General features: G+C 62.2%; 109 protein-coding genes, 5 tRNA genes and 1 other RNA gene (1 of these 115 only partly in view). 75 read left to right on the top strand and 40 right to left on the bottom strand.

Annotation, left to right across the window (positions count from 1 at the left end):
* Together ABDZ98_RS12245 and ABDZ98_RS12240 are read right to left on the bottom strand one after the other, a co-directional pair.
* Positions 1-318, bottom strand: partial view of a F0F1 ATP synthase subunit delta gene (locus ABDZ98_RS12245; protein ID WP_343808351.1) — the 5' portion only. 252 nt of this gene lie to the left of the window's left edge; the window shows 318 of its 570 coding nt (coding positions 1-318); the start codon lies at positions 316-318; its stop codon lies beyond the left edge, outside the window.
* 136 nt (positions 319-454) lie between these two features.
* A complete protein-coding gene (locus tag ABDZ98_RS12240; RefSeq protein ID WP_343808348.1) occupies positions 455-2,053 on the bottom strand; it encodes a S1 family peptidase in 1,599 nt (532 codons plus the stop codon).
* Positions 2,054-2,130: 77 nt separating this feature from the next.
* On the opposite strand from ABDZ98_RS12240, the gene ABDZ98_RS12235 reads away from it, so the two are divergent.
* On the top strand, positions 2,131-2,961 hold the full coding sequence (locus ABDZ98_RS12235) for a bifunctional transcriptional activator/DNA repair enzyme AdaA (protein WP_343808345.1): 831 nt from the start codon (positions 2,131-2,133) through the stop codon (positions 2,959-2,961).
* Positions 2,962-3,011: 50 nt separating this feature from the next.
* Here the strand turns inward: ABDZ98_RS12235 and ABDZ98_RS12230 are convergent, their stop codons facing one another.
* Positions 3,012-4,598, bottom strand: a complete 1,587-nt coding sequence (locus ABDZ98_RS12230) for a tetratricopeptide repeat protein (protein WP_343808342.1) — start codon at positions 4,596-4,598, stop codon at positions 3,012-3,014.
* 115 nt (positions 4,599-4,713) lie between these two features.
* Positions 4,714-6,879, bottom strand: coding sequence for a primosomal protein N' (locus ABDZ98_RS12225; RefSeq protein WP_343808339.1), 2,166 nt, complete (start codon positions 6,877-6,879; stop codon positions 4,714-4,716).
* 61 nt (positions 6,880-6,940) lie between these two features.
* Here ABDZ98_RS12225 and ABDZ98_RS12220 point away from each other — a divergent pair, with 61 nt between their 5' ends.
* The 7 genes from ABDZ98_RS12220 to ABDZ98_RS12190 all read left to right on the top strand — a co-directional run bounded on the left by ABDZ98_RS12220 (position 6,941) and on the right by ABDZ98_RS12190 (position 16,285).
* Positions 6,941-7,645, top strand: coding sequence for a DUF4197 domain-containing protein (locus ABDZ98_RS12220; RefSeq protein ID WP_343808336.1), 705 nt, complete (start codon positions 6,941-6,943; stop codon positions 7,643-7,645).
* A 94-nt stretch (positions 7,646-7,739) separates the two neighbouring features.
* The gene (gene cobT, locus ABDZ98_RS12215; protein ID WP_343808333.1) at positions 7,740-9,563 is read left to right on the top strand and encodes a cobaltochelatase subunit CobT; all 1,824 of its coding nucleotides are present in this window, start codon (positions 7,740-7,742) and stop codon (positions 9,561-9,563) included.
* A gap of 31 nt (positions 9,564-9,594) precedes the next feature.
* Positions 9,595-10,101: a DUF2939 domain-containing protein gene (locus tag ABDZ98_RS12210; RefSeq protein WP_343808330.1), complete on the top strand. Its 507-nt coding sequence runs from the start codon at positions 9,595-9,597 to the stop codon at positions 10,099-10,101.
* A 452-nt stretch (positions 10,102-10,553) separates the two neighbouring features.
* Complete coding sequence (gene cysS / locus ABDZ98_RS12205; RefSeq protein WP_343808327.1) at positions 10,554-12,044, top strand: cysteine--tRNA ligase; 1,491 nt, start codon at positions 10,554-10,556, stop codon at positions 12,042-12,044.
* Positions 12,041-12,979: a D-2-hydroxyacid dehydrogenase gene (locus ABDZ98_RS12200; protein WP_343808324.1), complete on the top strand. Its 939-nt coding sequence runs from the start codon at positions 12,041-12,043 to the stop codon at positions 12,977-12,979. The genes cysS and ABDZ98_RS12200 overlap by 4 nt, the downstream gene beginning before the upstream one ends.
* Positions 12,980-13,068: 89 nt before the next feature.
* Complete coding sequence (locus ABDZ98_RS12195) at positions 13,069-14,730, top strand: acetolactate synthase large subunit (protein WP_343808321.1); 1,662 nt, start codon at positions 13,069-13,071, stop codon at positions 14,728-14,730.
* Positions 14,731-14,848: 118 nt separating this feature from the next.
* Positions 14,849-16,285 (top strand): aldehyde dehydrogenase family protein, encoded by a 1,437-nt coding sequence (locus ABDZ98_RS12190; RefSeq protein WP_343808318.1) that lies wholly within the window; start codon positions 14,849-14,851, stop codon positions 16,283-16,285.
* Here the strand turns inward: ABDZ98_RS12190 and ABDZ98_RS12185 are convergent.
* Positions 16,282-16,638 (bottom strand): hypothetical protein, encoded by a 357-nt coding sequence (locus ABDZ98_RS12185; RefSeq protein ID WP_343808315.1) that lies wholly within the window; start codon positions 16,636-16,638, stop codon positions 16,282-16,284. The genes ABDZ98_RS12190 and ABDZ98_RS12185 overlap by 4 nt on opposite strands.
* Positions 16,628-16,816: a hypothetical protein gene (locus tag ABDZ98_RS12180; protein ID WP_343808312.1), complete on the bottom strand. Its 189-nt coding sequence runs from the start codon at positions 16,814-16,816 to the stop codon at positions 16,628-16,630. The genes ABDZ98_RS12185 and ABDZ98_RS12180 overlap by 11 nt, the downstream gene beginning before the upstream one ends.
* A 138-nt stretch (positions 16,817-16,954) precedes the next feature.
* On the opposite strand from ABDZ98_RS12180, the gene ABDZ98_RS12175 reads away from it, so the two are divergent.
* Entirely contained in the window at positions 16,955-17,581 is a 627-nt protein-coding gene (locus ABDZ98_RS12175) for a LexA family transcriptional regulator (protein WP_343808309.1), read from the top strand.
* Positions 17,582-17,593: 12 nt separating this feature from the next.
* On the opposite strand, the gene ABDZ98_RS12170 is transcribed toward ABDZ98_RS12175, so the two are convergent.
* Positions 17,594-18,064, bottom strand: a complete 471-nt coding sequence (locus tag ABDZ98_RS12170) for a GNAT family N-acetyltransferase (protein WP_343808306.1) — start codon at positions 18,062-18,064, stop codon at positions 17,594-17,596.
* A gap of 112 nt (positions 18,065-18,176) precedes the next feature.
* On the opposite strand from ABDZ98_RS12170, the gene ABDZ98_RS12165 reads away from it, so the two are divergent.
* A complete protein-coding gene (locus ABDZ98_RS12165) occupies positions 18,177-18,863 on the top strand; it encodes an MBL fold metallo-hydrolase (protein ID WP_343808304.1) in 687 nt (228 codons plus the stop codon).
* 21 nt (positions 18,864-18,884) lie between these two features.
* Here the strand turns inward: ABDZ98_RS12165 and ABDZ98_RS12160 are convergent, their stop codons facing one another.
* Positions 18,885-19,280, bottom strand: a complete 396-nt coding sequence (locus ABDZ98_RS12160; RefSeq protein WP_343808301.1) for an MAPEG family protein — start codon at positions 19,278-19,280, stop codon at positions 18,885-18,887.
* Between the two features lie 211 nt (positions 19,281-19,491).
* Between ABDZ98_RS12160 and rpmF the strand changes: the two genes are divergently transcribed.
* The 5 genes from rpmF (at position 19,492) to ABDZ98_RS12135 (ending at position 22,557) form a co-directional block, all read left to right on the top strand.
* The gene (rpmF, locus tag ABDZ98_RS12155; protein WP_343808298.1) at positions 19,492-19,674 is read left to right on the top strand and encodes a 50S ribosomal protein L32; all 183 of its coding nucleotides are present in this window, start codon (positions 19,492-19,494) and stop codon (positions 19,672-19,674) included.
* A 28-nt stretch (positions 19,675-19,702) separates the two neighbouring features.
* Positions 19,703-20,755 carry a phosphate acyltransferase PlsX gene (plsX, locus tag ABDZ98_RS12150; protein ID WP_343808295.1) on the top strand — a complete coding sequence of 351 codons (1,053 nt, stop codon included), beginning with the start codon at positions 19,703-19,705 and terminating at the stop codon, positions 20,753-20,755.
* A complete protein-coding gene (locus ABDZ98_RS12145) occupies positions 20,752-21,720 on the top strand; it encodes a beta-ketoacyl-ACP synthase III (RefSeq protein WP_343808292.1) in 969 nt (322 codons plus the stop codon). The genes plsX and ABDZ98_RS12145 overlap by 4 nt, the downstream gene beginning before the upstream one ends.
* A gap of 106 nt (positions 21,721-21,826) precedes the next feature.
* Positions 21,827-22,126 (top strand): integration host factor subunit alpha, encoded by a 300-nt coding sequence (locus ABDZ98_RS12140; protein WP_343808959.1) that lies wholly within the window; start codon positions 21,827-21,829, stop codon positions 22,124-22,126.
* A complete protein-coding gene (locus tag ABDZ98_RS12135; protein WP_343808289.1) occupies positions 22,123-22,557 on the top strand; it encodes a MerR family transcriptional regulator in 435 nt (144 codons plus the stop codon). The genes ABDZ98_RS12140 and ABDZ98_RS12135 overlap by 4 nt, the downstream gene beginning before the upstream one ends.
* Positions 22,558-22,596: 39 nt before the next feature.
* Here the strand turns inward: ABDZ98_RS12135 and ABDZ98_RS12130 are convergent, their stop codons facing one another.
* Both ABDZ98_RS12130 and ABDZ98_RS12125 read right to left on the bottom strand, forming a co-directional pair.
* Positions 22,597-23,130, bottom strand: a complete 534-nt coding sequence (locus ABDZ98_RS12130; protein ID WP_343808286.1) for a SixA phosphatase family protein — start codon at positions 23,128-23,130, stop codon at positions 22,597-22,599.
* Positions 23,127-25,892 (bottom strand): ATP-dependent DNA helicase, encoded by a 2,766-nt coding sequence (locus ABDZ98_RS12125; RefSeq protein WP_343808283.1) that lies wholly within the window; start codon positions 25,890-25,892, stop codon positions 23,127-23,129. The genes ABDZ98_RS12130 and ABDZ98_RS12125 overlap by 4 nt, the downstream gene beginning before the upstream one ends.
* 239 nt (positions 25,893-26,131) lie before the next feature.
* Between ABDZ98_RS12125 and ABDZ98_RS12120 the strand changes: the two genes are divergently transcribed.
* The gene (locus tag ABDZ98_RS12120) at positions 26,132-27,292 is read left to right on the top strand and encodes a hypothetical protein (RefSeq protein ID WP_343808280.1); all 1,161 of its coding nucleotides are present in this window, start codon (positions 26,132-26,134) and stop codon (positions 27,290-27,292) included.
* An 88-nt stretch (positions 27,293-27,380) separates the two neighbouring features.
* On the opposite strand, the gene ABDZ98_RS12115 is transcribed toward ABDZ98_RS12120, so the two are convergent.
* Positions 27,381-28,889, bottom strand: coding sequence for a tannase/feruloyl esterase family alpha/beta hydrolase (locus ABDZ98_RS12115; protein WP_343808277.1), 1,509 nt, complete (start codon positions 28,887-28,889; stop codon positions 27,381-27,383).
* Between the two features lie 226 nt (positions 28,890-29,115).
* Here ABDZ98_RS12115 and ABDZ98_RS12110 point away from each other — a divergent pair, with 226 nt between their 5' ends.
* From ABDZ98_RS12110 to ABDZ98_RS12100, 3 genes are all read left to right on the top strand, one after another.
* A complete protein-coding gene (locus ABDZ98_RS12110; protein WP_343808274.1) occupies positions 29,116-30,909 on the top strand; it encodes a MoaF N-terminal domain-containing protein in 1,794 nt (597 codons plus the stop codon).
* A 4-nt stretch (positions 30,910-30,913) separates the two neighbouring features.
* Positions 30,914-31,420, top strand: coding sequence for a hypothetical protein (locus ABDZ98_RS12105; RefSeq protein ID WP_343808270.1), 507 nt, complete (start codon positions 30,914-30,916; stop codon positions 31,418-31,420).
* A 98-nt stretch (positions 31,421-31,518) separates the two neighbouring features.
* Positions 31,519-33,129, top strand: a complete 1,611-nt coding sequence (locus tag ABDZ98_RS12100; protein ID WP_343808957.1) for a lysine--tRNA ligase — start codon at positions 31,519-31,521, stop codon at positions 33,127-33,129.
* Positions 33,130-33,178: 49 nt separating this feature from the next.
* Here ABDZ98_RS12100 and ABDZ98_RS12095 read toward each other — a convergent pair whose 3' ends face one another.
* Together ABDZ98_RS12095 and ABDZ98_RS12090 are read right to left on the bottom strand one after the other, a co-directional pair.
* On the bottom strand, positions 33,179-33,856 hold the full coding sequence (locus ABDZ98_RS12095; protein WP_343808267.1) for a prolyl hydroxylase family protein: 678 nt from the start codon (positions 33,854-33,856) through the stop codon (positions 33,179-33,181).
* 106 nt (positions 33,857-33,962) lie between these two features.
* Positions 33,963-35,060 carry an RcnB family protein gene (locus tag ABDZ98_RS12090; RefSeq protein WP_343808264.1) on the bottom strand — a complete coding sequence of 366 codons (1,098 nt, stop codon included), beginning with the start codon at positions 35,058-35,060 and terminating at the stop codon, positions 33,963-33,965.
* Between the two features lie 215 nt (positions 35,061-35,275).
* Between ABDZ98_RS12090 and ABDZ98_RS12085 the strand changes: the two genes are divergently transcribed.
* Positions 35,276-35,860, top strand: coding sequence for a pyridoxamine 5'-phosphate oxidase family protein (locus ABDZ98_RS12085; protein ID WP_343808261.1), 585 nt, complete (start codon positions 35,276-35,278; stop codon positions 35,858-35,860).
* Between the two features lie 4 nt (positions 35,861-35,864).
* On the opposite strand, the gene ettA is transcribed toward ABDZ98_RS12085, so the two are convergent.
* The 5 genes from ettA to ABDZ98_RS12060 all read right to left on the bottom strand — a co-directional run bounded on the left by ettA (position 35,865) and on the right by ABDZ98_RS12060 (position 40,655).
* Complete coding sequence (gene ettA, locus ABDZ98_RS12080) at positions 35,865-37,544, bottom strand: energy-dependent translational throttle protein EttA (protein ID WP_343808258.1); 1,680 nt, start codon at positions 37,542-37,544, stop codon at positions 35,865-35,867.
* A 138-nt stretch (positions 37,545-37,682) separates the two neighbouring features.
* Positions 37,683-37,759 (bottom strand) — tRNA-Pro (locus ABDZ98_RS12075).
* Positions 37,760-37,781: 22 nt separating this feature from the next.
* Positions 37,782-37,858 (bottom strand) — tRNA-Ile (locus tag ABDZ98_RS12070).
* A 79-nt stretch (positions 37,859-37,937) separates the two neighbouring features.
* Positions 37,938-38,942, bottom strand: coding sequence for a polysaccharide deacetylase family protein (locus ABDZ98_RS12065; protein ID WP_425543042.1), 1,005 nt, complete (start codon positions 38,940-38,942; stop codon positions 37,938-37,940).
* Positions 38,943-38,975: 33 nt separating this feature from the next.
* Positions 38,976-40,655, bottom strand: a complete 1,680-nt coding sequence (locus ABDZ98_RS12060; protein WP_343808252.1) for a sensor histidine kinase — start codon at positions 40,653-40,655, stop codon at positions 38,976-38,978.
* A gap of 212 nt (positions 40,656-40,867) precedes the next feature.
* Between ABDZ98_RS12060 and ABDZ98_RS12055 the strand changes: the two genes are divergently transcribed.
* The 3 genes from ABDZ98_RS12055 to ABDZ98_RS12045 are packed head-to-tail and all read left to right on the top strand — an operon-like array spanning position 40,868 to position 42,496.
* The gene (locus ABDZ98_RS12055) at positions 40,868-41,332 is read left to right on the top strand and encodes an Lrp/AsnC family transcriptional regulator (protein ID WP_343808249.1); all 465 of its coding nucleotides are present in this window, start codon (positions 40,868-40,870) and stop codon (positions 41,330-41,332) included.
* A gap of 4 nt (positions 41,333-41,336) precedes the next feature.
* Complete coding sequence (locus ABDZ98_RS12050; RefSeq protein WP_343808246.1) at positions 41,337-41,741, top strand: DUF6152 family protein; 405 nt, start codon at positions 41,337-41,339, stop codon at positions 41,739-41,741.
* Positions 41,741-42,496 (top strand): hypothetical protein, encoded by a 756-nt coding sequence (locus ABDZ98_RS12045; RefSeq protein WP_343808243.1) that lies wholly within the window; start codon positions 41,741-41,743, stop codon positions 42,494-42,496. Before ABDZ98_RS12050 ends, ABDZ98_RS12045 begins: the two co-directional genes overlap by 1 nt.
* Positions 42,497-42,534: 38 nt before the next feature.
* Here the strand turns inward: ABDZ98_RS12045 and ABDZ98_RS12040 are convergent, their stop codons facing one another.
* The 4 genes from ABDZ98_RS12040 to aroQ form a co-directional block, all read right to left on the bottom strand.
* Positions 42,535-43,224 (bottom strand): pentapeptide repeat-containing protein, encoded by a 690-nt coding sequence (locus tag ABDZ98_RS12040; protein WP_343808240.1) that lies wholly within the window; start codon positions 43,222-43,224, stop codon positions 42,535-42,537.
* Positions 43,214-44,563, bottom strand: a complete 1,350-nt coding sequence (accC, locus tag ABDZ98_RS12035; protein ID WP_343808237.1) for an acetyl-CoA carboxylase biotin carboxylase subunit — start codon at positions 44,561-44,563, stop codon at positions 43,214-43,216. Before accC ends, ABDZ98_RS12040 begins: the two co-directional genes overlap by 11 nt.
* 8 nt (positions 44,564-44,571) lie before the next feature.
* Positions 44,572-45,027 (bottom strand): acetyl-CoA carboxylase biotin carboxyl carrier protein, encoded by a 456-nt coding sequence (gene accB / locus ABDZ98_RS12030; protein WP_343808234.1) that lies wholly within the window; start codon positions 45,025-45,027, stop codon positions 44,572-44,574.
* A gap of 129 nt (positions 45,028-45,156) precedes the next feature.
* Positions 45,157-45,591: a type II 3-dehydroquinate dehydratase gene (gene aroQ, locus ABDZ98_RS12025; RefSeq protein ID WP_343808232.1), complete on the bottom strand. Its 435-nt coding sequence runs from the start codon at positions 45,589-45,591 to the stop codon at positions 45,157-45,159.
* Positions 45,592-45,819: 228 nt separating this feature from the next.
* Between aroQ and ABDZ98_RS12020 the strand changes: the two genes are divergently transcribed.
* Positions 45,820-46,965: an O-fucosyltransferase family protein gene (locus ABDZ98_RS12020; RefSeq protein WP_343808229.1), complete on the top strand. Its 1,146-nt coding sequence runs from the start codon at positions 45,820-45,822 to the stop codon at positions 46,963-46,965.
* Here the strand turns inward: ABDZ98_RS12020 and ABDZ98_RS12015 are convergent.
* Entirely contained in the window at positions 46,946-47,359 is a 414-nt protein-coding gene (locus tag ABDZ98_RS12015; protein ID WP_343808227.1) for a holin family protein, read from the bottom strand. The two genes, ABDZ98_RS12020 and ABDZ98_RS12015, sit on opposite strands and share 20 nt — an antisense overlap.
* Positions 47,360-47,653: 294 nt before the next feature.
* Between ABDZ98_RS12015 and ABDZ98_RS12010 the strand changes: the two genes are divergently transcribed.
* From ABDZ98_RS12010 to ABDZ98_RS11980, 7 genes are all read left to right on the top strand, one after another.
* On the top strand, positions 47,654-50,113 hold the full coding sequence (locus ABDZ98_RS12010; RefSeq protein WP_343808224.1) for a TonB-dependent receptor: 2,460 nt from the start codon (positions 47,654-47,656) through the stop codon (positions 50,111-50,113).
* A 159-nt stretch (positions 50,114-50,272) separates the two neighbouring features.
* Positions 50,273-51,151, top strand: coding sequence for a hypothetical protein (locus ABDZ98_RS12005; protein WP_343808222.1), 879 nt, complete (start codon positions 50,273-50,275; stop codon positions 51,149-51,151).
* Positions 51,066-51,587, top strand: a complete 522-nt coding sequence (locus ABDZ98_RS12000) for a DUF6152 family protein (RefSeq protein WP_343808219.1) — start codon at positions 51,066-51,068, stop codon at positions 51,585-51,587. Before ABDZ98_RS12005 ends, ABDZ98_RS12000 begins: the two co-directional genes overlap by 86 nt.
* Before the next feature lie 23 nt (positions 51,588-51,610).
* On the top strand, positions 51,611-51,991 hold the full coding sequence (locus ABDZ98_RS11995; protein ID WP_343808216.1) for a DUF6152 family protein: 381 nt from the start codon (positions 51,611-51,613) through the stop codon (positions 51,989-51,991).
* Positions 51,992-52,022: 31 nt separating this feature from the next.
* Positions 52,023-52,826, top strand: coding sequence for a hypothetical protein (locus tag ABDZ98_RS11990; protein WP_343808213.1), 804 nt, complete (start codon positions 52,023-52,025; stop codon positions 52,824-52,826).
* Positions 52,827-52,889: 63 nt separating this feature from the next.
* Entirely contained in the window at positions 52,890-53,387 is a 498-nt protein-coding gene (locus tag ABDZ98_RS11985; RefSeq protein WP_343808209.1) for a MarR family winged helix-turn-helix transcriptional regulator, read from the top strand.
* Between the two features lie 99 nt (positions 53,388-53,486).
* Entirely contained in the window at positions 53,487-54,767 is a 1,281-nt protein-coding gene (locus ABDZ98_RS11980) for a cytochrome b/b6 domain-containing protein (RefSeq protein ID WP_343808206.1), read from the top strand.
* Positions 54,768-54,868: 101 nt separating this feature from the next.
* On the opposite strand, the gene ABDZ98_RS11975 is transcribed toward ABDZ98_RS11980, so the two are convergent.
* A tRNA-Pro gene (locus ABDZ98_RS11975) sits at positions 54,869-54,945 on the bottom strand.
* A gap of 175 nt (positions 54,946-55,120) precedes the next feature.
* Between ABDZ98_RS11975 and yajC the strand changes: the two genes are divergently transcribed.
* From yajC to secF, 3 genes are read left to right on the top strand one after another with little or no spacing between them, the layout of a single operon-like run.
* Positions 55,121-55,438, top strand: a complete 318-nt coding sequence (gene yajC / locus ABDZ98_RS11970; protein ID WP_343808203.1) for a preprotein translocase subunit YajC — start codon at positions 55,121-55,123, stop codon at positions 55,436-55,438.
* A 20-nt stretch (positions 55,439-55,458) separates the two neighbouring features.
* Positions 55,459-57,063 (top strand): protein translocase subunit SecD, encoded by a 1,605-nt coding sequence (gene secD, locus ABDZ98_RS11965; RefSeq protein WP_343808200.1) that lies wholly within the window; start codon positions 55,459-55,461, stop codon positions 57,061-57,063.
* 14 nt (positions 57,064-57,077) lie between these two features.
* Entirely contained in the window at positions 57,078-58,055 is a 978-nt protein-coding gene (secF, locus tag ABDZ98_RS11960; protein WP_343808197.1) for a protein translocase subunit SecF, read from the top strand.
* A gap of 10 nt (positions 58,056-58,065) precedes the next feature.
* Here the strand turns inward: secF and ABDZ98_RS11955 are convergent, their stop codons facing one another.
* Positions 58,066-59,244: a glycosyltransferase gene (locus tag ABDZ98_RS11955; protein WP_343808195.1), complete on the bottom strand. Its 1,179-nt coding sequence runs from the start codon at positions 59,242-59,244 to the stop codon at positions 58,066-58,068.
* 11 nt (positions 59,245-59,255) lie between these two features.
* On the bottom strand, positions 59,256-59,828 hold the full coding sequence (locus tag ABDZ98_RS11950) for a helix-turn-helix domain-containing protein (RefSeq protein ID WP_343808192.1): 573 nt from the start codon (positions 59,826-59,828) through the stop codon (positions 59,256-59,258).
* 95 nt (positions 59,829-59,923) lie between these two features.
* Here ABDZ98_RS11950 and ABDZ98_RS11945 point away from each other — a divergent pair, with 95 nt between their 5' ends.
* Positions 59,924-60,397 (top strand): DUF6456 domain-containing protein, encoded by a 474-nt coding sequence (locus ABDZ98_RS11945; protein ID WP_343808189.1) that lies wholly within the window; start codon positions 59,924-59,926, stop codon positions 60,395-60,397.
* Positions 60,398-60,404: 7 nt separating this feature from the next.
* On the opposite strand, the gene ABDZ98_RS11940 is transcribed toward ABDZ98_RS11945, so the two are convergent.
* Both ABDZ98_RS11940 and ABDZ98_RS11935 read right to left on the bottom strand, forming a co-directional pair.
* Complete coding sequence (locus ABDZ98_RS11940; RefSeq protein WP_343808186.1) at positions 60,405-61,337, bottom strand: hypothetical protein; 933 nt, start codon at positions 61,335-61,337, stop codon at positions 60,405-60,407.
* 149 nt (positions 61,338-61,486) lie between these two features.
* On the bottom strand, positions 61,487-63,295 hold the full coding sequence (locus ABDZ98_RS11935) for an ABC-F family ATP-binding cassette domain-containing protein (protein ID WP_343808183.1): 1,809 nt from the start codon (positions 63,293-63,295) through the stop codon (positions 61,487-61,489).
* Positions 63,296-63,405: 110 nt separating this feature from the next.
* On the opposite strand from ABDZ98_RS11935, the gene ABDZ98_RS11930 reads away from it, so the two are divergent.
* The 4 genes from ABDZ98_RS11930 (at position 63,406) to ABDZ98_RS11915 (ending at position 66,757) form a co-directional block, all read left to right on the top strand.
* Positions 63,406-64,137 (top strand): SIMPL domain-containing protein, encoded by a 732-nt coding sequence (locus ABDZ98_RS11930; protein ID WP_343808181.1) that lies wholly within the window; start codon positions 63,406-63,408, stop codon positions 64,135-64,137.
* 153 nt (positions 64,138-64,290) lie between these two features.
* Positions 64,291-64,566 (top strand): hypothetical protein, encoded by a 276-nt coding sequence (locus ABDZ98_RS11925; RefSeq protein ID WP_343808178.1) that lies wholly within the window; start codon positions 64,291-64,293, stop codon positions 64,564-64,566.
* 81 nt (positions 64,567-64,647) lie between these two features.
* On the top strand, positions 64,648-65,325 hold the full coding sequence (locus ABDZ98_RS11920; protein ID WP_343808175.1) for a response regulator transcription factor: 678 nt from the start codon (positions 64,648-64,650) through the stop codon (positions 65,323-65,325).
* The gene (locus ABDZ98_RS11915) at positions 65,276-66,757 is read left to right on the top strand and encodes a sensor histidine kinase (protein WP_425543041.1); all 1,482 of its coding nucleotides are present in this window, start codon (positions 65,276-65,278) and stop codon (positions 66,755-66,757) included. The genes ABDZ98_RS11920 and ABDZ98_RS11915 overlap by 50 nt, the downstream gene beginning before the upstream one ends.
* 56 nt (positions 66,758-66,813) lie before the next feature.
* On the opposite strand, the gene ABDZ98_RS11910 is transcribed toward ABDZ98_RS11915, so the two are convergent.
* A complete protein-coding gene (locus ABDZ98_RS11910; protein ID WP_343808172.1) occupies positions 66,814-67,107 on the bottom strand; it encodes a chorismate mutase in 294 nt (97 codons plus the stop codon).
* A 117-nt stretch (positions 67,108-67,224) separates the two neighbouring features.
* Between ABDZ98_RS11910 and ABDZ98_RS11905 the strand changes: the two genes are divergently transcribed.
* The 8 genes from ABDZ98_RS11905 (at position 67,225) to ABDZ98_RS11870 (ending at position 77,012) form a co-directional block, all read left to right on the top strand.
* Positions 67,225-68,247 (top strand): polyprenyl synthetase family protein, encoded by a 1,023-nt coding sequence (locus tag ABDZ98_RS11905; protein WP_343808169.1) that lies wholly within the window; start codon positions 67,225-67,227, stop codon positions 68,245-68,247.
* Between the two features lie 22 nt (positions 68,248-68,269).
* Positions 68,270-70,702: an ATP-dependent helicase HrpB gene (gene hrpB / locus ABDZ98_RS11900; protein ID WP_343808166.1), complete on the top strand. Its 2,433-nt coding sequence runs from the start codon at positions 68,270-68,272 to the stop codon at positions 70,700-70,702.
* A 32-nt stretch (positions 70,703-70,734) separates the two neighbouring features.
* The gene (locus tag ABDZ98_RS11895; RefSeq protein WP_343808163.1) at positions 70,735-71,013 is read left to right on the top strand and encodes an ETC complex I subunit; all 279 of its coding nucleotides are present in this window, start codon (positions 70,735-70,737) and stop codon (positions 71,011-71,013) included.
* Positions 71,014-71,081: 68 nt separating this feature from the next.
* Positions 71,082-71,176, top strand: an RNA gene (gene ffs / locus ABDZ98_RS11890) — signal recognition particle sRNA small type.
* A gap of 68 nt (positions 71,177-71,244) precedes the next feature.
* Positions 71,245-73,134 (top strand): DNA polymerase III subunit gamma/tau, encoded by a 1,890-nt coding sequence (locus ABDZ98_RS11885; RefSeq protein WP_343808160.1) that lies wholly within the window; start codon positions 71,245-71,247, stop codon positions 73,132-73,134.
* Positions 73,135-73,157: 23 nt separating this feature from the next.
* Positions 73,158-73,499, top strand: coding sequence for a YbaB/EbfC family nucleoid-associated protein (locus ABDZ98_RS11880; protein ID WP_343808157.1), 342 nt, complete (start codon positions 73,158-73,160; stop codon positions 73,497-73,499).
* A gap of 597 nt (positions 73,500-74,096) precedes the next feature.
* The gene (gene lon / locus ABDZ98_RS11875; RefSeq protein WP_343808154.1) at positions 74,097-76,478 is read left to right on the top strand and encodes an endopeptidase La; all 2,382 of its coding nucleotides are present in this window, start codon (positions 74,097-74,099) and stop codon (positions 76,476-76,478) included.
* Positions 76,479-76,739: 261 nt separating this feature from the next.
* Positions 76,740-77,012, top strand: a complete 273-nt coding sequence (locus ABDZ98_RS11870; protein WP_343808152.1) for an HU family DNA-binding protein — start codon at positions 76,740-76,742, stop codon at positions 77,010-77,012.
* Between the two features lie 129 nt (positions 77,013-77,141).
* On the opposite strand, the gene ABDZ98_RS11865 is transcribed toward ABDZ98_RS11870, so the two are convergent.
* Positions 77,142-77,990 carry a hypothetical protein gene (locus tag ABDZ98_RS11865; protein ID WP_343808149.1) on the bottom strand — a complete coding sequence of 283 codons (849 nt, stop codon included), beginning with the start codon at positions 77,988-77,990 and terminating at the stop codon, positions 77,142-77,144.
* 30 nt (positions 77,991-78,020) lie between these two features.
* Entirely contained in the window at positions 78,021-78,815 is a 795-nt protein-coding gene (locus ABDZ98_RS11860) for a TrmH family RNA methyltransferase (RefSeq protein WP_343808146.1), read from the bottom strand.
* Between the two features lie 142 nt (positions 78,816-78,957).
* Here ABDZ98_RS11860 and ABDZ98_RS11855 point away from each other — a divergent pair.
* From ABDZ98_RS11855 to rpmE, 15 genes are all read left to right on the top strand, one after another.
* Positions 78,958-79,043, top strand: a tRNA-Tyr gene (locus ABDZ98_RS11855).
* An 82-nt stretch (positions 79,044-79,125) separates the two neighbouring features.
* Positions 79,126-79,875, top strand: a complete 750-nt coding sequence (locus ABDZ98_RS11850) for a phosphatidylserine decarboxylase (RefSeq protein ID WP_343808143.1) — start codon at positions 79,126-79,128, stop codon at positions 79,873-79,875.
* A complete protein-coding gene (locus ABDZ98_RS11845) occupies positions 79,872-80,771 on the top strand; it encodes a CDP-alcohol phosphatidyltransferase family protein (RefSeq protein ID WP_343808140.1) in 900 nt (299 codons plus the stop codon). Before ABDZ98_RS11850 ends, ABDZ98_RS11845 begins: the two co-directional genes overlap by 4 nt.
* Positions 80,772-81,258: 487 nt before the next feature.
* A complete protein-coding gene (rpsB, locus tag ABDZ98_RS11840; protein ID WP_343808137.1) occupies positions 81,259-82,059 on the top strand; it encodes a 30S ribosomal protein S2 in 801 nt (266 codons plus the stop codon).
* A gap of 84 nt (positions 82,060-82,143) precedes the next feature.
* A complete protein-coding gene (gene tsf / locus ABDZ98_RS11835; protein WP_343808134.1) occupies positions 82,144-83,070 on the top strand; it encodes a translation elongation factor Ts in 927 nt (308 codons plus the stop codon).
* Between the two features lie 393 nt (positions 83,071-83,463).
* A complete protein-coding gene (gene pyrH / locus ABDZ98_RS11830; RefSeq protein ID WP_343808131.1) occupies positions 83,464-84,186 on the top strand; it encodes a UMP kinase in 723 nt (240 codons plus the stop codon).
* Position 84,187: 1 nt separating this feature from the next.
* Complete coding sequence (gene frr / locus ABDZ98_RS11825; RefSeq protein ID WP_343808128.1) at positions 84,188-84,745, top strand: ribosome recycling factor; 558 nt, start codon at positions 84,188-84,190, stop codon at positions 84,743-84,745.
* Between the two features lie 39 nt (positions 84,746-84,784).
* Positions 84,785-85,471 carry a polyprenyl diphosphate synthase gene (uppS, locus tag ABDZ98_RS11820; protein ID WP_343808125.1) on the top strand — a complete coding sequence of 229 codons (687 nt, stop codon included), beginning with the start codon at positions 84,785-84,787 and terminating at the stop codon, positions 85,469-85,471.
* Positions 85,458-86,198: a phosphatidate cytidylyltransferase gene (locus ABDZ98_RS11815; protein ID WP_343808122.1), complete on the top strand. Its 741-nt coding sequence runs from the start codon at positions 85,458-85,460 to the stop codon at positions 86,196-86,198. Before uppS ends, ABDZ98_RS11815 begins: the two co-directional genes overlap by 14 nt.
* Positions 86,195-87,349 (top strand): 1-deoxy-D-xylulose-5-phosphate reductoisomerase, encoded by a 1,155-nt coding sequence (dxr, locus tag ABDZ98_RS11810; RefSeq protein ID WP_343808119.1) that lies wholly within the window; start codon positions 86,195-86,197, stop codon positions 87,347-87,349. The genes ABDZ98_RS11815 and dxr overlap by 4 nt, the downstream gene beginning before the upstream one ends.
* A gap of 4 nt (positions 87,350-87,353) precedes the next feature.
* Positions 87,354-88,478: an RIP metalloprotease RseP gene (gene rseP, locus ABDZ98_RS11805; RefSeq protein WP_343808116.1), complete on the top strand. Its 1,125-nt coding sequence runs from the start codon at positions 87,354-87,356 to the stop codon at positions 88,476-88,478.
* 171 nt (positions 88,479-88,649) lie between these two features.
* Positions 88,650-91,349, top strand: coding sequence for an outer membrane protein assembly factor BamA (gene bamA, locus ABDZ98_RS11800; RefSeq protein WP_343808953.1), 2,700 nt, complete (start codon positions 88,650-88,652; stop codon positions 91,347-91,349).
* The gene (locus ABDZ98_RS11795; RefSeq protein ID WP_343808113.1) at positions 91,349-92,035 is read left to right on the top strand and encodes an OmpH family outer membrane protein; all 687 of its coding nucleotides are present in this window, start codon (positions 91,349-91,351) and stop codon (positions 92,033-92,035) included. Before bamA ends, ABDZ98_RS11795 begins: the two co-directional genes overlap by 1 nt.
* A 23-nt stretch (positions 92,036-92,058) precedes the next feature.
* Complete coding sequence (fabZ, locus tag ABDZ98_RS11790; protein WP_343808110.1) at positions 92,059-92,517, top strand: 3-hydroxyacyl-ACP dehydratase FabZ; 459 nt, start codon at positions 92,059-92,061, stop codon at positions 92,515-92,517.
* A 154-nt stretch (positions 92,518-92,671) separates the two neighbouring features.
* Positions 92,672-92,899 carry a 50S ribosomal protein L31 gene (gene rpmE / locus ABDZ98_RS11785; protein WP_343808107.1) on the top strand — a complete coding sequence of 76 codons (228 nt, stop codon included), beginning with the start codon at positions 92,672-92,674 and terminating at the stop codon, positions 92,897-92,899.
* Positions 92,900-92,955: 56 nt separating this feature from the next.
* On the opposite strand, the gene ABDZ98_RS11780 is transcribed toward rpmE, so the two are convergent.
* Positions 92,956-93,381, bottom strand: a complete 426-nt coding sequence (locus ABDZ98_RS11780; protein ID WP_343808104.1) for a GFA family protein — start codon at positions 93,379-93,381, stop codon at positions 92,956-92,958.
* Between the two features lie 7 nt (positions 93,382-93,388).
* On the bottom strand, positions 93,389-94,021 hold the full coding sequence (locus ABDZ98_RS11775; protein ID WP_343808101.1) for a prolyl hydroxylase family protein: 633 nt from the start codon (positions 94,019-94,021) through the stop codon (positions 93,389-93,391).
* Between the two features lie 216 nt (positions 94,022-94,237).
* Between ABDZ98_RS11775 and ABDZ98_RS11770 the strand changes: the two genes are divergently transcribed.
* From ABDZ98_RS11770 to ABDZ98_RS11720, 11 genes are all read left to right on the top strand, one after another.
* Positions 94,238-94,314 (top strand) — tRNA-His (locus ABDZ98_RS11770).
* A 64-nt stretch (positions 94,315-94,378) separates the two neighbouring features.
* Entirely contained in the window at positions 94,379-95,443 is a 1,065-nt protein-coding gene (locus ABDZ98_RS11765) for a Glu/Leu/Phe/Val family dehydrogenase (protein WP_343808098.1), read from the top strand.
* A 139-nt stretch (positions 95,444-95,582) separates the two neighbouring features.
* Positions 95,583-96,314: a heme ABC transporter permease CcmC gene (ccmC, locus tag ABDZ98_RS11760; protein WP_343808095.1), complete on the top strand. Its 732-nt coding sequence runs from the start codon at positions 95,583-95,585 to the stop codon at positions 96,312-96,314.
* A complete protein-coding gene (locus tag ABDZ98_RS11755) occupies positions 96,314-96,454 on the top strand; it encodes a hypothetical protein (RefSeq protein ID WP_343808092.1) in 141 nt (46 codons plus the stop codon). The genes ccmC and ABDZ98_RS11755 overlap by 1 nt, the downstream gene beginning before the upstream one ends.
* A complete protein-coding gene (gene ccmE, locus ABDZ98_RS11750) occupies positions 96,451-96,912 on the top strand; it encodes a cytochrome c maturation protein CcmE (RefSeq protein ID WP_343808089.1) in 462 nt (153 codons plus the stop codon). The genes ABDZ98_RS11755 and ccmE overlap by 4 nt, the downstream gene beginning before the upstream one ends.
* Positions 96,909-98,855, top strand: a complete 1,947-nt coding sequence (locus ABDZ98_RS11745) for a heme lyase CcmF/NrfE family subunit (protein ID WP_343808086.1) — start codon at positions 96,909-96,911, stop codon at positions 98,853-98,855. Before ccmE ends, ABDZ98_RS11745 begins: the two co-directional genes overlap by 4 nt.
* Positions 98,852-99,388 (top strand): redoxin family protein, encoded by a 537-nt coding sequence (locus tag ABDZ98_RS11740; protein WP_343808083.1) that lies wholly within the window; start codon positions 98,852-98,854, stop codon positions 99,386-99,388. Before ABDZ98_RS11745 ends, ABDZ98_RS11740 begins: the two co-directional genes overlap by 4 nt.
* Positions 99,385-99,801, top strand: a complete 417-nt coding sequence (locus tag ABDZ98_RS11735; RefSeq protein WP_343808080.1) for a cytochrome c-type biogenesis protein — start codon at positions 99,385-99,387, stop codon at positions 99,799-99,801. Before ABDZ98_RS11740 ends, ABDZ98_RS11735 begins: the two co-directional genes overlap by 4 nt.
* The gene (locus tag ABDZ98_RS11730; RefSeq protein ID WP_343808077.1) at positions 99,798-100,457 is read left to right on the top strand and encodes a tetratricopeptide repeat protein; all 660 of its coding nucleotides are present in this window, start codon (positions 99,798-99,800) and stop codon (positions 100,455-100,457) included. Before ABDZ98_RS11735 ends, ABDZ98_RS11730 begins: the two co-directional genes overlap by 4 nt.
* 92 nt (positions 100,458-100,549) lie before the next feature.
* Positions 100,550-102,448: a potassium transporter Kup gene (locus ABDZ98_RS11725; RefSeq protein WP_343808074.1), complete on the top strand. Its 1,899-nt coding sequence runs from the start codon at positions 100,550-100,552 to the stop codon at positions 102,446-102,448.
* A gap of 80 nt (positions 102,449-102,528) precedes the next feature.
* Positions 102,529-103,914, top strand: coding sequence for a serine hydrolase domain-containing protein (locus tag ABDZ98_RS11720; RefSeq protein WP_343808071.1), 1,386 nt, complete (start codon positions 102,529-102,531; stop codon positions 103,912-103,914).
* Positions 103,915-104,046: 132 nt separating this feature from the next.
* Here ABDZ98_RS11720 and ABDZ98_RS11715 read toward each other — a convergent pair whose 3' ends face one another.
* From ABDZ98_RS11715 to ABDZ98_RS11695, 5 genes are read right to left on the bottom strand one after another with little or no spacing between them, the layout of a single operon-like run.
* Complete coding sequence (locus ABDZ98_RS11715; RefSeq protein WP_343808068.1) at positions 104,047-104,694, bottom strand: inner membrane-spanning protein YciB; 648 nt, start codon at positions 104,692-104,694, stop codon at positions 104,047-104,049.
* The gene (gene ftsY, locus ABDZ98_RS11710) at positions 104,694-105,617 is read right to left on the bottom strand and encodes a signal recognition particle-docking protein FtsY (protein ID WP_343808066.1); all 924 of its coding nucleotides are present in this window, start codon (positions 105,615-105,617) and stop codon (positions 104,694-104,696) included. Before ftsY ends, ABDZ98_RS11715 begins: the two co-directional genes overlap by 1 nt.
* Positions 105,614-106,798 carry a MiaB/RimO family radical SAM methylthiotransferase gene (locus ABDZ98_RS11705; RefSeq protein WP_343808063.1) on the bottom strand — a complete coding sequence of 395 codons (1,185 nt, stop codon included), beginning with the start codon at positions 106,796-106,798 and terminating at the stop codon, positions 105,614-105,616. Before ABDZ98_RS11705 ends, ftsY begins: the two co-directional genes overlap by 4 nt.
* Positions 106,795-107,613: a diaminopimelate epimerase gene (gene dapF / locus ABDZ98_RS11700; protein WP_343808061.1), complete on the bottom strand. Its 819-nt coding sequence runs from the start codon at positions 107,611-107,613 to the stop codon at positions 106,795-106,797. Before dapF ends, ABDZ98_RS11705 begins: the two co-directional genes overlap by 4 nt.
* Before the next feature lie 54 nt (positions 107,614-107,667).
* Positions 107,668-109,359, bottom strand: a complete 1,692-nt coding sequence (locus ABDZ98_RS11695; RefSeq protein ID WP_343808058.1) for a putative bifunctional diguanylate cyclase/phosphodiesterase — start codon at positions 109,357-109,359, stop codon at positions 107,668-107,670.
* Between the two features lie 113 nt (positions 109,360-109,472).
* On the opposite strand from ABDZ98_RS11695, the gene ABDZ98_RS11690 reads away from it, so the two are divergent.
* Entirely contained in the window at positions 109,473-109,889 is a 417-nt protein-coding gene (locus ABDZ98_RS11690; protein ID WP_343808055.1) for an EVE domain-containing protein, read from the top strand.
* Here ABDZ98_RS11690 and ABDZ98_RS11685 read toward each other — a convergent pair.
* The gene (locus ABDZ98_RS11685) at positions 109,886-111,538 is read right to left on the bottom strand and encodes a thiamine pyrophosphate-binding protein (RefSeq protein WP_343808052.1); all 1,653 of its coding nucleotides are present in this window, start codon (positions 111,536-111,538) and stop codon (positions 109,886-109,888) included. The two genes, ABDZ98_RS11690 and ABDZ98_RS11685, sit on opposite strands and share 4 nt — an antisense overlap.
* Positions 111,539-111,663: 125 nt before the next feature.
* On the opposite strand from ABDZ98_RS11685, the gene ABDZ98_RS11680 reads away from it, so the two are divergent.
* Entirely contained in the window at positions 111,664-111,864 is a 201-nt protein-coding gene (locus ABDZ98_RS11680; protein ID WP_343808050.1) for a hypothetical protein, read from the top strand.
* A gap of 1 nt (position 111,865) precedes the next feature.
* On the opposite strand, the gene ABDZ98_RS11675 is transcribed toward ABDZ98_RS11680, so the two are convergent.
* Positions 111,866-113,185 carry an MFS transporter gene (locus ABDZ98_RS11675; protein ID WP_343808047.1) on the bottom strand — a complete coding sequence of 440 codons (1,320 nt, stop codon included), beginning with the start codon at positions 113,183-113,185 and terminating at the stop codon, positions 111,866-111,868.
* Between the last annotated feature and the right edge of the window lie 16 nt (positions 113,186-113,201).

Genomic DNA, 113,201 nt, shown 5'->3' with positions numbered 1-113,201 from the left:
GGCGCGGATCATCGCGGGCAGATCCTTCACCCGGCGGTTTTCAGCCAGCACGCCCAGGAAGTTCGCAGTCAGCGACGAAAGGCCAAGATATCTGGCCATTCCGGACATGACTTCGGACAGCTGGCCACGGCTCACTTCCGGATTGCGGATGAGCGCGCGCAGTTCTGCCGATTCGCCGAGCGCTGCATCGAGCTTCTCGAGATCGGATTCGACAGCTGTGACACCGCCGTCTTTGGGCCCGGCCTCGCTTGCGAGGTCGAACAGGGCCGAGGCATAACGCCCGGCTAGGCTGGCCTTGATACCGGCGGAAAGTTCCACGTGTGTGGTCCCTTTTGAGGTCCGAAAACGATAGATTTCTCTTGCCGCAAAATGGACTCAGATAACAGCGTCCGGGCAAGGTTGGCGCGCGACTAGCATCGAGGTGGCGGGGATGCAAGCCGGGGGTTGGGAAAGCTTACTCCCCGGCGGGCGCTTCGCTGCCTGAAATACTCTCACAGGAATAGACCAGCCGCTCATTCGGGCTTTGCGGCAACATGGAAAGGATCGCGGCCTGCTGGCTGCCGAATTGCACGGCGACATCGCGCGTTACCCCGCAGGCTGGGGCCTGGAATTCTGCCCGCGCGGTGCGGGCACTGGTCATGCGTTCGCGGTCGAGCAGGTAGCGTTCGACCACATATTCGCCGCTGGCGGGATCGAACCGGTTGACCGAGACTGCCTCTTCCGTGCCAGGCACCAGTACGCGGGTCCACTCGCCGTCGATCAGGCCATATTGCGTGCGCGCATTGATGCAGCCGTCATCCGTCCATTCAATGGCCAGGTTCTCTACCGGTGCGCCCAGCACGCGGCTGCGCGCGGGGTTGAGCGAACAGGACAGGTGGCCGTTGCTGCTGGGCGCTTCGATCACGCCAACGTCCTGCGCGGCCATTTCCTCGCGCAGTCGGTCTTCCAGCCGCTCCTCCACCTGCTCGAAGGCGGGGCGGCTGAGCCAGCAGACTGCGGCACCGACACAGGCCGCCAGCGCGACCGAGCCGCCGATGGACCGCGCCCGCAGATCGCCTCGGCGATGGGCATCGTAGGCGAACACGCCGCCGCCCATGGCGATGACCAGCAGCAACAGGCTGAGCGCCATGCCGTTGGATCGCTCGTCCAGAATCGCAAATTCGATCTCGCGGCGCATATCCTCGCGCTGCTGGGCCTGGGCTTTCTCATCCGCCTCGGCCTGCTGCTGGGCTGACATCTGCACGCGCTGTTCGCGCTCACGCTCTTCCTTTTCCAGATCGGCCAGGCTGCGGCAGGGCATGGAATTGATCCGCGGGCTGACGTTGTTGGCGCGCAGGAACGGCAGCATCTCGCGCACGCTGACGGCAAAGAAGAACTCCGCCTCGGTCCCGGCGCTTTCGGCACCGAAGGAATTGACGCCGACCACGCGGCCACACGTATCCACCAGCGGGCCACCGCTATTGCCGCGCGCGATGGGGGCGGTGTGGAGCAATGTGTCGAATTCCACGCTGGGCCGGCGGCCGGACAGGAAGCCCTGGCTGGTTACCGGCGGCTGGGCGCGGAAGATGTCTTCCTGGTTGAGGCCCTGCGCCTGATCAACATTCATGGGGTAGCCGATGGCGGTGACAATGCCGCCATTCTCCGGCGGGTTACCGGCAATCGTCAGCGGTGGCAGGCGCAGCGGGCTGGTGGTGGTCAGCAGGGCCAGGTCGTTGCGCGGGGAAATAGACACCAGCCGGGCATAGACCGCCTCTCCTCCGTCGGATGGCACAATGCCGATCGACAGGCGGCTGTCATTCACAGCCTCGCCCACGACATGGGCATTGGTGACGATGGTTTCGCCATCCACCGCCCAGCCGGACCCATGGCTGATCGGGAAGATCTGCTCACCGTCGCGGCCCACCACGATCACCCGCACAACTCCGCGCGCGGCGGCATCGATATCGGCCGGATCGGCAGCGGCAGGCACGGCCATGAACGGGGCCAGCGCCAGCAGCACGAGCGCGACCATGCGAGCGAAACGGGCAATGCGCGAGGTGACGGCGTGGATCATGGACCCCTCATCACAGCCATCAGGGTCAAGCGCAAGATTCGAGAAGCATTCCATCCGCATCCGCCTATCATTCCCGTATGACGAATCCTGATACCGGCAGCGAGATGGAGCAGAAAGTGGCCAGGGCTGCCCGTATGCTCGATTGCGAGGGCAAGGCGCCCGGACTGGAGGAGCTGGCCGCCAGCGTTGGCTATTCCCCGGCGCACCTGCAGCGCGTGTTCAAGCGTGTGACCGGGCTTTCACCCGCCGCCTTCGCCCGCGCGATTCGCGAGGAACGGGCCGTGGCCGCGCTGGAGCAGGGCGGGCGGGTTACCGATGCCATATATATAGCAGGCTATGAGAGCCCGGCGCGTTTCTATGAAGCGATGCAGAAGCGGCTGGGCATGACGCCGTCCGCATGGCGCAAAGGCGGGGCAGGCGTGCGGATTGGCTGGCAGATTATCGATACCGCGCTGGGGCCGGTGCTGCTGGCAGCCACCAGCAAGGGCCTGTGCAGGCTCGCCTTCGGGGAGGGCGAACGCGATTTGCAGGCGCGATTCCCCAATGCGGAACTGGTACTGAACGGCATTCCGGCGCAGCTGGCCGAGAATGTCCAGCGGCAGATTGAGCAGCCTTCGACTGCGGCAGAGTTTCCGCTCGATACCGGCGGCACGCCGTTCCAGCAGCGCGTATGGCAACAGCTGCGCGCCATTCCCGCAGGCGAAACGCGGTCCTACGCGGAAATAGCAGCGGCTGTCGGCAATCCCAGGGCCAGCCGCGCGGTTGGCGGTGCCAATGGTGCCAATCCGGTGGCGGTGATCGTGCCGTGCCACAGGGTGATTGCGGCAGACGGGTCTCTGGGTGGCTATGCCTGGGGCGAGGCAATCAAGCGCGAACTGCTGCGCCGGGAAGCCAGGGCGGCGCAATGAACGCGCAGCCGCCCCGCCGTTTCATCGAAGATCTGGCATTTCAGCGAAGATCAGTCTTCGTCTTCATCATCTTCGTCGTCGATCAGCTCGTCCATCATGGTCAGCGCCGCATCGCGATTGCCCTCGGCGATGAAGTCCATGATCTTGTTGAGCGACGGCTCGTCCTCATCCTCTTCATCCTGGCCGGAATCGGGATTGAAACCGCGGAAGGATATCGGGAGCAGCACCGAGCGGGCCGAATCCAGCCGGTTTTCCACCAACAGCTGGCGGGACAGCAGGATACGGTAACCGGCATCCGAACCGGCGGTATCGAAAGCCTGCTCCAGCGCGATGATGGCGCTTTCCGGCGGGTCCTGATCTGCTTCCACGAAGCTGTAGTAATAGGCGATGCGCGGGCGCGGATCGTCCATGTCTGCTGCCAGCGCCTTGCCGGCAAAATCCTGCGCCGCCGCCATCCAGCTGGGATCATCCTCGATCCGCTCAATCGCAACATAGGACAGGATCAGATTGGCCTCGACGGAATTGGGGTCCACTTCAAGCAGGCGCCTGGCGGTGGCTTCTGCCGCTTCGAAATTTTCCGCGCCATATTCCGCGCTGGCCAGCAGGGTCAGGGCGTGGGGATCATCCGGGAAAGACGCCATGTCGCGGCGGATGCGACTGGCCAGATCCTTGGATTCGTCCTTGCCCACGCCGCGGCGCAGACGCATCTCGTCAGAGATCAGCGCCTGTTCGATCGCTGTCATCGGCCGCATCTCTGCTACCGGCTCCACATAATCTGCCGGATTGACGTCCAGACCGGGGAAGGGGCCATCGCGATAGCTCAGCAACTCGCGGTCAATTGCCCGCAGATCACCGAAAATGCGGCGGGCAGCTTCCAGCGAGTGTTCGCCCTGGCCGATCGCGATCAGATATTCGTTGAGCTGGGCCAGCCGTTCGGGATTGAAGTTGAGATAATGGGCCAGCAGCCAGCCAGTGCCATAGAACTGATAGGCTTCACGTCCGGCCAGATCATGTTCCTGATCCAGCATGTCTTCCAACTGGAACTGGCTCATACGGAAGATCTGCGCGGCCCGGTATTGCGGCGGATCGCCGACATGGAACGAACCGTCATCGTTGAAGCGCACGGTAGCGAGCAGCTCCGCATAGCCTTCCACATACCAGGCCGGATAGGCGGCGGGAAAATTCTGCATCATGAAATAATGGACATATTCGTGCTGCAGCACGCTGACCTCATCGAGCCGTGCGGCGCGGGCGCGGTTGCGGCTGGTGTCGGTCACGCTCATCGATCGGCGGCGCTCGGCGCGGGCGGGAGTGTAGGCAACCGAATCGCCGGCGCGCGGGATATAAAAGCCGGCCACGCCGCTTTGTCCGGCCATGCGCCCGATGTCGCCCGTGTCGCCGAAGCGATAGACGGTCAGCTTGGTGGCAGGCGTCGGCTGTTCCTCGCCAATCGTCATGTTCTGCAAGGTGCGCAGCGCCATGTCGAAGCGTTCAAGCTCGACAGCGAACTGGCGGGTGTTCTCTTCGCTATCCTGCGACTTGATGATGAAATTATTGGTTTCCGCCACCCACCAATCCTGCGCGGCGGCAGGTGCGGAAACGATCATTGCGGTCAGCGCCGCGAAGAAAAGTCGCATGAATTCAATCCCCAGTTCTATGCGATTCGACAAAATTTGTACGATCCTAGCCTTATCTTGCCCCAGGTGAACAGCTGATTTCAGCTGAAATTATATGCGGCGTGGCAAGGGGGCATCACACGAAGCTGTATGGATCGATATCCACGCCCACGCGCACACCGGGGGGGAAGGACAGGGCGGAGAGCCATTGCCGGATCACATCCTGCAAATTGGCACTGCGCCTTGCGTTCAGCAGCAGACGGTATCGGTAGCGCCCGCGCAGCAGCGCCATTGGGGCAGGGGCAGGGCCCAGCACCTGCACATCGTCCAGCATCGGGCGGGTGGCGCCAATGCGATTGGCTGCCTCACGCGCTTCGGCGTCATCCTCGGAAGACACGATGATCGCCGCCCAGCGCCCGAAAGGCGGGGCGCCGGCGTGGCGGCGGGCCTCGGTCTCAGCCTCATAAAAGGCGTCGCGGTCGCCAGCGGCCAGCGCGGCAATCACAGGTGCTTCGGGATGGCGTGTCTGGATCAGCACTTCGCCCGGCTTGGCCCCGCGTCCGGCACGGCCGGCCACCTGCGCGACCTGCTGATAGGTCCGCTCCGCTGCCCGCAGATCGCCTCCCTCAAGGCCAAGATCGGCATCGATCACACCCACCAGAGTCAGTTCGGGAAAGTGAAAGCCCTTGGTGACCAGCTGCGTGCCCACGATCACATCGATCAGGCCTTGTTCCGCATGTTGCACGAAGGCGGCGGCTTTCTCCGGCGAATTGAGCGTGTCCGATGTGACCACGGCGATGCGCGCGTCGGGCAGGATCTCTGCCACTTCATCGGCAATGCGCTCAACCCCGGGGCCACAGGCGACAAGGCAATCGCTTTCCCCGCATTCGGGACATTTGTCTGGCGGGGCGGTTTCCAGTCCGCAGTGATGGCAGGCGAGGCGGCTGGAGAGCCGGTGCTCCACCAGCCAGGCGCTGCAATTGGGGCACTGGAAGCGAAAGCCGCAATGGCGGCAAAGCGTCAGCGGAGCATAGCCGCGCCGGTTGAGGAACAGCAGCGATTGCTCGCCGCGCTCCAGCCGCAGTTTCAGCGCCTCCACCAGGGGCGGGGCGATCCAGTGCTGGCTGGCGGGTTTCTCCTCGGTCAGGTTTACCGTCTTGATATCAGGCATTTGCGCCCCGCCGAAACGGCTGGGAAGCACGAGTTTTTCGTAAATGCCGCTGTCGGCCATGTGCAGGCTTTCCAGCGCGGGCGTGGCGCTGGCCAGGATCACCGGGATCTTCTCAAACCGGGCGCGCATCACCGCCACGTCGCGGGCATTGTAGCGCACGCCGTCATCCTGCTTGAAGCTGATTTCATGCGCTTCATCCACCACGATCAGACCCAGCCGGGCATAGGGCAGGAACAGGGCCGAGCGGGCACCCACCACCACCTGCGCCTCGCCCGAGGAGATGGCCCGCCATGCGCGGCGCCTCTCGGTAGATTTGAGCGAAGAATGCCACAGCACCGGAGCGGCGCCGAAGCGGTCCTCAAAGCGTCTGAGGAAGGCCTCAGTCAGGGCAATCTCGGGCAGCAGCACCAGCACCTGCCGATCACTTTCCAGTGCTGCCGCGATCCCTTCGAAATAGGTCTCCGTCTTGCCCGATCCGGTCACGCCATCCAGCAGGAAGGGGGCGAAATCCTGTGCCTGCACCGCTTCGACAAAGCGCGTGGCGGCACCCTGCTGGTCGGCGCTCAACTTGGGCTGGGCGTGATCGGCGCGGGCGCGGGGGTAGGGGCGGTCGCAATCCACCTCCACCGGTTCCAGCACGCCCTGGTTGACGAGGCCGCGCAGCACCCCTTCGCTCACGCCCGAAAGGCCCGCCAGTTCGCGGATCGTCGCTTGTTCGCCCTCCAGCGCGCCGACCGCCCTTTCACGCTGCGGGGTCATGCGTTCTGGCATGCCGCCGGACAGGCGATATTCGGTCATGGTGGCAGGCCCCTTCAGCGCGCCGCCGCTGGCAATCACCATGCGCGCCACAGAGGCCATGGAGGCGCAGTAATAGTCCGCCGTCCATTCGATCAGGCGCATCAGCTGGGGCTGGATCGGCGGGATCGGCAGAACGGACAGGATCGGGCGCAATTTGCTGTCTGCAACGCTGGTGCCCGGCAGGCGGTCCGCATCCCACACCACGCCCATGATCTGGCGCGGGCCGAGCGGCGCGATCACCACGCTTCCCGGGCGCACTTCCATCCCCGCCGGAACACTATAGTCTAGCGGTCCGAGCGCGGCGTTGAATATGAGCAGGCGAGCGCGTTTCATGGGTGACGCCCGATATGGGCGGGCTTGGGGCCTTGCCGCAAGCCGCGAGAGGAGAAACACGGTGAAGATTATCGAAAAGGCGCAGTTTGGCCCGGTTGTAGGGCGCCGCACTGTGCTGGCGGGAATGCTGGCTGGCGGCACGCTGGCCTTGCCCGGTTGCAGCAGCATGGGCGGGTTCAGCCTGGTCGATGCGATCCGCCAGCTGCTGTTCCTCTCCAGCAGCCGCGCCTTTGCCCGGCTGACTGCCGATGGCGGATATTGGGACGATGGTGTGAAGCGGATCGGCCTTGAGGGCTTTCTGGGCAATCGCGGCAATGTGCTGTCATCGATCCTCACCTCCGCCCTGTTCAAGAACCGGCTCGACAATGCCTTTGCCGATGTGGCCGAGAAAGCCTCCGACCGGGCCGCGCCCGTGGTGGCCGATGCGGTGCGGGTGATCGGCGTGCAAAATGCCGTGGCTCTGGTGCGCGGCGGCCCCACGGCGGCAACCGCATTCCTGCGCGGAGAAATGGGTGATGCGCTGGTTCAGGCGATGGTGCCCGAAGTGGGGCAGGCGCTGCGCATCGCGCAGGAACCGCTGGTAGGTCAATTGCTTGCATCGCTTACCGGAGTCGACGTGGCAGGTGTCGCCAACTCCTTTTCCGGCACGGTCAACAATGTCATCTGGGACGAGATCGGGCGCGAGGAATCGGCCATTCGCGCCGATCCGCAATCCACCGGCGATCCGCTGCTGATCGCGGTTTTCGGCGCCGGAGCCTTGCTCTGACGAACAGATTGCCATGTGCTGCGCGCAGATGGCCTATATGCGGGGGTAGCACTGGCGCGGCTGGCCACTTATAGCACCCGCCAAAGCGAGTATTATGGCAGACGAATCCCCCCTCGACCGTTTCAAGCAGGCCCTGACCGGAGCCGCGCGCGCGATTGCGCATGACGCGGAGGCAGAAGTTGGCTGGACCGCCGATGCCCCGGCGCTGAACGGCAACAACATGCGCGTGCCCATGCCCGCGCGCGCCCTGCCGCCCGAACAGGCGCGCGAGGCACGCGGCTTTGCGGACAGTTTCGCCCTGCGCCTGCGCCATCATAACGATGCGCTGCACCGCACCTCCATGCCAGCCGAGCCGGAAGCGCGCGCCTGTTATGAAGCGGTTGAGCGCGTCCGCTATGAGGCGATTGGCGAGATCAATTATGCCGGTATGCGCGCCAATCTGGGCGCCAAGACCGATTTGCAGACCCGCTCCGACCCCATCGCCCGGGCCGAAAGCGCCGAGGACGTGCCGATCCACAGCGCGCTGGCGCTGATGCTGCGCGAACAATTGACCGGCCAGCCGATCCCGCCAGCCGCACGCGCCGGCGTGGAAATGGTGCGCGAATTCATCGAAAGCCGCATCGGCGACGATTTTGAGCAGCTTTCCGCCCAGCTGGAGAACCAGAAGGCGTTCCAGAAACTTTCGATCGACATGCTGCGCCACCTCGAACTGGTGAAGTCGGACGAGCTTGAGGACGAGCTGGACGAAGAGGAAGGCCTCGACGACGAAGACGGCAAGGACGACACCGATCAGGACAAGGATGACGACCAGTCCGACCAGGAGGGCCAGCAGAAGGAAATCGCCGCCGAAGGCAGCGAAGGCGACGGCGAGGGTGAAGACGAGCAGGAAGTCGAACAAGAAACCGAAATGACCGAGGGTGAACCCGGCGATGAGGGTGAGGAGGGCATGATGCCCGTGCGCCCCAACCGCCCGTGGAAGGACCTGCCGGAAAACTTCGACTACAAGATCTTCACCACCCAGTTCGATGAGGTCGTGGAAGCGCAGGACCTGTGCGATTACGAGGAGCTGGACCGGCTGCGCGCCTATCTCGACAGCCAGCTTGCGGGCCTCGCAGGCGTGGTGACGCGGCTTGCCAACAGGCTCCAGCGGCGGTTGATGGCGCAGCAGAACCGCAGCTGGGATTTTGACCAGGAAGAAGGCCTGCTGGATGCCGCGCGGCTGGCCCGCGTGATCGTCAGCCCCGGCCACTCGCTCAGCTACAAGGTGGAGCAGGAGCAGGAATTCAAGGATACCGTGGTCACCCTGCTGATCGACAATTCCGGCTCCATGCGCGGGCGGCCGATCTCCATCGCCGCGATCAGCGCGGACATCATGGCGCGCACGCTGGAACGGTGCGGGGTGAAGGTGGAAATCCTCGGCTTCACCACCCGCGCGTGGAAGGGCGGGCAAAGCCGTGAGAAATGGCTGGCCGAAGGCAAGCCCGCGCAGCCCGGCCGCCTCAATGACCTGCGCCACATCATCTACAAGAAGGCCGACCAGCCGATGCGCCGCGCGCGCAAGAACCTGGGCCTGATGATGCGCGAAGGGCTGCTGAAGGAAAATATCGACGGCGAGGCGCTGCTGTGGGCGCATGAACGCCTGCTCGCCCGTTCGGAGGATCGCCGCATCTTGATGGTGATTTCAGACGGCGCGCCGGTGGATGATTCCACGCTCAGCGTGAACAGCGCGGGCTATCTGGAAACGCACCTGCGCAAGGTGATCGAATGGATCGAGAAGCAAAGCCCGGTCCAGCTCGTCGCCATCGGCATCGGCCATGACGTTACCCGCTATTACAAGAAGGCGGTCACGATCATGGACGTGGAACAGCTGGGCGGCACGATCATCGAACAGCTGGCCGACTTGTTCGAGGTGGAATGATCCCTAACTCGGCGGTTGGGAGAGGCATCACATGAAGAAATTTCTGGCAATACTGGTGCTTGCGGCGTCGCTGGCGGGCACGTGGTATTTCGTCTCGCCGTGGATGGCGATGCGCGGCATCGTCAATGCGGCGCGCGATGGCGATGTGGCGGCGCTGGAACAGCGGATCGACTTTGCCCGCCTGCGCGAAGACACCGGCAACCAGCTGCAAGGCGCGATTGCCGAGCGCACGCAGGACGGCGGCCTGCTGGAGCGCGTGGGCGGCGCGGTTGCCGGGGAGATTGCCGGGCGGCTCACCGATGTTGCATTGACCCCGCGCGGGATTGCCAATCTGGTGACCGTCGGCGCCTTCACCGTGCCGCTGGTGCCCGAACGGTTCCGCGGTCAGGAGCTGGAATGGGATGTGGAGCGCACCGGCTTCAGCACTTTCGATGCAGTCTCCACCTGGGAAGATGGCAGCGCCGGGCCGGTGCTGGTGTTCGAGCGCGACGGCATCGACTGGGATCTGGTCGGGGTGCGAATGAGGGGATCGCGATGAACTTTAGTTCAATTTTAATAGGGCACGATTCATCCTTCCGAGAATCGCTATTCAAATTCGCGATTGCTCGGAGTGCCCTATTTGGTGTTTGCAAACTTCTCGGACTTGGACCAACTCAGCTTAAACGACCCCCATTCCACCCGGAATGAATTCCGGCGAAAAACGCATCGTCTTGCGACAACCGCCGCGACAACTGTGTTGATGATCCATGCCAAGAAGCGAGCAAACACCCAGGGAATAAATTCCACTGGAAGCTCGTTTCCTTGAAATGTCTGAATTGGGCTTGGTCATGAAGAAATCCCAAACCTAAGAATTTTGGTGCCTGAAAATGGGGGTCAAAGCAAATATGAAATTTTTTCATCAACAGTTTTCCTGATTGACAGTGGTGTGTCGAGGTCAGCCTACGCGTGAAGCTTGACCACCAGCCGCATCTGCCGCCAAAGCCTGCGCCCATGACTGCAACATCGCTCAAGCTGTTCAATTCGCTCACCCGCAAGGTGGAGAGCTTCCATCCCGTCCACCACGGTGAGGCGCGCGTCTACACCTGCGGGCCGACGGTCTATAATTACCCGCATATCGGCAATATGCGCGCCTATGTGTTTGCCGATCTGCTGGGGCGCACGCTCAGCTGGAAGGGCTACAGGCTCACCCATGTGATCAACATCACCGATGTGGGCCATCTGACGGATGATGGCGACGGCGGTGAGGACAAGATGGAGAAGATGGCGGCCCAGCGTGCGCAGTCCATCTGGGACATCGCCAAGCATTATACGCAGGCCTATTGGGAAGATGTGAAGGCGCTGAATATCCGCCAGCCGGCCCATTGGTCGATTGCTACCGACTATATCGACGACATGCTGGAATTTGCGAAAAGCATTGCCGACAATCATTGCTATGAACTGGACAGCGGCCTCTATTTCGATGTGTCGACCGTCGCCGATTACGGACGGCTGGCGAGGGCGGTTACCGAAGAGGGTGAAGGCCGGATCGATAGCGTCGAAGGGAAGCGCAACGCGGCTGACTTCGCCATCTGGCGCAAGACTCCGGCTGGCGAAAAGCGACAGATGGAATGGGATTCGCCGTGGGGCAAGGGCGCGCCCGGCTGGCATCTGGAATGCAGCGTGATGAGCGGCAAGCTGCTGGGCTTTCCGTTCGATATTCACACCGGCGGGATCGATCACCGCGAAATCCACCATCCCAACGAGATTGCGCAGAATCAGGCCTTCTGCGGTTGCGGCAGCCTGTCCGACGTATCCAATTCGGGCGCGAACATCTGGATGCACAACAACTTCCTGGTCGAGCGATCGGGCAAGATGAGCAAGAGCGCGGGCGAGTTCCTGCGGCTGCAATTGCTGATCGACAAGGGCTATCACCCGCTCGCCTACCGGCTGATGTGCCTGCAGGCGCATTACCGCAGCGAGCTGGAATTCAGCTGGGACGGGCTGGAAGCGGCGCTGACACGGCTCAAGCGCATTGTGATGGCGGTGGGCACTGCGCGCGCGCGGCTGGACGAACCGCTGGAGGAGCCGAAAGGCGGCTGGACGCTGGACGATGCGCATGGCGAAGTGGGCGGGGCGCTGCTGCCGATGCTGGCCCGTTTTGACGAGGCCATGTCCGATGATCTCAATTCGCCGCAGGCGCTGACCGTGTTCGAGGATGTGCTGGCGCTCAAGAAGGCCGATCCGGTGCACAAGATGCAGCTGATTGCCTGCATGGATGCAGTGCTGGGGCTGGGCGTGCTGACGCTGGAGCGCGCCGACCTGCGCATCCGTCCGAAGGCTGCTGACATATCCGAACAGGAAATCGAAGCCGCGCTGGAGCGGCGCAAGGCTGCGCGGGCAGAAAAGGATTTCGCCACTTCCGATGCCCTGCGCGATGAGTTGACCGCACGCGGCGTGGAGGTGATGGACGGCGATCCGCTGGGGTGGGAGTGGAAGCTTTGACCTGCGCCGTTCTGCCCGCGCTCGTCCGCCCGTTGATGGCGGGGCGCATCCCCGACTGGCTGGATGTGTTGTGGTGGGAAACGGGCGAGCAGCTAGTGGAGTACGCTCCGCAGGCGGAATTCGGCTGGTTCGACATGTTCGACAAGACCGCCCCGATGGAGGCTATTCGCAGGGCGACCGACCTCAAATGGCTTAGCTCCGCCTTTGCCGGGGTGGACTGGCTGCCGCTGGCGGACCTGCAAAAGCGCGGCGTGGTGCTGACCAATGGCTCTGGTCTCAACGCCAATGCCGTGGCTGAATTTGCGGTGATGTCCATGCTCGCCGTGGCGCGCGGCTATGCCGATATCGTCCGCGGGCAAGACCGGCACCAGTGGATCGACCTGCCCACAAAATCACGCGAACTGGCAGGAAGCCGGGCGCTGGTGATGGGCTATGGCGCCATCGGCCAGGCGGTTGGGCGGATGCTGGCCGGCTTCAATGTCGAAGTCGTCCCCATGCGCAGCCAGAGCGGCGAGGGCGTGCTCGGCCCCGATGACTGGCGCGCGCAGATCGGCGATTTCGACTGGATAGTGCTGGCCATGCCCGGCACGGCTGAAACGGCAGGCATGATCGATGCCGATGTGCTGGCGGCAATGAAGGACGATGCCGTGCTGGTGAATGTCGCGCGGGCGGACATTATCGATCAGGACGCGCTTTGCGCCGCCCTGCGCGCAAGACAGATTGGCGCGGCGATCCTCGACCTGACCGATCCTGAACCGCTGCCGCCTGACCATGATCTGTGGGATGTGCCCGGCGCCCATATCACCATGCATATGGCGGGCATGCCAACCCCGGCCAGCCGCCAGCGCGCGGCCGATCGCTTTCTGGCCAATTGCGCCCATTGGCACGCTGGCGAACCGCTGATCGCACAGGTGGACTTGCTGCGCGGATATTAGCGTCATGACTTGTGCCCCCGGCTCTGATAGGCAATGCCCTTGATTAAGGGCCTTTAGGGGAAGGGCCTGCTCAGGGGGGGCAATCGAACATGGCCGAAGCAGGCAAACAGAAGGCGTCCGATCTTTTTATCCAGTGTCTGGAAGAAGAGGGCTGCGAATATATCTTTGGCGTTCCGGGGGAGGAAAATCTCGATTTCCTGGATTCGCTGTCCCGGTCAGACAAGATCAAGCTCATCCTTACCCGCCACGAGCAGGGCGCAGGCTTCATGGCCGCGACCTATGGCCGTCACACCGGCAAGACCGGCGTGTGCCTGGCCACGCTGGGGCCGGGTGCCACCAATTTCGTGACCGCTGCTGCCTATGCACAGCTGGGCGGCATGCCGATGATGATGATCACCGGGCAGAAGCCGATCAAGAAATCAAAGCAGGGCCGCTTCCAGATCCTGGACGTGGTGGCGATGATGGGGCCGATCACCAAATATGCGCATCAGCTGGCGGCAGCGGACAATATCCCCAGCCGTGTGCGAGAAGCCTATCGTCTGGCAGAGGAAGAAAAGCCGGGCGCCGTGCATCTGGAACTGCCCGAAGACATTGCTGACGAGCATTCGGATGCTCATCCGATTCCCGCATCCGTGGCGCGTCGTCCTTCGGCAGAGCCCAAGGCGGTGCGTGTTGCGGTCAAGGCGATTGAGGAGGCCAAGGCCCCGATCCTGGTGATCGGCGCCGGCGCTAACCGCAAGATGACCGGGCGCATGCTCAGCCAGTTTATTGAAAAGACCGGCATTCCCTTCCTCACCACCCAGATGGGCAAGGGCGTTATCGATGAACGCCATCCCAGGTTCCTGGGCTGTGCGGCGCTGTCCGCCGGCGATTTCGTTCACCGCGCGGTGGAAGATGCCGATGTCATCATCAATGTGGGCCATGACGTGATCGAAAAGCCGCCCTTCTTCATGCGTGAAGGCGGCCCCAAGGTGATCCACGTGTCCACCCGCACGGCTGAGGTGGACCCGGTCTACTTCCCGCAGATCGAAGTGATCGGCGATATCGCCAACGCCATCTGGCAGATCAAGGAAGACATCATTCCGCCGGGCCGGTGGAATTTCGATCACATGCTGGCCTATCGCGCAGGAGAGGTCGCCCACACCGCGCCGCTCGCCGCCGATACAAGGTTCCCGATCTTCCCGCCGCATCTGGTGCAGCAGGTCCGCGATTGTCTGCCGGACGATGGCATCATCTGCCTCGACAATGGCGTGTACAAGATCTGGTTCGCGCGCGGTTTCACCGCTTACCTGCCCAACACCGTGCTGCTGGACAATGCGCTGGCCACGATGGGCGCTGGCCTGCCGTCTGCGATGATGAGCGCGATGCTCTATCCCGATCGCAAGGTCATGGCGATCTGCGGCGATGGCGGCTTCATGATGAACAGCCAGGAGATGGAAACCGCGGTTCGCCTCGGCCTCAACATGACCGTGCTGATCCTGAATGACAGCAGCTATGGCATGATCCGCTGGAAGCAGGCCAACATGGGCTTTGAGGATTGGGGCCTGACCTATGGCAACCCCGATTTCGTCAAATATGCCGAGGCCTATGGCGCCAAGGGCCACCGGGTCGAAAGCAGCAAGCATCTGACCGAAGTTCTGGCCCATTGCCGCGATACGCCGGGCGTCCATCTGATCGATTGCCCGGTCGATTATTCGGAGAACGACCAGATCCTGAATATCGACATCAAGAAGCTCTCCAGGGAGCTGTGAATTTTCGAGTTCCCTTCCTGCTTGCAGGAGGGGTGGCGGTGGGCGCATTCTTGAAGGTGCGTCCACCGTCTAATTTCCACCCCCGGACCCTCCCGCAGGCGGGAGGGGGGAGAGAAAAATGGTCCAGTTGAAAGACGTCTACCCGCTCTATCTCAACAACAAGGCTGTGCAGCCCAACACCGATCTTGCGGTGACGGACAAGTTTACCGGCGAGGTGGCATTTCGCACCGCGCTGGCAACGCCCGATATCATCGAGGAAGCCATTGCCGGCACCGTGCGCGCGGCGGAGCCGATGGCCCGGCTGGCGAGCTATGAGAAGCAGGACGTGCTCAATCACTGCGTCACCCGTTTCAAGCAGCGGTTTGACGAACTGGCCTATTCGCTGTGCATCGAGGCAGGCAAGCCGATCAAGGATGCCGAGGGCGAAGTCAGCCGTCTGATCGACACCTTCCGCATTGCCGCTGAGGAATCAACGCGCAATTACGGCGAGGTCCAGCCGCTGGACATTTCGCCGCGCGCCAAGGGCTATATGGGCATGTGGAAGCGCGTGCCGATCGGGCCGTGCAGTTTCATCTCGCCGTTCAACTTCCCGCTCAACCTGGCCGCGCACAAGATCGCGCCGGCCATCGCCATGGGCTGTCCGTTCGTGATGAAGCCCGCCAGCATGACCCCGCTGGGTGCGATCATCATGGGCGAAGTGCTGGCCGAATGTGACGTGCTGCCCGAAGGCGCCTTCTCGATCCTTCCCGCCAGCCGTGACGGGGCGGACATGTTCACCACCGATGAGCGGCTGAAATTGCTCAGCTTCACTGGCTCACCCGGCGTGGGCTGGGCGCTCAAGGCCAAGGCGGGCAAGAAGAAGGTTATTCTTGAACTGGGCGGCAATGCTGCGGTGATCGTCGACAAGGATGCCGACCTCGATCACGCGCTCGAACGGATCATTTTCGGTGCCTTCTACCAGTCCGGGCAAAGCTGCATCGGCGTGCAGCGGATCATCATCCACGAAGATATCTACGATCGCTTCAAGGCGATGCTGGTTGCAAAGACAGCCACTCTGATCGCCGGTAATCCCAAGGACCGTGACACGTTCATCGGCCCGATGATCTCCGTGAAGGAAGCAACGCGCCTGAAGGGCTGGATCGACGATGCGGTTTCAGCCGGGGCCGCATTGCTGTGCGGCGGCAAGCTGGATGGGGCGATGCTGGAGGCGACGCTGCTAGAAGGCGTTCCGCGCACCTGCGATGCGGTGGTGGAAGAAGCTTTCGGCCCGCTGGCAGTACTGACCAAATTCAACGATTGGGATGAGGCGCTGGCGCAGGTGAATGACAGCAAGTTCGGCCTCCAGGCCGGGATCTTCACCAGCAACATCCACCAGGTTCTGGAAGCCTGGGACGTGCTCGATGTTGGCGGCGTGGTGGTGAACGATGTCTCGTCCTACCGGGTCGACAACATGCCATATGGCGGGGTGAAGGATTCCGGCCTGGGCCGCGAAGGGATACGCTTTGCCATGGAAGACATGAGCGAAATCCGGAACCTTGTGATCAGGCGGACCTAACTCTCCTCCAGCATCAATAATTCGCACCTCACCCGCAATTGCGGCGGGTGAAGTACGCTATCGACTTCGGTAATTGCGGCATCGGCCACCAGCTGGCCGGGGATGGCGAATTCGTGCTCGGGCAGGAAGGCGATGAAACATTCGCCTGCCTCCACCGCCTCGTCGCCTTCAAACAGCATATCGACCCGGTGCCGCGTGCCGGCAAAGGTGATGCTGGCCCAGTTCTTTTCACTGTGACGTGAAACGCTGGCCTTGCCTTGCGCCAGTTCGCGCAGGGCCTCCAGCAGCCGTTCACCGGGCGTGCGGCGTGCTTTGCGTGAAGCGCGCGTGGGGCGGGCGGTTTCAATATGCATGCGTTTGCTCCCTGTAGATGTTCATGAAATGTTCCACCCGTTCTTCTGTGTGAGAACGTGGTGTCCGTCCATTTCGCAGGTCCAGGACGAAGCGCGGATCACTGGTGGCCAGCCTTCCGAACTTGGTGGCGGGCATGCCGGTGTGACGCAGGAACACTTCAATCTTTCGGATCAGCATGGCGACTCCTCTCTGATCACAATTCTTTTTGGCAGGGCGGCGAATCGCCCTGTCACATAGCTGTCCTGCGAAATCCTACTTGTCTAGGAAAAATCCTTCATGTAGATAAGTTTCACTTCGAACCGCAGGGAATCCATCATGGACGCGCGCGAAAGACTTGCTGAACTGGTACAGGAGAAGGGCGGAAGCCTGGCAGGCCTTTCGCGTATGCTTGGCCGTAACCCCTCGTATTTGCAGCAATATATTACAAAGCACAGTCCGCGAAAGCTGGAGGAAGATGATCGGCGCAAGCTGGCAAGTTACTTCGGTGTGGCAGAGGCTGAACTCGGCGCACCTAAGGAAAAATCCTACGATGCGAATCAGGAATGGGTCGATGTCCCGCGGCTGGCGGTCGATGCTTCAGCCGGGCCTGGCGCCGCGAATTCTGCCGAATCGCCGTTCGATTCGTTCCGCTTTTCGCGCAAATGGCTGCGCGAACAGGGTCTTGAGCCGGGCCAGCTTTCCGCCATTCGCGTGGTGGGTGATTCGATGGAGCCGTTGCTGCGCGAAGGAGACGACCTGCTGGTGGACAAGAGCGACCGTCCGTTTCGCGACGGTATCTTTGTCGTGCGGCTGGATGAGAACCTGCTGGTCAAGCGGCTCACCTCGCAGGGCGGCGGGCGGTTCTCGCTGCTCAGCCAGAATCTGTCCTACCCGCCCATCGCGGTATCGGCAGAGGATATAGAGCTGGTTGGCCGGGTGGTGTGGAAAAGCGGGCGGCTGTAAGCGTCCGCACCCTCATGATGTCGGATCGAGTTTCAGCTTGAAGCCGGTGTGTGTGGGCGCAAAGCCCAGCTGGGCATAGAAGCGGTGCGCATCCTGCCGGTTGGTGTCGCTTGTCAGCTGCACCAGTCCGCAGCCTTTTTCGCGGCATTGCGTGATGGCCCAGCGCATCATCGCCCCGCCAATGCCCTGGCCGCGCATGCCTGGTGAGACGCGCACTGATTCGATCTGTCCGCGCCATGTCCCTCGTCTCGATACGCCGGGAATGAAGCTCAGCTGGAAACTGCCGACCGGCCGTCCTTGCGCTTCTGCGATCAGCAGGCGGTGGTTGGGGTCCTGCGTTATCGCCTGCAATCCGGCCAGCTGGTGGGCCGCATCAGCTGTGGTGGCGGCATCGCGTGCAGCGCTGACGGGATCGCCATCGATCAGTCCGACGATGAAGGGCAGATCGTCCACAGTGGCGTCGCGATAGTGCAGGGTGACCATATACTTGGCGCAATAGGACCGCCGCAACGGCGGGGCAATGCGCGCCGATGGCAGTATGCGAAGAATGTATGTGGCGATTGTAATTGCCCCCGCCAGTTGCCAGACTCGGTCCATGAACGCCCCGCAACACGCTCCCCGATCCGAATCGCCGCTGCGCGCGGCAATGATCCCCGTCACCGCCTTTCAGCAGAATTGCTCGTTGGTCTGGTGCACGAAGACCATGAAAGGCGCGCTGATCGATCCCGGCGGGGACCTGCCCAAGATCAAGGATGCCATCGCGCGCGCCGGCGTGACGGTGGAAAAGATCCTGCTGACCCACGGTCATGCCGATCATTGCGGCCAATCGGGAATGCTGGCGAAGGAACTGGGCCTGCCGATTGAAGGCCCGCACGAAGATGACCGGTTCTGGATCGCCCGGCTGGAAGATGACGGCCCGCGCTTCCAGATGCATGCCGAGATATTCGAACCCGATCGCTGGTTGAACGATGGCGACACTGTTTCCTTCGGGGAGATCACCATGGAAGTGATCCACTGCCCCGGCCACACGCCCGGCCATGTTGTATTTTTCCACAGGCCGACGAAATTCGCTTTCGTCGGAGATGTCATTTTTCAGGGTTCTATCGGGCGGACCGATTTCCCCATGGGCAATCATCAGGACCTGATCGATGCCATTACCGGCAAATTGTGGCCGCTGGGCGATGATGTCACTTTCGTGCCCGGACATGGCAATCCCAGCACCTTTGGCCAGGAACGCCAGACCAACGCCTATGTCAGCGATGCCGCATTGGCGAGGGCCTGAGCCAAGGGGATTCGGTGCCCGCTAGATCACCCGGAACGCCGCCAGCAGCGCGGCAATCGCCCAGCCGAGCAGCGGGACCAGTGTCGTGAACATGCCGATCTTGCGCAGGGGTCCGGCCTGGTCCGCATCCATGCCCAGGCCGTGGCAGATACGCCCTAGCAGAAAGGCGAGGGCGGATAGCGCCAGCAGCCAGCCGCCATGGCCTGTCAGCTCCAGCAGGAAGATCAGGATCAGGGCGAAGGGCGTGTATTCAACAAAGTTCGCCTGCGCGCGCATGCGCCTGATCAGGGCGGCATTGCCCCCATCGCCATGAACCATGCCAGCATCAGACCGGGCCTTGCCGCACCGCATGGCCAGCCAGATATTGATCAGCGCGGCGAGTGCCGCCGAAAGCAGCGTGATATGCAGGTCTGCCATAAGAACCTCCCAGCTTGGGAGCCTGACGCCCGTGCCCAACTCCCGAGATGCAGATATAGGGGGGCAAGCCGGGTTGCAACGCGGATAGAAATCTATATAGCGCGCGCCTTCGCCGTCTCCGAGGCCTGTTTCCGCCGCGCTTGCGCGGGCGGGGAGCTTGCACTAGGGCGGCTGCCAACAGTTTTGAACATTTCAAGGAACAGGTGCCGCAATGGCTGTCCCTAAAAGAAAAGTATCCCCGCATCGTCGGGGCAATCGCCGCGCGCATGATTCGCTGAGGGTTGAGGCATTCCATGAATGCTCCAACTGTGGCGAGCTCAAGCGTCCGCACAATCTGTGCACGGCGTGTGGCCATTATAATGGTCGCCAGATTGTCGAGCCCAAAGGGCTCTGAGCCCTAGGCTAGAAAGGATATTTCGCGCATGACCCTGCCGCGTATCGCGATTGATGCGATGGGCGGAGACGAGGGCGTGCGCGTTATGGTCTCCGGCGCGGCGCTTGCGCGTCGCCGCCATGATCGATTCCATTTTCTGCTGGTGGGTGACGAAACGCGGATCAAGGCCGCGCTGGATCAGCATCCCAACATGCGCCACGCGTCCGAAATCCTCCATTGCGAGGATGTGGTGGCGGGCGATGAGAAACCCACGCAGGCCCTGCGCCGGGCCAAGACCACCAGCATGGGCCTGGCCATCAATGCCGTGAAGACCGGTGATTGCGGTGCTGCTGTCAGCGCCGGCAACACTGGCGCGCTGATGGCGATGGCCAAGCTTTCCCTTCGTACCATGCCGGGCATTGACCGGCCGGCGCTGGCGGCATTGATGCCCACGCTGGGCGATAACGATGTGGTGATGCTCGACCTTGGCGCCAACACCGAATGCGATGCCCGCAACCTGGTGCAGTTTGCCATCATGGGAGCGGCCTATTCGCGCATCGTGACCGGCAAGGAAGCGCCACGTGTGCGGCTGCTCAACATCGGGACCGAAGCGATCAAGGGTACTGATCAGCTGCAGGAAGCATCCACCCGCCTGAGGGAGGCCACCGGCCTTGCCTTGCAGTTCGAAGGCTATGTCGAGGCTGACAAGATCAACCGCGGGGATGTGGACGTTGTGGTGACGGACGGATTCTCCGGCAATATTGCCTTGAAGGCGATTGAAGGATCGGCGCGGTTTGTGACCGATCTGCTCAAGAATGCCTTTCGCTCCTCGTTGCGGTCGAAGGTCGGTTTCCTGATCTCGCGCCCGGCCACGGAATTGCTTCGCCATCAGCTCGATCCCAACAACCACAATGGCGGCGTTTTCCTGGGCCTGAACGGCGTGGTGGTGAAATCGCACGGCAGCGCCAACGCCCAGGGCGTGGCCAATGCCGTGGCAGTGACCGCGCGCCTGCTGGAGGAAAGCCTGACCGAACGCATCACCGCCGATCTGGCCGAGCTTGGCGAAACGCGCCTGCGTGAAAACGGAAGCACTGCCAAGTGATCCGCACCGTATTCAAGGGATCGGGCTCTGCCCTTCCACGCCGCGTGGTGACCAATGCGGAACTGGCCAAGACCGTGGACACCAGCGATGACTGGATTCGCGAGCGGACGGGCATCACGCAAAGATATCTGGCAGCGGATGATGAAACCACCGCCACTCTGGCTACGCAAGCGGCGCGCGCTGCATTGGAAAATGCCGGGCTGACCATTGCCGATATTGACCTGATCGTGCTGGCAACCGCCACGCCCGACAGCACTTTTCCCGCCACCGCCACCAAGGTCCAGCATGCGCTGGGCGGATCGGGTTTTCCGGCCTTTGATGTGGCGGCGGTGTGTTCCGGCTTCCTGTATGCGCTGGGCACGGCGGATTCGATGATCCGCACCGGCATGGCCACCAATGCGCTGGTGATCGGCGCGGAAACCTTCAGCCGCATCCTCGATTGGGAAGACCGGGCAACCTGCGTCCTGTTTGGCGATGGGGCGGGGGCATTCGTCGTTGGCGCGCAGGACGTTGCCGAAGATGGCGGCCCGGGCATTCTGGCCACACAGCTGCACGCCGATGGTGAATTTGCCGACCTGCTCTATGTCGATGGCGGCCCGTCCACCACCGGCACCGTGGGACATGTGCGGATGAAGGGGCGCGAGGTTTTTCGCCATGCCGTCACCAATCTGGCGCAGGTCCTGCGCGATGTGCTGGCCAAGGCAGGCTATGCGCCCGGCGATATTGACTGGGTGGTGCCGCATCAGGCCAATCTGCGCATTCTGGATGCCACGGCCCGCAAGCTGGGCCTGTCGATGGACAAGGTGGTGGTCACCGTCGATCAGCATGCCAACACCTCCGCAGCCTCCGTCCCGCTCGCTTTCGATACGGCGTGGCGCGACGGGCGGATAGCCAAAGGCGACCTGGTAATGCTGGAAGCGATGGGTGGTGGATTTACCTGGGGCGCCAGCCTGCTGCGCGTCTGACGACAGATTCGGTGGAATGCGCAGGCGTTAACCTTGCCAAGCAGCCGAAATTACTGCATTATTGTCTCCGGGTCGCGCATTTACAGGAGTGGAACGTATGGATTCTATGCGATCCGTAGGAACACTGACGCGCGCCGATCTTGCAGAGACCATAAATCGCAAGATGGGGTTCTCCCGTTCGGAGAGCCTGGACATGGTCGAGGCAATTTTGGCCAAGATGTGTGATGCGATGTCTGATGGCGAGAATGTGAAGATTTCCGGTTTCGGCAGCTTCATTCTCCGTGACAAGAAGGAACGCATCGGCCGCAATCCCAAGACCGGGGTTGAAGTGCCCATCACGCCGCGCCGGGTGATGACGTTCCGCGCCAGCCAGAAACTTAAAGACCGGATCGCGTCTGGATCATGAGTGACCGGGCCGCCATTCCGTTTGATGACGGCAAGGCACGCGATGCCATGCGCACGATCGGCGAAGTGGCGGCGGGTTTCGGCATAAAACAGCACATCCTGCGCTATTGGGAACAGCAGTTTCCCATGCTCCGCCCGCTCAAACGCAGCGGCGGCAGGCGGCTTTACCGGCCCGAAGACGTGGCGCTGGTGAGCCGGATCAACCAGCTGATCAACCAGCAGGGTTACACGCTCAAGGGTGCCAGACAGGTAATTGAGAGTGGTACAAACGGTGCAGGGCAGGCTGCATCGCCCTCCACATCTGCTCAGGCCGCTCCGACCCAGACCTTGTCAGCTCAGCCTGCTGTCCAGCAATCGGTCGATAACGCCAATGTTCTGGCAAGACTGAAGGATATTCGCGCCCGCCTTTCAGGGGCGCTGGCCGCCGCCTGATCTCAGGTCAGAATTTCGACCTGATTGTCAGCGTAATTTTCAGCGGACCCTTTCTGGCCCCAATTCCGGATCGAGATCGCGCGGGCGTGAGAAATGCACCAGCTTTCCGCAGCCGGGGGCGATTTCCGCCCAGTCGTCAATATCCAGTTCGAACACGGCGAAAGCGGCGGTGGGATATTTGGTCATCACCTCGCCGAATATCGTGTTTTCATTATCAGGGGCCACCAGGTCCAGCGCGAGTTCCTGCAGGCCGGGATTATGCGCCGCCAGCAGCAGGCCTTTGCAATCCCCGCCATGCTCGCGAATCAGGCGCAGCAGCGTGGAGCTATCGGCCAGATAGGCCTGGTCACAAAAAATGATCGGCTGGGGCAGGCCCGAGGCATCCAGCGTGCGCCGGACACGCTCTGCCGGACTGGCAATGATGGCGTCCCACGCTGCCCCGTGATCGCGAATATGCTTGCCCATCAAGGCGGCACCCTTGCGGCCGCGCTTGTTCAGGCCGCGATCGAAATCTCGCAGCGACAGGTCATCCCAATCAGATTTGGCGTGCCGCAAAAGGCCGAGCAGTTTCACCGCGCCTCATCCTCTTCATGCGTCCCCGCGTTGACATGATCCACCAAAGCACTTGCGCTGACACGTTGTAAAGCCTCCTCCAGCGTCAGGCGCGTGACGGGCGTCCCTTCAGGGAAGGCGGACAGCAGGCGAGAGGGAAAAGCAGCCGACAGGACGATGAATTGTCCGCGATCGTCCTTGCTGCGAATCAGCCGCCCGAAGGCCTGTGCCAGGCGTGCGCGGATGATCCGGTCATCATAGGCAGAACCGCCCCCTGCTGCCCGCCGGGCGCGGTGCAGGATGCTGGGTTTGGGCCAGGGCACCTGTTCCATCACCACGCAGCGAAGCGAATGGCCGGCCACATCCACACCGTCACGCAAGGCATCTGTGCCCAGCAGGCTGGATCGCGGATCGTCGCGGAAGATATCCACCAGAGTGCCGGTATCGATGGGATCGACATGCTGGGCGTACAGCGCAAGGCCCGCACGGGCGAGCCGGTCAGCAATGCGGCCATGCACGGCGCGCAGGCGGCGGATGGCGGTAAACAGGCCCAGCACGCCGCCGCCGCTCGCCTCTATGATCCTTGCATAGGCTCCGGCCAGCGCGGCCAGATCGCCCTTCTTCACATCGGTGACGATCAGCACTTCGGAGTTGGCGGCGTAATCGAACGGACTCTCACTGGAAGAGAGGATCGGCGCATGTTCAAGATGAAGCGCGCCGGAGCGGGCGAGGGCGCTGTCCCAGTCGGGCCCGTCGCGCAAGGTGGCGCTGGTGAGCATGACCCCGTGTGTCCCCTCCAGCACTGCCCGGGCGAACGGCTTGGTGGGATCGAGGAAGCGGCGGTGCAGCCCGATATCGAACTCGCGCGCGTCCGAGCGGTCGACGGCCAGCCAGTCGACGAATTCCGGACTGCCCAGATTGTCACCATCGACGCCGCCCATCCGCTCCAGCAGCGCTTCCCATGCGGCCAGCGTCTCGATCCGCCAGGCGAGCGAATGGCGCGCGCCTTCTATCCGTGCGCGGCCTTGCGCATCCAGCCAGTCGGGCGCGTCTTCCTGCATCGCCTCCAGCCGCACACCCAGCCGGATCAGCGGCTGGCGGATGGCACCCAGCGCGATGGCGGCCTGCTGTGCCAGTTCCACGAAATTGCCTTCCAGCTGCGCGGCCTCTGTCTCAATGCCATAGCCCGCTTCCTGCCCGCCGCTCTCATCGCGGGCATAGGTGAGCGCGCGGACGGCGGCGAACAGCGTTTCCAGCGGGCCTGAAGGCTCGCCATCGGCCAGACGTTGCAGCCAGCCACCGCCGGGCAGCGCCTCTGCCGCAGCGCAGGCCGCGGCGATCGCCTTGCCGCCCTGCTCATCATAGCTGGCGACATCGGCCAGCCGCGCGGCCAGTCCCCTGCGGCGCCCCTTGGACCCGCGCTCCGGGCCCAGGATCCAGCGTTTGAGCTCAATCGCTTCCTGCCCCGTCAATGCGGCGGAGAAGGTGGAATCGGCAGCCTCGAACACATGGTGGCCTTCGTCGAAGATTATGCGGGTGGGGCGCTGCGCATGATCGCGGCCTCCCAGATTTCCCGCCCGCGCGGCATTGACCATCACCAGCGCATGGTTGGCGATGACCAGATCGGCCTGTGCACTGGCGCGCGCCGCGCGTTCGATGAAGCATTTGCGATAATGCGGGCAGCCGGCATAGACGCATTCCCCCCGCTGATCGGTCAGTGACCGGATGGCGCGGCTGCGGAACAAGGTGCCAAGCCAGCCGGGCAGATCGCCGCCGATCATGTCTCCGTCGCGCGAATAGGCGGCCCAGCGGGCCACCAGCTGCGCCAGGATTGCCGCGCGCCCGCCAAAGCCGCCTTGCAGGGCATCTTCCAGATTGAGCAGGCACAGGTAATTCTCCCGCCCCTTGCGGATCACCACCGGGCGGGTTCCGTCGGGGCGTTCCTCCGGCCAGGCGCGGGCGCTTTCGCTGCGCAGCTGGCGCTGCAAATTCTTGGTGAAGGTGGACACCCACACCGTGCCGCCCGATGCGCCTGCCCACAGCGAGGCGGGAGCCAGATAGCCCAATGTCTTGCCGATACCCGTGCCGGCCTGCGCCAGCAGCATGTGCGGTGCATCGCGCTTGCTGCGCGGGGCGAATATGCGCGCGACATTGCTGGCATAATTGCGCTGGCCTTCGCGGTCTTCCGCCCCTGTGCCGGTCAGGCGGGCGAGCTGGGCCAGCACGGCATCATCATCCAGCGTGATCTGCACCGGCTGGGGGCGCTCGCCTGCCTCCTCCCATTCAGGCAGCCGCGAAAACAGCCATTTCTCCGCCTTTTCGGGCTGTCGTATATGCGGCGCGAGCACCTGTGCCCACGGCCAGCGCAGCCGCGCCAGCGATTGCAGCGCGCTCCACGCGCCTTCACGCTCTTTCCACTCGTCCGCCTGGCAGGTGGCAAGCAGCATGGCGGCGGCCTGTTGCAGGAAGGCGGGTACATCGTCGCCGCCCTCCGGCTCCTCCAGCCCCAGTGCATGCGCCAGCCCCTTGGGCGTGGGTACGCAGAAGCGCGCAGGGTGAATGAAGGCGAACAGTTCGAGCAGATCGAGACCGGACAGGTCGGGATATCCCAGCCGCGTGGCCACCAGCGGGGCATTGATGATCAGCAGCGGCGTATCGGCTGCGGCCATCACCGCCTCGCCCTTGCCCAGCGTGCGCGTTTCACCATCGGCACCGTCCCGCGGCGTGCGCAGCCAGCAACCGGCGTGGCTGGCGTGCAGGGCGGGAAGGGAGAGTGAAACCATGCCCCTGAATGGGGAGATGCAGAGGCAAAGTAAATCCGCAGCCTGACCGCAATCCACCTATCCGGTGCAGAGAGTTCGGGTGGCCAGTCTGATCGTTCAGGCCCATCAATCCGCCGCAAGGAGAAGGCGGCCTGCCGTTGGAGAATTCAAAATATATACATGAAATCAATATTCTAACAGCAAGATGAACGCGAGATGACGGGAACGCCCGAGTAATCTCGGCGGTTTCTCATCCCGCTATGAACAGGAAAATCACTCTCGCTCGCTGTGCCGGTTCCGCGATTGCCGCGGCGCTGGCGCTTGGTTCAACCCAGGGCCTGGCGCAGGATATCCCGACTGCTTCACCATCGTCGGCCCCGTCCGCATCCACACCTACGGTCACGCCCATGCCGTCGCCTTCACCTGCACCTTCACCAGCGGCCAGCCAGCCGGTGCTGCAATGGCCGGTGACGCCGACCCCGTCTGCCGCAACTAATCCCGGTCAGCTCGCGTCGCCTGCATCCACTCCTGCGGCAACGCGGGTGACGGTGTCGCGGCCCGTGGTTCAGCAAGTGCCGGTCGAGACCCCCACTGAAGCGCAAACCACACCTGAAGCTACTCCCGACACCCAATCCCGCGCGGCGGTGACACCGAATGCCGCCAGCGTCCCGGCGGCGACTCGTACAATCACCACCGCCAATCCGCAGCCAGCGTCTCCCGTCACCCCGCAGGCACCTGCGGATGAAGCTGCTGTCCAGGCTGACGCTCCGCCACCCGCGGTCAACAGCGCGCCTGTTTCACAGCCACGGCAGGTGGTTGATAGTCCTGAGCGCAGCTGGCCTGTTGGCGGATTTCTGCTCGGCCTTGCATTGATCGGTCTGGCGATCCTCGCCTTCTTCGGTCTGCGCCGTCGCCGCAAGGGTGCAGTACCGGTGATTGAGCGCCCGAAGGTTGGTGCGGCAAATGTTGCCCATCGCCCCTCGACCGCTGATCCCTCGATCAAGCAGCCTGCGCCAGCGGACCCATCCGGATTGCTTGATGCAAGGCGGCAGGCTCCGCCCGCTTTCCTTGCCAGCGGATTTGGCGGCATGACCCATTTCGAACAGCAGCCAGCGGGTGATCCCAAGGCGCAGTTGCAGGAAACCGATGGTGGTCTGCCCCATGCAGGCGCGGCGATTGCACTGCCGGTGCGGGCTCCGTCCGATCCGCAGGAGCGCAAGGAATTGCTGGAGCGCATGGTGGCCGCCCGTCCTGATCGCGCCAATCCGTTCCGTTCCCCCAAATCGCGCCGCCACCGTGCCCGGCTGATCCTGCAATGCCTGGGCCGGAAGTTCGAGAATGGCCGGTCGTCCATCGATTTCAGCCAGTATCCGATGAACTGGCCGGAGCTGGCCCGGTCCGATTACTCCGCCGTTGCCTGACGGGCAGCCATGAAAGAACAGCAATAACAGAAGGGGCGGCACCTCCATCAGGTGCCGCCCCTTTGTTTTCAGCTGTGCGATCCGCCGATCAGGTGCGCGGTACGCAAGTCCACTTGTCCGGATCGTTGGCATCGCCAGCGCCTTCGCCTTCGAAGCGCGCGACATTGGGCCAGGCGCAATGGGCGCGGGTGATCGATCCATCGGCCTTGGTGCCGATCAGGCGGGCAGGGGCCTCACCGCTCGATACCCAGTCATCCATGGCGGAGACGTAATCCACCATGTCGGCGCCCGGTCCGCCGCGGCAATGGCCGACGCCGGGCAGGGTGAAGTAGCGGAACTGTTCAGCCGCCGCCGCATTCCCGGCCATTACCGCCTGCGCATAGTCCAGCGTGCCAACCGGGCTGGGGCCGGGGTCACTTTCGCCGTGCCATAGCATCAGGCGGCCGCCATTGGCGAAGAATGCCGACAGGTCGGGGTCCTTCGCCTCATACATGGCCGCAAACGGGCTGGCGCGCACGGCCAGATAATTGGCATCGGTGAAGGCGCTGAAACTGACCTTTTCGCTGCCGAAGAACAGCGGGGCGAGGTTGGCCAGGCCGCCGCCGCCGGTGGCATCATTGCCTGCGCCATCGGTGCCGACAAACAGGCTCCAGCCCGCTTCACCGCCCCGGCGCATGGGCAACATGGACCAGCTGCCATCGGATGCCCTTACGCCGTCATAGATGGTTTGCAGCGCGGTAACCTGCGGCGCGGTGAGGCAGGTGGCGGTCTTGCCCGCTTCGCATTGCAGGCTGGCAGGCTGCCAGCCGCACGATGCGGGATCGTTGACGATGCCATCTTCCAGCCCGTCCGCCGCATCGCACATCGCCAGAACGGAGGATTGCACCAGTTGCAGGTCTTCCATGGAGAAGCCGCCCGCGCCGCCGCCAGCAGCAAAGGTCTGGTTGCGGAACACGGCGCTGGTCTGCACCTGCAGGGTGTAGACGGGAGCACCGGCGATGATCGCGTCATAATCGGTGGGGTAACGCTGCGCTTCCATCAACGCCATGCGTCCGCCGGTGGAGCAACCCTGGAAATAGGCCCGGTCATGCTCGCGGCCATAGAAGCTGGAGGCCACGCTCTTGCCCGCCACGGTCATTTCATGAACCGCGCGGTGGGAGAAATCCTCCGCCGAAGCGGGGCGTTCAGCCACCCAGCTATTGGCCCACACATCGGTGCCCGCATTGCCGCCATCGGTCTGCAAGGTGGCATAGCCCTTTGCCAGGCCTTCGCCCGCCGCCTGAATGGTGACATTGCCGGCCCAGCCGCCGCCGCCAAGGCCCAGCAGCTTGCCGTTCCACGCCTCTGGCAGGCGATAGACCACGCCGATGGTGGAGCCTTCAACCGGGGTCAGCGTGGCGCTGATTTCGCAAAAAGCGGGCATTTCCTCGGCCGCTTCCACCCAAGTGGCGGAGCCGTCCTGACCGCCCAGCACTGAAACATCGAAGTTGGCGCAGTCCTCGGCCGTGGCCATGGTGAGGGCGGCGGGCTCCGGCGTGGCATCGGAGCACGAGGCAAGCGCGAGCGCTGCCAGGCTGACTGTGGCAATCTTTTTCAAGGCAAATCCCCAATTATGATTTATCGAATGAAGCTACCTTGAGGCTCGCAAACTGCCAACCGTCTTCTTGCGTGCGCCATCACGTTTTACCAGCAACTTCGCCGGTGGCCCTCAATGACCAAATTCCGAAAAAAGCGGCGCGATTACTATCGGAACGCTGGTTGGCGCTGGACTGGGAAGAACTGCCTGTTAGGCTCCGCGCAATACAAAGGGGAGAGGGGACTCAATGCCAAGTAAAGCTTATCCCGATTTGCCACTATTTCGCGTCGACTGGACCGCGATGACAGAGGCTGCCATCAACTCGAAACTGGACGCCGTCGCCAATACCGGGCCCAAGTGCGCCTCGCAGACCGATCTGTCGCTGGCGGGAAAGACCCTGCAGATCGTCTGCGACAAGGGAACCACCGGCGTTGATGGTCCGTCATTGTCGTACCGCTTCGGCACCGGCAACCGCCTGTCGTTGAGCGAAAATGCCGGTGCAGCGGTCAATGCGGGCTATGCGGCGCTGGATATGGGCGATCTCACCTTCTTTGCCCACCTGCTGCCTGGCAGCATGCGCGGCTATGCCGTGGTTGTCGATAATCACACCCACTCCGCCACTGTGCTGGAACTGTGGTTCGGCGGATATGACAAGCGCAAGCGCGAAGTCATGCGCGAGATCTACCAGGGCTATGTCCATGTTGACGGGCAGGCGCCGAGCGAGGTCCGCCACGCCTTCAACAACCGGCTGGAAGGTGCGGGGTATTTCTGGCGGCAGGACAATGGCGCCGAGACGCTCGAATTCTATCCGTCGATTGCCTACACCCACTGGGTAGAGCTCAGCCGGATGAGCCGCTCGCTGGGGCATTGTGCACCGGCTGATTATATCGAGATCGGTCACGGCAAATATATCTACACCCGCACCGAATGCGAATTTTCCGGCATCTTCACCGTCTATGCGATGGATGTGAACGCGCTGAAGCAGGTTGGCCTCAGGCTTGGCTTCAACGCAGCCGATGAGCTGGAATTCCAGGTCTTCCGCGGCGAAGGCGAGTGGCTGGGCCAGATCGCCAAGTTCGAACAGTTTGGTGTGACCGATGGCGGGCCGATGCTGCCGCGTCCGGGGCCGGGCCAATCCGGCGATGTCAATGCCACGGCCAAGGGCGCGCGGGCGGTTTATCGCCCGATGGAAACCTATGCCACCATGACCAGGGAAGAGGTCAACGCGGTCGTGCCAGAGAATACGCGGGTCTTCGCCCAGCGGGTTGTCGCGGGAAGCGGGGCCACCGGCATGGCGGCCAACGTCGATACCCCCAGCGACAAGCTGATCGGCAAGTCGGCAACCGTGCGGTATGACAATGGCCCGGTGATGGATTACGAATTCACCAGCGTGGACGAGTTGCGCTGGCGCATGGATGGCGGGGCCTGGAAGAGCACGCGATATCACGCCTGGGAAGCGATCGACGATGTGTTCCTGATGGGCCATGTCCTCGAAGGAACGGAGAACCACGATGGCCACATCGTCGTGCTCGACTTCGAGGAAGGCAAGGCGACTTGCTACAACGGCTATCTCAACACGCCCTATATCGCCAATGAGGCGGGGTGCCGCCCGATGTTCGGCAAGCTGATATCGGAAGGCGTTCCCAATCCCGGCATAGCGCGGCATGAATTCACCGAGGACATGCTGGGCCGCTGTATCACTTACAGCTATTCCCCCGGCCTCACCTCGATGCATTTCTATTCGACGCCGGGAACGACCAGCTGGATCATCTTCACGCCCACGGGTGCGGCGGGTCTGGAATGGTCCGGTTCGGGTGGACAGATCAAGGTGAGGGACGGGCTGTATTTCCTCTACTGGATCGAGGAGGCCTGCAACGGCACGCTCGGCACGATCCTGCTGAACATGCGCACCATGCATGACATCGGCATCGGCTATCACTGCGGCACGGAAGGCCTGAGCATGAGCCCGGTCGGCGCCTTGCTGCGGCACGCGGGCCAGTTCGATCTCGATCGTTTCTTTGAACACCGGACAAGGGGATAAGGTCATGAGCAAGACCACAGACACCACTCGCCGTTCCTTCCTCAAATCCGGCGCGCTGGTTGCGGCGCCGGTGGCAGCGGTTGCCTTTCCGGCTGCCGCTCTGGCAGGGGATGGCAGCAAGGCCGCGCTTGCCCGCCTGCAGGACGAACGGGCGATCGAAGCGCTCAATCGGGATTTTCTGCGCGCTTTCAACCAGGGCGGGGCGCAGGGCACCGCAGATCTGTTCGCCAATCGCGGGGCACCCAGAATTGCCAAGGGAATCAGCAGGCTGAGCATGGACCTGGCCGAAGCACCAGGGAGCTTCGCCATTGCCGAGGACGGGATCAGCGCCGCCGCCAGCTATGACTGCCATGTCGAAGTGACGGAGGAACTGGAAGGGCACGAAACCATCGTCCAGATGGCGCGCATGCAGGGCAATTCGGCAGTCCTGCAGTCTGAACGCAGGACCCTGTCGGCGCATTATTCCAAGCGCGATGATGGATGGATGATCACCGATATCGAACTGGCCTGACTTCAAGGCCGCGATGAAGAACCGGAAGGGGCGGCCTGCGGGTCGCCCCTTTATTCGCGCTTGCACAATATGGGGCGATGCGCAAAAGCCCCGCCACCATGTTTGATGATGATCTGATCTCCGCCGCCCGCGTATCCAAGGCCTGGCCGTTCCAGGAAGCCATGAAGCTCGCCAAGCGTTTCAACGGCCCCAAGCCCGGCGGCGAAGCGGTGATTTTCGAAACCGGCTATGGCCCGTCGGGCCTGCCGCATATCGGCACGTTTCAGGAAGTGCTGCGGACCACGCTTGTGCGCCGCGCCTATGAAATCGTGGCGTCCGAAAACGGCGCGCCTGCTCCCACCCGGCTGATTGCCTTCAGCGATGATATGGACGGGCTGCGCAAGGTGCCCGACAATGTTCCGAACAAGGACATGCTGGAGCGCCATCTGGGCATTCCGCTCAGCCGCATTCCCGATCCGTTCGGTTCGAACCGCAGCTTTGCCCATCACAACAACGCCAAATTGTGCGAATTCCTCGACCAGTTCGGTTTCGATTATGAATTCGTCTCCGCTTCAGATCGCTACAATTCGGGCGCGTTTGACGAGGCGTTGAAGCAGGTCCTGCGCAAGTATGATGCGATCCAGGACATCATGCTGCCGACCCTGCGTGAGGAACGCCGCAAGACCTATTCTTCCGTGCTTCCGGTCAGCCCGAAAAGCGGCGCGGTGTTGCAGGTTCCGGTCGAGGTCGTCGATGCAGAGGCGGGCATGGTCCGCTTCGAAGATGACGGCGAGATGGTCGAACAATGCATCTTTGGCGGGCGTGCGAAATTGCAGTGGAAGGTCGATTGGGCCATGCGCTGGTATGCGCTGGGCGTCGATTATGAGATGTGCGGCAAGGACCTGACCGACAGTGTCACCCAGTCCGGAAGGATCGTTCAGGTACTGGGCGGGCGCAAGCCCGAAGGCATGATCTACGAGCTGTTCCTGGATGCCAATGGCGAGAAGATTTCCAAGTCCAGGGGCAATGGCCTGTCGATCGAGGACTGGCTGACCTATGGCAGCGAGGAGAGCCTTGGCCATTACCTGTTCGCCAATCCCAAGAGCGCCAAGCAGCTGCATGTGGGCGTAATCCCGCGCGCGGTGGATGAATACTGGCAGTTCCGCGCCGCCATTCCGGGGCAGGAAATCGCCAAGCAGCTGGGCAATCCCGCATGGCACCTGCTGCGCGCCTGCAATGACGGCAAGGGCGCGGGCGACACGCTGCCCGTTACGTATGGCCTGCTGCTCAACCTGGTGGGCGTGCTGGGGGCTGATGCCACGCGGGAGCAGGTGTGGTCCTATCTGGGCAATTACGTGCACGACGCATCGCCCGAGGCCTATCCCGATCTGGATGTGCTGGTGGGCACGGCGCTGGCCTATAACCGCGATTTCGTGGCGCCGACGCTGAACAAGCGCGCGCCGACGCCCAATGAAGCCGCTGCCTTGCGCGAACTGGACGCCTATCTGGCGCAAACCGCGCCCGATACTTCGGCCGAGGATCTGCAGACGCAGGTCTATGAAATCGGCAAGAAGGAGGAATACGGTTTCGAAAGCCTGCGCGACTGGTTCCGGGCGCTGTACGAAACCCTGCTGGGTTCTGCACAGGGGCCGCGCATGGGCAGTTTCATCGCGCTTTACGGTATCGCCAACAGCCGCAAGCTGATTGCAGAGGCGCTAGAAAAGGCCTGAACGGGCCTGAACTGCACCAGAGTGCAGTCGGGCGGAATTCAGCCCCGGCCTAATTCCACTTACGGGTGCGATACCATTTGGTGATGATATATTTCGCGCCGCGCACCACTGGCCGGCCGGCGTGGAATGTCTTGAGATTGGGAATGCCGTCCACATCGGCATTGTTCCACAAAAGCAGCACGCCGGGCTTGGGCTCTATCGACAGGCCGATGTCGACGAAATCGGTGGTGCCGCCTGCTTCCACATCGTTGAGGAAGGCCATGGCGGTGAAGCTGCGCTGTCCGCCGCGGTTCATCTCGATATCCCAATAGCTGGTGCCGGGGTGGAACCAGTCATGGTGCGGCTGGAATTCCTGCCCGGGCATATAGCGCTGGCCCTGGATCGTTTCGCCAAATTCGGGGGCGATGCCGAGCAGGTCATCGATCCGGCGACCGATCTTGCGGATGAACGGATGGTGCGGATCGACATCGCCAGAGTAGGACGTGCGGTAGCCGTCCGCATAATCGAGATCGTAGACGATCGACGGCTTGGCCACTTCATCGATCATCGCCACCATGCGGGCGCATTCCTCGGGGCTGAGGAATTCGCCCACGGCATAGATCTCGGCCTGGTCATTGGGCACCCTCCAGGCTGCCGGGTTGGCCTCCAGCCGTTCACGCACCTTGCGTCCGGCTGTTCGCAGGGCCGCCTGATCGCGGGTGATTTCCTTGGGTCTTGTCGTGTCCATGTGCAGGTGATTCCAAAGCGCGGGCCTTTGCGCAAGCAAAAGCCCCCGCCGCAGTGCGACGGGGGCTTCGTTTGCCGGCCACTCTTCCGGCAACCTGCGGGAGGTTTTACCAGAAGAAATCGTAGATCACGTCCACCACTTCGCCGGTGTATGTGTCTACCAGCAGCACGTCGTCATAGTAACGCACCCACCGGTAATCACCGTAGACTGCAGGGAGGCGATAGCGCCATGGATCGTCGATCCAGTAGCGGCTGCCGAAGAACAGGCTGTCGATGAAGATACCGATGTTCAACCTGCGATAGGAATAATTCCTGTAGGGCGAATAGTAGCTGCCCAGCCGGTAAACGTTGCGGTTGGAATAGCGATAGCGGTTCCAGTCATACCGGTTGTTGTCACGCCAGCGGCGATCCCAGCGGCGCTGGTCCCGGCGGGCATCGCGATATCCTTCACGATAGGAGCCGTTGCGGTCGCGTGAATTGCGATCCCGGTCCCGGTCGCGATAGGTCTGGTTGCGGTCATTGTTACGATAGTCGCGGTTGCGGTCATCATTGCGGTAATCGCGGTTGCGATCATTGTCCGCATAAGTCCGGTTGCGATCGCGATCACGCTCGGCCCGGGTGATGGCGCGGCTGTCGGTTGCACCCAGTCGCTCACCCAGATTGCGGGGAGGCTGGTCACGCTGCTGATTGCGGTCGCGATCCCAGTTCCGGTCGCGGTTCTGGTCCCGGTTCTGGTCATTACGCGCGGTGGAGCGCAGCACCTGCGCACGCTGTTCGCCCTGCCGGTCTATCTGCCGGGCCTGCTGATCGGTGCGGCGGTCAATCTGCCTTGCCGCGCGATCATTGCCATTATCGGCTGCGCGCTGGGCCAGACGGTCACCGCGGTTCTCCACACGCTGTGCACGGACCTCTGCCCGGCGCTCAACCTGGCGGGCCTGCTGGCGCACTTCCTGCGGTACTGCCGGGCGCTGGGCTGCCTGACGGGGGGGCTCCTGACGAGGAGCCTCCTGACGAGGAGCCTCCTGACGGGGAGCTTCCTGGCCGCGATTGCCCCGATTCTGCTGGCGGGTTTCACTGCGCTCAGCGCGATTCTGGTTGCGATCACCGCGATCGCCGCGATCCTGGCGCTGCTCGGATGTATCGGCCCCACTCGCTGCCTGTGCCGGAATGGCGGGAGCCACCATGGCAATGGCCAAAGCGGTCAAACCGCTGGTCTTCAAAAGAGATATAAGACGCATAACCGCATCCTCCTTACTGCTTTGCCGCAGAGTGGGATGCGGCCTTTCTGAAAGCCGGAGTATGCGATTCGCCCTGTCCGTTAACTGAACCGCTTGGTTAGCTTAACGTTCAGATTGAAAGCTCCTGACCTGAACAAAGGTCCATATTGTGATCGGGTCCGCGCGCCGCCAGTTGCGCAGCCATGTTCGTACAGCTTGATCAGATCGAAGTGGATATGCGCAGGAGCCTCGCCGAAGGGGTAAGCAACCGCGCGTCACCCATGCACACGGCCGTGATGGCCACAGCGGATGCAGATTTGCGGGTGATGGTGCTGCGCGCCTTCGATGCGAAGAGCTGGACGGTGCGGCTGCATACCGATGCCAGATCGTCCAAGGTGGCGGTCATAGGCGAGGGTGCGCCGGTGGGGCTGCTGTTCTACGATGCCGAGGCCAGAATCCAGATCCGTGCCAAAGGGGCGGGGCGCATCGAAACGCGCGGCCCCGCAGCCGATGCCGCATGGGCGGCGGCGAGCAATCACGCCAGGCGTTGCTACCTCGCCAATGCTGCACCCGGCAGCGCAATGGCGGCAGCCGGATCAGGCCTGCCCGAAGACGTGGAGGGCCAGCGTCCCAGCGATGACCAGCTAATCCCCGCGCGCGGGAATTTTGCCGTGTTGCAGGTGCAATTGCAGGAGCTGGACTGGCTGTGCCTTGACCATGAAGGACATCGGCGGGCACGATTCGTGATCGCCGACGGGAAATGTCAGGGGACCTTCACGGTCCCCTGATCATTCAGCGCGTCAGTTTCTTGTACTGCAGCTTGGTTGGCCGGTCGGCGGCATCGCCCAGGCGGCGGCGCTTGTCTTCTTCATAGGCCTGGAAGTTGCCTTCGAACCATTCGACATGGCTGTTGCCTTCGAATGCCAGGATATGGGTGGCGAGGCGATCGAGGAAGAAACGATCGTGCGAGATCACCACGGCGCAGCCGGCGAAGTTCTCGATCGCATCTTCCAGCGCGCCCAGCGTTTCCACGTCCAGATCGTTGGTCGGTTCGTCCAGCAGGAGCACGTTGCCGCCCTCCTTCAGCATCTTGGCCATGTGCACGCGGTTGCGTTCACCGCCAGACAGCTTGCCGACGTTCTTCTGCTGGTCCGCGCCCTTGAAGTTGAACGCGCCGACATAGGCCCGGGTCGAAGTCTCGTGCTTGTTGACGGTCATGTAATCGAGACCGTCGGAAATTTCTTCCCACACGTTCTTGGATGGATCGAGGTGATCGCGGCTCTGATCGACGAAGCCGAGGCGGACGGTCTGGCCAATCTCGATTTCACCGCTGTCGGGCGTTTCCTTGCCGGTGATGATCTTGAACAGCGTGGACTTGCCCGCGCCGTTGGGTCCGATCACGCCGACAATGCCGCCGGGCGGCAGCATGAAGTTCAGGTTCTCGAACAACAGCTTGTCACCATAGGCCTTGGTCAGGTTCTTGGCTTCGATCACCTTGCCGCCCAGACGTTCGGGCACCTGGATGACGATCTGCGCCTTGCCCGGCTTGCGGTCGTTCTGCGCGTCCTGCAGCTGCTCGAACTTGCGGATACGCGCCTTGGACTTGGTCTGGCGTGCGGCGGGGGTCTGCCGGATCCACTCCAGCTCTTCCTTCAGCGCCTTGGAGCGGCCACTTTCCTCGCGGTCCTCCTGATCGAGCCGCTTGGCCTTCTTTTCCAGATAGGTGGAATAATTGCCCTCGTACGGGAAATAGCGCCCGCGATCGAGTTCGAGAATCCAGCCCACCACATTGTCGAGGAAGTAGCGGTCATGGGTAATCATCAGCACTGCACCGGCATATTCCGCCAGATGCTTTTCCAGCCATTCGACGCTTTCCGCATCGAGGTGGTTGGTCGGTTCGTCCAACAGCAGGATGGACGGCTTCTGGATCAGCAGGCGGGTCAGCGCGACGCGGCGCTTTTCACCGCCGGACAGGCTTTCCACGCCTGAATCGGACGGCGGGCAGCGCAAGGCTTCCATCGCGATTTCCAGCTGGTTGTCCAGGCTCCAGCCATCGACGGCGTCGATCTTCGCCTGCAGCTCGCCCATTTCTTCCATCAGGGCATCGAAATCGGTGTCGTCCTGCGGATCGCCCATTTCCGCGCTGATCGCGTTGAAACGGTCCACCAGATCGGCGGTGGCGCGGGCGCCATCCTTGACGTTTTCGAGCACGGTCTTGGCCGGATCAAGCTCCGGCTCCTGCGCCAGATAGCCGACGGTGATGTTTTCGCCCGGCCATGCCTCGCCCGTGAAATCCGTATCGATCCCGGCCATGATTTTCATCAGCGTGGATTTACCCACGCCGTTGGGACCCACGATGCCGATCTTGGCACCCTGGTAAAACTGCAGGTCGATGTTTGACAGCACCGGCTTTGGGGCACCGGGGAAAGTCTTGGTCATGCCTTTCATGACATAGGCGTATTGAGCGGCCATTCGTGGTCCTTCGCGGGGGTATCTTGATGTGATTGGATTTGCCCGGGCAGATAGGGATTAACAGGCCCCGGGGCAAGGTGGAGCGTGGTGCGGCGTCACCTGCGATCCATCGGCCATGGCGGTCAATCTGGCGAAGCTTGGTCGGGGAGACAGGATTCGAACCTGCGACATCCTGCTCCCAAAGCAGGCGCGCTACCGGGCTGCGCTACTCCCCGACTCCAAGCTTCTTCGCGAAAATGGTGGGCCCGGCAGGACTCGAACCCGCGACCTAGCCGTTATGAGCGGCCAGCTCTAACCAACTGAGCTACAGGCCCATCACCGAACATGGGCATGCCATTTCCGCGGCGCGGGCACTAGCTTGCATGCGCCCTGCTGGCAAGCGATCAGAATGCATCAATCGCGCACAACGCTGCTCATGATTTCCTTTACCGTGGTCGGCCTTGCTCCGCGCGTCTCCAGATAGGCGAGCACCCGGCGCCACCAGTCGTACAACTGGTCCAGGTCATCCTCATTGCGGACATAGGGCGTGTGGCCCGGCCGCAGCGATGGCGAATGGAAGGAAAACACCAGCAATGGCAGGCCGTCGTCCAGCGCCATGTCCATGCCGCGAATGGCCTCGTCCACGCCCACGCCTTCGGGGGTGAGGGGAATGCGTTCGAGCATGGCCAGCTTGGCCAGCACGCCGCGCAGGGCCGGCACCCGCCACAGCCGCGGGTAGATGTATTTGCCCTGCCGCCGCAACATGCCCCAGAAAGTGGTGGTCAGCGGCAATTCCAGCAGCGTCCGCTCATCATCCAGCCAGTAAGGCTCCAGCGGGAAGGACCAGTAATTGGGACCGCCGGTGCTGGAGTAATCGAACAGCGGGCGCACGGACGTGTCGATCGCAATGCCGTTCTCGGCCAGGAGTTCCGCACTGTTGGGCCCAAGGCCATAGCGACCGGCGCGGTAGATCAGCGGCGCGCTTTCAAAGTTCTTCTCGATCGCGGCGCGCAGGTTCGCCAGCTTGGTCGCTTCCAGATCGCGCGGCAGATTGCCGGCATAGGAATTGTGCTGGTTGACCACTTCATCGAATGGCGGGTTGACCCACGGATGCAGCTGGACGCCGATTTCGGCCCGCCCTGCGGCCAGCGCGGGCTTCAGTATCTCTGCCGCCTGTTTTGATTGGGCGATAGGCCAGTCGACCAGGTAGATCGGCACAATTTGCTGGTTCTCGCAGAATTCCTGGAATTTCTCCAGCCGGTGCACGTGGCCGGTGCTGTGATCGTCGCGGTTGAGCGGACGGTCCCAGTCAAATTCCTCTTCAGTATCGACGGTGAGGATAAAGCGCGTGCCAAATTCTGGCGCAAATCTGGCTTTTGCGCTGGGTGGAGGCGGCTCCACTAAGCTCCGCACCGGCAATGCTCCCCATTTGCAGGCAATAGGCCACAGGCCCTATGCCGCATTTCCGTCCCTCAGCTCCGTGCTAGGTTTTGCATCCTCAACGGTCAATAGCGGCAGCGTCACGCAAAGAATATCATCCGTGAAAGCGAATGTTCCGCCTGCGGCAATCACTTCTGCCTGCGCCAGCCGCAAGGAAAAGCCGGTGCCGAACATGCCTGCCGAGATTACCGGACGGCTCTCCGGAATGCGCGTGGCCAGCGGGTCTTCCAGCGCGGCAATGGCACAGGGCAGTTGCAGCTTCACAGTTATGTCTTCGCCATCGCTGGCAAGGCGAACCTGCGTCCTTTCCGATGGCGCAAGCGCCCCGGCAAAACTTGCCAGAATGCGCCAGCTGATCGCCATCAGTTCATCCCGGGCCAGCGCGGTGGTGAAGGGGGAGCCGGTCACCTCCAGATCAAAACCGGCGCCGCGTGCGCGCAGGGCGCCATCCAGCCGTCGTATGGTTTCGGTCAGCGTATCGCGCAGGTCTGCGTCCCCGCTCTCCAACTCCAGCGTGGCGGTTTCCAGCTTGGACAGGCGGTCCACCTCGTCAAAGGCGGCCAGCAATTTGGCGGCATCGACCGTGACGGCGGCGGCCAGCGCGCGATATTCATTGGGGGCGGGGCCGAACAGCTGCTGCTGGATAATCTCGGCAAAGCCCTGGATCGCGTTTACCGGCGTGCGCAGTTCATGCAGCACCTGGCGCATGCGTTCGCCGGGGCTGTCTGGCGTGGAAATTTCAGACGGCTCATCGGCGTAAACCGGGCGGTAGATGCGGCCCATGAAGCCAGCGAACTGACCGCTGCCGGGCCTGAACATGGGCTGGGCATCGATCCGCCATTCGCCCGAAATGGCCGGTGTGCCGTCGATCTGCAGATGGCCGGAACGAACGGGCTGCATCTCACGCAAGGCCTTTGCCGTCCGATCATCCACTTCGGCGATGACGCCGGGGCCCCTGCGTGCCAGACGCATGCCGATCACCAAGGGGGCGATTTCGGAACTGGCCCAGTCGATCCGCCCTTCGGCATCGCTGGTGAATTCGAACAGCGCAAAACTGGCAATTTCCTCCGCGTCCTCGCTGTCACCCAGAGGCAGGCGAGGGGCGGAAGGGGCGACCTTCTTGCCTTCGCGAAAGGCCTCTATCCGGCGCAGCAGAGCGCGAATGCCATCGGCATCACGCTCGCCAGAAACGGCGGTGGTGAGCGTTGCGGCTGGTTGTACGGCGGCCTCATCTGCGTTCGCCGGTCCGTCTGGCTGTGGCAACACCAGATCGCCCACGCCCAGCTGCCGCAGCACCTTGCGCGCTCCTGCGGGAAGGTTTCGCCTGTGCCGCAGGAAACCGCGCGCCATCACCGGCAATTGCGGGATCAGCTGCTGCCAGTCCTCGTCACGCAATTGCGCGGTGGCCAGCGCGGATGCAGCCAGCCTGGCCTCTCCATTGGCGAGGAATTCGACCAGCTGCCGGTTGCGCAGCCGCAGGCCCGGTTCGCGCAGGATCTGCGATTGCTCCTCTGCCGGGATGAGGCGCGACAAGGTTGCCAGCCGGGCATAGGCGGCGGCGGACATTTCGCCCTGTTCCTGTTCGGACGAACTGCCAAGAAGATCGAGCAACTGCCTGTATTGCGTACGCGCGGCCCGCTCGCTGCCGACATCGGCGCGCAAGACAGTGGCAAGGCGATCGTCAAATAGCATGGGGTGGGCGCGAATCCTGCTGGTGCAAACGGGCAATTATGGGCATCATGTCATTAGACGCTGGAACGCCAGAGGGCATTCACGCTGCTTCGTGCGTTGCAAAGCGGGACAATTGCCGTCATACACAATAATGTTTCCTCCAAGGGGTGTTTTGCGTGCGTTTCATTTCGCGCTCAACGGCCCGGAGGGTGTATTTGCTGCGGGGCAGGGCAATGGCGACACTCGACACTATCGACAGAAAATTGCTGGCTGAGCTTCAGGCGGAAGGCAGGGTCACCAATGTGGACCTGGCGCGCCGCGTTGGATTGACTGCGCCGCCGTGCCTGCGCCGCGTCCGCTCGCTGGAGGAAGACGGCGTAATCCGCGGCTATCACGCCGATCTGGACCCATCCAAGCTGGGCTTTGCGATCACCGTATTCGCCATGGTTTCCCTGCGCAGCCAGGCCGAGGAAGACCTGCGCGCCTTTGAAGAGCACATCAAGACTCTACCCGAAGTGCGCGAGTGTCACATGCTGAATGGGGAGATCGACTTCATCCTCAAGATCGTCAGCAAGGACCTGCAAAGTTTCCAGGAATTCCTGACCAGCAAGCTGACGCCTGCGCCCAATGTGGCCAGCGTGAAGACATCGCTCACCATCCGCACGGCCAAGCATGTTCCGGGTGTTCCACTGGACTGATCCGATGAGCAGATTTGCCAGCACCGCCTCCATACTCGCCGCCGTCATCCTTGGCCTGGCTATTCCGGGCAAGATTGCCGCGCATCATTCCTTCGCGGTGTTTTTTGACGAGACGCGGACGGTGGCGATCGAAGGGCGGGTCACCGCCTTCCGTTTCACCAACCCGCATGGAACCATCGCGCTGGACGTAACCGCCGCGGATGGAACGGTGCAGCACTGGCGCGTGGAAACCAACGCGCCAGTGGTTCTGCAGCGGCGCGGCTGGACGCGCAGCAGCCTGCATGCCGGAGACATTGTGCGCATAGACGGCTGGCCATCGCGCGACGGCAAGCCCTATCTGCGGCTGCGCAGCGCCACCATGCCCGATGGCCGCGCTGTGGGTCAGGCGTTTGGCGTGGGCGAAGATTGATGCGCCGGATTGCTATGGTGCTGGCACTGGCGCTGGCTCCGGTCCAGCTGGCCACCCCGGCAGCGGCGCAGGATCATCCCGATTTCTCCGGCTTCTGGGCACCTGAATTTGGTGAGGTAGAGCGCCCGCAGGACCTGCTGGACAAGCTGCCCGCTGGCGTGGGCATGGTGGAAGACACCGGCGTGCTGGAATTTCCGCGCGGGGAATTTGGCGAACTGGTGCTGACCCCCGAAGCGCTGGCCTATGCAGAGAACTGGCGACCGGAAAACGACATGACGCTGGACCGCGTGTGCCTGGCCCCCAGCATCGTCTACGCCATTCAGGGGCCATTCCCGTGGGAAGTGTTCCAGACCAACGAACTGATTGTTTTCAAATATGAATATTTCGATCAGACGCGGCTGATCTTCATGGATGGACGCGATCATCCCGGCGATGATTTCCCCCATTCCAAGATGGGTTTCTCCACCGGTTACTGGGACGGGGATGAGCTGGTGGTGGACACCACGCATATTGCCGCCTCCACCATCACCAACAACGGCCTCGACCATACTGATGATATCCACATGATCGAACGCTATCGCCTGTCAGATGATGGCAAGCGGCTGATGGCCACGCAGTGGTTTTCCGATCCGGCGGTGATTGAGAATGACGGCGCGCGCTTCATCAGCTGGGCCGCGCGCGAAGGCGAGCATGTCTACCCTTACGAATGCGATCCGACCTTCGCGCTGGAATATGCGGCCCGGGGCGGAGACTAGAGCGAGAGAAGCTGCTCAAACCGCCATCAGCGGACGTTTCAGCGGACGTTGATGCCCAGTTCGCTCAACAACTGGCCTGCCTGTTCGCGCGATATGGTCGCACCGCGAAACAGGTTGGCATCTTCCAGCCGCAGCCCGCCAAGATCGCATCCCCTCAGATCAGCGCCGAGAAACCGCGCGCCGTCTACATTGGCTTCGCGCAGGCTGCATTCGTCAAAAACCGCCATGCGAAAATCGCACTTGCGCAGATCGGCCTGCGAAAAATCTATCCGCTTGAGGGTAGCCTTGCGAAAGGAATAGCCCGGGATTTTGGCATTGATCAGTAGGGTTTCCTGCAAATCGATGTCTGCGCCCCTTACATCGGTCAGATCGGCGCCGGTCAGCTTGCATTGGACGAAGCGCGCAGAATCGCAGTTGGCACCTTTGAACATGGTATTGTTCAGATCGGTGGAGCTGAAACTCGCCTCGCTCAGATCGCTGCCGATGAAACTGGCGAAGGGGCCGCGGCAGGATCGCCAGACAGTGGCTTCCAGCTGCGCGCCGGACAGATTCGCCTGTCGCAGGCTGCATCGTTCGAATGTCCAGCCTGCCAGATCCAGACCCGACAGGTCCGCTTCTTCCAGATCGCAGTCCAGCAGGTGCCGGGGTGTCTGGCCGGTCAGATTCTCGATGTCATCGCGTGCCAGCACCCGCTCACGGACGGTGCCTCCCGGTGGCTCAGCCTTCACGCGCCGCCAGATAGTCCTCAAGCCATTTGATCGAATAATCGCCGGACAGGATATCGGGCTGCCTGAGCAGTTCGGCATGCAGCGGGAGCGATGTCTTCACGCCCTCGATCACCATTTCCTCAATCGCGCGGCGCAGGCGCATGATGCAGCCTTCGCGCGTGCGGCCATAGACGATCAGCTTGCCGATCATGGAATCGTAATAGGGCGGGATGGTGTAGCCGGCATACAGGCCGCTATCCACGCGCACATGCATGCCGCCAGCCGCGTGATAGGCGGTGACCTTGCCGGGGCTGGGGGCGAAGGTGAACGGGTCTTCGGCATTGATGCGGCATTCGATCGCATGGCCGGAGAAGCGCAGTTCCTCCTGCGTGACAGACAGCTCCTTGCCATCGGCAATGCGGATCTGTTCGCGCACCAGATCGACCCCGGTGATCGCTTCGGTCACCGGATGTTCCACCTGCAGGCGGGTGTTCATTTCGATGAAGTAGAACTCGCCGTCTTCCCACAGGAATTCGATCGTGCCCGCGCCGCGATATTGCATGTCGGCCATGGCTTTCGCCACGATGCCGCCCATCCGGTCCCGCTCTTCGGGCGTGATGACGGGCGAGGGAGCTTCTTCGAGCACTTTCTGGTGGCGGCGCTGGAGCGAGCAGTCACGTTCGCCCAGATGGATCGCCTTGCCGCGACCATCGCCGAACACCTGAAATTCGATATGGCGCGGATTGCCGAGGTATTTTTCCAGGTACATCGTGTCGTCGCCAAAGGCTGCCTTGGCTTCGGACTTGGCCTGGTTGACCAGCGATTCGAGCAGATCCTCGCTGGGGATCACCTTCATTCCGCGCCCGCCACCGCCAGCAGCGGCCTTGGCCAGCACCGGATAGCCGATTTCGGCGGCAACGGCCCGCATCTCGTCAAAATCTTCAACCGCGCCGTCCGATCCAGGAACCAGAGGCAGGCCCAGCGCGCCGGCGGTCTTCTTGGCCTGCACCTTGTCACCCATGGTGCGGATATGTTCGGGCTTGGGGCCGATCCAGGTGATGCCATGCGCTTCGACAATGTCGGCGAACTGCGCATTTTCGGACATGAAGCCGTAACCGGGGTGGATCGCATCCGCGCCGGAAATCTCGGCCGCGGAAATGATCGCGGCGGTGTTGAGGTAGCTGTCCGTGGCAGAGGGCGGGCCAATGCACACAGCGTGATCGGCCAGGCGCACATGCATGGCATCGGCGTCGGCGGTGGAATGCACCGCCACCGTCTCAATACCCATTTCATGTGCGGCACGGTGGATACGCAGCGCAATTTCGCCGCGATTGGCAATCAGGATTCGGGTAATAGCCATGCCGGTCCTCAGGAAATCACGAGCAGCGGCTGGTCGAATTCGACCGGCATGCCGTTGTCGATCATGATTTTCCGGACCGTGCCTTCCTTGGGGGCGGTGATCGGGTTCATGACCTTCATCGCCTCCACGATCAGCAGGGTATCGCCCGCCTTCACGCTGTCACCCACCTTCACGAACGGGTCAGCGCCGGGTTCACCCGACATATAGGCGGTGCCGACCATCGGCGAGCGCACGGCGTTCGCCAGATCGACAGCAGGTGCTGCCTCCGGCGCAGCTTCTGCGGCCGGAGCTGCGGGAGCAGGCGCGGCAGAAGCATGCGCGACAGGTGCGGGCGCCACAGGTGCCGCCACAGCGCCGCGAGAGACGCGAATCTTGCGATCGCCATCTTCGACTTCAATCTCTGTAAGTCCGGTTTCCGCCAGCATATCGGCGAGTTCACGCACCAGCTTGGAGTCGATCTTCATTGCGCCATTGCGTCCGGGGGAGCCTTTATTCTCGGCCATGCAAACCTCTTGATGGGTTAATTCTCGCTGATGTCGCTAGATGGTGCGACACATCATGGCAAGAGGGGGCAGGTCATGCGATCACGGCAGCTACAGTTTTGCCGCCGCCTCCAGAGCCAGTTCATAGCCATAGGCGCCAAAGCCCGCGATCGTGCCTTTTGCGGCCATCGCCACGAAGCTCTTGTGGCGATAGGCCTCGCGCGCATGCGGGTTGGAGATATGCACTTCGATCACCGGAGTCTTGATGCTGCGGATGGCATCATACAGCGCCAGACTGGTGTGGGTGAGCGCCCCTGCATTGAGCAGCACGGCCCTGGCACCCTCTGCCTGCGCCTCATGCAGCCAGTCACACAGATGGCCTTCATGGTTGGACTGGCGAAGATCGATTTCCAGCCCCAGCACCTGGGCCTTGTCCTCCAGCCGACCGGCAATATCGTCGAGCGTGTCGGACCCGTAGATCTCCGGCTCTCGCAGGCCAAGAAGGTTCAGGTTCGGTCCGTTGAGGATGAAGACTTTGTTCGACATGTTCTCTCATTTCCCGTTCGTTCGCGGGTCACATAAGCGTATGCCGGCCATCTGGCAAAGCGCGATAAAGCACCTTGTGCCGGGCTATATGTGCTGCGACATTCGTTGCTGGCGTTGTAAACAGCGGTGGCGGGGGCTGGCAGCACTGTTGCCGAGTGCCCGCAACACCGGTCGTGATCGCACCGTTGAAAACTGGGCCGTTGGTAACAGGGATGCATTGCCGAACACATGAAGCGTCAAGGCTCCACGGACCGGGATTACCATGACTTCATTGTCAGATCGGGCGGCACATTCATTCTGGGCCTGATCACCGATGGCTTTTCGCGGCTGGCGGGCCGTCCCACGCGCCGCAGCAAGATCGGCAGCCTGTGGCGTCGCCACTTCGCGCACCTGCTTCGCCGCCGCCCGATTACGGTGCTGACCAATTCCCACTACATCCGCGACGAGGGCGGATGTTCGCGCGCGCTGATGACGATGTATGCCATCAGCTACTGCCGCAAGTTCGGCATTCCATACCGGCATACCCCCTTCACCGGCGTGCACCATGCAGAGCGCGGGCAGGAGGAATGGGACCGAAACTGGGAGGAGTTCTTCAATCTTGGCACGGGCGAGGTTCCGGCGGCAGGGCGCGAAAGCGAGACTTTCGACCTGTTCCTGCTGACCTTCCTGAAGAAGCCGGGCGGAGAGGACCTTGTGCGATTTGTTCGCCCTGCATTGCCGGACTTCCGCCCGATCTACTATTTCGTGTTTTCCGAACTGCCCGAAGGCAAGTTCCGCCAGCTGTTCGAGGGCATGTTCGTGGACCTGCTGCAACCGATGGTGCCTGAATTCAGGGCGCGCTTCCGCCAGTCCCGGCCCGCGGTTCGCAATGCAGTCTTCACGGTCGCCATGCACGTGCGGCGGGGCGATGTCGGCCCGGGCAGGCAGGACATGTGGACCGATAGCGAAAGTTTCAGCCGCACGCTGGCGAGCGTCAGGCAGGCATTGTCACAGCGCGGCCTCGCGCACCGCATCCTCATTTTCTCGCAGGGCAAGCAGGAGGACTTTGCCGAGTTCGACGGTCCTGACGTGGAATTTCACCTCGATGCCGATCCGTTCTGGACGCTGGAGCAGATGATCGATTCCGATTTGCTGGTCATGTCCAAGAGCAGCTTCAGCTATGTCGCGGCCATGCTTTCAGACGGGCTTGCCGTGTATGAACCGTGCCAGATTCCTCCCTTGCCGCACTGGATCATGCGCGACGGGCAGGGCGATCTGGATATCGACGTGCTGAAGGGGCGCCTCGAACATTATCTGGCATCAAAAGATGATGTGCTGCCTGCCGGGAATGCCGGCTCGCCTTCGCCTGAAGCGATTACCGCTCCACACCCTTGACCTTGCCCCACTGGCGCGCGGCGGTGTAGCCCAGATAGCCGGTGCCGAAGAGCGCATAGAGCGGTTCCGGCAGGCCGTTGAGATAATCATTCATCCCCCGCGCAATGTCATGCGCGGTGCCCGGATGGAATGCCGCCAAAATGCCCATCGGCAGGGCAAACAGCAGCAGCGTGTACATCACATACAGGAAGCTGGGGCGGGCGCGGCTGGTCCACGGATCGGTGGAACTGGCCTCTGCCACGATGGCCGACATGCGCGCCTCGATCTGGTCAAGTTCCTGTGAGCCTTCCAGCTTGAGCAGTTCCAGCTTGGCCTTGTCGCGCGCGGCCTTGTCCGGGATCACCTTGTCGATGATCGATGCGATGGGACCGATGAGGGTTTCGATAAGGGCCATTGTGCGCTCCGATTGTGTATGATTCGGATCGCAGATGGGCTTGGGCATCGGCTGTAGGACAGCAAAAACTGGCCCCGCGTGCTCTGGTCAATCCGGCGTTCGATGTGCCGTGCGATCTGGCCGTCAATTTGGTAAAGTCAAAAATATCTATTTGGTTTTATCAAAAAGGCTTTCTTTTTGTCAGAGTCAAAATATAGTCCGGCCATTCGCGAGCATCTGCCAGCCGCGGGGGACCTGCAGGTCAAGAGGAGGGCCTGCAGAGTATAAATGGTCGAACAAACAGGGAGTTATGGGATGAACTGCAAGAGCAGGATGGCGCGTCAAAGCGCCTATTTCGCCAGCTGTGCGCTGGTCGCCTTGTCGGCACCACTTGCCGCTCAGGACAATAGCCAGAGGAATGACACGCCAATCGCCGCCCAGTCTGCGATCATCGTCACCGCTGAAAGGCGTGAGACGAATCTGCAGGACACGCCGCTTTCGGTTGTCGCCATGACGGGCGAGAACATCGAGGCCAAGGGCATTGAAAACCTCGCCGATCTTGCAACCTTCACTCCCAACCTGAACATCACCGGCGGTCGCGGAAGCGGCAATTCCAACCCGCAGTTCTCGATCCGCGGCATTTCCGGTGGCGGCGGCGCCACAGGCGAGCGCGGCGTTGGCCTGTATATTGACGGTATCTATGTGCCGCGCACCAACGGTTCGGTCCTGCGCGTCATGGATATCGAGCGGGTCGAAGTTCTGCGCGGACCGCAGGGCACGCTGTTCGGCCGCAATTCCACCGGCGGCGCCATTCGCTATTTCACCAAGCGGCCCGAGCTGGGGGTTACCGAAGGTTATGTCCGCACGACGCTGGCCAATATGGATCGCGCCGATCTGACAGGGGCGCTGAATGTGCCGCTGGGCGAAACGGCGGCCTTGCGCGTGCAGGGTGCCTGGCTGAACCAGGGCGGCTGGGTACAGCGCGCCACGCAGAGCCTGGGTGAAACGACCGATTATCTGGGTCGCGCCGATCTGCGCGTCGAACCCAGCAGCGATTTCACCATCGATCTGGGCTTTCTCTACTCCGATTCCAAAAGCAACGGATCGCCCAATGTGTTCGAGGAATTCGACATGCGTCCCGGCCTCGAAGGCTTCTGGGAAGGCAATTACGGCGACTGGGTGAATGATGCGCTGAAGCTGGACGGACAGGCCCCGATCGCGGCCTATAACGATTCGCGCATCGTGATCGATGACTTCACCGCGCCGGGCTTCTGCCTGCTCGACGATTTCGATCCTGACTGGGATTCGGCCTGCGAGCAGTATGACAATACCAAATACTGGCAAGCCAGCCTGAACATGAGTTATGACCTGTCTGATACGGTCACCCTGACCAGCACCAGCGGCTTCTCCAGCCTCGACAATGTCAGCAAGCTGGACTGGCAGTATCTGGGCACGGAAAGCCGGGTCACGGCCATTACTTCTGACACGTTCTATCAGGAACTGCAGCTCAATGCGGAGCTGTTTGCAGGTGCAGTCGATCTGGTTCTGGGCGGCAGCTATTTCCATGAAAAGGCGTTCAGCGATCTGGTGGTGTTCAATCGCCGCGGTACCAGTGACGTGCCGCGCGGCGGTCCATTCAAGGATCAGCTGCGTCCCAATGGCAATGCCGATGCCGGTCTGTTTGACCGCAGCGATAACGAAACCACGCAGAAATCCGATTCCATCGGCATTTTCGGCAGCGCAACCTGGCATATCACCGATGACCTGAACTTCACCGGCGGACTGCGTTATGCGCATGACTACAAGGACTACATGACGACCGAATTCGCCAATGACAGTTTCGTCCCCTTCCCGGGCACGGACCGGACCACGGCGACCAGCGATTACAGCTGGGATCAGGTCGACTGGCGCGGATCGCTGGATTACCACCTGACCGATGACTGGATGTGGTACGTAACCGCGTCCAAGGCATACAAGGCCGGTTCCTACAGCGGCGTGGCGCTGCTCCCCAATGTGCGGGGCGAGGATCAGAGCGGTGATTACATCCTGCCGATCGATCCGGAAAAGGTCATCAGTTTCGAAACCGGTATGCGAGCGGAAGCTTTCGGCGGGCGCCTTCGGTTCAACCCGACTGCGTTCTACATGATGTGGTCCAACCGCCAGGCGGCGCGCCAGGCACAATGCTCCGGACAGGTCGGCTGCCCCGAGCCGCCCGGCTTCCGCATCGAAATCCTCAATACCGGCGACGTCGATATCTACGGTGTCGAGCTCGATACGCAGGCATTCCTGACAGACGATTTCTGGCTCGACGGATCGTTCGGCTATACCGGATACGATCTGAAGGACGAAGTGGCCAACAGCGGTCCCAACCTGTTCCCCGGACCGCCGCAGATCAGCTTCAATGTCGGGGCGACTTACCAGGCCGATGTTGGCCCGGGCGAACTGACGCTCAACGTCAACTATGCCTACACCAGCAACCAGCCGACGCACCCCACCGAAACCGGGGATTCGGCCTATCGCCTGCCGGCCATCGAACTGGTCAACGCGCGCATTCGCTATGAACCGGACAATGTGCCGGTGACGGTCAGCGTGTTTGCCAACAATCTGTTCGACAACACCTATGCCACATACGCCACCCGCTTTGGCGGCGGCTACTGGGATCGCGGCGGGCCGACGTCCATCCAGATCCCGGCCGCAGCGCCTGAGCGTTCGGCCCTGTTCGTGGTTCGTGGAAAGCCGCGTGAAGTAGGGATAAGCCTGCAGTACGATTTCTGATAACCATGGCGCGACCCGTGGCGGAGACGTCGCGGGTCGCGTATTGCAATTGGTTCATTCTGACTTCATCCAATTTGCATTAGTCAAATGGCTATCGGGGGTTTTGGGAACGTGATGCGAAAGAACGGGAAAATTTGGGGACGGGCAAGCGGCGCTGCAGTGGCGGCGGCTTCGCTGTGCACATTTATTGCAGGCGCGGCTGCGGCGCAGGATGCGCCGGTGCAGCCAGACGTGGTGCGGCAATATGTTCCGCTGAGCGAAGAACGCCTGCAGCAGATGGTGCCCAAGCACCCGGATTATCTGGGGGCGCTGGCACCGGAAAATCTCAATCGGGAGCGACCGCCGGCTCCCTTCAATGTAACCGGGACCTGGTTCATCGATCTGTCGGAAGGGTTTTCGCATTTCCTGTTCGGCCCGCCCTATCCCAAGTTCGGACCGGAGGGGATCGAAGCGCTGATAGAGGCTCCGCTGGCGCAGGCGCGCAACGAAACCTATCGCGATTCGATTGGCCAGTGTTACCCGCCGGGCATGCCGATGATCATGACGCGCGTGTGGCCGCATGCCTTCATCCAGCTGCCCACGGCGATCTACATGATCTCGGGCTTCAACAATTCCGTCCGCACGATCTTTCTGGACGGACGCGATTTCAGCGATCCGAACCTGGTCGTCCCGGGCTATAATGGTGAGAGCATCGGCCATTTCGAAGGCGATACGCTGGTAGTGCAGACGCGCTATCTGGAGCCGGACAACCACTGGATCGACTACGGCATCCCGATCACTTTCGATCTCGAGATAACCGAGCGCATTCGCCTGCTGGAAGACGGCAAGGTGATGGAAGTCGAATATATCATGACCGATCCCAACATGTGGGAAGGTGAGTGGCGCTCGACCAAGCGGTTTGGCCGCCAGGACTATACCGACATCAACGAATCCAATTGCATCCTTGCCTACAATGCTAACCTGCCGGGCACAGACCTTGGTGTGGAAGCTGCGGAGGAACGGGGCACCAGCAACATCGAAGGAGTTGCAGATGATTAAGAGTAGAACATGGCTCCCTGCGCTATCGGCACGGGCGGCCCTGGCGGTCATGGCCGGTGCGGCGACGCTTGCGATTGCGGCTCCGGCCCTTTCGCATCACAGTTTTGCGATGTTCGATCAGCGCCAGATCATGACGCTGGAAGGAACGGTAGTGGAATTCCAGTGGACCAATCCGCACGCCTTCATTGAAATCGCGGTCCCCACCAGGAACGGCACGCAGAGCTGGAGCATAGAGCTCAACAGCCCGAACAATCTCACCCGCCAGGGCTGGCGCCGCACGTCGCTGCGCAGCGGCGACCGGGTCACCCTGAGGATGAGCCCGTTGCGCAATGGTGAGCATGGCGGCCTGTTCCTCGACCTGCGCAAGGCGGACGGGACAGTGCTCGATTCCGGGCTGCCCAAGAATGGCGAGCCGGTCAACGTGCCGCAGGCATGAAGCGAAATCAGGAGGTCACGGTTATGAAGAGACTACACACGCTGGGGCTTTTTGCTGCCGCAGCCGCCATGTCGCTGGCACTGCCCGCAACGGCTCATCACAGCTATTCCATGTTCGATATGACCAAGACCGTGGTGCTTGAAGCCAAGGTCACGCAGTTCCGCTGGCAGAACCCGCACGCCTTCATCCGGGTGGAAGTTCCGGTGGGCGGCGAGGTCGAAGTCTGGTCGATAGAGATGACGAGCCCCAACAATCTGGTACAGGAAGGCTGGACCAGAACGTCGGTGCGGCAGGGTGACAGGGTCCAGCTTTACGTCCATCCTTTGCGCAATGGCGCCCGGGGCGGAAGCTATTCCGGCATACGCCTGCCCGATGGTTCCACGCTGGGAACAGTAGAAGACTGAGGTATCGCGTTTCGTGGAGGGGACGAACAGCATGACAATTAAGCGTGGCCTGGCAACGGCCATTGGACTGGCAGTGCTTGCCGCAAGCGGCGCCGCACAGGCGCAATTGGGCGCAGCAATCAGCTCACCCGTGCCAGATGGCATCGAAGCGAGCCAGAGCGCCGGTTTTGCCAAGGGCAAATATGCCCAGCTGGATTCGCTGCCCGATTGGGGCGGTATCTGGTTCCTGCAACGCCCCGATCCCAGCGATGGTGCCGGCAACCAGCCCGTGCTGAAGGGCGAGTATGAGCAATTGCGCGAGCAATGGCGCGCAGATGTCCTGGCCAATGATGGCGTGGAGCAGCGCGACCGTTCAAATTGCAGCCCGCCGGGACTTCCGCGGATCATGCGGCTGGCGCAATACCCGTATGAATTCCTGTTCACCCCGGGCCGGGTCACGATCAACCAGGAAGCCTGGATGCAGACCCGCACCATCTGGACCGATGGCCGCGAACACCCCGAATATGTCGATCCGACCTTCCACGGCCATTCGATCGGTCACTGGGAAGGGGATACGCTGGTGGTGGATACAATCGGCATTCTGGACAGTCTGGAAGTGGGCGAGGGTGGCCGCCATTCCGACCAGTTCCGCCTGATCGAAAGAATCCATCTCTCCCCCGATGACCCCGATGTTCTGGTCAATGAAATGCGGATGGAAGATCCGCTGGCCTTTGCCGAGCCTTATGAGGTTGTGGCCCGCTATCGGCGTGATCGTCACGGCGCGCTGATTGAGTTTCAGTGCTCGCAAAACGATCGCAATCCCGTCAATGAGGATGGCGAAACGCTCTTTCTTTGAAGCGGATTGACCTTATAGCCAGTCGAAAGAGCAGAACAGGAATGTGAGATCGCAGTGGAAAGAATGCCCGAAGCAGAAGCGCGCATTGATTCCAGCCGCAAGAAATCGCCAGTGGCTGATCTGGTCAGCATTCGCATGGTCATCCTGTTCAATTTGCTGCGTCGTGGCAGTCTGATCGGGCAGAAGCGCAACTTCGATCTGTCCGAAGTTCAGTGGCGGATCATGAGCAATCTTGGTCAACATGCCCCGCTTTCGCTCAATGGACTTGCCGAACTGCTGATCCTCGATTGCGGCCAGCTGAGCCGTGCGGTCAAAGGCATGGTCGAACGCGGCCTGTTGACCCGCACCCGCAAACCGGGCGGACCAGAGATCGAAATCGACATGACGGACAAGGGCAGGGAACTGTATGGCCGCATGGTTGAACGTGCTGTCAGTCGGGACGCCAGATTGCTGAAGGGGATCGACCCGGCCGATATTGCGGTGGTATCCCGCGTGATCAGTCACATGATCGCAGAGGCAGAAACGATCTTGGAAGAAGAACGCGAGCTGGGTAATTCCTGACACGCGTAAACACCTGACATGCGTAGACACAGGCAGGATCAGCAGTCGGCCAGCCTTTCAGTGTATGGAAGTGCGGCCCAGTAACAGGGATCAGTAAAAGTGATTTCAAACAGCACGGAACGTTACAGCAAGGTCGCAATCCTGTTGCATTGGCTGATCGCCCTGGCGTTGGCGGGAGAGGTCGCGCTGGGCATGTCCATGCCGCGTGATGCCAGCGGATTTGCACTTTACCAGCTGCACAAGAGCATCGGCATCACCATCCTTGCCCTGACAATGCTGCGGCTTGGCTGGCGGCTGACCCATTCTCGCCCGGCGAAGCTGGAACGCGGCATCAACGGTTTTCTCGCCTCGGCGGTGCATGTCGGTTTCTATCTCGTCATGATCCTTGCCCCGCTGACGGGCTGGGCGCTTGTGTCGACCGCGCCGATCGATGTGCCCACCTTGCTGTTTGGCGTGATCCCCCTGCCGCATCTGCCCTTGCCGGGTTCTATCAACGAAGCGGCCGAAGAAGTGCATGAGATCATCGCCTTCATCGGCATTGGCCTGTTCGTCCTGCATGTCGCCGGCGCGCTCAGGCATCATTTCCTGCTGCATGACCGCCTGTTGCAACGCATGGCCCCGGGCGGGTCCAGCAAGCTCGTCCTGGGCCTGCTGGTGGCTGCACTGGCCATATTTGCACTGGTGTTCGTCAGCGCGCGCGGAACGCCGCCGCAGGATGCAGCAGCAGAGCAGGCGATGGAAGCGGATGCCGCCGATCTGACCGCAGATGGGCCATTGGCCGATGAAGAAGCCGTACCAGCCGAAGATGCGGTCGAAGCTGGTGAGGAAGATGCCTCGGAAGTTGCCGAGGAGCCTGAAGAGGTTGTCGCAGCAGTACCGGCAACAGCCGGTCCGCCGCCGAAATGGACGATCCAGCCGGGCGGATCGCTGCGCTTTACCGTTGATAATAGCGGCACCACCTTGCGCGGATCATTCGCCAGCTGGAGCGGCGACATCGCCTTTGATCCCGATCATCCGCAAAGCGCCAATATTGCCATGCGCATCCAGCTGGGCAGTGCGACCCTGGGCGATGCCACGCAGGACCAGATGCTGAAGGGTGAGGATTTTCTGTCCGCCACGGCGTTTCCCACCGCAACATGGCGCTCCACGTCGGTTCGGCGTGTGGAGGGCAATCGCTATCAGGCTGACGGAACGCTGACGCTGAAGGGCGTGAGCAGGCCGCAGGCGATCACTTTCACGCTGTCCGGAACAGGCTCCAGCCGCTCTGTGACAGGGCGCGGCACGATCGACCGCAATAGCTTTTCGGTGGGAACCGGATCCAATGCAGCCAATGTGGGTGCCAATGTCGCGCTGGAGTTTGCCTTCGACGCGCGTTCCTGAACCCTGGCCCTGAACTTCGGCCCTGAACCCTGGCCCTGAACCCCGGCTTCAGGGCGGGGCACACGGGCGGCTGCGGAAACGGGTTTTGGGGAAAACTCCACTGGTCGGGACGACAGGATTCGAACCTGCGACCCCCACACCCCCAGTGTGATGCGCTACCAGGCTGCGCTACGTCCCGTTCCAGTGGAGAGCGCGCCTATAGGCAGCTGTCTGGCGGATGGCAAGCGGGTCGATTGCCCTTGTTAAACATTGCTGCTAGGCGCAGCGCCCACATGGCATTGGGGGCTTGAATGCTTGTCCCCTGCCGCCATTTACATCGCTCAACGCTTTCATGTTCCTGATAGGCAATTGCTATGCTCGATTTTCTCGCCGCCGGTGGCGCCTCTGCAGGCCAGGGGATTATAGGCTTCATTCCGATCATCGGCATGATTGCCATTTTCTGGTTCCTGATCATCCGTCCGCAGATGAAGCGGCAGAAGGAACACGCTGCCAAGATATCCAGCGTCAAGAAGAACGACCAGGTCGTTACTTCCGGCGGTATCGTGGGCAAGGTGGTGCGGGTCGATGACGATTATGTCGATGTCGAGATTGCGCAGGGCGTGAAGGTAAAGGTGGTCAAGGCCACCATCGGAGACATCGTGCCGCCCGGCGGCAAGCCCGCTAACGACTGATCGATCGGACCTGACGAGCCATGCTCGATTTTCCACGCTGGAAGAAGATTTTCCTCTGGGGCATCACTCTGCTGGTGGCCCTGGCTGCGCTGCCTTCACTGGTTTCCACAACATCGCTGAAATGGCCTGACAGCCTGCCTGATCCGATGGTCAATCTGGGCCTCGATCTTGCAGGTGGCAGCCATATCCTGCTTGAGGCTGAACCCGGCCAGGTTGGCCGCCAGCGGCTGGAAACCATGGAGGAGGCTGTTCGCAATGCGCTGGAAGACGCAGATCAGCGCATCCAGATCGGCGATATTTCCACCGCCAACAACCGTCTCGCCTTCATGCTGGAAGATCCCGCCCAGGTTGATGCCGCGCGCGATCTGATAGAGCCGCTGACGCAGGGTGCAGGCCTGACCGGCCAGCGCGACTGGACGATCCAGGTGGTCGACGGCAACCGCATGGTCCTGACGCAGACCGAAGCCGGTCTGGAACTGGCGATCAATCAGGCGATGGACAGCGCAACCGAAGTCGTCCGCCGCCGGATTGACAGTCTCGGCACGCGTGAGCCGACCATCCTGCGCCAGAGCGATACGCGTATCGTGGTGCAGGTTCCTGGCCTGCAGGATCCCAATGAGCTGAAGGAATTGCTGGGGCAGACGGCCAAGCTTGAATTCAAGATGCTCGATACGCAGGCCCTGCCGACCGACATCGAACAAGGCATTGCCAATCCGGGCAGCGAGCTGATTCCGGGCGCACCCGACAGCGATTATGCGGGCACGCAAATCGCGGTGAAGCGGCTCGGCGGCATTCGCGGAGACTCGCTCACCAACGCCCTGCAAAGCTTCGATTCGCGCACCAATGAACCGATTGTGCAGATTACTTTCGATGCGCAGGCGGCAGCCCGCTGGGCACGCATCACGACGGAGAATGTCGGGCAGCGCTTTGCCATCATCCTCGATGGTGAAGTGATTTCCGCTCCCAGCATCAATGAGCCGATCCTGAGCCCGACCTCGCAGATTTCCGGCGGCTTTACTGTGGAGAAGGCCAACCAGCTGGCGATTTCGCTGCGCTCAGGCGCTCTGCCGGTCGATCTGACCGTGATCGAGGAGCGCACCGTCGGACCTGACCTGGGTGCGGATTCGATCAAGCGCGGCCTGCTCGCCATGGGCATTGGTTCGCTGCTGGTCGTGCTGCTGATGATCTTCGCCTATGGCCGCTTTGGCGTATATGCCACGGCGGCACTGGTGCTCAACGTGCTGATGATCCTGGGCCTGATGGCGGTGCTCACCACCACGCTGACGCTGCCCGGTATTGCTGGCTTTGTGCTCACCATCGGCGCGGCGGTGGACGCCAACGTGCTGATCAACGAACGCATCAGGGAAGAGCGCAAGAAGGGCAGGCGGGTCGTCGCAGCGGTAGAGAATGGCTACAAGGAAGCCAGCCGCGCGATTTATGACGCCAACATCACCAACTTCATCGCTGGCGTGCTGCTGTTTCTGTTCGGCTCCGGCCCGGTACGCGGCTTTGCCGTGGTGCTGATCATCGGCCTGTTCACCAGCGTCTTCACCGCCGTAACGCTCACCCGCATGTGGGTGGCAGGCTGGCTGCGCAAGGCGCGGCCGACCGATCTGCATCTTTGAGGGGAGAGAAGACCATGCGACTGATCAAACTCGTCCCTGACGATACCAACATCAAGTTCCTCAAGTTCCGCGTGCCTTTTTACGCGGTCAGCGTGCTGCTGATCCTGGCCAGCTGGGCGGTGGTGTTCACCAATGGCCTGAATTACGGCGTGGATTTCGCCGGCGGGCAGGAAGTGCGCCTGACGTTTGAGGGGCAGACCGAAGCGCCGATTCCCGCACTGCGCGAGCAGGTGGGCCAGCTTGGCTATGGCGATCCGGTGATCCAGCGCTTTGGCGCGGACAATCAGGTGTCCATCCGTGTTCGCCTGCCCGCTGAAGCCGAGGGTGTTCCCGGTGCCGCGACTGAGATCGGCAATCAGGTGATCGCCTCGATCGAGAACAGTTACGACAATGTCCGCCAGGACGGCAATGATACGGTTTCGGGCAAGGTCGCGGGCGAATTCCGCTCCACTGCGCTTTACGCGCTGCTGGCGGCCATGCTGGCGATCTCGCTGTATATCTGGGTACGGTTTGAATGGCAGTTCGGTGTCGGTGCACTGTTCGCACTGTTCCACGACGTGTCGCTGACATTGGGCATGTTTGCCCTTTTCCAGCTGGAATTCAGCCTGCAGATCATCGCCGCCATCCTGGCCATTATCGGCTATTCGCTGAACGATACGATCGTGGTCTATGACCGCATTCGTGAGAACCTGAAGAAATATCGCAAGATGCCGCTGCCCGAACTGCTCGACCTGTCGGTGAATGAGACGCTGGCGCGCACGGTGATGACTTCGCTGACGCTGCTGCTGGCGCTGATCCCGCTGTTGTTCTTCGGCCCGGCCAGCCTGTTTGGCCTGACCGCAGCGATCACGCTGGGCATTTTCGTGGGTACCTACAGCTCGGTCTATATGGCTGCCCCGATCCTGATCTGGCTGGGTGTCAGTTCGGACAGCTTCGTGCCGCAGGAAAGCGTTGCCGATGCCCAGGACCGAAAGGCCCGCGGAGAGGTTTAGGTTTGGAGGTCTAGGAAGCTGCGGTCAGCTTCTCGTAGTAATCTGCCAGCGCCTCAGCATTCGCTTCCCAGCTGAAGCGGGCGCCGCATTGCGCCACTGCATCGGGGGGCAGGCCCGCATCCAGCACCTGGCGAATGCCGCCGGCAATGGCGGCGGTATCGCGGCTCACGATTTGCCCGGCCGCAGGCGATGTCACCAGCTCGCGCGCGCCGCCGGCATCGGTGATGACCAGCGGCGTGCCGCAGGCAAGCGCCTCGACCCAGGCGTTGGCCAGGCCTTCGCTGGCAGAGGGCAGGACCATCGCATCGGCGGCGCTGAGCACCACCGGCAGGCTGGCATGATCGAGCGAGCCGAGAAAATGCACGCGAGAGGAAAGGTCTTTTTCGCGCGCCAGATACTGAAGCATCGCCTTGTCTGGTCCGGTCCCGGCGATCACGAGGCGCGTACCGGGAAGCAGGGCGAGCGCCTCAATCACGAAATGCTGGCCCTTGCGCGGAATCAGCGCGCCGACCGTGGCCAGCAGCTTTCCATCCAGCGGAACGGAGAGTTCCTTCGCCAGCCGCGCGCGGCTGCGTTTGCGGCCCAGCGGGCGGAACTGCGAATGGTCGAGCCCGGTATAATGCACGGTGATCTTGTCACCGGCGAAACCCAGCCCCACCATATCCTGCTTCAATGCCGCGCTGACGGCGAGCAGGCCTGCTGCCTGCGCTGCGGCATGTTGCATTTTCCTGAGCGCGTAGGCCTTGTGCCCCCACAGCGAAATATCCGCCCCCCGCGCCTTGATCGACAGGGGCAGGCCCAGCTCCTGCGCGATGGCCGCGGCGGCGGGGCCGTCGGGATAGAAGAACTGCGCGTCCACCACGTCAAACGGCTCCAGCGCATGCAGCTGCCGTGCAAGCGGAAGCACGGCTTTGACGATCATGGCCGGATTGAACGGGCCACCCACGGCGGGGATCAGGGTGAAGCGCGGGCGGTGCACGGTCACCCCATGCTCGGTGCCGCTGACCGCTGCCTGCGCCAGGCGGGCATAGCGGCCCACCGCCAGGGGAGGGATGCCGATCGGGTTGATCACGTGCACGTCCCAGTCATCGCGCGCGGCCAGAGCTTCCATCTGCCGTGCGACGAAAGTCCCGAAACGCGGCTGATGCGCGTTGGGATAGAGCGTGGCGATGGACAGGACGCGCTTCATTGGACTGGTCCCTACAGCTTGCGCACCAGCATTTCCGCCACGGCAAGCCAGGCGGGCTTGTCGATCACGATCTGGCGCTGGCCGATCCCTGGCGGAAGCAGACCGACCATGGTTCCCTGTCGGTCAATCAGCCGGCCAAAGGCAAAGCGGCCACCGCTGCGCGGCGCCAGCACATCGCGGTTGATGATGCTGGCGGCATCTTCGGGCCGCAACTGCCGCATCCATAATTGGTCGCCGCTGCGATATTCGCCTTGCGGGGCCTCTATGGAAAGGCACACCAGCGCCTCGCCATCGTTGAGATCGGTCGGCAGGATGGCATCGCGGGGGCGGGTGAGGCCCTCGGCTCCCTGATCGGTCAGGCGGGCGATGATCTGCGGGTTGGAGGTGTCCTCACCCTTGACCAGCAATTCAGGGTCGACGCCCAGTGCCGCACCGATCCGGTTCATCCACACGAGTGACAGATTGCGCGTGCCGGTTTCAAGCCGTCCTATGGTCTGCGCCGTGGTCGGCGGATCGCAGGCAGCGGCCACTTCGGCCAGCGTCATGCCCTTTTGCTTGCGAATGTCGCGAATGCGATTGATCACCGGACGGCTCCCATAATAACCATATTGGTTTTTTCTTTCCTACAAATAGTGCCATTTGGCAAGGGGTCTCCCACACAAGAAGGGGTGATTCGCACATGCACAGAGAATTGGTTGAGCGCGAGCTGACGAGTGTCGGACCACGGCGCAGCGCGGGAGTGGGGCGGCACAGGCGCAGCGTGACGGTGAACCTGGCCGAGTCCCCGCTTGGCTGGCTGCATGCGCATGGCCATCTGGAAGACCGCCTTTTCGAAGCGGGCGAGCGCCTGCGCAGCGATTATGAGCGCGCGCAGCTTGGCCCCAATGTCACGATGCGCTGGGACCCGGTGCGGATCAAAGGCACCGGCGATCAGGGCCTCACCCAGTCAGAGCGCCAGCTGGCCGCGCGCCAGCGTTTTGATGGCGCACTGGCGCAGGCGGGCAAGGGGCTGGAGGATATTCTGTGGCGCGTGGTGTGTGCCGGCGAGACCTTGCCGACCGCCGAAAAGGCGCTGAGTTGGCCCGCGCGCAGCGGCAAGCTGGTACTGAAACTGGCGCTGGACCGGGTGGCGGACTTTTACCGCATCGGCTGAGCGGGCCTCAGAAGCGGGCGGTCAGCCAGCGCCACGCGCGTGCGATCAGGGACAGCAGGCCGGATGAATGCGGTTCCTGATCGTATGGCGGTTCGAATTCGCCGTGGATCAGCATCGCGCGAATGTGGTTGTGCTCGGCAGGTGCGAGGTCGGTTTCGGCCTCCGCTGCTTGTTCCGTTTCGGGCGCTTCGGGCGTTTCAGGCCAATCTGCGTCCTGATCTTCCCATTCGAACATCTCGGCCAGCAGCAATTCGTCTTCTGGGGGCGGGGGATTGCCGGTCAGCCGGGCAAAGGGCAGATCCCAGCTTTCCGTTGCGGTTTCGATGGTGGTCTTGCGCTTTTGAGCAGGCGCGTCAGGCGCTGCGTCAACTGCTGGCGATGCAGTCTGCGGTTGTTCGCGAACCGGCTGATCGGCGACAAAGTTTTCGGTGGCCGGCACAGGCTCGTCGCCATGCTCGGCGCTTGGGACAGCCAGAATGGGCGTTGCATCGTCAGGCACTTCGTCTTCGGCAACCTCTTCCTGTTCGGCAAGGCTCGCCGCGAGGCGAAGCGCGACCATGTCTATGCCTGCGCGCGGCTTTGACGGCGCAGGCGCGGCGACAAGGCCAGCCTCCTTGTCGTCCTGCTCTTCGGCCAGTCCCGACAGGCGGTCCGGGTCTGCCAGCAGCTCGGGCAGGGGTGGCAGGTCGGATTCGTCCAGCTCTTCGTCGTCGTCAGCACCGATGAGATGTTCGGCTTCTTCCGCATCGATTGGCGCAAGGCCGAGCACGGGCACGGGCGCGCGTTCAAGCGGGGCGTCCTCGCCCATGATCTGTGCGCCATCCAGCTGGAATTGCAGGTGCGCCTTCTCCAGCTCTTCGGGGTCGAGCGTGAGGACGGGCTTTTTCTTGAACTTGCGCGGGCCAAGCGTGATCAGGCTGCCAAAGCCATCATCCGCCATTGGCGGACGCGAGCCTGCCGAGGCCGAAAGGCCAGTCAGATCGCCATTATCAAGGGGAGCAGCAAGGCCCATAAGTCAGCTTGTGGCACCGCGATGGTCAAATCGTCGTTGCCAGACATGGTTACCGCTGGATTAATTTACCAAGGACCTCAACCCTCGACCTGTTCGGCCAGCTCCAGCCAGCGCATTTCGGCTGCGTCCTTTTCCTCCCGCGCCTTTTCCAGCGCCGCGCTGATGCGGGCAAATCTGCCGGGATCGGCTGAATACAGATCGGGGTCGGCAAGCGCGGCTTCACCCTTGGCGATCATGCCTTCCAGCTCCTCCACGCGCGCCGGAAGCAGCTCGTAATCGCGCTGGTCCTTGTAGCTCAGCTTGGTGGATTTGGGGGGAGGGGGCGCGGCAGCAGGCTCTTTGGTCGGCTCCCGGACGGACTTTCTGGCCGGAGAGTTCGCGCGTTGGGCGCGCTGGGCCTGCCAGTCCTCATACCCGCCCGCAACAATATCCACATCGCCGCTGCCATCCAGGCCAAGCGTTACCGTGACAGTGCGGTCGAGGAAATCGCGATCGTGGCTGACCAGCAGCACAGTGCCTTCATAGTCGGCAATCACTTCCTGCAGCAGGTCGAGCGTTTCCAGGTCCAGGTCATTGGTCGGCTCATCCAGCACCAGCAGGTTGGAGGTGCGGGAAAATTCCCGCGCCAGCAGCAGGCGTGACCGCTCACCGCCGGAGAATGTGCCGATCCTGGCATCCACCAGCGAAGGATCGAACAGGAAATCCTTGAGATAGGCCTGAATGTGCTTGCGCTCCCCGCGCACGTCGATCCAGTCGCCGCCTTCGGCCAGCACGTCGCGCACGGTCTTGTCCGGGCTGAGCAGGCTGCGTTGCTGGTCTATCGTCACGCCGGACAAAGTGTTGGCGTGGGTGACCTTGCCGCTGTCAGGTTCGATCTCGCCGGTGAGCATCTTGAGCAAGGTGGTCTTGCCCGCGCCATTGGCGCCCACGATGCCGATCCGGTCGCCGCGCTGGATGCGCAGGCTGAACGGCTTGATGATCGTGCGGTCCCCGTAAGACTTGGTGATCTCCTCCGCCACGATCACGGACTTGCTCTTGAAATCGGCGTCATTGCCCAGCTTCAGCTTGGCTGTGCCGCCCGGCGTGATCAGCGCGGCACGCTGGGCGCGCATCTGCCACAGCTTCTCCAGCCGGCCCTGATTGCGCTTGCGCCGCGCGGTGACGCCGCGTTCCAGCCAGCGCGCTTCCTGCTTCAGCTTGGTGTCCATGCGGTGCGTATCGCGCGCTTCTTCGGCATAGACCTGCTCTTCCCACGCCTCATAGCCGCCAAAGCCCACTTCCTTGCGGCGCAGGATTCCGCGGTCCAGCCAGATCGTCGCGCGGGTCAGCCGCTTGAGGAAGGTGCGGTCATGGCTGATCACGATGAAGGCGCCCTTGTAGCGCTCCAGCCAGCTCTCCAGCCAGTCAATCGCCGCCAGGTCGAGGTGGTTGGTCGGCTCGTCCAGCAGCAGCAGGTCCGGCCCCAGCGCCAGCGCGCGGGCCAGCGCGGCGCGGCGCCGTTCACCGCCCGAAGCGCCCTGTGCCTGCGTGTCCATGTCTATGCCCAGTTGCCCGGCAATGCTCTCCACCTCGTGCCGGGCGGGGGCGTCCTTGCCGGCCAGGGCAAAATCCATCAGCGTGGCGAAACCGCGAAAATCGGGCTCCTGATCCAGCATCACCAGACTGGTGTTGGCCTTGACCTTGCGAATCCCGCGATCGGCTTCGATCTGGCCCATGATCAGGCGCAGCAGCGTGGTCTTGCCCGCGCCATTGCGGCCGATCAGCGCCAGCCGGTCACGCGGGCCGACATGCAGGTCCAGCCCGTCTGTATCGGGTCCGCCGAACAGCCAGCCGCCACCTTGCTGCAAGCCCAGGCCTTCCCAGGAGAGGATTGGTGGTTCTGCCATAATGCGCGGCAGGTAGGCGGGCGAAACCTTGCTGGCAAGGAACAGGATGGTTCAGTCGCTCGTAAGTCTCGCATCAGTAGTTCCGCGCCAATGAAAACCGGAGATTTGAGATGAACCGTTTCGCCATATCGCTTGCCGCCTCGCTGACCGCCGCCAGCGCGCTGTCGCTGCCGATCGCCGCCACAGCTGCGCAGGTGCAGATCCAGGCCACCGGGCCGGTGATCGAACTGTCGGTGACCGAAAATGTCGCCAGCGATCCCGATATCGCCAATCTCAGCGCAGGCGTGACCACGCAGGCGCAAACCGCAGTGGAGGCGATGCGCCTCAATGCCCGGCAGATGAGCCGCGTGATCGACCAGATCGAGGCATTGGGCGTGGAGAGGGATGATATCCAGACCAGTGGCATCAATCTGAATGCCGAATATGATTATGACCAGGAGAGCCGCCAGCAGGTGTTTCGTGGCTACCGCGTATCCAATCAGGTGAACGTGACGCTGCGCGATATCGATGAGACGGGTGCCGTGCTCGACGCGCTGGTGGCTGCTGGTGCGACCGATCTTGGCGGTATCAGCTGGACCATCGACGATCCCGCTGCTGCACGAGAGCAGGCCCGCGCCGCCGCCATCGAAACCGCCCGCGAACGTGCGCGCGCCTATGCACACAGGTCTGGTTATGGCGATGTCCGCCTGCTGGAGATCAGTGAAACCATCGTGCAGGCAGGCCCGCAGCCGATGCTGCGCACCGCCGATGTGCAGGAACAATCCTTTGCCTCCACCCCGGTTCGCCCGGGGCAGGTGCAGTCCGGCGTCACCATCACGGTGAAATATGAGATGACATCGTGATTGCGGGCGGGGAGAGAAATGGCCGGATGGAGGAAATGTCACACAGCGAAGCTTTCTGTAAGCCGCGTGCAACATTCACTTCTTGTTCAATGGCTCGTGACTAGGCAATAACCCATCATGCGCCGGATTCTCGCCCCTTTTGCCGCTGTGGCAATGCTTGCAGGCTCACTTGCTGCTACGCCCGTGCTTGCGCAGCAGCCGCCCCGCAGCGATCAGGCCAGCGCGCGTGAGCAGATGCAGGCCGGGCGCACCATGCCCATTCGCGAGATCGAGCGACGGATCATTCCGCGCATGGATGGCGATGAGTATATCGGCTTTGAGTATGATCCCACCGCCCAGGCCTATCGCCTGAAGTTCATTCGGGGAGGGCAGGTGATCTGGGTCGATGTTGACGCCCGCACCGCTCGCATCTTGCGCGTCTCGCGCTGATTTTCGGAAACTGTCGGATCGGTTGACGCGTTGTTCGCAAAAGACCATTTTGGCGAACAGATTTATGCAGGGGAAATTTTGATGCGCATCCTGATTGTTGAGGATGAACCGACTCTGGGCCAGCAGCTCAAGAACACACTTGAACAGAACGGCTATGCCGTGGACCTTTCCACCGATGGTGAGGACGGCCATTTTCTCGGCTCGACCGAGGAATATGACGCGGTCGTGCTCGATCTGGGCCTGCCCGAGATTGACGGGCTGACCGTGCTGGGCATGTGGCGCAAGGAAAAGCGCAATTTCCCCGTGCTTGTGCTGACCGCGCGTGACAGCTGGTCGGACAAGGTGGCCGGGCTTGATGCCGGCGCCGATGACTATCTGGCCAAGCCGTTCCAGACCGAAGAACTGATCGCCCGCCTGCGCGCGCTGATCCGCCGTGCCTCGGGCAATGCCTCCAGCGAGCTGACGGCTGGCGATGTCCGGCTCGATACGCGCTCTGGCCGCGTCACCCGTGCTGGTGAACCGGTCAAGCTGACCGCGCAGGAATACAAGCTGCTGAGCTATCTGATGCACCACAAGGGCAAGGTCGTCAGCCGCACCGAACTGATCGAGCACATCTACGATCAGGATTTTGACCGCGATTCGAACACGATCGAGGTTTTCGTCACCCGTATTCGCAAGAAGCTGGGTGCCAATGTGATAACCACCATCCGTGGCCTCGGTTACAGCCTCGACGACCCCGCCGATCAGTCGCGCGGGTGATGGTATCGCTCCGGTAGCGACCAGCACCGCTCCTGCGGGCGATGCCGCTATCGCTGGCGGCGGGCCTCCGCCGCACACGGGCAGTATTTCACGGCGCATGCTGCTGATCGCGGCCGGCTGGATATTGATCCTGCTGGCGGTGGGCGGATTTGCGCTGGACCGGGCGATTTCCAACCTGATCCGGGGCCAGTTCGATGATCAGCTTGAGCTGTCATTGACGGCTCTGATCGTCTCGTCGGAGATTGATCCGCTCGGTGACGTGCGTCTCAATCGCGGTCTGGGCGATCAGCGCTTTCTGGAACCGAACAGCGGCTTTTACTGGCAAATCAGTGCCGAGGGCCGGGAAGATTTCACCTCCGGTTCGCTGGTGACGGACAATTCCCGCTCGCTGTGGGATTCAACGCTCGACATTCGTGACGACGTGATCGCGGAAGAGCCTATCTACTACGACATCGTCAAGGAGCCGGACGAACGGGTGCGGATCGTCCAGCGCAGCGTGCGCCTGCCGGGCAGCGAGAAGCAGTGGCAATTCGTGGTCGGCGGCAGCCGCGCGGAGCTGGATGCCCAGATTTCCGAAGTGCGGTCCATCCTTGGCTGGTCGTTCGCCGTGCTGGGCATCGGCCTGTTCCTGATGGCGATGTTGCAGACCTGGTACGGCCTTGGCCCGCTGCGCCGCATCCGCCGGGCGATTGCCCGCATCCGCACCACCGGCACCAACCGCGTGACCGATCCGCTGCCGCTGGAAGTGCAGCCGATGGTGGAGGAATTGAACGCGCTGCTGGCCCATTCGGACAGGCAGGCGGAGGAAGCGCGCACCCATGCGGGCAATCTGGCCCATGCGCTGAAAACCCCGCTGACCGTGCTCACCAATGCCGCCAGCGCCCATTCTGCCGATCTGGACCAGACGGTGCTGCGCGAAGCGGCCACCATGCGCCGACAGGTCGATCACCACCTGGCCCGCGCCCGCGCCGTGGGTCGCCGCGCCATTGGCCTTTCGCGTACCAACGTGCTGGCCAGCGCAGAGGCGGTGGAACGCGCCGTATCGCGGCTCTATCCCCACGCGCGCTTTGACATCGCCGGCTCAGCTGCGGCCGAGGTGGCGATCGAGAAGCAGGATCTGGAAGAATTGCTCGGCAATCTGATCGAAAATGCGGCCAAATATGGCGGCGGCAGCGTGTTCGTGACCGTGGATGCCGATCCGGAAGCCGAGCTGTGCACCATCTGGATCGAAGACGACGGGGAAGGTATTCCGGCAGCCAAGCGCGGTGACTTGTTCACCCGCGGCGCAAGGCTGGATACCGAAAAGCCGGGCACTGGCCTTGGTCTTGCGATCGTGCGCGATGTGGCCGGGATTTACGGCGGCAGCGTGGAACTGGGTGAAAGCGAAGATCTTGGCGGCCTGCTGGTAAAGCTTATCCTGCCGCGGGCCTGATCGTCAGCGCACCGGTCAGTCCGCTACCAAATTTCACTGCGCGGAAAATCGCGATTTCAGCTTCCCCGCGCAATATTGTGATGGCGGATCACCTCATCGATCACGAAGCGAATGAACTTTTCGCTGAATTCCGGATCAAGGTCGGCCTCTTCCGCCAGCGCGCGCAGGCGCTGCACCTGCAAGCGCTCGCGCTCCGGGTCGGCGGGGGCCATTCTGGTCTTCGCCTTGTACTCGCCCACGGCCTGCGTAATGCGAAAACGCTCCGCCAGCATATGGATTAGCGCGGCATCGATATTGTCGATGCTCTTGCGAAAGCTGCTCAGCACGGGGTCTGTATGCGGGTCCTGCATAGTCGGTTCTGCCGGTCCATCCGGTTGCGGTTGGGGGGATCGTGATGCCATGTATGTCTTGCTAGCAGCAATTGCGCGCTTGCCAACACCCGCGTGCTCCCTCATGTGAGCCTCGCAATGAGCGCCAATGTCGTCCCCATCATTCGCGGTGGTAAAAATGACCGCCCGACCCTTGCGCCCATATTGTCGCTTACGGCCACGGCAATGAATTCGGTCAACCAGGTGATCCTGGACCGTATGCAGAGCGAAATCCCCTTGATTCCGGCACTTGCAGGCCACCTGATCTCCGGCGGCGGCAAGCGCATGCGGCCCATGCTCACGATCGCCGGGGCAGAGGTGATCGGATACCAGGGCACGCGTCACCACAAGCTGGCGGCGGCGGTAGAGTTCATTCACACCGCCACATTGCTGCATGATGACGTGGTTGACGGGTCGGAAATGCGCCGCGGCAAGGAAGCCGCCAACATCGTTTACGGCAATCCCGCCACCGTGCTGGTGGGCGATTTCCTGTTCTCCCGCGCGTTTGAGCTGATGGTTGAGGACGGCAGCCTGAAAGTGCTGAAAATCCTTTCCAGCGCCAGCGCCATCATCGCGCAGGGCGAGGTCGATCAGCTGGTCTCCCAGCGCAAGATCGAAACCAGTGAGGAGCGCTACCTCCACATCATCGGCGCCAAGACCGCCGCTCTGTTCGCTGCCGCCAGCCGCATCGCCGCCGTGGTTGCGGAACGCAGCGAGGCGGAGGAATGCGCGCTCGATGATTATGGCCGCAACCTTGGCATCGCCTTCCAGCTGGTGGACGATGCGATCGATTACGATTCGGGCACGGCGGAAATGGGCAAGGATCGCGGCGACGATTTCCGTGAGGGCAAGATGACCTTGCCGGTGATCCTGGCCTATGCGCGCGGCAATGACGAGGAACGCCGCTTCTGGCAGGACTGCATCGCCGGTTTCACCATTGAAGACAGCGATCTGGAGCGCGCGGTGGAGCTGATCAACAGCCACAATGCCGTTGCCGACACCCGCGAACGCGCGCGCCTCTATGCCCAGCGCGCCTGCGATGCACTGGCAATCTTCCCGGACAGCAAGGCGCGGGCAGCGATGATCGAAGCGGCGCAATTTGCAGTCGCCCGGGGTTACTGACACCGCCGACTTGCATTAGGCCATGCCTGTGCCGACCAACCTTCCCATTGATGCCGTACTGCCGGATTTGCTGGCTGCCTTGCGCAGCGGCAATGGCGCCGTGCTGGTTGCGCCGCCCGGTGCGGGCAAGACCACCGCCGTTGCGCCTGCTCTGCTGGATCAGGACTGGTGCACCGGCCAGATCATCCTGCTCAGCCCGCGCCGCGTGGCCGCTCGCGCTGCGGCAGAGCGCATTGCCGAAAATCTGGGCGAGCCTGTAGGCCAGCAGGTCGGCTATCTCACCCGGCTCGACAGCAAGACCTCCGCCGCCACGCGCATATTGGTGGTGACTGAGGCGATTTTCGTTGCCCGCATTCTCGCCGATCAGGAGCTGGCAGGCGTTTCCGCCGTGTTGTTCGATGAAGCGCATGAGCGGCATCTGGACAGCGACCTTGGCCTGGCGCTGGCGCTGGAAAGTCAGGCGGTGCTGCGTGAAGACCTGCGCATCTGCGTGATGTCCGCCACCATTGACGGCGCGCGTTTCGCCAGCCTGCTGGGGGAGGGCGCGCCGGTGATCGAGAGCGAGGGCAAGGCCTTTCCACTGCGGATCGAATGGCTCGGCTCCAGCCCCGAAAAGCGCATGGAGGACGCGATGACCTCCGCCATCCTTGCTGCCTGGCGGGCGGAGCAGGGCGATGTGCTCGCCTTCCTTCCCGGCGTGGGCGAGATCGAGCGGGTGCGCGAACGTCTGGCGGAACGGTTGACGGATGTGCCGATCCTGCCGCTGCATGGGCAGGTGCAGCCGCAGATGCAGCGCGCCGCCATTCGCCGCGATCCCGAAGGCCGCCGCCGCATCGTGCTCGCCACCAGCATTGCCGAAACGTCGATCACGCTGGAAGGCGTATCGGTGGTGGTTGATGCGGGCCTCTCGCGCCGTGCCGAATTCGATGTGGCGGCGGGCGTGACGCACCTCATCACCACCCGCGCCAGTCAGGCCTCGGCAGCGCAAAGGGCCGGGCGCGCGGCACGCACCGGGCCGGGCGTGGCCTATCGTCTGTGGGAGGAGGGCGGCCATGCCGGACGCGAGGCTTTCGATCCGCCGGAAATGCTCACCACTGATCTTGCGCCGCTGACATTGGCACTGGCGCAATGGGGGGTGGAGGACGCGTCCAGCCTGCCGTGGCTCGATCCCCCGCCTGCACCCGCGATGGCCGCCGCGCGTGAGCGGTTGCGGGCGCTGGATGCGCTGGACGATGCAGGGCGAATTACCGACACCGGCCGCAAGATTGCCAGCCTGCCGATGTCTCCGTGGCAGGCGGCAATGGTGCTGTTCGGCGCGCGGCACGGTGCGGCGGGCGATGCGGCAAAGCTGGCGCTGCTGTTGCAGGAGCGCGGGCTGGGCGGGCGCGGGGAAGATCTGGCGCAGCGGCTGGCACGCTGGAACGGTGACAGGTCCGGCCGGGCAGACGCCGCGCGCAAGCTGGCAGGCGGCTGGGCCAGACGGGCCGAAAAGCTGGCGCAGGCGGAACCGGGCGCCGCACCGCCGCACGGAATTTTGCTGGCCATGGCCCTGCCGGACAATCTGGCGCGCCGCCGCGATGCCTCGGGCGAAAGCTGGGCTTCGGCGGGCGGGCGTGGTTACATGCTCGACCCTGCATCGCCGCTTGCTTCGGCGCAATGGCTGGCGATTGGCGATGCGCAGGGCAAGGCCAGGGCCGCGCGCATTACTGCCGGTCTGGCGCTGGAAACTGCCGATATCGAGCAATGGCTGGGCCACCGCATCGCCCGCCAGCACAGCGCTCGCTGGAACGACGGCGAACAGCGGGTGGAGGCGCGGCTGGAGCGGCGGCTGGGCGCGATCACACTCGCCAGCGGTCCCGATCCGCATCCCGATCCTCAGGTATTGACGCAGCTGCTGCTGGCCAAGGCGGTGGAGCGACTGGACGCGCTGCTGCCCCGTGAATTGATCGCCCGTGCGCGCTTTGCCGGTCTGGATGCGCTCGATCCGGAGCGGCTGGGTTCGGAGGCGCAGGACTGGCTGGCGCCGCTGCTGCATGGCCGCCGCGATCTGGATCTGCCGCGCGCCAAACTGGTGGATGCGCTGCTGGCGCGCCTGTCATGGGAGGAACGCCAGTTGCTGGACAAGCGCGCCCCGCGCGAATTCGTCAGCCTGGCGGGCACGCACCATGCCATCGATTATGCCGCCGATGATGCGCCCAGCGTGGAGGTACGGGTGCAGGCCGTGTTCGGGCTGGACAGCACTCCGATGATCGGCACCACGCCGCTGCTGCTCAAGCTGACCAGCCCCGGTGGACGGCCCATCCAGTCCACCCGTGACCTGCCCGGTTTCTGGCGCGGAAGCTGGGATGATGTGCGCAAGGACATGAAGGGCCGATATCCCAAACATCGCTGGCCCGATGAACCGTGGACCGAAAAGCCCAGCCTGAAGACGAAGAACGCGTTCAACCGCTCTTGATTTCGCCGACGATTCGCAACAAAGGACGCTGCATGCAGGCTCGTATCTACAAACGCCCCAAGAACGCCATGCAGAGCGGCAAGGCTCTGACCGATCAATGGGTGCTCGATTTCGTCCCGGCGGAAGCGAAGAAGGCTGATCCGCTGATGGGCTGGGCAGGCAGCGGCGATACGCAGCAGCAGGTGCAGCTGAAATTCCCCACGTGCGAAGCTGCGCAGGCCTATGCCGACAAATACGGCATTTCCGCGCGCGTCCACACCGTGCCGCCAAAGACACTGAAGCTGCAGGCCTACGCCGACAATTTCAGGTAAGGCACCCATCGCGCACCGTGAAAGCGCGTGCAGGTTGCAATTTCTCCAAAGCAAAGCCATATGCCCGCCCGGGAGTCGGGTGGACGTTCGCGTCTGCCTACCTGGTCAGGTCCGGAAGGAAGCAGCCAAGGTAGATGGCAGCGGGTCGCTCGGCTCCTTTTTACCCATATTTTGCGGCGCTCCATCGGCTGCGGCATGACATTCGCTCTGCGAGCGCCTACCTAATCAGGCATGGGTGATTCACCGGAAAATTCGGACACGCCTCCGTGGGAGGGTGAGCAGGAAGAGGTCAAGCCAAGCGCTGCCGAGCTAGAGGCCGCGGGCCAATCCGCCCTGTTCGGGGAGCCTGAAGCTGCCCGGCCGGAGCCGACTGCCGAGAAAGCTGTGGAAGAGCCTGCTGCGCCAGCATCAGGACCGGCATCAGGACCGGCATCAGGACCACCACCAGCACCAGCTCCCGCTCCTGCGGCCAAGGCGCCAGCGCCCGCAGCCACGCAGCCCTACCGCGTATTGGCGCGCAAATATCGCCCGCAGACATTCAGTGAACTGATCGGGCAGGAACCGATGGTGCGCACGCTGGCCAATGCCATTGCACGCGAGCGGCTGGCGCATGCCTTTCTGATGACCGGCGTGCGCGGAGTGGGCAAGACCTCCACCGCGCGGCTGATCGCCAAGGCGCTCAACTGCGTCGGGCCAGACGGGCAGGGCGGCCCCACCATCGATCCATGCGGCGTGTGTGAGCCGTGCGTGGCCATTGCCGAGGGCCGGCATATGGATGTGATCGAAATGGATGCGGCCAGCCACACGGGCGTGGACGATGTGCGCGAGATCATCGAAGCGGTGCGCTACGCGGCGGTCAGCGCGCGCTACAAGATCTATATTATCGACGAAGTTCACATGCTGTCGCGCAATGCTTTCAATGCCTTGCTCAAGACACTTGAGGAACCGCCCGCACATGTGAAATTCCTCTTCGCCACCACCGAAGTGGATAAATTGCCGGTCACCGTGCTCAGCCGCACGCAGCGGTTTGACCTGCGGCGCATCACCCGTCCGCTGCTGGAAAAGCAGTTCGCCGAAATCTGCGAGAAGGAAGGCGTGCAGGCGGAGCCGGAGGCGCTCTCCATCATCGCTTCGGCGGCCGAAGGGTCCAGCCGCGACGGGCTCTCCATCCTCGATCAGGCGATTGCCCATGCCGACATGGGCAGCGAAGGCCGCGTCACCGCCGCGCTGGTGCACGATATGCTCGGCCTGGCGGACAAGGGCGCGCAAAGGCGGCTGTTCGGCGCCATTCTGGACGGCAATCCGCAAGCCTTGCTGGCCGATGTGGAGCAGCAATATTCGCTCGGCGTGGAGCCGCTGGCGCTGATGCGGTCGATGATGGAACTGACGCACCGCATCACCGTGACGCAAGTGGGCGAAGGCGAAGCTGACGGCGTTTCGGAGGAGGAGCGGCAGGATATCGGCGGCTGGGCGGCAAGGCTTACCGCAGGTCAGGTCCACCGCCTGTGGCAATTGCTGCTCAAGGGTTATGACGAGGTGCGCGGCGCGCCCGATCCGCTGGTGGCGGCGCAAATGGCGCTGCTGCGCGTGCTGCATGCTGCGGACCTGCCCGATCCCGGCAAGCTGGCCAAAATCCTCAAGGATGCGGCGGTTACCGGATTGGCCGCCCCCGGCGCTGGCACTTCCGCGCTTGCCGATGGCACGTCCGCGCCTTCCGCCAGCATCCCCGATGCCCAGCTGGAATGGTCGATCCTGTGCGACCGTGTAGAGCAGGCCGGACACCTGCGCGTGGCCCAGATCATGTATGACTGGGTGCGCGTGACAGAGCTGCGCCAGGGCCGGCTGGTGTTCACCACTCCGCCCGAATTCGAAGAGCAGTTTGAACCGGAACTGCGCGACGCCCTGCACAAGACAACGGGTGAGCGGTGGGAGGTCTCGCGCGGATCGGGTGAGAGCCTGGCAAGCCTGCGTGAGCGGGATGAGGCCGCGAGCGAGGCCGAACGCGCCCGCATCGCCAGCCACCCGCTGGTGCAATCGACATTGCGAATTTTCCCCGGCGCGCAGATCGTTGACGAAGACGATGCGCCGGTGGGCGACAGAAACTGGAGCAGAAGGGCCTGAGGCCCTCAACTGAGAGAAGACCAATGGAATCAATGGAAGAAATGATGAAGGCCGCGCAAGCCGCAGCCGAAAACATCCAGAAGCAGATGAACGACATGCAGGTGACGCTGGATTCGATTCAGGTTGAAGGCCAGTCCGGCGGCGGACTGGTGAAAATCCGCGCCACCGCCAAGGGCCGCATCCTGGGCGTATCCATCGATGACAGCCTGATGGTGCCCGATGACAAGCAGATCCTGGAAGACCTGATCACCGCCGCCTTCAACGACACCCGCGACAAGGCCGACCGCGCCTCGAACGAGGAAATGCAGAAGATGCAGGGCGGCCTGGGCCTGCCGGCAGGGTTCAAACTGCCGGGAATGGGTTGATTATTTCAAGCATTGGGAGCGGCTGTGAAACTGTGATTGCACCGGTTTGCTGTCGAAAAGAGCTTTCGATCCTTCTCGGACTTTGCGCGCTTCGCAAGGAAGCAAGCGGATACATTCGGGTCACTTAGTGGCGATGGTTCACACCTATCTCGCACTGGTCAAGTCTTACACTGGTCAAGCAAGAGGCTGCGACACCGGAAGACCGAGCTATCATCCTTGCCTCTCTCTTCACGCCAGTATCTGATGGTTTGATCAAAGATGATGGAATGCCAGCGTTTTCGCCGACAGCCATGGCGGCGCAATTCTTGACGCGCAGCTAACCAACTTTCCTACACCGCCGCGCCGCTGCTACATTCACACCATGAGTAACAATCAATCTCATCAACGTAATATAATTTTATTTTCTCCTACAGCACATTTTGCCGATTTTTGCTGCATTATAGCTAATAATCAAAGACCTATCAGGATAACGCCAAAGCCCTCGTCTGTCACTTGTGTAACCCTGGCGGCCCATCCTCAGCTTACCCAAAGCCCACATTGCAGCATGCGGGTGCAGTCCCCATATTCAGGGTCAAGCTTTGATACGGATATAGATTTATGACTGCACTTCCCCTTCTTCCCTTGCGCGACATCGTCGTTTTTCCCGGCATGGTCGTCCCCCTGTTTGTGGGGCGCGACAAGTCGGTGGCGGCGCTGGAAGCCGCGATGGAGGGAAACAAGGACATCTTCCTGCTCGCCCAGCTGGACCCCGGCTGTGACGATCCGGAGGGTGATGACCTCTACAACATCGGCGTGATCGCGCAGGTCCTGCAAATGCTCAAGCTGCCCGATGGCACGGTGCGCGTGCTGGTTGAAGGCACGGCGCGTGCACAGCTGGAAGAGCTGCGCGAAACCGAAGGCTATGTGCTGGCGCAGACCGTGCCTCTGGAGGAGGAAACCGCATCGGGAACCGAGGTTGCCGCGATGATGCGCTCCGCCCTCGAGCAGTTCGGCGATTACGCCAAGCACAACAAGAAGATGCCCGAAGATGTCGAGGAAGACCTCGGCCAGATCGACGATGCCGGCCGCCTGGCCGATGCCATCGCCGGCAATCTGGCGGCCAATGTTTCCACCAAGCAGCAGCTGCTGGCCGAAGCCAGCCCGCTCAAGCGGCTGGAAATGGTCTATTCGGTGATGGAAGGCGAGCTTTCCGTCCTGCAGGTGGAGCGCAAGATCCGTGGCCGCGTGAAGCGCCAGATGGAAAAGACCCAGCGCGAATATTACCTCAACGAACAATTGAAGGCGATCCAGAGCGAACTGGGTGGTGATGGCGATGACGGTGACGAAATCGCCGCGCTGCAAAAGAAGATCGAGAGCCTCAAGCTGTCCAAGGAAGCCAAGGCCAAGGCTGAGACTGAGCTGAAGAAGCTGAGGAGCATGCAGCCCATGAGCGCCGAGGCGACCGTGGTGCGCAATTACCTGGATGTGCTGCTTGGCCTGCCGTGGGGCAAGAAGAGCAAGCTGAAGAAGAACATCGCCAAGGCGCAGGAAGTGCTCGATGCCGATCACTATGCGCTGGACAAGGTGAAGGACCGGATCGTTGAATATCTGGCGGTTCAGGCGCGCACCAACAAGCTGAAGGGGCCGATCCTGTGCCTGGTTGGCCCTCCCGGCGTGGGCAAGACCTCGCTTGGCAAGTCGATTGCGCGGGCAACGGGGCGTGAATTCATCCGCCAGTCGCTTGGCGGCGTGCGTGATGAGGCCGAGATTCGCGGCCACCGCCGCACCTACATCGGCTCCATGCCCGGCAAGATCGTGTCCAACCTCAAGAAGGCCGGCACCAGCAACCCGCTGTTCCTGCTCGACGAGATTGACAAGCTGGGACAGGATTTCCGCGGCGACCCCGCATCGGCCCTGCTCGAAGTTCTCGATCCGGAACAGAATTCGAAGTTCCAGGACCATTATCTGGAACTGGATATCGATCTGTCCGACGTGATGTTCGTGTGCACCGCCAACAGCCTCAACCTGCCGCAGCCGCTGCTGGACCGGATGGAGATCATCCGCCTGGAAGGCTATACGGAAGATGAGAAGGTGGAGATCGCCCAGCGTCACCTGATCTCCAAGGTGGTGAGCGAACACGGCCTGACCGAAGGCGAATTCACGCTGACCGAAGAGGCGCTGCGCGATCTCATCCGCTATTACACGCGGGAAGCTGGCGTGCGCACGCTGGAGCGTGAAATCGCCCGGCTGGCTCGCAAGAGCCTGCGCAAGATCCTGGAGAAGGAGGTTGAGAGCGTGACTGTCACGCCTGAAAACCTCGCCGATTTTGCCGGTGTGCGAAAATTCAAGCACGGCGTTTCGGAAGAAGAGGCGCAGGTTGGGGCGGTTACCGGCCTGGCCTGGACATCGGTGGGCGGCGAATTGCTGACCATCGAAAGCGTCACCACGCCGGGCAAGGGTGAAATCCGCACCACCGGCAAGCTGGGCGATGTGATGACCGAAAGTATCGCCGCGGCGTTCAGCTTCGTGAAGGCGCGGGCACCTGCCTATGGCATCAACCCCAGCATCTTCCAGCGCAAGAATGTGCATATCCATCTGCCCGAAGGCGCGGTTCCCAAGGATGGGCCGAGTGCAGGCATCGGCATGGTCACCTCGATCGTCTCGACGCTGACCGGCACGCCTGTGCGGCCTGACGTCGCGATGACGGGTGAAGTCACCCTACGCGGCCGGGTGCTGCCGATCGGCGGCCTCAAGGAAAAGCTGCTGGCGGCGCTGCGCGGCGGGATCAAGGTCGTGCTGATTCCCGAAGAGAATGAGAAGGATCTGGCGGAAATTCCTGACAATGTGAAGGAAGGGCTGGAAATCATTCCGGTGTCGCATGTGGACCAGGTTCTGGAACGCGCGCTGACGTCAATGCCGGCCGCGATTGAATGGACCGAAGCCGACGATCTGGCCAGTCAGCCCCATCCGGGCCCGGCGCCGGGAACGACTGCCCACTGACAATCGCCAAGGCAAAGTATCCAGGAGAAATGTTGCATTGCAGCGACTCGCAGGGTCCTGAAATGTGACGACGACGCTTTTGATCAGGCCGACAGAGCTGCAACCCGCGATTTTTCCAAAACGGGCGGAAAAATCGCGGAATTGCTCCAGTGCGGCTGTCTTAGCCCTAGACAGGGACGCGAAAACTCGCTCAATTCGGGGAATCGCGTGACGAATAAGCGACGAATTTTCGATAACACGAGTGAGGGGGTTTTCCAGACCATGAACAAGAACGAACTGATCGGTGCCGTAGCCGAATCGAGCGGCCTCTCGCGCAATGATGCGACCAAGGCCGTAGAAGGCGTGTTCGACACGATCACCGGTACACTCTCAAAGGGCGACGAGGTGCGACTGGTTGGCTTCGGAACGTTCTCGGTCGCCAAGCGCAAGGCGTCCACCGGTCGTAATCCGCGTACTGGCGAACCGATGACAATCAAGGCGTCCACCCAGCCCAAGTTCAAGGCCGGCAAGGGCCTCAAGGACGCGGTTAACTGATCATCGCGATCCCGTGATGATCGGGGGCAATGCCGCCCCTGTGGCGGCAAAATGAAATTGGGCCGCTCCGTTCAATCGGAGCGGCCCTTTCTTTTGGCCAGCTTGGCCTCTTGGGAGTTTGCTTCGATCCTACGGCTCAAGCTGCAGCATCACCGTGGGTGCGATCGTATTGCCAGGCGCGATGTTCCATTCGAGCAGCTGGCCCGATCCCGAACCCGCAGATTGAGGCCCTTCGTCGGTGTTGTTGGTCAGGATCTGCGCATTTGTTGTGAGGCGGAAGCTGCCCTGCATTGGCGGCATCGCCGGGATAGAGGCGGATTGCGCCGATGGACCGGAGTTGTCGCCGGTCGGGAATGCACCCGCCATTCCGCTCAGCATAGCTTGCAGAGGCGATCCGGCCTGTGCGGCAAATCCGGTCGCCTCAATCCGCACGCGGTCATCATCGCGCAGGTTTGCCGAGACGAAGTCATTCGCCATCGGGAAGCCTTCGATGCTGGGGAAGCTGAAGTCATGCGTCAGCCTGCTGCGGATGGTGAAGTCCACGTCGAACAGGCCGTCGCCAAGATAGGTCACCTGGTTCCACCCATGCTGGCGTTCCAGCCGCGCGGCGAACTGGGCAGCGGCATCGGGATCGGACAAATCCATGCCGCCCAGCATGGCCTGCATCATGGCGCGTTCCTGCGCCTGTTCACCCTGGCGCGCGTCCAGTTCCTTGGCGGTGCAGGGACGCTCCACCAGCGTGTCCTCATCGATGCACGGCTCCTGCGCTTCGGCCTGATCGGCCATTTCGGCCAGGTCGCTCATCGCCATGATGAAGATTTCGCCATCGTAGCTGAAGGTGAAATCGCCGTCCTTGCGGATGTCCATTGCGGCCTCGAAACTGCCGGGGCTGAGGAAACAGCCGCACAGGGCCAGACTGGCGCCTGCGGCAGCCACGCTGCGCGCAATTGCCTTGAGCGAAATTGCATACATCGCCATTCTCCCCGTGCCCGGCCTGGGCCTGCTGTGTCAGCTCCCGCGCATGGCCACTGCATAAAGCGCGATTGCGGCGGCATTGGACACGTTGAGGCTTTCCATAAGGTTACTGATCGGCAGGCGGGCCAGATTGTCGCAATGAGCGGCGATATTCTGGCGCATGCCGTCACCTTCAGCGCCCAATACGATGGCGACGGGGCCAGCGGGCAGGGCACTGGCGAAATCCTCTTCAGCTTCGCCCGCCAGGCCGATGCGCCAATATCCAGCCTCTGCCATATCCTCCAGCGCGCGGGCCAGGTTGACCACGCGCACCCACGGAACAAGCTCCAGCGCGCCCGATGCGGACTTGGCCAGCACGCCGCCTTCGGGCGGGGCGTGGCGGTCCTGCGTGATGATGGCGGCGGCATTGAAAGCGGCGGCCGAGCGCAGGATGGCGCCAACATTATGCGGATCGGTTACCTGATCGAGAACCACGATCGGCCTTGTCGGATCGCCGGAGAGCACATCGGTGATGTGCAGATCGTCCAGCGCCTCACATTCCAGCACCAGACCCTGATGCGGGGCATCGCGCGCCACCAGGCGCTCCAGATCCTGCACACCGGCATATTCGAGCGGGAAATTTTCCGGAAGTTCACCGTCCAGAGACTCCACGCCTTCATGCGTTGCCCATAATTTACGGAATTCTCGCCGCGGATTCTTGAGCGCGGCCTCCACCGCATGGCGCCCCCACAGCCGCACGTGCCCTTGCGTGGCGCGGCCCGATCCGCGCCCACCCTGCATCCGTGCCGCGCGTCCGCGCAGTTTCTTCTTTTCGCCTCGATTTGCCATGTTCGTTCCTTCTTCGAAGTGGCTCCTGCCAGCGCGGCCATTGACAGGCAAGCGCGGCTTCGCCATTGGGGCGCCTCTCGGCTGGAGGCCCCCGTTGAAAGGGGCCAACAAACTGGCGGGTTTCCCGCTTCCGGCATCCGGTGGACAGGTGGCCGAGTGGTTAAAGGCAGCAGACTGTAAATCTGCCCGTGCAAGCGTACGCTGGTTCGAATCCAGCCCTGTCCACCACCGCCGCCCTTTTCAAGCTCAATTGCACACTGATGCGGCTCTATGCCTTGAGCTAAGCCATGCGAGGCTCTAGATGACGCTTATGGCGGGTGAACTAAAAGATAACCGAGGTCGCGGCGAAGCTGAGTGGAGCTGGCCGGCGATCCATCCTGAAGGTCGCAAATTTGGACTGATCGGCGTGGCGATGTCGCTTGCCGTGCTGTTGGTGCTGGATTGGGAATTGCTGGGGTGGCCAATGCTGGCCCTGTCGGCATTCGTATTCGCCTTTTTCCGCGATCCGGAACGCGTTGTACCGCAGGGTGAGAACCTGATCGTATCGCCGGCAGACGGGCTGGTCTCGCTGATCAGCCTGGTTACGCCGCCGCTGGAATTGCAGCAGGATGATGCCACCGGGCGCGGGCTTGGCAATGCGCCCGTGACGCGCATTTCCGTCTTCATGTCGGTGTTCGATGTGCATATCAACCGTGCGCCCGTGCCGGGAACGGTGCGGCGAATCATCTACATACCCGGACGTTTCATGAATGCCGATCTGGACAAGGCGAGCGAAGAGAATGAGCGTCAGCACATTCTGATAGAGCGGGCCGATGGTTCGCCAATCGGCTTCACCCAGATTGCCGGTCTTGTCGCGCGGCGAATCGTGCCCTTCATCAAGCCGGGTGATCTGGTGGCAGGTGGCCAGCGGGTTGGCCTGATCCGCTTTGGCAGCCGCGTGGATGTGTACCTGCCGCAAGGCACGGACTCCAAGGTGCTGCTGGGCCAGCGGGTCATCGCCGGGGAAACCATACTGGCCGAAACCGGCAAGCAGGGCCTGATCGAAGGCGTCAGCCTGTGACCGGTGAAGGTCCGGATTTTGATGACGACGATGATGATGGATTGATCGATCCCGCTCCTGTCTGGCTTGGCCCGAAAGCCAGTGAAGGGGAGCGCCCGCAGTCTCAGCGGGTGCGGCGCGGTCTGGCGATGCGTTCGCTGGTTCCCAACGCGATTACTGCCGCGGCGCTGTGTTCGGGGCTTACCGGCATTCGCTTTGCCATTGTCGGTGATTGGGAAAAGGCGCTGTTCGCCATCATCCTGGCGGGCATGCTCGATGGAATTGATGGCCGTATTGCGCGTCTGCTCAAGGCTCAGTCCCGCTTCGGGGCGGAGCTGGACAGCCTGGCCGATTCGCTCAGCTTTGGCATGGCGCCTGCGCTGGTGCTGTTCCTGTGGTCGTTACAGGACCTGCCGCGCTTCGGCTGGTTTGCCTCGCTCGCCTTTGCGATCTGTTGTGTATTGCGCCTCGCACGGTTCAATGCCCAGATCGATACAGAGGAGCAGCCGCACAAGTCTGCCGGCTTCCTGACCGGCGTACCTGCACCAGTAGGTGCGGGACTGGCCTTCCTCCCGCTTTATCTGTGGCTCGCCAGCGGTGAGGATATTTTCCGCGAACCGATCATGGTGGCTATCTGGGTCGTGGCGATCGCCGTCCTGATGATTTCCAACCTGGCCACGATGAGCTGGACCTCAATCAGGCCGCACAGTGATCTGCGACTTGGGTCTATCGCCATTGTAGGATTGCTGTTTGCCGCTTTGCTGACCGAGCCGTGGTGGACGCTGGCGATTATCTCAATCGTCTATCTGGCGCTGATGCCGCTGGGCATCGTGCGTTATGCGCGGGTCAAACGACAGCGCAGGATTGCTGCCGAAGCAGCGAAAGACCAGCTGGGCGCGCTCGACCGGACCGGTTGACCGCGCGCCCGTTGTAAGCGTCAATCTCCGCCAGTTCCGCCAGCATGCTGCGCGCCGCAAGGGTGGCGCGGACAAGCGATATGCTAATGACGGTCAGCGCCGCGAAGGCCGCAAATCCGAACAGCAGGGAAATGGCAATTGCGATCATTGGCTCAATCCTCGAATTTCGTCTCGGCCGCCGGGGCAGTTTCGACTATGTAAAAGTGCGAGATCATCAGTTTTGTTCCTGCTGCTCCCTCGTTAAGGGCATTTGTTCTCTTTTTGTTCTAGCATGTCAAGGCGTTTTTGCGCCTTGGCTGCGTACGGGACAGATAGGGGTGGCATTTCACGCGATCTGCCGTTAATGGCCTGCGCGTCTCTCTGGCGTGGCGATTCCCGCCTGGACTGGAGGGGCAAATTCACATGGAAGGCACATATGCCGGTGCAGTCGCGGGATCTCCGCTGCTGTTCCCCGCTTTCCAGAGGCATAACCGGAAAGGAATTACTTATGGCGGTACCCACCGTCACGATGCAGCAATTGATTGAGGCTGGCGCCCACTTTGGCCACCAGACCCATCGCTGGAACCCGCGGATGAAGCCGTATATCTTCGGCGCCCGCAACGGTGTTCACATTATCGACCTGTCGCAGACCGTGCCGCTTTTCGCGCGCGCGCTGGACTTTGTCGGTTCCACTGTCCGCGCAGGCGGCAAGGTCCTGTTCGTTGGCACCAAGCGCCAGGCGCAGGAGCCGATTGCACAGACCGCGCGTGCTTGCGGCCAGCATTTCGTCAACCACCGCTGGCTGGGCGGCATGCTCACCAACTGGAAGACCATCTCTGGTTCGATCCGGGAACTGAAGAACCTTGAGGAAAAGCTTTCGGGCGAGACTCACGGCCTGACCAAGAAGGAAGTGCTTCAGCTGACCCGCAAGAAGGACAAGCTGGAACTTTCGCTCGGCGGTATCCGCGACATGGGCGGCATTCCGGACGTGATGTTCGTGATCGACGCCAACAAGGAAGAACTGGCGATCAAGGAAGCCAACGTGCTTGGTATTCCGGTCATCGCAATTCTCGATACCAATGTTGATCCCAGCGGCATCGCCTTCCCCATCCCGGGCAATGACGATGCCAGCCGCGCCGTGCGCCTGTATTGCGAAGCAATCGGTGCAGCTGCGACCAAGGGCCACAGCGAAGGCGTGGTGGATTCGGGCGCTGATATCGGCGCCATGGATGCTCCCCCGGCAGAAGCCGTGGTTGCCGAAGCTGCTCCGGAAGCCCCGGCTGAGGAAGCTGCTGCCGCACAGGCGTAAGCCGCGCGTCACAATTGCCTATTAGCGCGCCGGGCCTGACTATCGGGCCCGGCGCCCGAACACATTTCAAGAGGAACCCAAATCATGGCTGCTTTTACACTCGCTGACGTGAAAACGCTGCGCGAGAAGACCGGCGCCGGCATGATGGACGCCAAGAAAGCCCTTGAACAGGCTGGCGGCGACATCGAGGCTGCGGTTGACGCGCTGCGCGCCAAGGGCCTTGCCACGGCACAGAAGAAGTCCAGCCGCACTGCGGCCGAGGGCCTGGTCGGCGTTGCCGTATCGGGCACCCGCGGCGTGGCGGTGGAGGTCAACTCCGAAACCGACTTCGTTGCCAAGAATGACAAGTTCCAGGACTTTGTGCACAAGACCACGCAGGTGGCTCTGGGCCAGTCGGCGGACGACGTCGATGCGCTCAAGGCCGCTGCCTATCCCGATGGCGGCACCGTGGCCGACAAGCTGACCGACAATGTCGCGACCATTGGTGAAAACCAGCAGGTCCGCCGCATGAAGAGCGTGTCGGTGACCAAGGGCGCTGTCGTGCCTTATGTGCATGTCGCTGCGGCCCCCAACCTGGGCAAGATCGGCGTTCTGGTCGCTCTGGAAAGCGAAGCATCTGCCGATGTACTCGCGGATCTGGGCAAGCGCCTGGCCATGCACATCGCCGCGGCTTTCCCGCAGGCGCTGAATGCCGAATCGCTCGATCCCGAAGTGCTCGAGCGTGAGCGCAAGATCGCTGCCGAAAAGGCTGCCGAAAGCGGCAAGCCCGAAAACGTGCAGGAAAAGATGGTCGACGGTGCGATCAAGAAGTTCGCCAAGGAGAACGCTCTGCTCAGCCAGGTGTTCGTGATGGACAACAAGACGCCCATCGCAGACGTGGTGGCTGCTGCTGCCAAGGATGCAGGCACGCCGATCGTGCTGACGGATTACGTCCGCTTCCAGCTGGGCGAGGGCATTGAGAAGGAAGAAAGCGACTTCGCCGCAGAAGTCGCCGCTGCCGTTGGCGGCTGATCCTTCCGATCACAACGCATATTGCAGGCGGCCAGGGTGACACTGTCACCCTGCCCGTTTTGCTATCCGGTTGGAATTACAGACTTTCCATGGGCGAAATGGGTGACACATCGCCATTTTGGGCGCGAAAATGCCCTTCTGCGCGCGGTGCAAGGTAATCGACGGTATGAAAGAGCCGGATGCCGGCTAGGCGGGGCGAAGCGCTGTAGGAAAGGGCTAGCGGGTGAATGCCGGTGTTCCGGGCGTTGTTCAGGGCGTTGTTCCGGACGTTGTTCCGGGCACATCGTCCCTGATCAGGCACTGCGGGTGCGAGCCCCCTTGGCACCGCGCCGCCGCTGTCTATAAGGACCGGCGAATTCCGCGCGATTGAACCGAAGAGAGGGAACTCGCCCCATGCCCATGCCGACTGTCAAACGCGTCCTCCTGAAACTGTCGGGAGAGGTGCTGATGGGGCAGCAGCAGTTCGGCATCGATCCGGCCTTCGTCCTGGAACTGGCCAAGGAAGTGAAGGCGGCCAAGGAAACCGGGCTGGAGATATGTCTGGTCATTGGCGGCGGCAACATCTTTCGCGGCATGGCCGGCGCAGCGCAGGGGATGGACCGCGCCCAGGCCGACTATATGGGCATGCTGGCCACGGTGATGAACGCGCTGGCGATGCAGAGCGCGCTGGAACAGCTGGGCGTTGATACGCGCGTGCAAAGCGCCATCGAAATGGACCAGGTGTGTGAGCCGGTGATCCGTCGCCGTGCGGAAAGGCACCTGCAGAAGGGCCGCATCGTGATCTTTGCCGCGGGCGTGGGCAGTCCCTATTTCACCACCGACAGCGGCGCAGCCTTGCGCGCGGCGGAAATGAACTGTGACGCGCTGCTGAAAGGCACCAGCGTGGACGGGGTCTATGACTCCGACCCCAAGAAAAACCCCAATGCAAAGCGTTTCGATACGGTCACTTATGACCGTGTGCTGGCAGATAATCTCAAGGTAATGGATGCCTCTGCCGTGGCCCTGTGCCGTGACAATGAAATCCCCATCGCGGTCTTCTCGATCCGCGAAAAGGGCAATCTTGCGCGCGTGCTTTCAGGCGGCGGCGTGCAGACAATAGTACAGAAGGACATTTGACATGGCGAAGTATGACAAGGCCGATATTGAGCGCCGCATGGCCGGCGCGGTCGAGAGCCTGAAGGGCGATCTGGGCGGCCTGCGCACCGGGCGCGCCAATACGGCCCTGCTCGATCCGGTCGTGGTCGAAGTCTATGGCTCGATGATGCCGCTCAACCAGGTGGCCACGGTCAATGCGCCGGAACCGCGCATGCTGGCGGTGCAGGTGTGGGACAAGGCCAATGTCAGCGCGGTGGAGAAGGGTATTTCCAAGGCCAACCTCGGCCTCAACCCGATGACCGATGGCCAGACCGTGCGCCTGCCGCTGCCCGACCTGACAGAGGAGCGCCGCAAGGAACTGGCCAAGCTGGCTGGCAATTATGGCGAGAAGGCCAAGATCGCCATCCGTAACGTGCGCCGTGACGGCATGGAAATGCTCAAGGAAGACGAGAAGAAGAAGGAAATTTCCGAGGACGATCGCAAGCGTCTGGAGGATGAAGTCCAGAAGATGACCGACAAATATGTCGCTGAAACCGATGCTGCGACCGAGGCCAAGGAAAAGGAAATCCTGACCCAGTGATCGGCACCTGCCCGAGCGGCGCGCAAGGCGGAACCGGAAATGGCTGACCAGCCCCAGAATCACGCGCGTCACGTTGCGATCATCATGGATGGCAACGGGCGCTGGGCGAAGAAACGCCACCTGCCGCGCGCGCTGGGCCACCGCGAAGGCGGAGAGGCCGTTCGCCGCACGGTAAAGGCGTGTGAGAAGCTGGGCGTTGAATGTCTGACGCTCTATGCCTTCTCATCCGAGAACTGGAAGCGCGATGAGGAGGAGATCGGTGACCTGATGTTACTGATGCGCCGCTTTATCGAAGCCAATCTGGATGACATGGTCAAACAGGGCGTGAAGCTAAAGATTATCGGCGATTACAAGGCTTTCGCGCCCGATATTGTCGAAAAGCTGGAATATGCGCTGGCGAAGACCGCAGGCGGCGTTCGCACGCTGGCGGTGGCGCTTAACTATGGCTCGCAGCAGGAAATCGCCCGCGCGGCCGCCAAGGCGGCGGAGCACGGCGCCATCACGCCGGAGACAATCGCCGCCAATCTCGACACCGCCGACCTCCCGCCGCTGGACCTGCTGATCCGCACCAGCGGCGAGGTGCGCCTGTCCAACTTCCTGCTGTGGCAGGCCGCCTATGCGGAAATGATCTTCATGGATGTGCTGTGGCCCGATTTCGGCGAGGAGCACTTGCAAGCGGCGCTGGACGAATTTGCCAAGAGGGAGCGGCGTTATGGCGGACGGTGAAGTGACACCCACACCGGCGAAAAAGTCCGACCTCGGTGTGCGGACGGCCTCCGCCATCGTCATGCTGGCGGTTGCGGGGCTGGCGGTGTGGCTGGGTGGCTGGTTCTGGATAGTCTTCGTCGCTGTCATTGCCCTTGGCGTCCTGCGTGAATGGGGCGTGCTCGCCTTTGCCATAACGCCGGGAATTCCGGCCCGCGTGGCCTGGCTGGTCGCGGGCGTGGTCTATATCGGCATTGCCGCAATCACGTTGATCTCGCTGCGGGTGATTGCTGATCAGTTCGGGTCCAAAGCATTTGCCATGGTCGTGGGCGGGGTCATTGCCACGGATATTGGCGCCTATTTCGCCGGTCGGACGATTGGCGGACCGAAAATTGCCCCGCGCATCAGCCCGTCCAAGACGTGGGCCGGGCTGGCGGGCGGCATGTTTGCCGCCAGCTTGCTGGCAGTGGCGCTGATGTATCACTCTGAAGGACTGGCCAATTTACCGGGCAAGATCATCATCGGATGCGGCACGGCGATTGCCGCCCAGACCGGCGATTTCTTTGAAAGCTGGATGAAACGGCGTGCCGGCGTGAAGGATTCGGGTCATCTGATTCCCGGACATGGCGGCCTGTTTGACCGTGTCGATGGACTGCTGGCCGTGTTGTTCGTGCTGGCGATCATCGCCTCTGTCATGGTCATCATCTGGCAATCGGGCAGCACTCCGTCCTGGTCGCGGCCATTATGACCCGCTCCATCACCATTCTCGGCGCGACCGGCTCCATCGGCGCGTCCACGCTCGACCTTATCCGCAGGGACCGCGAGGCGTGGGACGTGAAGGCGCTGACCGCCAATTGCAGCGCGGTGGAACTGGCCGCGCTGGCCATCGAATTTGGCGCGGAACTGGCCGTGGTGGGCGATGAAGCCTGCCTGCCTGACCTGCGTGAGGCGCTGTCCGGCTCCGGCATAGAAGCGGCTGGCGGCGCGCAGGCCTTGTGCGATGTGGCGGCGCTGGGCGCGGATATGACCGTGGCGGCAATTGTCGGCTGCGCAGGTCTGGCTCCCGTCATGGCGGCGGTGGAGCAGGGCAAGACCATCGCGCTGGCCAACAAGGAAGCGCTGGTCTCGGCTGGCGACATATTGATGTCCTGCGTCGAGAAGCACGGCGCCACGCTGCTGCCCACGGACAGCGAGCATAATGCGATTTTCCAGTGCCTTGCGGGCAATGATCTGGACGATGTGAGCTGGATCACCCTGACTGCCAGCGGCGGTCCGTTCCGCGAATGGAGCCATGAGCAGCTGGCGAATGCCACGCGTGCACAGGCGCTCAAGCATCCCAATTGGGACATGGGCGCCAAGATCACCGTGGATTCGGCCACGATGATGAATAAGGGGCTGGAATTCATCGAGGCGTGGCACCTGTTCCCCGTGGGGCTGGACCGGCTGCGCATCGTGGTCCACCCGCAAAGCGTGATCCATTCGATGGTCGAATACCGCGACGGCTCCACGCTGGCGCAGCTTGGCCCGTCGGACATGCGCGTGCCGATTGCATCGTGCCTGGCATGGCCGCGCCGGATGGACACCGCCTGCAAGCCGCTCGACCTGCCGACCATCGGCACGCTCAGCTTTGCCGCCCCGGATGAGGACCGCTTTCCGGCCACCAGACTGGCGCGCGAGGCCGCACATGCGGGCGGGGCGGCTCCCGCCGTGCTCAACGCCGCGAACGAGGTGGCGGTGGCCGCATTTCTCGACGGTCAGATCACGTTCACGCAAATTTCGGCAATTGCTGCCAGAACGCTCGAGAAAGAGCTGCCGCGCGCGCCGACCAGCCTGGAAGAAGTGCTTGCAGTCGATGGCAAAGCGCGCGAGCTTGCCCGCATGATGTTGGAGCCTGCCTAGAATTATGCCTGCTGTGTTTGAATCAGTGTCACCGTGGATGATGGTCGTCGGCTTCCTGCTGGTGCTGGGGCCGCTGGTCACCCTGCATGAGTTGGGGCACTATCTTGTCGGGCGGTTGTTTGGCGTGAAGGCGGAAACTTTTTCCGTCGGTTTCGGCAAGGAACTGGCAGGATATACGGACAAGCGCGGCACGCGCTGGAAGCTCTCCCTGCTGCCGCTGGGCGGATATGTGCAGTTTTCCGGCGACATGAACCCCGCCAGCCAGCCGAGCGAGGAATGGCTGGCAATGCCGGAGGAGGAGCGTAACCGGACGTTCCAGGCAAAGCCCTTGTGGCAACGCGCGCTGATCGTGGCCGCTGGCCCTGTTACCAACCTGCTGATTGCAGTGGCGATCTTTGCCGCCTTCATCATGTCCTTTGGCCTGCCCACCACGCCGCCGGTGATCCAGGCATTCTCCGAGGATTCCGCGGCCCAGGCCGCCGGACTGGAGGAGGGCGACAGGATCGTTGCCCTTGATGGCACCCCGATTAAGGATTTCGAGGCGGTGAGCAAGCGCGTGCTGCCGTTCCCCGGGCGCTCCATTACCATCACTTTTGAACGCGACGGCCAGCGGCAATCGCTGCCGGTGGAGATCGCCAGCGTCGAAATGGTCGATCGCTTCGGCAATGAATCGCGCGTCGGCATGGTCGGCATCTATTCGGCCGGGCGTGAGTTCGTGCCGGTGGGGCCAATCACGGCGGTGGGTGCAGCCTTCAAGCAAAGCTATACCGTTGTCGGCATGATGGTGACCGGACTTGGCCAGATCATTTCCGGCGAGCGTTCGGTGAAGGAACTGGGCGGGCCGATCAAGATCGCGCAATATTCAGGCCAGCAGTTGAGCCTGGGGGCGCTTGAATTTGTCAATTTCGTGGCCTTCATCTCGCTTAATTTGGCATTCATCAACCTCCTGCCAATCCCGGTTCTCGACGGCGGACATCTGGCGTTTTACGCGGCCGAAGCGGTCCGTCGGAAGCCAGCTAGTCCGCGCAGTCAGGAATGGGCGTTCCGCACCGGCATGGCATTTGTGCTTGCCTTGATGTTGTTCGTCACGATTATCGATATTGCCTCTTTGCCCATTTTCGGCAGCTAGGCGGGGAAAAGGATGGTACTGACGGCGCAATTCCCGGCCTGATCGCTTGATCGTATGGATCGCTTCGGGCAAGGGGCGCCTTTCACCTTGCAGACAGGATCGGGACCGGATGGTCCGTAACCGCAAATGTTGCAGGAGGATTGGCGCAATGTCGTTGGGAATGGATGGATGATGAGCTCTAGGGCCACTGGCAAAACTGCATCGCATTACGCGGCCGCCCTGTTGGGTTGCACGATCCTGTCTGGCCTTCCAGTCGCCGTTATGGCGCAGGACGGGGCGGCTCAGCCTGTCGCCCAGCCTCAGGCCGACCCGCAGCCAGCGCCCGCAGCGCCGCAGCAGGACGAAATCATCCGCACGATCGCGGTTTCCGGGGCCCAGCGCCTGGAGCCGGAAACGATCATCAGCTACATCCAGATGCGCCCGGGCATGACCTACAGCGCGGCTCTGGCCGACCAGGCGCTGATCGATCTTGCCGCCACGGAGCTGTTTGGCGACACCGAAGTCACCTTTGAAAATGGCAATGTGGTGATCACGGTGGTCGAAAACCCGATCATCAACCGCATCATCCTGGAGGGCAATCGCCGCCTGAAGGATGACAAGATCATGCCAGAGATCAATCTCTCGCCGCGGCAGATCTTCACCCGTTCCAAGGTGCGTGCCGACGTGGCCCGCATTATCGAGCTGTACAAGCGCCAGGGCCGTTTCGCCGCATCGGTGGAGCCGCAGATGGTCATGCTCGACCAGAACCGCGTCGACGTGATCTTCGAGATTTCCGAAGGGCCCAAGTCCAAGGTCCGCCAGATCAACATCATCGGCAACGAAGCCTATTCCGATGGCGACCTGCGCGGGGAAATGGTCACCAAGGAAGCCGGCCTGCTGAAGATCTTCAGCTCGGCAACCAGCTATGACCCGGACCGCATGGCCTTTGACCAGCAGCGCCTGCGCCAGTTCTACCTGACCGAAGGCTATGCCGATTTCCGCGTCGTTTCTGCCGTGGCGGAGCTGACGCCGGACAAGAAGGACTTCATCATCACTTACGTGGTGGAGGAAGGCGAGCGCTACAAGTTCGGCGATGTCGAAGTGGTCAGCCAGCTGCGCGATTTCGACAGTGAGCTGCTCACCGCCGCGCTCTCCATGGAGACGGGCGACTGGTACAATGCCGAACTGGTCGACAACACGATTGACCAGCTGAGCGAGACGGCGGGCACATTTGGCTATGCCTTTGCCCAGGTAAGCCCGGAATTCGTGCCCAACCGCGAAGAGCGCACGATGGACGTGACCTTCACGCTGTCCGATGCCCCGCGCGTTTACGTTGAATCGATTGAAATCAACGGCAACACCATCACCCAGGACAAGGTGGTTCGTCGTGAATTCCGCATCGTGGAAGGCGACGCCTTCAGCTCGCTGCAGGTTTCGAGGTCCACCGCGCGCATCAATTCGCTTGGTTATTTCCAGGAGAATTTCGAAGTTGAGCAGATCGAAGGCTCATCGCCAGACCGGATCATCCTGCAAGCCAATCTGCAGGAAGAACCAACCGGCGAACTTTCGCTCTCGGCCGGTTTCTCCAGCCTCGAAAGCTTCATTTTCCAGGGTTCGATCCGGCAGAACAACTTCCGCGGCCGTGGCCAGACAATCGGCCTGTCGCTCAACTATTCGCGCTATTCGCGCTCAGGCTCGATCAGTTTCAGTGAGCCCTACCTGTTCGATCGCAACATCTTTGCCGGCATCGATATCTACCGGCAGGATTACAATAACGGCTATTTCAACCGTCAGAGCGCGACTTACGAGCAGTCCACCACCGGCCTTTCGGCCCGCGTGGGCGTTCCGCTGACCGAGTATATGTCGCTGATCGGGCGTTATACGCTCAACTTCGAAGACATCACGATCGACGAGAATTCCTTCTTTGCCGATTTCGATGGTGACGGGGTGCGCACCTGCGAACCGTTGCTGGCTGGCCGCTATTTGTGCGAGGCAATCGGCACGCGCACCAATTCCATCCTCGGCCTGTCGCTGGTGCATAACTCGCTGGACAGCCGCCTGCGGCCGACGCGCGGCGAAACCGCCAGCGTGGGTGTGGATTTTGCAGGTCTGGGCGGAAGTACGCGCTACGTCCGTGTCACTGGCAATGCCGCCAAATACTGGTCTCTGGGCAGCGGCTTCATCGCCTCCATCCAGGCAGAGGGCGGCTATATCATGGGCCTGAACAATCGCGGCCCCGGTCTGGACAAGGTGCTGTTGACCGACCGTTTCTTCCTGGGTGAGCCCGATATGCGCGGCTTCGACATTCGCGGCGTGGGTCCGCGCGTTGTGCGCCGGTTCTACACCGTGGATGAAAACGGCGATACGGTTCTGAGCCCGCTCGATTCCAAGAACAACCAGGATGATGCGCTGGGCGGCACGGCCTATTACTTCGGCCGGGCGGAGATTGAAATTCCGCTGGGCACGGGTGCGCGCGAACTGGGCCTGCGCCCGTCCATCTTCATGGATGTGGGTTCGGTGTTCGGCGTTCGCACGCCCACGCTGACGCAAAGCCCGCTGCCAAACGGCCTGTTCATTGCGCAGCGCAATTCTGATGGCGATCCCATCTATACCCAGCTGGTGCGCAATGATGCCGGTATTGTTACGGGCAGCTCCATCGTAACCAATGCGATTGCTCCTGACGGCTCCGTCAACACAGCCATCGGCACGCAATTGCCGCCATTCGTTGAAGAATTCCTCGGCGATTCACCAAGCCCGCGTCTGACCGTGGGCATTGGCGTAAACTGGAATTCACCCTTCGGTCCGTTCCGGATCGATCTTGCGCACACGCTTCTCAAGCAGCGCGGCGATGAAACCAAAACCATTTCGTTTAACGTAGGAACCCAATTCTGATGTTTAATCACATGATCAAGCCGGCGCTGGCCGCCGGCATCGCCCTGGTCGCCCTAGCGACCCCGGCTGCCGCCCAGGTCAATGGTATCGGCGTTGTAGAACCTCCCGTCGCGATTGCCGGTACGCAGGCACTGCAGACCGGTTTCCAGCAGATCGGCACAACCTATCAGGCGCAGCGCACCTCGCTGGAGCAGCGCCAGACGCAGCGCCAGACGCTGGTCCAGACGCTGGACACCAATGGTGACGGCCAGATCGACGATGCCGAAGCTGCGGTGACCAACGATGCCACCAACCCCACGGTGCAGCAGATCCAGGCGCTGGACGCACAGATCGCTGAAATCCAGGCGCCGATCCAGCTCGCCCAGCTGTATGTCGTCAGCCAGGTTGCGCAGCAGTATTCTGCTTCGGTGCAGCAGGTGATCGCTGACCAGAGCGTGCAGATCCTGCTTTCTCCGGAAGCTGTGGTCTATGCTCCGCAGGAAGCTGACCTGACCGAGGAAATCGTTGCGGTGCTCAACACGCGCATTCCCACGGTTTCGATCACGCCGCCTGCCGACTGGCAGCCGAACCAGGCAGTGGTGACACTGTACCAGCAGATCCAGCAGGTGCTGGTGATGGCCCGCATGCAGCAGCAGCAGGCCGCACAGGCTGCTGCAGCCGGCCAGGCGCCGGTTGAAGGTCGTTAATACAACAGGAAATGGGGCAGGGCATGAGTGACAGCGACAGCGCATACGATATCGCGCGCATCCTCAAGGCCCTGCCTCACCGCTATCCCATGTTGCTGGTGGACCGCGTCGCTGACCTGAAGGTTGGCGAGGAGATCACCGCGATCAAGGCGGTCAGCTTCAACGAGGCGTTCTTCCAGGGGCACTTCCCCGGTCGCCCGATCATGCCGGGCGTGTTGCAGATAGAGGCGCTGGCACAGGCTGCGGGAATTCTCGCGGTTGAAACGCTTGATCTGGCCGGGTCCGGCAAGCTGGTCTATTTCATGGCGATAGAGAACGCCAAGTTCCGCGCGCCGGTGGAACCGGGCTGCCTGCTGGAACTCAACGTCGGCTTCCTTCAGCAGCGCACCAGGGTGTGCAAGTTCTGGGGCAAGGCCAGCGTGGAGGGCAAGGTGACCTGCGATGTGCAGTTCACCGCCATGATCGCAGACGCGCCAGAGTAATGCATTCTTGCCGGCGGCCAGCTGGCCTGCGGGCCTCGCCAGCACCGATATTGCCGCTTGAAAAGGGCACAAAGCCCCTTTAAGGGGCGCCCTTCCCAGACTTTACCACTCTGCAGGCCGGTCGGAACCGGCCAGACGCAAAAGGATTTATGCCATGAAGGCCGATACGCACCCCGATTACCACATGATCAACGTCAAGATGACTGACGGCACCGAATTCCAGACCCGTTCCACATGGGGCAAGGAAGGCGATGTCATGACGCTGGAAATCGATCCCACCAGCCACCCGGCATGGACCGGTGGCCCGCAGCGCCTTCAGGATGGCGGCCGCGTGGCCCAGTTCAACAAGCGCTTTGGTGGCCTGTCGCTCAAGAAGAAGTAAGCGACGCCTTCACAAGACAGATGATGGGGCGGTCCTTCGGGGCCGCCCTTTTCGATTCAGCCCGGCGTCTTTTCGAACAGCAGGAAACCGGCGGTGCGGCGCACGCCATCATTGTCCAGGATGTGCTGCACCCCGTCATTCACCGGCATGCGCGCAAAATCCTCATACACCCGCACGCCTTCGATCGTGGCCGCATTGATGGCGTATTTGTCCGGGTCCGACCGCGCCTGATGGAAGCAATGAATGCCGCAATGTGAGCAGAAGTAATGCTTCGCCACGCGGGTGTTGTATTGATAGCAGCTGAGCTTGTCCTCGCCCGCTGTCACCGTCAGCTGATCCAGCAGCACATAGACCATAGCCGCGCCCTTTCTGGCGCAGATCGAACAATTGCAGCGCGACGGTGCCAGCTCTGCCGGAAGCTCTGCCTCGAACTGCACCTGGCCGCAGTGGCAGGAGGCCTTGCGGATACTCGTCTCGCTCATCATCGTCCTATCCCCACGGCCTTTCGCGGTACCACTTGGTGATCACATATTTCACGCCCTTGCGCACTTTCATCCCGTGATGAAGCGTGACCGGGTTGAGGCTGCCATCCGTGCGGTGATTGTCCCAGCACACAAGTTTGCCGGTCTCTGGCTGGAAAGTCTTGCCGATCACCTTGAAGCGCGTTCCGCCGCCTGCCTCCACCGTGTTGAGGTAGATCATGAAGGTCCATGTGCGCTGGCCCGCAACCGAGCAATAGCGGGTGAAATCCTGCCCGCCCGGTTCAAAATAATCGGTGTGGGCCTTGAATTCCTGCCCCACGTCATAGCGCTGGCCCTGCACGGGCTCGCCATGCGCGGGATTGATGCCGTTGAGTTCGAACAGCCGGGATTCCAGCTCTCGCACGGCGGGTTCATTGGGGCTGAGATCGCAGGTTTCGCTGGTGCGGAAATAGCTGTCGCCATTGGGATCGGCGATGGTTGACGGGCGGCGGTCCTTGTCCACCAGCCGGATCAGCCTTTCGCACAGCGGCTCTGGCAGGAAGCCGGGGCAATCGAACAGGGACAATCGCGGCGAGGGCACTTGCCGCACACCGCGCTGGGCCAGCAGGAATTGCGCGGATGTCTGTCCCGGATTCGCCATGGCGGCAGTGATAATCGCGCATGGATTTCAGACAAGGCACAATTGGACCCCTCAACCGACGCGTAATTTTGTTACGTGAGCGGGCATTTGGCGAAGTTTTCTCTTTGCAAGCGGGCGGGCTTGTGCAACAGGCAGCCGCCCGCGCAGATAGCCGCTTGACCGGCTGGCGCAGCGGCCTAACAGCACCGCATCTTGGCATGCGTGCTTGGGAATATGGCGATCGTAGCTCAGTTGGTTAGAGCGCCGGTTTGTGGTACCGGAGGTCGGGGGTTCAAGACCCCTCGATCGCCCCATTTCCCTCCCATTCCTGCCCCTGATCGAAGCATTTAGACCCGGACAATCAGACAGGGCAGGTAGATGGCAGCTTTCTGGACAACGGCCGACTGGGACGAGCATGAGCGCGTGGAACTGGTGCATGATCGCGCCAGCGGCCTCACCGCCATCATCGCCCTGCATTCCACCCATCTTGGCCCCGGCGCTGGCGGCACGCGCTTCTGGCATTATGCCGATCCCGAAGATGCCATGCGCGATGCGCTGCGGCTGAGCCGCGGCATGAGCTACAAGAACGCCATGGCCGGCCTGCCCATGGGCGGCGGCAAGGCGGTGATCCTGCTTGATGAAAACCGCACCAAGACGCCCGGGATGCTCGCCGCATTTGGCGATGCGGTCCACGCGCTGAACGGCAAGTACGTAACCGCCGAAGATGTCGGCGCGAGCGAGGCGGACATGGTCGCCATCGCCCGGCGCACGCCGCATGTGTGCGGCCTTCCCGCGCAGGAAGGCGATGCCGGCGGCGATCCCGGTCCGTTCACCGCAATGGGCATTTATCTGGGGATCAAGGCGGCCGTTGCGCACGCTCTGGGCCGCGATTCGATGGCTGGCGTGCGCGTGGCCCTGCAAGGCTGCGGCAGCGTGGGCAGCGGGGTTGCCCGGCTGCTGGCGCAGGACGGGGCAGTGCTTTACGTCGCCGATATCAACGCCGATCGCGCCCGCGCCCTGGCCGATGAAGTGGGCGGGGAGGCCGTGTTTGCCGAGACCATCATGGCCACGCCGTGCGATGTGTTCAGCCCCAATGCCCTGGGCGCGATCCTGGATGAGCGCAGCATCGCATCGCTCAATTGTGCCATCGTGGCGGGCGGTGCCAACAACCAGCTGGCGCGCGATGAAGACGGCGATCTGCTGGCCGCGCGGGGCATTCTGTATGCGCCGGACTATGTCATCAATGCCGGTGGCATCATCAACGTCAGCCTGGAATATCTGTGCCGCCAGCAGGGCCAGCCGTGCGATCTGGATGAGGTCAACCGCCGCATCGGGCAGATCCCTGACAGGCTGCTGCAAATCTGGCGCAAGAGTGAGGAAAGCGGCCTTGGTGCACACCGCGTTGCCGATCAGATGGCGCAGGAATTGATCGGCCGCGCCTGAGCTTTAGCCTGAGGATTGGCCAGTGCTTTGGCCACAGCTCAGGCCTGATCAGGGTCGGCCCTTGTCGTGCAAGCCTGCAACTGCCAAAGGGACAAACGCAATTTCGCGGTTGGTTCAAAATTGATCCCCACTTGATCACATGCATGGTTTCGCAAATCCCGCCCGTTTCCTGAGGCTCGCCAAATGGCTCACACCGCTGCTGCTGGTGTCGGGCCTGTTGTTGACCGGGGCGGCGCTGGTGTGGAGCTATCTCTACATGCCGCCGGACCGGCTGATGGGCGATTCGGTCAAGATCCTGCCGCTGCACGTGGCCGTATCATGGCTGGGCATGGGTGGGTGGACCACCATCGCCATTGCCAGCCTGGTCGAACTGGTCTGGCGCCATCCGCTTTCCGCCATTGCCGCGCGCGCCGCAGCCGTTCCCGGCGCGGTGTTTGCCTTCGTGTGCCTCGCAACCGGCTCCATCTGGGGGCGGCCTACCTGGGGAACATGGTGGGTGTGGGACGGACGGCTGACTTCGATGCTGGTGCTGCTGTTCCTTTATTTCGGCTATATCGCTCTGTCCGGTGCGCTGGCGCGCGAAGGGGCATCCAGCCGCATCGCAGCGATTTTCGGGCTGGTCGGCGCGATTAATATTCCGATCATCAACCGCAGCGTAGTGTGGTGGAATTCGCTCCATCAGCCACCCAGCATCACCATGGGCAATTCGGCGATTGATCCGGTCTATCTCTATCCATTGCTGGGAACCACGATCGGCTTCTCACTGCTGTTTGGCGGAGTGATGCTGGCACGCATGCGCACGATCCTGGCCGATATGCAGGCAGAGGCGCGGCTGCGGCGCAAGGCGATGCAAGTGGCGGAAGGGCTCTGATGCGCGAAGCAGTGGACATGATGGATTTCGTCAACGCCTGCTATGGCGTGGGCATTGTCAGCACGCTGGCGCTGGTCGGCTGGAGCTGGACGGCGATGGTGCGGGCCGAAAAGAAGCGTGAGGAGACCCGCAGGAAATGACCGGCGCGATCAAACCCAAACACCAGCGGCTGGTGCTGCTGGTCCTGGCACTGGTGGCGCTGATCGCCGCCGGATTGCTGGCCGCATGGGCGCTGCGCAATCAGGCCAGCTATTTCTATCTGCCGAGCGAGATTGTCGCCGAGCCGCCCGAGCAGGACCGCGCCGTACGGCTGGGCGGCATGGTGGAGGCCGGTTCCATCGTCACCGCGGCAGACGGCATGACCATCAGTTTCATCGTCGGTGACGGTGAAGCGCGCGTTCCTGTCACCTTCACCGGCATTGTCCCGGCGCTGTTTGTCGAAGGCTCCGGCGTGGTAGCCGAAGGCAGCATGGGCGCAAATGGCACATTCCTCGCCAGCAATCTGCTGGCCAAGCATGATGAGAATTACATGCCGCGCGAACTGGAAGGTATGACTACCGAGGAAGTGCGCGCCAATGTCGAGGGAACGCTGGAGTGATTGCTGAATTTGGTCTGGCAGCGCTCTGGCTGGCGGCAGCGCTGGCTGGCCTGCAGTTCATCGCCGGGTTCATGGGCATGCGCGAAGGCGGGCAGGGGATTGCGCTTCTGGCCCGTCCCGCCGCGCTGTTGCAGGCGCTGTTGTGCGGGGTTTCATTCCTGACACTGATCTACCTGTTTGCCACCACCGACCTTTCGGTGGCGCTGGTCGTCGCCAATTCGCATTCAGCCAAGCCGATGATCTTCAAGTTCGCCGGTGCATGGTCAAACCATGAAGGCTCGATGCTGCTGTGGGTCACGATCATGGCGCTGGCGGGCGGACTGATCGCGCTGATCGAACGGCGCCTGCCCGAACGCACCATGCTGGCCACGCTGGGCGCACAGGCCTTTGTCGGGCTGGGCTTCTATGCCTTCATGCTGATCAGTTCCAACCCCTTCCGGCGGCTGGCGGTGGCCCCGGCGGAAGGCAATGGCCTGAACCCGCTGTTGCAGGATGTTGCCGCGGCCTATCATCCCACCACGCTTTATGTCGGCTATGTCGGTCTGTCGGTGGCTTTCAGCTTCGTGGTCGGCGCGCTGCTGACGCGGCAGGTGACGCCGGAATTCGCCAAGGTCATGCGGCCGTGGGTGCTGGGGGCCTGGGTCATGCTGACGTTGGGCATCACGGCAGGCTCCTACTGGGCTTATTACGAACTGGGCTGGGGTGGCTGGTGGTTCTGGGACCCGGTGGAAAACGCTTCGCTGATGCCGTGGCTGGCCGCCACCGCACTGCTCCATTCCGCCAGCGTGCTGGCTGCGCGCGATGCCTTGCGCGCCTGGACCGTGATGCTGGGCGTGGTGGCTTTTTCGATGAGCATGATCGGCACCTTCCTGGTCCGCTCCGGCATTCTCACCAGCGTTCACGCCTTTGCCGTCGATCCCGAACGCGGCAGCTTCATCCTGGCGCTGCTGACGTTGTATATTGGCGGCGCGCTGGTGCTGTTTGCCGTGCGGGCCAATACGGTTGCGGAGGGAGAGCGCTTTGCCATCATGAGCCGTGAAGGCGCGCTGGTGGTGAACAATGTCGCGCTCTCCGCCATTCTTGGCATTGTGCTGCTGGGCACGCTCTATCCGCTGCTGACAGAGGCGTTCGACGTGCGCGTGTCTGTTGGCCCGCCCTATTTCAACCCGGTCGGGGCGATCTTCTTCCTGCCCATGCTGCTGGTGCTGGCGGTCGGCCCGCTGCTGCGCTGGCGCAAGGACAGCTTCGCGCGGATCAAGGCGCCGGTCATCATCATTGCCGTGATCGGCATCGCCGTGTTGCTGGGTGTGTGGCTGGTGAGCGGAATTGCCATCATGCCATTGCTGGGAATTGCCGTTGCCGCCGTGGTTGCCGTGGGCAGTTTCATGCCGCTCCGGGGTCGCTCTCTCAAGCGCCTGCCGCTGCCGGTATGGGGCATGGTCCTGGCGCATTTCGGCGTGGCCGTATCATTGTTCGGCATGGCGTCCGACACTGCTTTCCAGAAGGAACGGCTGGTGGCGGTGGCCGTGGGGGACAGCGTGGAAGACGGTCCGTGGCAGGCGCAGCTTGCCTCTGTCACGCCGGTATCGGGTCCGAACTGGACCGCGATGGAAGCCCAGCTGGTCCTGCGATACAAGGGCGGGGCCGAGCAGATCGCCAAGCCGCAGGCGCGCGCCTTCTGGTCGCCACCGCAGGAAACCAGCGAAGTGGCGCTGGTTACCCGCTGGAACGGCCAGCTTTATGCCGCAGTCGGCAATCAGGCCGAAGATGGTCGCTGGCAGCTGCGTCTGTGGTGGAAACCCTTCGTCACCTTCATCTGGTATGGCGGCATCCTGATCGCCCTGGGCGGCGTTCTGTCGCTGATCGGGCGCGTTTCGGGTGATCTGCGCCGCCGCTTTGCCGCCCGCAAGATCGCCGATCGCAAGGCAGAGATGGCGGCATGAAGAAGCTGCGCATCATCTTGTGGGGCGCGGTGGGACTGGCCGCGCTCGTGTTTGGCCTGTTCGCCTATCAGCTGACCCAGCCCAAGGATGAATTCGTCGAAAGCACCATGATTGGCCAGCCGATCCCGGCGTTTGACTTGCGTGCGGCAGTGGCAGACCGGCCCGGCCTTTCCTTTGCCGACATGGCCGATGGCAAGCCCAAGCTGCTCAACATCTTCGCCAGCTGGTGCGTACCGTGCCGGGCCGAAGCGCCGCAGCTCGATGCGCTCAAGCGCAATGGGGCAGATCTTGTGGGCGTGGCCATTCGTGACCGGCCAGAAGATGTCGCCGCTTTCCTTGAGATCTACGGCAATCCGTTCAGCAAGATCGGTGCCGACGATATCAGCGCGGTGCAGCTTTCAATCGGATCATCCGGTGTGCCGGAGACGTTCGTGGTCGATGGCAATGGCGTGATTACCTACCAGCATATCGGGGATGTGCGCACGTCGGACATTCCCGTGCTGATGGAAGAATTGCGGAAGGCCGGGGCATGAGAGCGCTGCTGACCCTGATCGTGGCCTCGCTGGCACTCATCTTCGCTCTGCCGCTGGCCGCGCAGGACAGCCTGCCGCCTGCGCCCTATGCCTATCAGCAGCTGGAGGATCCCGCGCAGGAGGAAGCCGCAGCCGAGCTGATGGCGACCTTGCGTTGCCTCAAGTGCCAGAGCCAGTCGATTGCCGACAGCGATGCGCCGATGGCTGGGGACATGCGCCACCAGGTCCGCACCCGCATTGCCGCTGGCGAGGATCCCGAAGCGATACGTGCATGGCTGGTGGCGCGCTATGGCGATTATGTCAGCTACCAGCCGCGTGTTACTGCCAGCACATGGCCGCTGTTCGCGATCCCGGTTATCCTGCTGCTGGCCGGACTGTTGATCATTCGTGGCCGGTTGAGGAAATCCAAATGACCTGGGTTGTGGCTATCATCCTTGCCCTCGTGGCCTTTGCCGTTGCCGCGCTGGTGTTCCGCATGCCGCGCCAGACATGGACCAGCCTTGGCGCTGCGCTGGTTTTCGGTCTGGCCGGATATACGCTGCAGGCCAGCCCCGATATCGCCGGAGCACCCAAGTCGCAGTCGACAGGCGACTATGAGGATGAATGGCAGATCATCGATTCGCGCAAATTGCTGGTGGGAGAGCGTCAGCACTCCAACAATGAGTCCGTGCTGATGGCCGATGCCTTCGCCCGGCGCGGACAGTTTGAGGATGCGGCAGGCTTTCTGGGCCATGCCGTGCAGGACAATCCGCGCGATTTCGAAGCATGGCTGGCGCTGGGCAATGCCCTGACAGAGCAGGCCGATGGCGTGCTGACGCAGGCGGCGGTCTATTCTTTCCGTCAGGCCAACGAGATTGCCCCCACAAACCCTGCACCCGGCTATTTCCTTGGCCTTTCGCTGATCCGCCAGGGCCGGATGATGGAAGCACGGCAGGTCTGGCGCAGCGCGCTCGACGATATGGGGGAGGGTGACAGCGAAGCCCGCGCCTTCATGGCGGAGCGGGTTGAGCGGCTTGACAGCATGCTGATGCAGGCAGGCGCCTTGCCAGCCGAAGAAGCACCACAATGATGTTGCAATGCAGCATATTGCAGTTGATATCGCTCGCTGCTACAGGCGCGCCTTTCCCGCGCGATTGGGCGCGGCAAGGGGCATAAATCCCGATGACTTCAGCCACCCACGGTCCTGATCGCGAATCGGCCAAGCTGAAGCTGGCCGTGGGTGCCATTGGCATCGTCTTTGGCGATATCGGCACCAGTCCGCTTTACGCCTTTCGTGAAACCTTTGTCGGTCCGCACAAGCTGACCATCGACGATGCGCACATCCTTGGCGTTGTCAGCCTGATCTTCTGGTCGATGACGCTGATCGTGGCGATCCAGTATGTCAGCATATTGATGCGTGCAGACAACAAGGGGCAGGGCGGCACGCTGGCGCTGGTGGCGCTGATGTCGCGCCATCTGGGCAAATCGAAATATGGCTTCCTGACGGTGCTGTTCGGCGTGTTCGCTACGGCGCTGTTCTATGGTGACAGCATGATCACCCCGGCCATTTCGGTGCTTTCGGCGGTTGAAGGCCTGACGGTGGTGCAAGCCAGCCTGTCGCGCTTCGTGATCCCGATTGCACTCGTCCTGCTGATTGGCCTGTTCATGATCCAGCGGCGCGGATCGGAGAAGGTGGGGGCATTGTTCGCGCCGATCATGCTGGTGTATTTCACCACCATCGCGGTGCTGGGGGTGATCCACATCTTCACCACGCCGACCATTTTCTACGCGCTCAACCCTTATTACGCGGTCAACTTCTTCATCCTGGACAAGTGGACGGCCTTTCTGGCGCTGGGCTCTGTGGTGCTGGCGGTAACCGGTTCCGAAGCGCTGTATTCGGATATGGGCCATTTTGGCCGTGGACCGATGCGCCTGTCATGGTTCGGCTTTGTCATGCCGTGCCTGCTGCTGAACTATTTTGGCCAGGGCGCGATGATTATCGGCATGGGCGATGCCGCCGCGGCAGAAGCGATCGAGAACCCGTTCTTCTTCATGGCTCCCGATATCTTCCGCCTGCCGCTGGTGCTGCTGGCTACGGCGGCCACATTCATTGCCAGCCAGGCAGTGATTTCGGGCGCCTTCTCGGTCACGCATCAGGCGATCCAGCTGGGTTTCGTGCCGCGCCTTTCCATCCGCCACACCAGTGATGAACATCACGGGCAGATCTACATTCCGCTGGTCAACTGGGTGCTGATGATCGCGGTCATCATCCTGGTGCTGATGTTCCGCAATTCGTCCAACCTCGCTTCGGCGTATGGCATTGCCGTGACCGGGGCGATGATGATCGATACCTGCCTGATGGCCGTGCTGCTGACGGCCGTCTGGAAGTGGAAGTGGTGGTCCGCCTATCCGGTGATCCTGATCTTCCTGATCGTGGACGGCGCCTATTTCGCCTCCAACTTCACCAAGGTGCCCGATGGCGGCTGGTTCCCGCTGCTGATCGCCTTCTTCGCCTTCACCCTGCTCACCACCTGGGCAAAGGGCCGCAAGCTGATGCGCGCGCGTATGACGGAGATCGGCCTGCCGCTCGATATCTTCGCCAAGTCCGCACATAATTCCACCAAGCGCGTGGCCGGTACGGCTATCTTCATGAATTCCGGTTCGACCGGAACGCCGTCTGCACTGCTGCACAATATCAAGCACAACAAGGTGCTGCATGAGCGTGTGGTGGTGCTGACTGTTGCGATTGGCGATGTGCCTTATGTCGATCCTGACCAGCGGCTGGAAGTGCAGGACCTGGGGCAGGGCTTCTACCGCGTGATCCTGCATTACGGCTTCATGGAGGAGACCGACGTTCCGGCCGCGCTGGCCAAGGTCGACATGTGCGGCGGCAAGTTCGAAATGATGCAGACCAGCTTCTTCCTCAGCCGGCAGACGCTGTTGAGCGCGGAAAAGCCCGGTATGCCGATCTGGCGGGAGCGGCTGTTCGCGTGGATGATGCGCAATGCCGCAACGCCGATGGAATTCTTCCGCCTGCCCACCAACCGCGTGGTCGAACTGGGCAGCCAGGTCGAGATCTAGGGGCTGCCAGCAATTCCTTGCAACTGGCTGAAGGCCGGATAGGCTCCCCAACTCTTGTGGCCAGTGGGAGCGGCAGCAGAATGACCTTCAAACGCGCATTGTTGCTGGTTTCGGGATTTCTGCCCGTGGCCATGCTGTTCGCCGCCAATCCGGCCCACGCCCGGTCAGACAATGTGGAGGGCGTGTTCCAGGAATGGCTCACCGCCTTCAATTCAGGCGACAGAGACACGATCGCGGCATTCTACGGCGAATATCTGGGCAATCCCCAGCCCACGCTGGCGATGGATATTGCCCAGGACACCTGCGGCCTGGACGTGGTCCGGGTGGAATCACGATCGGAACAGGCGATCAGCGTCTTGCTGGTCGAACGATGTTTTCCTCTGCTTCACCGGCTGGAGATTGAACTGGGCGCGCCAGGTGATGCGCATCTCAAGCGCCTTCTGGTGAGGAACTTTGCTCTGACTTCGCAGGCCACCAATGCGGCGCTGGCGGGCATAGCGGACCGTCTTTCGCAACGCGGGGACTTTGTCGGATCGCTGCTGGTTGCAGACGGTGATGGGCAGACGCTGGCGCGCGCTTGGGGGTTTCTGGACGATAGCGAACAGACGCCCATAACGCTGGATACGCCGATGTTCCTGGCGTCCGCAGGCAAGATGTTCACCGCCGTGGCAGTGCTGCAACTGGCGGAAGATGGCCTGATCGCCCTCGATGCGCCGCTGGGACAATATCTGACCGATTATCCCGATCCGCAAACCGCACAGGTGACCATTCGCCAATTGCTGAGCCACCGGGGCGGAACAGGCGACATCGGCATTCTGGGGCGGGACGAGGGGGCAAACCGGGCAAGTGTGCGCACGATAGCGGACATCATCGCCCTCAACGGAAACCGCGCTCCAGCCTTCGAACCTGGCAGCCAGATGGCGTATTCGAACTATGGTTTCGTGCTGCTGGGCGCGGTTGTCGAACGGGTCAGCGGCCAGGATTACTATGACTATGTGGCGGCCAATATTTTCGGGCCGGCTGGAATGTCCAATGCAGGATATCCCGACCTCGATCATCTGCAGGGCGTTGCGGCGGGTTACACCACCTTCTTCGGCGAACAGTCCTCGCTGGTGTCGAACTTCGATACCCTGCCGTGGAGGGGCACGCCCGCCGGTGGCGGTGTTGCCAGCGCGAATGACATGCTGAAGTTCTTCAACGCGCTGAGGGCGGGCACGCTGATCACACTCCAGTCTCTAGCGATGGCGACAAGCGCAGAGGAAGGCGGCTGGTATGGCATGGGCTTCACCGCCAGTCCCGGCGGCAATGGCAGCTGGGGCCACGGCGGAAATGCCTATGGCATGAATGTGGCGGCCCAGTACGATCCGGCCCTGGACACCACCTTCATCTGTCTGGCGAGCCGCGATGCGGTTTGCGATCACCTGATCTATTCCTGGCTTTTCCGCAGGATCGGCCTGACCCAGTAGAATGCAGAGAGACGGTCATGATCGCGATCATGGTGCCATACCGGATGGAGCCTGATGCGGCCACGATGGCACGCTGCGCCTGTGTCGCCAGATCATTGCTGGAAGTTCGGGATATGATCGCGGGCTGAAAGCCTATTCGTGCGGCGGGTTTTCCAGCACTTCCTCATCCGCGCCCAGATCCATGCCGTGTTTCAGCAGCATTGGAATCTGGGTGAAGGTGAACAGGAAGCTCAGCGGCATGAACAGCCAAAGCTTGGCCGCCAGCCAGCTTTCGAAGCTGATCGTATACATCAGCACGGTGTTCAGCACCGCCAGTGCGAAGAAGAACAGGCCCCAGTTGCGCGACAGGATCAGCCAGCCTTCATGCGACAGGCCCTCGAAAGCGGCTTCGAGCAGATATTTGAGCAGTGGCTTGCCCTTCATCCATCCGCCCAGCAGCAGCACGCCGAAACCGACATAGATGATGGTCGGCTTCCACTGGATGAAACGTTCGTTCTGGAAATAGATCGTCAGTGCACCAAAGCCCACGATCAGGACGGTGGACAGCCACAGCATCGGTGAAACCTTGCCCAGCAGCCACTTGGACGCTGCCAGCGCCGCAAGCGCGGCGATAATGAAGGCACCCGTGCCGCGGATCACCGCCAGGATCTCGCCCGCCGGGTCCGATGTTTCGGGGGCATAGATCTTGTAGGTCAGGAAGAAGACGAGCAGCGGCCCGTAATCCACCAGCACATTCAGCCAGCCTGACTTGGGTTTCTTCTTGGCAACTTCCTCGCTCATCAGGCGATCCCTGCAATAACGCGCGCCACAAGGTCCGGATCGAAGGGGCGCAAATCATCGATCTTCTCACCCACGCCGATCGCGTGGATCGGCAGGCCATATTGTTCGGCCGCCGCCACCAGCACGCCGCCGCGCGCGGTGCCATCCAGCTTGGTCATGATCAGGCCGGTCACACCGGCCATTTCCTTGAACACGTCAATTTGGGAAAGCGCGTTCTGGCCGTTGGTGGCATCGAGAACGAGAATCACATTATGCGGTGCCTCTTCATTCAGGCGGCCCAGCACGCGGCGGATCTTGCTCAGCTCATCCATCAGCTCGCGCTTGTTCTGCAGGCGGCCTGCGGTGTCCACGATCAGCGCATCGATGCCGGTATCGGTGGCCTGCTTGACCGCATCGAACACGATGCTGGCGGGATCGCCGCCTTCGGGGCCGGTGATGATGGGGGCGCCGATCCGGTCTGCCCACACCTTGAGCTGGCCGATGGCCGCCGCGCGGAACGTATCGCCCGCGGCCAGCATCACGCCGTAATCGTCTTCCTGCAACAGGTGGCCCAGCTTGGCGATGGTGGTGGTCTTGCCGCTGCCATTCACGCCGATCACCAGGATCACCTGCGGGCGCGGGAAGGCGGTGATTTCCAGCGGCACGGCGACCGGGCGCAAAATCTCGGCGATTTCCTCGGCCACGGCTTCCTTCAGCTCACGCTCGGTGATGGAGAGGCCAAAGCGCTTTTCTGCCAGCTTGGCGCGGATGCGGCCCGCCGCGCGCGGACCAAGATCGGAGGTGATCAGCGCATCTTCCACCGCATCCAGCGTGGCATCGTCCAGCTTGGCCGTGCCGACCACGCCGGTGAGATTTTCCGACAATCGTTCCGACGTCTTGCGAAAGCCGCCAAACAGCCGCTCGCTCCAGCTCTGTTCGCTCATGAAAGAAGGCCTTCGTTCAGTCTGGCAGGAATGATGGACAGGATTGTCCCGCGCTGCGTGCCGACCGGAACCGCGACCCGTGCGAAGTTTTCCGAATAGCCTGTCCCGTCGGCCTCGGCGAGGACGCTGAGGGTGCTGCCCACAAGTGATTGCAGCCACTGATCGCGTTGCTCCGCTGCGGCCGCCCGCAATTGCGCCGCCCGCTGCTTGATCAGAGGCCTGCCAAGCTGGGGCATTCTTGCCGCCGGAGTGCCGGGGCGGGGCGAATAGGGAAAGATGTGGCCGTGTACGATGCCCAGCTCGGCAATGACCGAGAGGTTGGCCGCGTGATGCTCATCGGTCTCGGTCGGGAAACCGGCGATCAGATCGGCGCCGACGGTCAGATCCGGGCGCAACTGGCGCAGCCGCTGCACCAGTTCGACAGCGTGATGGCGCAGGTGCCGCCGCTTCATCCGCTTGAGGATCAGGTCATGGCCATGTTGCAGCGAAAGGTGGAGGTGCGGCATCATCCGCGTCTGGGTGGCGAACAGGTCGAACAATTGCTCGTCAATCTCGATGCCGTCGAGCGAGGACATGCGCAGGCGCGGCAGTTCGGGAAAGGCTTCGAAGATCGCGCTCGCCAGTGCGCCGAGCCGCGGCCTGCCGGGCAGGTCATCGCCCCAGCTGGTGACATCGACTCCTGTCAGCACCACTTCTGCCGCGCCCTGCCGCACATGCAGTTCCACCTCGCGCAGGACCTGCGCAATGGTGAGCGAGCGGCTGGCACCACGTCCTTGCGGGATCACGCAGAAAGTGCAGGCGTGGTCGCAGCCGTTCTGCACCGCCACGAAAGCGCGCGTATGGGCAGATGGCGCAGTGCTGGCGCGCGTGGGCGAGGGCAGGGGCACGTTCCAGGCGCGGGCATCCAGCTTTCGGTCATTGGCGACCAGCCCGTCCACTTCGGGCATGGCGACGATCTGCTCGCGCTCGATCTCGGCAGCGCAGCCGGTCACCAGCAGGCGGGCATCGGGACGCGCCTTGCGCGCGCGGCGGATGGCCTGCCGGGTCTGGCGCACAGCCTCCGTGGTGACGGCACAGCTGTTGACCACCACCACGTCGCTCTCACCCGCCACCAGCGCGCGGATGATCTCACTTTCGGCAATATTCAGGCGGCAACCCAGTGAAATGACTTCGGCCGTCACGCGAAGTCCTCCCACTCGAACGAACCCCGGAAGCTTTCCTGCGCCGGGCCGGTCATGATCATGTGATTGTCTGGCTGCCACACGATCTGCAAGGTTCCGCCGGGCAGGTGCACGATCACCTCGCGCTCGGTCAGGCCGCGCCGCATGGCCGCAACGGCGGTGGCGCAGGCTCCGGTTCCGCACGCTCTGGTCAGGCCCACGCCGCGCTCCCACACGCGCAGACGCACGGTGTGGCGATCTTCCACCGTGGCGACGTTCACATTCACCCGTTCGGGGAACAGTGGATCATGTTCGATCAGCGGACCCAGTATATCCAGCTGGATCGCATCATTGTCCGGCACGAAGAATATGGCATGCGGATTGCCCACATTGACGGCCACAGGCCGCGCCAGATCTTCCCAGCCCACGGGCATGGACAAAGTATCCATCGGATAGGAAAGCGGAATGGCTTCCCAGTCAAACACCGGCTCCCCCATGTCCACGGCAATTCCGGCTTCGGCAGGGATGGCAGTCAGGATGCCGGCGGATGTCCTGATACGTACGGGCTTGCCCGCCAGCAGGCCGACAGCGCGCGTGGCATTGCCGCAGGCCTCCACTTCGCCGCCATCCTGGTTGAAGATGCGCATGGCAAAATCGGCCCCGTCAGTCCCGTCCGCAGGTTCGAGCAGGATCAGCTGGTCGCAGCCGATGCCGGTATGGCGATCGGCAATCTCCCGGGCGATGGCACTGGTCAATTCGGGCAGCGGCTGCTGGCGCGCGTCAAGCACGACAAAATCATTGCCCAGGCCATGCATCTTGATGAATTCAGCGCGCATGTGGGCCAGTTAGGACGCTGACCGTCGCTTCGCAACTCGCAATGGGGCGGGCGGTCAGCCGGCCTTGCGATCAACCACGTGCTCCATGGCCGGATTTACTGGCACATCATCGGCGCAAACATGTTCGGGCTGGGCCAGCATTTTCAGCTTCGAGAGACGCTCCCGCGTCAGCTCGCTGTTCTCGGGATGGCCGTAGAGATAGCCTTGTCCCTTGAGCTGCCCCATCCCCTTGAGCGCGGCGAGCACTTCGGGATTTTCGATACCTTCAGCGGTAACCGGCAGGGCCAGTCCCTTGCCCAGCGATATGATCGCCTCGACCAGACCCGAACTGCCGTTCTCCTTTGTCAGTTCAGCAACGAAGCTGCGATCAATCTTGAGCCGGTCGAATGGCAGCGAACGCAATTGCGACAGGCTGGAATAGCCGGTGCCGAAATCGTCCAGGCTGATCTGGATACCCTGATTCTTCAGGCTCGATACGATCGAACGAACGGCGCCAATATTCTCATGCAGGCAGCTTTCGGTGATCTCGATTTCCAGCCGGCTGGCGGTAAATCCGCTTTCAACGATCAGCTGCAGCAGCTTTTGCGCAAACCACGGATCGCGCAGTTGCAGCGGTGAAATATTGACCGAAAGCGTCAGGCTGGGGTGCCATTGCTTGGCGTCCTGCAACGCCTGCCGGATCAGACATTCCGAAAGGTCGGATATCAGATCGATTTCCTCGGCGATGGGGATGAAAACATCGGGAGCGATCAGTCCGTATCGCGGGGAATTCCAGCGGGCGAGCATTTCAAAACCCACCAGTTCGCCTGTTTCCAGATCGATCTGCTGTTCGTAATAAGGGACGAATTCGCCCTGCGGAATGCCGCGGCGGATGCCGGTTTCCATCTCATTGCGGAAACGCAGCTCGTCTTCCATCTGCATCTCGAACCAGAAGTAGCGGTTACGGCCGTTTTTCTTCGCGTGATACATGGCGATATCGGCGCGGTGGATCAGCATCTGGGCATCCAGCAATGCGCCATCGTCGTCGCTTTCGCCTTCGCCTTCGCCTTCTCTGGTGGAGGATACGCCAACCGATACAGTCGGTTCCACAACCATCCCGTTGCCTTCTATGGGCGCGGAGACGGCCTTGATGATCCGGGCGGCGTAGTGCTCAATTTTTTCGCTCTCGGCATTGGAATAGGGGATGGCACAGATGAATTCGTCACCACCGATCCGCGCCAGAATGCCATCGGCGGGCAGCATTGTCCTGATCCGGTCAGCAACCGTCGCAAGCACGCGATCACCCATAAGGTGGCCATTCAGATCATTGATTTGCTTGAAATTATCGAGGTCGATCATGAAGATCGCCACGTCCCGGTGACCGGCGCGGGCTTCTTCGCACAAGGCATCTATCGCGGGAGTGCCGCTGCGGCGGTTGAGGCAGTTGGTAAGCGAATCCGTTTCTGCCAGCGCGCGCGCCAGTTCTTCTGCGCGGCGGCGTTCTGCGACTTCGGCCTGCAGGTCGCGGTAGCGGCGCCAGCCAAAGATCAGCAGGGCAATGTTGAGCAGGACGGCATTGGTCAGGGCAAGGTTTGGTGCCTCTCCGGTTCCCAGCCAGGAGCGCACGATCCCGGGCATGACGGAGCTGCCGGTGCCCACGAACAGGATCACCGCTGCAATCGCAATGCCCAAGGTCACCACGTCACGTTCGGCATTGCCGGACTTGCGCGATTGCTTGTCGGTCATGTCATCCACAGGTTTCGCCAAGGCGGATTGTCCCCCACACAGTGGCATCCTTATGGCGCAGCGTACTCAATTTTTGGTTAATCGCGCGACACTGCTGCCCCTTGAGCAGTCATGGCGCGTAAATGGAGGAAGCGATGGCACGTTATTGGCTGATGAAATCCGAACCGGCCAAGTACAGCTGGGATGATCTGGTGGCGGAGGGTGAAACCGTCTGGGACGGCGTGCGCAACCACCGCGCCTCAAACAACATGCGCGAAATGCAGTTGGGCGATCAGGCGTTCTTCTACCATTCGGTTACCGGCAAGGAGATCATCGGCATTGCCGAGGTTTCCCGCACCGGGATCACCGATCCGACCGACCCGGAAGGCAAGTGGGCAACGGTCTATATCAAGCCGGTGCGCAAGCTGGAGCGTCCCGTCAGCCTGGCCGAAATCAAGGCGGACGAGGGTCTGGAAGGGATTGAGCTGGTGCGCCTGTCACGCCTGTCGGTGGCCGAGATCACCCCTGCGGAATGGCAGCATGTGTGCGCAATGGCGAAGAAACCGGCCTAGCTGGATCGCAGCGTACTGACCCGCGCTCCGCCTGCGCTCAACTGCTCGATATCGGTGATGCAGTGGAGCAGGCGGACGCCCTTGCGCGTGATCGCCTCGGCCAATGCCTGGCGAAATTGTTCGGTGGTTTCCACGCGCGCTCCCCAGCCGCCGAAGCTGCTGGCCATGGCGGCAAAATCGGGATTGGCGAGATCGGTCGATGCCACGCGGCCGGGATATTCCCGCTCCTGATGCATGCGGATCGTGCCGTAGGCGGAGTTGTCGAACAGGATCACCAGCAAATCCGCGCCATATTGCACGGCAGTGGCCAGTTCCTGCGCATTCATCATGAAATCGCCGTCACCCGCCGCGGCAACCACGCAGCGATCGGGAAAGCGCAGCGATGCGGCGACCGCTGCTGGTATCCCATACCCCATTGCGCCGCAGGTCGGGGCCAGCTGCGAGGGGAAACCGGTGTAGCGCCAGTAACGGTGCCACCATCCGCCAAAATTGCCCGCACCGTTGCAGATGATGGAATCGGCGGGCAGCATTTCACGCGCGGCGGCCATGCACATCGCCTGGTCGAGCGGGAAATCGCTGGCAACCGGGGTCGAAAACTCCAGCCACTCGCGGTTGGCCTCGTGTCCGGCATCGAAGGGCAACACGTCGCCATCGTCCCACAGGGCGGCACTTTCGGCGAATTCACCGGGATCTGCGCAAATCGCCAGATCGGTGCGATAGACGCGGCCCAGCTCCTCGGGGTCGGGATAGATGTGGATCAACTGCTGGCCGGGATGATCGGGCGTCACCAGCGTGTAGCCATCGGTGGTCGCCTCTCCCAGCCTGGCGCCTACGACCAGCAGCAGGTCTGCCGCCTTGATCCGCTCCACCAGCTTTGGACCCGGGCCATAGCCAAGGTTGCCGGCATAGACCGGGCTGGAGGAATCGATGGCATCCTGCCGGCGAAAGGCGGTTGCCACGGGCATGCCGATGCGCCGGGCGAACTGGTCGAAATATTCGCGCGCTTTGCCGTGCCATCCGCCGCCGCCGATAATTGCGACAGGGGAAGCGGCATCGCCGATCATTGCCATCATCGTGGCGATCGCATCGGGGCAGGGGGCCTGCGCCGGACGATGGGTATAGGGGCGCTGGAGGGCTACAATGCCATCTTCGTGCAGCATGTCCTCTGGCAGGGCGAGCACCACCGGGCCGGGCCGGCCGGAGATTGCCGTGGCATAGGCGCGCGCAACATATTCCGGAATACGCGCCGCGTCGTCGATGCGTGCGGCCCATTTGCAGATCGGCCCGAAGAAGGCGGAAAAGTCCACTTCCTGAAAGCCCTCGCGGTCGCGCATGGTGCGCGCCACATCGCCCACGAACAGGATCATCGGCTGCGAATCCTGCATCGCCACGTGCACGCCGATGCTGGCATTGGTGGCGCCGGGGCCGCGGGTGACAAAGGCAATGCCGGGGCGCGCCGTCATCGCGCCATCGGCGCAGGCCATGAAGGCAACCCCGCCTTCCTGGCGGCAGGTGACGGTCTGTATCCGGGTCCTGTCCCTCAGGGCATCGAGGACGGGCAGGAAGCTCTCCCCCGGTACGGTGAAGACGCGGTCGCATCCTTGCTCGGCAAGGGAATCGACCAGTAATGCTGCTGCCTGGTTGCTCATGAAATCACCTATTATCCATGCCCGATCAATGCGGCAACCATACGCCCGTTGCAAGAATCGTCCCGGCTGTGGACATCGGCCAAATGCGCTCTCCACAATGGTTAGCAATTCGTTAAACCAGTCGCATGAGACGCGCACTTGTTCTGACCCATGAGGCCGCCCGCCATCCGTTCCGGGCTTCGCTTCCGATGCAGGCCTTCGCATTGGGGGAGGCAGAGAATCGCCGGTCATGGAGGCTCAATTTCGGCCTCGATGCCGGTGACGCGCGTCAGCTGGTGATGACCTATTGCGCAGGCTTCCTGGCGACTACGGCCTTCTTCTTCTGACTTATTGCGCCTGGGTGATGGCGAGTTTTTCGGCCTGATACAGCCGATAACCCAGCCATGCCGATATCAGGCACATGGCAGCGCTCAGCAGCAGTTGCTCGACCAGTGGCACGCCGACCGCACTCAGCAGCAGCGCGAAGACCGAGCCGCCCACCATCGCCCCGGAATTGACGATATTGTTCGCCGCCACCGTGCGTGAAGCCTGCGAGGGTTCCACCCGCGTGGTGAGGAAGGCGTAGAGCGGAACCACGAACATGCCGCCGAATACCGCAATCGCCAGCAGCGCAGCCAGCACCAGCGGGGCGAGCGGCTGGGCGATGAAGGTGGCGATATCCATCAGTTCAGGAGTGGTAATCTCCTGCGACCACATCCGGCAGACCAGATAGAAAGCGGCCACGCTGATGCCCATCAGGATGACTGAAACGGGGCTGTAGCGCGCAGAGACATTGCCCTTCAGCAAGGCATTGATCGCCACCGATCCAATCGCCACACCGATGGAGAAGATCACCAGGAACAGGCTGGCGACTTCCTTGCTGGCCATCAGCACATTCTTGGCCAGCGGCGGAAACTGGATGAACAGCACCGCGCCAATGGTCCAGAAAAAGCTGATTGCCATGATCGCGTAGAAAACCTCGCGGTGGTGACAGGTGTTGCGCACCAGCGCGATGGATGCGCGCAGGATGTTGCGATCGATTTCCTGGCCCGGGTGGTAGGGCGGGGCATCGGGCACCTGACAACTGGTGAAATAGCCGATCACGGCGATCACGATCACCAGCAATGCGGCGATCTCCACATCGACAAAGCCCGCCAGGATCGTGCCGCCCATGATGGCAAGATAGGTTCCGGCCTCCACCAGTCCCGTGCCCGCCAGAACCTCGCTACGCTCCAGATGTTGCGGCAGGATGGAATATTTGATCGGGCCAAAGAAGGTGGAATGTACGCCCATCGCAAACAGCGCCAGCATCATCAGCGGAATGGCCACCAGCTGCGTCAGCATCCCCATCCAGGCAAGGGTGAGGCCCACGGCGCCCACCGCCATGATGACGATTTCCGCCGCTTTCACAGTGCGGATGATCTTTGCCTTGTCGCGCATGTCGGCCAGTTGCCCGGCCAGCGCAGAAAACAGGAAGAAGGGCAGGATGAAGACCGCCGAGGCCACCCCGCTGAAAATCGTCTCTGCCGCTTCGGAGCTGTAGACACTGTAGACAACGAACAGCACCATGGCGTTCTTGTACAGATTGTCGTTGAACGCGTTGAGCAGTTGCGTCGCGAAAAGCGGCAGGAAGCGCCTTTGCTTGAGCAGGTGCGGGGAAGTGAGCATGCTGTAGTCTTGCGAC

Origin of the sequence: Alteraurantiacibacter aestuarii (assembly GCF_039523595.1) — a bacterium.
In the GTDB taxonomy this organism is placed as follows: Bacteria; Pseudomonadota; Alphaproteobacteria; order Sphingomonadales; family Sphingomonadaceae; genus Alteraurantiacibacter; species Alteraurantiacibacter aestuarii.
This window is presented reverse-complemented; position numbering and strand designations above follow the sequence as displayed.

Coding starts and splice junctions, on each gene's coding strand:
- ABDZ98_RS11920 (WP_343808175.1), top strand. CDS start 64,648: ATGCGCATCCTGATTGTTGAGGATGAACCGACTCTGGGCCAGCAGCTC.
- ABDZ98_RS11870 (WP_343808152.1), top strand. CDS start 76,740: ATGAACAAGAACGAACTGATCGGTGCCGTAGCCGAATCGAGCGGCCTC.
- ABDZ98_RS12225 (WP_343808339.1), bottom strand. CDS start 6,879: ATGAAACGCGCTCGCCTGCTCATATTCAACGCCGCGCTCGGACCGCTA.
- fabZ (WP_343808110.1), top strand. CDS start 92,059: ATGAGTGACAGCGACAGCGCATACGATATCGCGCGCATCCTCAAGGCC.
- cysS (WP_343808327.1), top strand. CDS start 10,554: ATGACTGCAACATCGCTCAAGCTGTTCAATTCGCTCACCCGCAAGGTG.
- ABDZ98_RS12120 (WP_343808280.1), top strand. CDS start 26,132: ATGAACAGGAAAATCACTCTCGCTCGCTGTGCCGGTTCCGCGATTGCC.
- ABDZ98_RS11880 (WP_343808157.1), top strand. CDS start 73,158: ATGGAATCAATGGAAGAAATGATGAAGGCCGCGCAAGCCGCAGCCGAA.
- ABDZ98_RS12140 (WP_343808959.1), top strand. CDS start 21,827: ATGCGATCCGTAGGAACACTGACGCGCGCCGATCTTGCAGAGACCATA.
- ABDZ98_RS12055 (WP_343808249.1), top strand. CDS start 40,868: ATGGCGACACTCGACACTATCGACAGAAAATTGCTGGCTGAGCTTCAG.
- ABDZ98_RS11995 (WP_343808216.1), top strand. CDS start 51,611: ATGAAGAGACTACACACGCTGGGGCTTTTTGCTGCCGCAGCCGCCATG.
- dapF (WP_343808061.1), bottom strand. CDS start 107,613: ATGCGCGCTGAATTCATCAAGATGCATGGCCTGGGCAATGATTTTGTC.
- ABDZ98_RS11675 (WP_343808047.1), bottom strand. CDS start 113,185: ATGCTCACTTCCCCGCACCTGCTCAAGCAAAGGCGCTTCCTGCCGCTT.
- ABDZ98_RS11680 (WP_343808050.1), top strand. CDS start 111,664: ATGAGACGCGCACTTGTTCTGACCCATGAGGCCGCCCGCCATCCGTTC.
- rpsB (WP_343808137.1), top strand. CDS start 81,259: ATGGCGGTACCCACCGTCACGATGCAGCAATTGATTGAGGCTGGCGCC.
- ABDZ98_RS12095 (WP_343808267.1), bottom strand. CDS start 33,856: ATGGACACGACAAGACCCAAGGAAATCACCCGCGATCAGGCGGCCCTG.
- uppS (WP_343808125.1), top strand. CDS start 84,785: ATGGCTGACCAGCCCCAGAATCACGCGCGTCACGTTGCGATCATCATG.
- plsX (WP_343808295.1), top strand. CDS start 19,703: ATGACCCTGCCGCGTATCGCGATTGATGCGATGGGCGGAGACGAGGGC.
- ccmC (WP_343808095.1), top strand. CDS start 95,583: ATGCATGGTTTCGCAAATCCCGCCCGTTTCCTGAGGCTCGCCAAATGG.
- ABDZ98_RS12175 (WP_343808309.1), top strand. CDS start 16,955: ATGGACGCGCGCGAAAGACTTGCTGAACTGGTACAGGAGAAGGGCGGA.
- secD (WP_343808200.1), top strand. CDS start 55,459: ATGCTCGATTTTCCACGCTGGAAGAAGATTTTCCTCTGGGGCATCACT.
- ABDZ98_RS11795 (WP_343808113.1), top strand. CDS start 91,349: ATGTTTAATCACATGATCAAGCCGGCGCTGGCCGCCGGCATCGCCCTG.
- ABDZ98_RS11715 (WP_343808068.1), bottom strand. CDS start 104,694: ATGAGCGAGGAAGTTGCCAAGAAGAAACCCAAGTCAGGCTGGCTGAAT.
- hrpB (WP_343808166.1), top strand. CDS start 68,270: ATGCCTGTGCCGACCAACCTTCCCATTGATGCCGTACTGCCGGATTTG.
- ABDZ98_RS12235 (WP_343808345.1), top strand. CDS start 2,131: ATGACGAATCCTGATACCGGCAGCGAGATGGAGCAGAAAGTGGCCAGG.
- yajC (WP_343808203.1), top strand. CDS start 55,121: ATGCTCGATTTTCTCGCCGCCGGTGGCGCCTCTGCAGGCCAGGGGATT.
- ABDZ98_RS12105 (WP_343808270.1), top strand. CDS start 30,914: ATGAGCAAGACCACAGACACCACTCGCCGTTCCTTCCTCAAATCCGGC.
- ABDZ98_RS11905 (WP_343808169.1), top strand. CDS start 67,225: ATGAGCGCCAATGTCGTCCCCATCATTCGCGGTGGTAAAAATGACCGC.
- ABDZ98_RS12085 (WP_343808261.1), top strand. CDS start 35,276: ATGTTCGTACAGCTTGATCAGATCGAAGTGGATATGCGCAGGAGCCTC.
- cobT (WP_343808333.1), top strand. CDS start 7,740: ATGGCAGACGAATCCCCCCTCGACCGTTTCAAGCAGGCCCTGACCGGA.
- rpmF (WP_343808298.1), top strand. CDS start 19,492: ATGGCTGTCCCTAAAAGAAAAGTATCCCCGCATCGTCGGGGCAATCGC.
- ABDZ98_RS11985 (WP_343808209.1), top strand. CDS start 52,890: ATGCCCGAAGCAGAAGCGCGCATTGATTCCAGCCGCAAGAAATCGCCA.
- ABDZ98_RS11945 (WP_343808189.1), top strand. CDS start 59,924: ATGCACAGAGAATTGGTTGAGCGCGAGCTGACGAGTGTCGGACCACGG.
- ABDZ98_RS11755 (WP_343808092.1), top strand. CDS start 96,314: ATGCGCGAAGCAGTGGACATGATGGATTTCGTCAACGCCTGCTATGGC.
- ABDZ98_RS12165 (WP_343808304.1), top strand. CDS start 18,177: ATGAACGCCCCGCAACACGCTCCCCGATCCGAATCGCCGCTGCGCGCG.
- ABDZ98_RS12050 (WP_343808246.1), top strand. CDS start 41,337: ATGAGCAGATTTGCCAGCACCGCCTCCATACTCGCCGCCGTCATCCTT.
- ccmE (WP_343808089.1), top strand. CDS start 96,451: ATGACCGGCGCGATCAAACCCAAACACCAGCGGCTGGTGCTGCTGGTC.
- tsf (WP_343808134.1), top strand. CDS start 82,144: ATGGCTGCTTTTACACTCGCTGACGTGAAAACGCTGCGCGAGAAGACC.
- ABDZ98_RS11780 (WP_343808104.1), bottom strand. CDS start 93,381: ATGAGCGAGACGAGTATCCGCAAGGCCTCCTGCCACTGCGGCCAGGTG.
- ABDZ98_RS11860 (WP_343808146.1), bottom strand. CDS start 78,815: ATGGCAAATCGAGGCGAAAAGAAGAAACTGCGCGGACGCGCGGCACGG.
- accC (WP_343808237.1), bottom strand. CDS start 44,563: ATGGCTATTACCCGAATCCTGATTGCCAATCGCGGCGAAATTGCGCTG.
- ABDZ98_RS11925 (WP_343808178.1), top strand. CDS start 64,291: ATGCTTGCAGGCTCACTTGCTGCTACGCCCGTGCTTGCGCAGCAGCCG.
- ABDZ98_RS11775 (WP_343808101.1), bottom strand. CDS start 94,021: ATGGCGAATCCGGGACAGACATCCGCGCAATTCCTGCTGGCCCAGCGC.
- ABDZ98_RS12060 (WP_343808252.1), bottom strand. CDS start 40,655: ATGCTATTTGACGATCGCCTTGCCACTGTCTTGCGCGCCGATGTCGGC.
- ABDZ98_RS12010 (WP_343808224.1), top strand. CDS start 47,654: ATGAACTGCAAGAGCAGGATGGCGCGTCAAAGCGCCTATTTCGCCAGC.
- ABDZ98_RS11955 (WP_343808195.1), bottom strand. CDS start 59,244: ATGAAGCGCGTCCTGTCCATCGCCACGCTCTATCCCAACGCGCATCAG.
- ABDZ98_RS12210 (WP_343808330.1), top strand. CDS start 9,595: ATGAAGAAATTTCTGGCAATACTGGTGCTTGCGGCGTCGCTGGCGGGC.
- ABDZ98_RS11730 (WP_343808077.1), top strand. CDS start 99,798: ATGACCTGGGTTGTGGCTATCATCCTTGCCCTCGTGGCCTTTGCCGTT.
- rpmE (WP_343808107.1), top strand. CDS start 92,672: ATGAAGGCCGATACGCACCCCGATTACCACATGATCAACGTCAAGATG.
- ABDZ98_RS12000 (WP_343808219.1), top strand. CDS start 51,066: ATGCTAACCTGCCGGGCACAGACCTTGGTGTGGAAGCTGCGGAGGAAC.
- ABDZ98_RS11815 (WP_343808122.1), top strand. CDS start 85,458: ATGGCGGACGGTGAAGTGACACCCACACCGGCGAAAAAGTCCGACCTC.
- ABDZ98_RS12125 (WP_343808283.1), bottom strand. CDS start 25,892: ATGGTTTCACTCTCCCTTCCCGCCCTGCACGCCAGCCACGCCGGTTGC.
- ABDZ98_RS12020 (WP_343808229.1), top strand. CDS start 45,820: ATGAAGCGTCAAGGCTCCACGGACCGGGATTACCATGACTTCATTGTC.
- ABDZ98_RS11990 (WP_343808213.1), top strand. CDS start 52,023: ATGACAATTAAGCGTGGCCTGGCAACGGCCATTGGACTGGCAGTGCTT.
- ABDZ98_RS12195 (WP_343808321.1), top strand. CDS start 13,069: ATGGCCGAAGCAGGCAAACAGAAGGCGTCCGATCTTTTTATCCAGTGT.
- secF (WP_343808197.1), top strand. CDS start 57,078: ATGCGACTGATCAAACTCGTCCCTGACGATACCAACATCAAGTTCCTC.
- ABDZ98_RS11910 (WP_343808172.1), bottom strand. CDS start 67,107: ATGCAGGACCCGCATACAGACCCCGTGCTGAGCAGCTTTCGCAAGAGC.
- ABDZ98_RS11740 (WP_343808083.1), top strand. CDS start 98,852: ATGAAGAAGCTGCGCATCATCTTGTGGGGCGCGGTGGGACTGGCCGCG.
- aroQ (WP_343808232.1), bottom strand. CDS start 45,591: ATGTCGAACAAAGTCTTCATCCTCAACGGACCGAACCTGAACCTTCTT.
- ABDZ98_RS11720 (WP_343808071.1), top strand. CDS start 102,529: ATGACCTTCAAACGCGCATTGTTGCTGGTTTCGGGATTTCTGCCCGTG.
- ftsY (WP_343808066.1), bottom strand. CDS start 105,617: ATGAGCGAACAGAGCTGGAGCGAGCGGCTGTTTGGCGGCTTTCGCAAG.
- ABDZ98_RS12100 (WP_343808957.1), top strand. CDS start 31,519: ATGTTTGATGATGATCTGATCTCCGCCGCCCGCGTATCCAAGGCCTGG.
- ABDZ98_RS11735 (WP_343808080.1), top strand. CDS start 99,385: ATGAGAGCGCTGCTGACCCTGATCGTGGCCTCGCTGGCACTCATCTTC.
- ABDZ98_RS12180 (WP_343808312.1), bottom strand. CDS start 16,816: ATGCTGATCCGAAAGATTGAAGTGTTCCTGCGTCACACCGGCATGCCC.
- pyrH (WP_343808131.1), top strand. CDS start 83,464: ATGCCCATGCCGACTGTCAAACGCGTCCTCCTGAAACTGTCGGGAGAG.
- ABDZ98_RS11690 (WP_343808055.1), top strand. CDS start 109,473: ATGGCACGTTATTGGCTGATGAAATCCGAACCGGCCAAGTACAGCTGG.
- rseP (WP_343808116.1), top strand. CDS start 87,354: ATGCCTGCTGTGTTTGAATCAGTGTCACCGTGGATGATGGTCGTCGGC.
- lon (WP_343808154.1), top strand. CDS start 74,097: ATGACTGCACTTCCCCTTCTTCCCTTGCGCGACATCGTCGTTTTTCCC.
- ABDZ98_RS12240 (WP_343808348.1), bottom strand. CDS start 2,053: ATGATCCACGCCGTCACCTCGCGCATTGCCCGTTTCGCTCGCATGGTC.
- ABDZ98_RS11725 (WP_343808074.1), top strand. CDS start 100,550: ATGACTTCAGCCACCCACGGTCCTGATCGCGAATCGGCCAAGCTGAAG.
- ABDZ98_RS11765 (WP_343808098.1), top strand. CDS start 94,379: ATGGCAGCTTTCTGGACAACGGCCGACTGGGACGAGCATGAGCGCGTG.
- ABDZ98_RS11850 (WP_343808143.1), top strand. CDS start 79,126: ATGGCGGGTGAACTAAAAGATAACCGAGGTCGCGGCGAAGCTGAGTGG.
- ABDZ98_RS11885 (WP_343808160.1), top strand. CDS start 71,245: ATGGGTGATTCACCGGAAAATTCGGACACGCCTCCGTGGGAGGGTGAG.
- ABDZ98_RS12170 (WP_343808306.1), bottom strand. CDS start 18,064: ATGGTCACCCTGCACTATCGCGACGCCACTGTGGACGATCTGCCCTTC.
- frr (WP_343808128.1), top strand. CDS start 84,188: ATGGCGAAGTATGACAAGGCCGATATTGAGCGCCGCATGGCCGGCGCG.
- ABDZ98_RS11940 (WP_343808186.1), bottom strand. CDS start 61,337: ATGGCGGATGATGGCTTTGGCAGCCTGATCACGCTTGGCCCGCGCAAG.
- ABDZ98_RS12160 (WP_343808301.1), bottom strand. CDS start 19,280: ATGGCAGACCTGCATATCACGCTGCTTTCGGCGGCACTCGCCGCGCTG.
- ABDZ98_RS12230 (WP_343808342.1), bottom strand. CDS start 4,598: ATGCGACTTTTCTTCGCGGCGCTGACCGCAATGATCGTTTCCGCACCT.
- ABDZ98_RS12135 (WP_343808289.1), top strand. CDS start 22,123: ATGAGTGACCGGGCCGCCATTCCGTTTGATGACGGCAAGGCACGCGAT.
- ABDZ98_RS12110 (WP_343808274.1), top strand. CDS start 29,116: ATGCCAAGTAAAGCTTATCCCGATTTGCCACTATTTCGCGTCGACTGG.
- ABDZ98_RS11895 (WP_343808163.1), top strand. CDS start 70,735: ATGCAGGCTCGTATCTACAAACGCCCCAAGAACGCCATGCAGAGCGGC.
- dxr (WP_343808119.1), top strand. CDS start 86,195: ATGACCCGCTCCATCACCATTCTCGGCGCGACCGGCTCCATCGGCGCG.
- ABDZ98_RS11685 (WP_343808052.1), bottom strand. CDS start 111,538: ATGAGCAACCAGGCAGCAGCATTACTGGTCGATTCCCTTGCCGAGCAA.
- ABDZ98_RS12015 (WP_343808227.1), bottom strand. CDS start 47,359: ATGGCCCTTATCGAAACCCTCATCGGTCCCATCGCATCGATCATCGAC.
- ABDZ98_RS11930 (WP_343808181.1), top strand. CDS start 63,406: ATGAACCGTTTCGCCATATCGCTTGCCGCCTCGCTGACCGCCGCCAGC.
- ABDZ98_RS11865 (WP_343808149.1), bottom strand. CDS start 77,990: ATGGCGATGTATGCAATTTCGCTCAAGGCAATTGCGCGCAGCGTGGCT.
- accB (WP_343808234.1), bottom strand. CDS start 45,027: ATGAAGATCGACTCCAAGCTGGTGCGTGAACTCGCCGATATGCTGGCG.
- bamA (WP_343808953.1), top strand. CDS start 88,650: ATGAGCTCTAGGGCCACTGGCAAAACTGCATCGCATTACGCGGCCGCC.
- ABDZ98_RS11935 (WP_343808183.1), bottom strand. CDS start 63,295: ATGGCAGAACCACCAATCCTCTCCTGGGAAGGCCTGGGCTTGCAGCAA.
- ABDZ98_RS12190 (WP_343808318.1), top strand. CDS start 14,849: ATGGTCCAGTTGAAAGACGTCTACCCGCTCTATCTCAACAACAAGGCT.
- ABDZ98_RS12045 (WP_343808243.1), top strand. CDS start 41,741: ATGCGCCGGATTGCTATGGTGCTGGCACTGGCGCTGGCTCCGGTCCAG.
- ABDZ98_RS12185 (WP_343808315.1), bottom strand. CDS start 16,638: ATGCATATTGAAACCGCCCGCCCCACGCGCGCTTCACGCAAAGCACGC.
- ettA (WP_343808258.1), bottom strand. CDS start 37,544: ATGGCCGCTCAATACGCCTATGTCATGAAAGGCATGACCAAGACTTTC.